Genomic DNA, 114193 nt, shown 5'->3' with positions numbered 1-114193 from the left:
CACGACCTGCCGCGCCGCCCGCACCGCGGCCATGCAGGCAGCCGCGCTGCCGAGCCTCGTGAGCACCTCACGGTGGTCGGCTATCGTGCGAAAGACGCCAAGGCGATCCGCCTCGAGGCGCTGGGCAGGAGCCGAGGGAACACCGGGACCAGCCGCAGCGAGGGGGCGCCCCTCGGGGTCGGGGCCCAGCGCGACGAGCAGCACCGTTGCGGCGAGCGCCACGAGAAACCACCAGCAGACGGCTCGGTTCGTTCCCAGCAGCGAAATTGCCGCGGCGCCAATGAAAGGCCCCACGAACACGCCGAAGCGGTACACCCCGCCGAGCATCGAAAGCGCCCTCGCCCGGTGCGTTACTGGAACATTCGTGGTCATGAAGGCATGGCGAGCAATGCTGAATGCAGCAGCACACACGCCCACCCAGAACACGGCGAGCATGAAGAGGGCGAGCGAGGGCGACAGGGCCATCCCGAGCACGCCGAGGCTCGCGAGCGAGCCAGAGATGACCATCGTTGCCCGTTCGCCGCGCCTCGCCACGAGCCACCCGGCGGGCAGGTTGCCCACCAGGTGACCGACCACGAGAGCAGCGGCCGCGAGCGCGGCGGTGGCGAGGCTCGCGCCGAGCTCGATCGCAATGAGCGGAATCACCGGAACCACCGCGCCCTCGCCCATCGAGAAGAGGGCCGAGGGGCCATAAATCATGGGTGCGTACCGGCGCAAGAACCCCTTCGAGCTGTCAGGCCCCGTCATGAGAACGAGAGCACGCCGTCGCCCCAACCGTCCCGCAACGAGGCATCAAGATCGTGTTCAACCCGGTCGAGGCGGTCAATGATGAGGCTCGCCCGAACGGTTTCGTCGTACCGGGGCCATACCGGGGCCGCTTCAGTCTCGGGGTTCGGGTCTTTGCCGTGCGCGAAGGCTGCCCAGCGGCCACTCATGCGCGCAGAGATGCTGCGCGAAGTGCGCTTGCCACCGAGCGCAAGGATGAGCTCACTCGACGGCGCGTCAAGGGTGCGCCACACGTAGGCCAGCTCGGTCGCGTGAGCCGCGCCGAGTCCAAGGGCAACGAGCAGCGGCGTCGCGTAGTCAAAGCGGTATAGCCAGCTCGGTGCGATGCGGGAGTGCCCCTCGATGATCCACAGCGCGGGCAATCTGAAGCCGATGTCGCGCGCGATGCCGACGCCGAGCGTTTGCAGCCTCATGCCCTCGGTGATCTCTCGCAACTCGTCGATCGAGGGCACCGGGCGGTCAGGGTGCGCCTGTTGCACTCCCTCTAGCATCTCTTCGATGCTCTCGCGGGAGATGGGGAGCAACGGGGTGCGCATGAAACGAAACGGAGCGGCCTCGTCGTGGTTCGTTCCGATGATGAGCGGCACGGGGATGCCCCGGCCCGCGTGCAGAGCCTCTGCCGGCGACTCGGGAACAAGCTCGCCATCGATGACGGGAACGAAGGCGAGGGTGCCGGGAACCTCGCTCGGAATGCGATCGTGAATGTCGTTTGCGACGCGCAGCACCTCGTCGGTGGGCACGTCGCGCAGCTCGGCCGCGTCTCTCGCTGAGATTCCGAGCGCGGTGAGGAGACGCCTAGAGATCTGAAAGGCGCGGTCGGGGCCGTACACGCTCGAGGCAGGGGCAGACTGAGCAATGGCACGGTGGAAAAGGCCCTCTGCGCTCGGCGTCGCAAGCAGCGTCGTGACGATCGCTCCCCCGGCAGATTCGCCAAAGAGCGTGACCCGGCCTGGGTCACCGCCAAAGGCCGCGATGTTGCGTTTGACCCACTCGAGCGCGAGCATAACGTCTCGCAGCGCGAGGTTCGCGTCAAAATCGCCAGGCTCACCGCAACGGGTGAGGTCGAGAAAACCGAAGGGGCCGAGCCGGTAGTTCAGGCTCACAACGATGACATCGCCCGCCGCCGCGAGGTGAGCGCCCTCGTACTCCTGCTGGTTCGAGGCGCCGAACATGTAGGCGCCGCCGTGCACCCACACCATGACCGGCAACGGTTCGTCACCGGATCTCTCGCGTGGCCCCCACACGTTGAGCGCGAGACAGTCTGGCCCCATCAGGATGTCGTCGGGCAACGTCACCATGATGCTCGGCAGTTGCGGGCACACCGGCGCGTACTCGAAGCACTCGACCACGCCTGGGTTGTCGGCCTTGGCAACCGGGGCCCGCCAGCTCAGCTGGCCAACGGGTGGTTCTGCATACCGAATGCCTCGCCACACCGTTGCGTCGCCGTCGCGCGTTCCCACGAAGGTTCCTGCCGGGGCCTTGGCCTCGTGCCGCTCACTCATCGAGTCACTCCGTTCCCGCGACCCCTCGGCCACGCGCCGCTTACAGTTCTATCGTATGCGTGAGGGCTGGCCGAGGGCTAGGGTGCCACACGCTTATGCAAGACCGTCTCGCATGTGCTCAGCGAGAGCATCGCGCACGAACGCTGCACCCTCGGCACCACCGTAATTTGCCGCGAAACGCTCATCACACACGTACAGCTCGCCGAGCCCTTCGATGTACAACTTTGCCGTCTCAGCCGACTGCATCGGGGTGCCCGGCACTGATCGGAGCCACGCGACGTGACGTTGCGCAAGCTCCTGCCCCACAGTGCCACCGGGGTTTTCTCCCGCCGCGAAGGCGGCTCGCCAATCGGCATTCAGTGCTTCAACCTGTGCCTGCCACGAGTGTTTGTTGGCATCAGAGAGGCCAGACCACCACATTTCGCTTGCTGCCGCGGCCTTCGCACCCCAGCGCTGCTCGTCCTCGTCACGATACTCTGCGTGATCAAAGCCTTCAAACATGGTCTCTGCCATGAGTTCTTCCTTGCCTTCGAGCGCCTGAAGGGTGTGTTGCACCCCGGCGATTTGCTGCGCGATGCGGCGTATTGCTCGGTGAGCAGGGTGAGGTGCATCTCAAGCGCCTCACGTTCTTCGAGGTCACTCGCAATAACGCGCCCGATCGCATCGAGCGCCATGCCAAGATCACGCAGCAGCATGATGCGTTGCAGAGCCCGGAGCTGGACCTCGCCGTAATACCGATAGCCGTTTGCCCCGATGCGCAACGGCCGCAGCAACCCAATCTCGTCGTAGTGACGCAGAGTGCGGCTCGTTGTGCCGGCAAGTTTCGCGATTTCTTGTATTGACCATTCCATGATGATCACTGTAAAGCTTGACGTTACGTCAAGGTCAAGCAGGGTGCGAATCGCGCCGCGCGAAAGCCCAAGCGCCTACATTTTCAAGCTACTGCCAGACCTCGCGACGCAGCACCTCAAGGTGGTCACGGCTCACGCGAGCTGCCCCTTCGGGGTCTGATTCGGCGATGCGCTCGGTGACGCGCTGGTGCCGCTCGTGGTCGAGCTCAGTATCAAAACCAACGGTCATGCGCAGCATCTCGATCATCGAGCCGCGCAGGCGCGGCACGAAAGCATCGAACATTTCGAGCAGTACCGGGTTATCGGCCGCGAGCACGACGGCCCGGTGAAACTCCATGTCGGCGTCGACATAGGCCTCGAGTTCGTCAAGCTCAGGGTGGCGGTGGTTGAGTGCCTGATGAATGACCGCGAGTGCCTCGGGGCTTCTGCGCGCCGCCGCGAGCGAAGCAGCCTCGCACTCAATCGCGATACGAGCCTCGATGACCGCGATCACGTCGGCCCTCGCAAGCACCTCGGTGAGTTCGTCTTGCGTTTCAAGCGCGGTCACGTATACGCCTGAGCCCTGCCGACTTTGCACGAGCCCCTTGCCCGCGAGCTGACGAATCGCCTCGCGAACCGTCGATCGCCCGACGCCAAGTTCTGGGGCGAGGGTGGTCTCGCCTGGCAGACGCTCACCGACCTGCCACTCGCCGGCCTGAATGCGCTCTTCGAGGAGCGCTGCCGCACGGTCTGCGAGTGATGCGCGGGGCATCTGTGTCATGGGGCACCACCTTGCTGTCGATGTGTGTCGCGCCAGCTCAGGCGAGCAGCGTCACCATTATTATCGCCCACCGAGCTGCTTGAGCACGGGTGACTCTCCCGCGAGCCTCGTGAGCGGGGTGATCCACCAGATGATTCGTGCGCTCCAGCCAAACATCCCACACTTGTCTGAGGAGTTGTTAGGCTTACTTCATGATTCAAGCCCAGGCCACCCCCACGACCGAAGCGGTGCTCAATCTCACCGATCTCGCCTTCGTACGCAATGCGCGCGACATCTTGAGCGACATTAACCTCACGATTCGCGCCGGCGAACACTGGGCACTCATCGGCGCAAACGGTGCCGGCAAAAGCACCATTCTCAGCATGTGCGGGGCGAACGAACATCCGACCCGCGGCACCGTGCACGTGCTCGGCCAGCAGCTCGGCCGCGTCGACATGCGCGAGCTGCGCCGCAACATCGGCCACGTGAATCCCAGACACCCACTCACCTCATCGCTCACCATCGAACAAGTCGTGCTCACCGGGGCGACCGGCACCATCGAGTGGGTGCCCCGCTGGCAACCCGACGCTGAGACGGTCGAACGCGCCCACGAGCTCATCGCGCTCATGGGGCTCGACGGCAAAGAGCACGCGACCTGGCCCACCATGTCTCAGGGCGAGCGGGGCCGCGCACTCATCGCGAGATCGCTCCTCTCGAAACCAAGCCTGTTGCTGCTCGATGAGCCCTCGACGGGCCTCGACGTTGCAGCACGCGAACAGTACCTGACGACCCTTGACGAGTTGCATCGTTCGCGGCCTGAACTCGCGACCGTGCTCGTCACTCACCACCTCGAAGAGCTCCCTGAATCAACCACGCACGCGGCATTGATTACCGACGGCCGCATTAGCGCGCAGGGGCCCGCCACCCAGGTGCTCACGACGCAGCTCGTGAGCGAGTGCTTCGCCTACCCCATCAGCATTGCTCACCATGATGGGCGCTGGCAGGCTCGGGCTGCCGCCGGTACCATGAGTTAAGTGAACGAAACCACCAGCACCCGTGATGAACTGCGCTTCAGGCGTATGCATGACAGCGAAATCGAGGCGGTGCGCGAGCTGTGTTTCGACGCCTACCTTGGCGACTATTCGTGGATCGACGAGACTTATGCCGCCGACATTGCCGACGTCGAGTCACGAGCCGAGAACCACCAGGTGTGGGTGTGCGAGGAACGCGACACCGGCGAGCTTCTCGGCACCGTCACCACTGGCCACCCTGGTGAGTCGATCACCGGGCTTGCCGGCGAGGGCGAATTCGACCTGCGGCTACTCGCAGTGCGTCAGTCGGCACGAAAACGCGGCATTGGCGAGTACCTCATGACCGAGACCATCGCTCGCGCGCGCTCACGTGGAGCACGCGCAGTGCTCCTGAACACGGGACCTGAGATGCGCGGCGCGATTGCCCTCTACGAACGGCTCGGCTTCACGAGACTCAGCGAGCTCGATGAAGAGGTCTTTCGAAGCGATGGCAGCTCGTTCACCCTACTCACGTACCGGCTCCCGCTCGACTAACCTCTCGGGCCACAGGCTAGGCCGATCCGCCGCCCACTTCTCCGCGCTCCATCGCAGGCCTTAGGCCTCCGGGTGGCGGTAGTAGATCGCGACGCGTTTACCGTGATGCTCGACAACCTCAACCGGGGTTTCGAACACGCGCTCAAGCACATCTGGCGTGATGATCTCTTCGGGCGTTCCGCTCGCAACGACACGGCCCTCGGCGAGGGCGATAATGCGGTCGGCGTAGGCCGCCGCAAAGTTCACGTCGTGAATCACGAGCACCACGGTCTTGCCGAGCGCGTCAGCCGCCGCTCGAACCTGCCCCATCATGCCAACGGCATGGCGCATATCGAGGCCCGTGAGCGGCTCGTCGAGCAGCACATAGTCGGTATCTTGCGCGAGCACCATCGCAACAAAAGCGCGCTGGCGTTGGCCGCCGGAGAGCTCGTCGATGAATCGGTCTTCCATGCCGGCAAGGTCGAGAAAGGCGATCGCCGCGTGGATCGCTCGCTGGTCGGTCTCGGTGAGCCGACCAGCGGAGTGCGGGAAGCGGCCAAACGTCACGAGCTGCTGCACCGTGAGGCGCGCCATGAAGTGGTTCTCCTGCTTCAAGATCGAGACGACCTTGGCGAGTTCCTTTGACTTCGTGTGGCGCACGTCAAGGTCACCGACCGTCACCCGCCCACTGTCTGCATCGAGCAGGCGACCGATGATCGTGAGCATCGTTGATTTGCCCGCGCCATTGGGCCCGATGAGGGCGGTCACGCCGCCATGCTCAATCGTCAGGTCGATGGGCCCGAGAACGTGCCTGCCGTCATAGTTCTTCGAGATTCCGCGAAGTTCGATTCCGGTCGCAGTCGCTGCATTCATCAACGCATTCCTTTTCGCAACAAGACGATCAAGAAGAGCAGACCGCCGATAAATTCAATGATGACGGTGACGAGGCCAGCCGCCGAAAAGATGTGACGCAGAACGAAGGTAGCACCCAGAAGCGTCACGAGTGCGATGCCAATCGCAAGGGGCAAAATATGCCCATGGGTGTCGCCCTTCGCGAACTGATACGCGAGGGTCGCGACGAGAAACCCGTAGAAGGTCATGGGGCCGACCATCGTGGCCGAGACTGAAACCAGCACTGCGATGAGCACGAGCGTGGTCACGACCTCGCGCTGGTACCGCACGCCCAGACCGACCGATACGTCGCGGCCGAGCGCGACAACGTCGAAGGTGCGCCGTCGTGACCAGAAGTAGGCGAGAATGCCGAACACGATCACGGCGGCTATCGGGAGGTAGTCGGTGTTGCCCTTGCTAATGCTGCCAAACAGCCGCGCGCTCAGCACATCGAACTCGCTGGGCGTGAGCATGCGCTGCATGAAGGTTGAGATCGAGCCAAAGCCGATGCCCAGCACAATGCCAACGAGCAACAGGAGGTGCAGGTTGGCGTTTTTGCCCGAGAAGAGCCAGCCGTAAAGCAGGGTCGCAAAAGCGACCATGAGCGCGCTTTGCGCAATGATCTTCGGTATTCCCTCCATGCTCGACGCAGACGTGCCGAAGAAGAACACGAGGAGCGTCTGGCTGAGCACGTACAGGGCGTCGAAGCCAAGAATTGAGGGGGTCAAGATACGGTTCGAGGTGACCGTGTGAAACATGACGGTAGCGACGGCTTGAGCCACCGCGACCAAGGCGATCGTTCCGAGTGACCCGAGACGGGTTTGCACGATGACCCAGAAACCAGGTTGATCAAAGGGAACCGGGTTGCCATAGACGACGATGCCTATGGCAAAAGCTGCCGCCGCCACGTACACGATGGCGAGTGGCAGCGCTCTTCGCCACCACTGCATCGACGCTTCGGCGCTCTCTGGCAGATCACCAGAGCTCGCAAGTCGCACAATACTGGTCATGAGACCCTACGCTTTCCGCTGCCGCAGCAGCAGCGTGATGAACACGAATGCACCGACGACGCCAAGCACCATTGAAACCGGCACTTCGAAGGGCATGTTGATCGTTCTGCCGAGCAGGTCACAAGCCGTCACGAGCGATATACCGCCGAGACATACCCAGGGCAGGTTACTTCTCACGTTGTCGCCACGAATGAGCGACACAACGTTCGGCACAACGAGGCCGAGCAAGGGCAGGAAACCGACCACGACGACCGTCACGCCGGCAGCAATGGCAACGAGCACGGTGCCGCCAACGACGATCGCGTCGTAGCGAAGCCCAACACTCGTCGCGACGTCTTTGCCGAGACCCGCAACGGTAATACGATCGGCAATCAAAAACACACACACGGTTACGGCCGCAACGACCCAGAGCACCTCGTACCGACCGCGAACGATCTCGGTGAAGCTACCCATGAACCAGGTGCCAACCATCTGCAGAAGGTTGAATTGCACCGCAAGAAACGTCGTGAGGGCGCTAATAATCGCGCCAAGCATAATGCCAATGAGCGGCACAACGAGGGTCGTGCGAATGACGATACGGCGCAGAATGAGCATGAAGACCATTGCGCCAACAAAAGCAAAAACACTCGCGGTGATCATGCGCCCCATGAGCCCCATGTTGGGAAAGAAGATGGCGGTGAGCAACAGCCCGAGCGCCGCCCACTCCGTCGTTCCCGACGTGGTGGCGTCAACGAAACGGTTTTGCGTGAGCATCTGCATCACGAGGCCGCTCGTCGCGATCGCAGCGCCCGAGAGCACGAGAGCGAGCGTGCGCGGCACCCTCGTGATCCAGAACATTTCTGAACCAAAGTCGTCGCCCAAAATATCGAAAGCCCCCACAGAGAGCGAAGCGACGAGCAGAGCGAGCGTTCCAAGAACCGCGAGAATGAACCACAGCGGTGAACGCCTGCGCGGTTTCAGCTCGGGTGCTACCGGCTTTCCGCCCGTTTCGTGCGTAAACCCCCGACCGGGGCGCCCACCTGTATTGGTGGACGCCCCGGTCGGTTGTGCTTCACCCGGTTGGGTGGGCTTCATTCGATGACTCATGCGTTAGCGAAGGCATCCTTAATCTCATTGAAGAGAGTGGTGTACGCCTGGATACCCTCGGTGAGGTAGAAGTTGGGGTCGAGAATGACGACCTTGTCTTCCTTCACTGCGGTCACGTTCGCAAGTGCCTCTGACTTCTTGATGAGCTCTTCGGCTGGTGCCGATCCCTCTTCGCGATCCTCAGGTGCGAACGACGCATCGCGGTCGAGCGCGAGAATCCAGTCAGGGTTTGACTGCGCGATTGCTTCAACGCCGATGTCGTTACCCTTGTGGTCGTTATCGCCCTCAGCCTCAAGCGCTGCGACGAGGTCAAGTGCCGGGAAGACCGGGCCAAGCGCGCGACCTACAACCGGAGCGAGGTAGCCAATCTTGCCACCCGAGGTGTTGACGGCCATGACGCTGTCGGTGCCGTTGTAGGCATCCTTTGCGCCAGCAATGGCGTCGTCGAGCTGCTTCGTGAGCTCAGCTGCCTCATCTTCGTGGTCGAAGATCTGACCGAGAATCTCGGTCTGGCGCTTGAGCTCTGAGAACTCTTCTTCGTCATCGCGAGGTGCGATCTCGATGACCACTGCGTCGGGGTTCTGGGCCTTCAGGTCGTCGTAGTACGAGCCGAAGCGGTAGCCACCGATGATGAGGTCAGGCTGAGCAGCAACAACGGCCTCGAGGTTTGGCTCGATGTGGTTTCCCACGTCGGCAACACTCTCGTCGTCGGTGTACTCGGGCCAAGCCGAGCCCATGACGCCCTTGGGCGCTGCGGCAAGCTTGACGTCCCAGTCTGAGAGGGTGTCAAAGACGAGGTTGTCGAGTGCGACAACGGTCTCTGGGTTCACGGGAACTTCAACTTCACCGTGGTTATCGGTGATCGTTACCGTGGCGGGCGCCTTGTCTTTGGCGTCATCGGTGTTTGCCGAGTTGTCGGCAGTGTTCGAGCACGCTGAGAGCACAAGCCCAGCGGTCAGTGCAAGGGCGGTAGCCCCAGCAAACTTGTTCATTCGAATCGTCACATCGCTCCTTCGTATTTTCACAAGTAAAACGCCGATGGGAGGAGCCACCGGCGTTGGTCACTGAGTGAAAGCTGCACCGCAATCACTAACTTAGGTAAGCCTAACCTTGTGATGACGGGTTATGCAACATCAGATGTGAAAAGCCCACTTTATGCAGCGATAGGAACGAGTTTTGGCTCTGCTTGAATAAGAATTGGCAGGTGATCGCTGACTCCCTGCGGCAGGGTGTTCACGCCATTGACGGCGAAACCCGTCGAGGTTGCGAAGTCATAGTGACCCGTAAACATGCGGTACCTGGCGTAGGTGCGTGCATCACTGAGGCTGAGGTCGTAACCGAGGTCGCTCATCTCAAGCATGAGGCGCTGCTGAAACACCGGGTAGTTGTAGTCGCCCACCATGAGCGAGGGCAGCCCTGGGCCGAGCAAGTCGAGCCGCTCGAGCGCCGCGTTGATCTGGTGACGGCGCAGCGAGTTCAGCGCAGTCAGGGGCGCTGCGTGAAACGAGGCGACGACGAAGTCGTGGCCCTTTTCGGTGTCGGTCACTCTCGCAGCGAGCAACCGCTCGTGCGCTGGCTGAAGAATGCGGTCGTGCATCGACTTCTTGAGCGAAAACGAACGCGCTTCGTGAATCGTAAATCGCTCGTGTCGGGCGTAAAGGGCAAGCCCTAAGCGGTTTTGTGTCGTCGCCGAGATGAGCCGCAGCTCACCGATCTCGGGAGCGAGTGACTCGGTGTCTGCCTCTTGCAAACACAGCACATCAATATCGTGCCGTTCAGCCAGGACACTCAACTCTCGCGCCGCTTTGTTCTTGCGCAGGTTGTAGCTAATGAGTTTCAAACGTGCCCTTTCATGAGGTCTTTCATTCGTAATGTACGCGCATCAACTGTGAAAGTCACGCCCCCGCGCAAAATCGACAGAGAGCGTTCAGCACCTGTTCGGAATACTGCCTGCTTTAGACTCGAACGCATGACCTTTTTCGGCAGCGATAGAGCGCCCAGTGACCGATAAACAGCTCAGCCTCGCAGAGGCACGCAAAGTTGCGTTTGCCGCCCTCGCGGGCACCGCCATGGAGTGGTACGATTACTACCTTTTTGGCCTCGCGTCGGCGCTCGTTTTCAACCGCCTGTTCTTCACTGAACTCGACCCGTGGGCAGCATCACTCGCGGCCTTCGCCACCTTCGGCATCGGCTTCGTGGCTCGACCCGCGGGCGCCGTATTGTTCGGCATGATCGGCGACCGCATGGGGCGGCGCCCGGCCCTTATTCTGAGCGTCACGCTCATCGGCTCTGCAACCGCACTCATCGGCCTCCTTCCCGATTTCTTTGCCATCGGCGTCGCCGCACCGCTCTTACTCGTTCTGCTTCGCCTCTTGCAGGGTGTCGCGGTTGGCGGTGAGTGGAGCGGCGCCATGACCGTCGCCATCGAGCACGCCCCGCCGGAGCACCGCAACCGCTTTGCCGCGCTCGTTCAGCTCTCGTCACCGATTGCCACGTTTATGTCGAGCGGGGCCTTCGCCCTCGTACTCCTCTTACCCAGTGACTCCTTCGATGCGTGGGGCTGGCGACTCCCCTTCCTCGCCGCGCTCCCGTTGCTCGCCGTCGTCGTCGTACTGCGCAGCAAAATCGAAGAGTCACCGGTCTTCCTCGAGCTCGTTCGCGAGCAGAAGCCCGTGCGCATTCCCGCACTCGAGGTCTTTCGGCGTGCTCCCGGCCGTCTCGCAGTCGCAATTCTCGTCTCGATGCTCGGCGTCGGCGGCTTCTACTTCGTTAACACTTTTATGGTCAACTTTGCCTCTACTGAACGAGGTATCGACCGCCAGCTCATGGTCAACGCGACACTCATTGCGGCCGTGTTCCAGGTGTTCGTCACCCTCCTGAGCGGTAGGCTCGCTGAACGTTTTGGCCCCGGCCGCATCACCCTTTGGGGTGGTCTCGCAACGGCACTGTGCGCACTGCCGGTCTTCTGGCTCCTTGATACCCGCGAACCGGTTGCCGCGGTGATTGCCGTCTGCCTCGCCCTCTCATGCGTGATCCTCGCGTATGGCATCGCGGGCACGACCCTCGCCTCGCTCTTCCCCACTGAGCTTCGCTACTCGGGTGTGAGTCTCGGCTACAATCTCGCGGCGGTCGTCGGCGGCTTCTTGCCGTTTCTCGCACAGCTGTCGCTCGCACGCTCGGGCGGAGCTTCGTGGGGCCCTGCCCTCCTCTTTGCGATCTTTGGTCTCATGACCGCGTTGGGCGGCTTTCTCGCCGCGCGACTTGCCCCAGCAGGAGTACACTTTTTCGAGACGCAGCACAGTAAGGAAGCCGCATGACTCACGCACGAGTAACACCGCAAGAAGCCTGGCAAGCACTCGCCGAGGGCAACGAACGATTCATGAGTGGATCGCTGCTGCACCCGCAGCAGAATGCCGCCAGGCGTCACGCCATTACGGGTAGCCAAACCCCGAACGCGGCTTTTCTCGGCTGTTCAGACTCGCGAGTTGCCGCCGAGATTCTCTTCGACTGCGGCCTCGGTGACCTCTTCGTGGTGCGCAACATCGGCCAGATCGCCAATGCGAACACGACCGCGACGATGGAGTACGCCGTCGCGGTGCTCGGTGTCGCGGTGATCGTAGTACTCGCCCACGGCTCGTGCGGCGCGGTCGCAGCAGCAATCGATCAGACAAGTGCTTCACCCACAAAGCTCTCGCCCGCGATCGAGGCCGAGCTCGAGCACATTCAGCCCGCCGTGCAGCAGGAGTGGCTGAGCGAGCACAAAGAAACCCCCTACGTTGACGCTTCGCTCATCGACGCAGACGCGGTCGGCCGCCGTCACCTTGACGAGACCATTCACGCGCTCATGCGCAGCTCGCGCATTATCAGCGATGCCGTTGCCGACGGCTCACTCAGCATCGTTGGCTGCCAGTACCAGCTGGCCGACGGTAAGGTTGCGCCGATCGCTTCGGTCGGCCGCCTCGAAATCTAGACGCTGAGCGATCTTTTTCGTCGGTATTCGAGAAATATACCCCGTTCTAGGCGGGCACACTACATCATTTCGATGACATTTTGCGCTACCCCCTACCCATTCGCCCCGGGCTGCGAAACACTAAAACACACGGGACCCAAGGCGGATTCCGTGTGCGAAAGAGAGGGGTAACATCATGGGCTTTTTCTCATTCATCATTCTGGGGCTCATCGCGGGAGCGATCGCGAAGGCGATTCTTCCTGGCCGTAACGGGGGCGGCTGGTTCGCAACCCTCCTGCTCGGTGTCATTGGAGCGGTCGTTGGCGGCTGGCTCGGGTCGATCATCTTTGATGCATCGCTCGAGAACTTCTGGTCACTGCAAAGCTGGGCGCTCGCAATCGGCGGATCAATCGTCGTCTTGCTCATCTGGGGCCTGCTCACAGGCCGTAAGAAAGACGCATAACCACGTGAATGTTTCACGCGTTCCCGCGTGAACGCACGAGGGCCCGTACCGATAGTCGGTGCGGGCCCTCGCTGTTCCAGGGTGTTACTAAACGACCGCAAGCCCTTCGACGGGCGAGAGCCGAACCGCTCGCCTCGCCGGCAGTACCGAGGCGGCAAGACCCGCGAGCAGCGCTGCGACCACGATCACGGCGATCGCAACCCAGGGCACCACGTACTCGACGTGCCCGAACGGCGAAAGAACCGCCGTTGCCCCGGCAAAGCCGTACCCGACACCGAGCAGCACCCCGAGCACTGATGCGGCGAAGGCGGTGATGAGCGCTTCGATCGCGAGCATGCCCTTGAGCTGCCCCTTCGTGAGCCCGAGTGCCCGCAAGAGCGCGTTCTCACGGGTTCGCTCAAGCACCGAGAGCGAGAGGGTATTGCCAATGCCAATCACCGCGATGATGACGGCGACGGCGAGTAGCCCAGTCACGATGAGCAGGAGCGTCGTGATGATCGAATCGTACATGAGGCGTTCGAAAACCTCGCCCTCGACGTAGCTCACTCCCTCGATGTGCGACAGCTCATCGCGCAACTGCACGAGTTGCTCATTCGTGAGTCCGTCTTCGATGGTGATGAGGGCAGCGAGACGTTCAGATAATCCGTCGCCCGCGATCTTGGCAAAGAGCTCCGGCGTCACGACCGCGGTCGAGCTTGGCGCTCCGCCACGTGACGCGGGAACGGTGACCTCAGTTTCGGGCCCAACAAGATCGACCGTTGGCGATTCAACCTCTGACCCTATGAGTGCCTCGCCTGCTTTGAGCACCGCTTTCTTGTCTCGCGTCACAAGCGAAAATGATTCGCTGTCGATACCCCAAAGCTCAAGCAACGGTGGCGTACTCCCCTCGCCCAGGCTCTGAACCTGTGCTTGGGTGACGCGGGTGACCCCGCTCGCCGCAGAGAGGTGCTTCACGACCTCGCCGAACGATTCCTCGGCATTCTGTTTTTCGGCCTCACCCTGCGCCTCACCGTCTTCTCGTAGTTCGACGCCCGGAAGATCCTGCGGGTATGACACCACGACGAGGTCGACGGGAAAGGAGTTTTCAAGCTCGGCAGAGAGCGTGGTGCGAGCAACCTCGGCCCCGGTGTAGACGGTCGCAACGAGAGTGACCCCTACGAGCAGCGCGCTCGCGGTCGCGGCGGTGCGCTTCGGGTTGCGCACCGAGTTGGCGGCGGCGAGTTTGCCAGGAACACCCCTCGAAAAGAAGATGCGCCCGAGCAACTGCGCGATGGGCGGCACGATGAACACAATAAGCATCAGGAGCCCCACAGCACTCACAGCCGATCCGGTAAGTACCGCTCCGAGCGACATCATCGGGTCATCAAAGCGCATACCAACGATCACCACGGCGAGCCCCGCGAGGGCAAGTAGCAAGCCGAGAGTGAGGCGAACCCGACTGCCCCTTCGAGTGCCGGTTTCTGCTTCTCGCGAGCGAAGCGCCTCGAGCGGCGCAACACGGGTGGCCTCGCGGGCCGGGCCTTGGGCGGCGATGAGTGTGACGAGCACGCCAGCGATGATGGGAGCGACGACCGCGATCCACGACCACGCAAAAACCCCGACTCCGCCGGCAATTCCCATGGCACCGGCAGCCCAGACAAGCCCCGACATGAGCCCGAAAGCAAGGCCAACTCCAATGACCGAAGCGGTGACCGCCATGACGAGTGCCTCAACGAGCACCGCACCGCGCACCTGCCGCGACGAAGCCCCGACGCAGCGCAAGAGCGCGAGTTCTCGCGAGCGCTGGGCGACGAGCACCGAGAAGGTATTCGAGATCACGAGGCCCGCCACAAAGAGCGAGATGCCCGCGAAGGCGAGCAGCACGGCGGTCAGCATGGCGCTGTCATTGGTCATGCTGTTGACGGATCGATCAACCATCTCATCTGGTGTCGAGACACGAGGGTACACGAATTCGGTCTCGGGCTCTTCTCCCTCTTCTTCACTGAAGGTTGGCACTTCGAGCTGCCCGAGCGCAGCGGCAAACTCTGCCTTCGTCGTTGTTTCGTCGAGCAGCACGAGCACCCGCTGAGGGGCTGTCACGCCGACCGTCGCTTCGACGCCATCGGAGGTCGCGATGAGGTTCACAAGCCCCGCAGGTGCCGGGTTCTGTGACGGCTTCGTGATGCCTACGATTGCGAGCGGGTAGCGCGATATGGTCGCCGCTCCGTCATCACCATAGGTTTCGACCTTCACCCGCAGTTCATCGCCCAAGCCCACGCCGAGACGTTTCAGAGAGTCTGCATCGATCGCGACCTCTCCAGCGTGCTCGGGCAGCCTCCCATCCGAGACCTCACCAGGTTCTAACTTCTCCGGTAACCGCTCTCGGAGCATTGCCGTAGGCACTTCGCTCGCGTCGCTCTCGATGGCAACCATCGTCTCGACGTACCCTGCCGCGAGTTCGACCCCGGGCGTTTGCGTCACGGTATCAACGATGTCTGCAGAGAGCGAAAACCCCATGCCATCTTGCGTCGTATTTTCGACCACGACGTCGGCGGTAGCATACGATGCACCGACCGTGCTTTTCAGTGTTGCTTTCGACGACGCGTCAAGCAGCAACGTTGCGGCCATGAATGCCACGGCGAGAATGACCGCAACACCAACGGCGACGAGCCGCGACCAGTGGGCTTTAAGGCCCGCGAGGGTAACGAGTTTCATCGGTTACGCCCCCAGACTTCCGAGCGCGGCGAGAATCTCGTCGGGGCTGGCCTCGCAGCGCTCCCCCGCGATTGCACCGTCGGCAATGAGAATCACGCGGTCGGCATACGATGCGGCGAGCGGATCGTGCGTGACCATGATGATGGTCTGGCCCATCTCACGCGCGCTGCGGCGAAGCAGCGCGAGCACCTCGGCGCCCGAGCGTGAGTCAAGGTTGCCCGTGGGCTCATCGGCGAAGATCACGTCGGGTCTCTGGAGCAGAGCTCGCGCGATGGCTACACGCTGTTGCTGGCCGCCCGAAAGTTCTGACGGCTTGTGCGCGAGGCGGGCCTCGAGGCCCAAAACCGAGACGATGTTCGAGAACCATGCCCGGTCAACGCTCGTGCCGGCGAGTTCTGACGGCAGCAGGATGTTCTGCTCTGCGGTGAGGGTTGGCACGAGGTTAAACGACTGAAACACGAAGCCGACGTGCTCGCGGCGCAGCGCGGTGAGCTCGGCATCTTTGAGCCCGGTGATTTCTTTACCGCCGATGAAGACCTTGCCGCCCGACGCGGTGTCAAGGCCGGCGAGCGTGTGCATGAGCGTTGACTTGCCCGAGCCAGAAGGCCCCATGATGGCGCTGAACTCGCCCCACGCAAACTCGATGTCGAGGCTGCGAAGAGCCTCAACGGCGGTTTCACCCGCGCCATAGTGCTTCGCGAGGCCCTGCGCTCGCACCGCCGGGTACGGGGCGCTCTCTCGAAGTGTGGTGGGCTGCAAATGTGCCATGGAATCCTCCTGAGTGTGTCAGATTCCAGTTTCGCCGAGTGCGGTAGCGGGGTCTCTCGGCCGCAGTGATGAACTTTATGGGGCCGTGTTTCGCAGCATCATCCTCAGGGATGAGTGCCGCGCTCGACCCCGGCACCCTGGTACCACCGGCAACCCCGAGTGGGGTCAGGGTACGACGAGACCCGACTCGTAGGCGAAGACGACCGCCTGCACCCGGTCTCGCGAGGCGGTCTTTTGCAAGAGGTGCGCAACGTGCGTTTTCACCGTTGGCTCAGAGATGACAAGCGCCTCGGCAATCTCTTGGTTCGAGAGCCCCTGCGCGATGTGGTTGAGCACCTCGATTTCGCGCTGGGTGAGGCTCGCGAGCTGCTCCTGCAGCGCGGCGCGGCCCTGCCTTTCACCACCCACCGGAGCATCCTGCCGTGGCGCTGCAAGCATCGGCTGCACGTGGCGCAAGAGCCGCCTCGTCATGGCGGGCGAAATGACCGCGTCGCCGCGGTGCACCCGCCGAATCGCGGTGAGCAGCTCTTCTGGAGCGGCATCTTTGAGCAAAAACCCGCTTGCCCCGGCGCGGATCGCGTCAAGCACGTACTCATCAAGATCGAAGGTCGTGAGCACGATGATCTTCGGTGCGGCCTCGCCGCGTTCGAGCAGTTGCCATGTCGTCTCAATCCCGTTGACCTCCGGCATGCGAACGTCCATGAGCACGACGTCGGCCGTCACGCGCGAGAGTATTTCGAGCGCTTCGCGGCCATCGGCGGCCTCTGCGACAACCTCGAGGTCGGGCTGAGACTGAATGAGCATGCGAAAGCCGCCGCGCACGAGCTGCTGGTCATCAACGAGCGCAACCCGAATGGGGGTGCGCTCCTGCCCGGTGTTGCCGTCGCTCATCTCGGTTTTCCTCACTGCTCGTCGCTGCTCATCACTGCCGGTCGGGTTACCGCTCTTCAAAAGGGACCCAGGCGTGCACCGCAAATCCGCCGCCAAGACGGGGCTGCGCGACGACGCTTCCACCATAGAGTGCCACACGCTCCTGCATGCCGCGTATCCCGTGACCGCCGCCCTCGGGCGTCGGGTCTGCGCCAGCGCCACGGCCATCGTCAATGATCGCGATGAGGAGGCCCGCGGGCTCCCAGCCGAGGCTGACATCTGCGGTCACCCCTGGTCCGGCATGCTTGAGCACGTTCGTGAGTGCCTCTTGAACAACACGGTACACCGCGAGCTCGGCGCCCTTTGGCAAGCGGTGCGGGGCGCTGCGCGCGCTTCCCTTCGTGAGACTCACGCTGAGGCCCGAGGCTGCAAGTTCGGCAATAAGACTGTCAAGCGTCGCAAGGTCTGGCGCTGGGCCCATCGCCATGACCTCGTCCTGGCGCAGCACTCCGAGCAACCGCCGCATCTCTTGCAGCGATTCGCGCGCTGTCGCGGCAATCGTGCCGAGCGTTTGCGGGGCGATCTCGGGCTCGCTCACCGCGGCGTACCGCGCACCGTCTGCCTGCGTCACAATGACCGAGAGCGAGTGCGCAACAATGTCGTGCATCTCGCGGGCGATGCGGGCACGCTCCTCGGCTGCGGCGAGCGCCCGCTCCTGCTGCTGCTCATACTCGAGCCTTCTCGCTCGCTCGGTGAGTTCACGCAGGAGGGCTGCTCGCGACCGTTGTACGTTGCCCAGCAGCCATGCCGCCGAGATGAGCGCTGCCGTGAGCAGCCAAACCATGGCGCGCATGAGTGTGTTCATCTCGTTAACGAAGAGTAGCGAGTCGTACCGGAAGAAGGCGATAACGACGCCGAGGTACGCAAGCCCGAGGCCGCCGAGGCTCGCCCACCTCGGTGCATAGTACGCGAGGGCGTGCACGACGATGAGCAGCGAGACGTTTGCTGGCAGTAGCGGGAAGCCGATAGCCGCCTGCACGAGAAAGAGCGCCGCGACCAAAGTGCTCGAGGCGACGGTGTGGCTTCGCCGAAACGCCACGGGAAGAGTGAGTAACGCCGAGAGCCCTCCCACGATCACGATGGCTCGCAGCGAGAACCCGCCGTCAGCAAAAACAAGCAGTGAGAGCGTCGAAACGGCCCAGAGCACCAACGCGATGAGCGCGTCAACGATGCGGGTACGCGGTGCCTTGTGCGCGTTTTCGGCTCGGGTCATACGGGTACGTTACCGTGTTCTGCCGCGAGCAACCCGCGACCGTCTCAACCTTTTGGGTGAGATGAAAACCCGCCGCACCCCCGATGAGGTATCGCCGCTCGGCTGGTGAGGTGGAAGGTATGAAAAACATTCCCCCGCGCGCCAGACGCGCAGCCTTCATTGCAACCCCGCGGGCATCGTGGCTGTCACTCGCCGTCATGCTCGGCGTGTTCATCGCACTGTTCGGCGTATTCGGCTCGAGCACGGCGCCATCGCTCAATGCCTCGTCGGCTCAAGACTCTGAGTCGGCCAAGGTCGCCGAGCTGCTCACCGAGTTCGACAACGCAGACCGTCAGAGCGTTATGGTTGTCGCGACCGCGAACGGCGCAGACTCCCTCAGCGAAGAGCAGTTGGAAGGCATCGAACTGCTCTCACCGGCGCTTGAGCCTTACGCGGCCGATGAGATCTCCGGGCCCCTCACCAGTGCTGACGGTGAAGCGGCCCTCATGATCGTGCCCATCACGACGGGCGATTCGAACGCTGAGACGGCCGAGACCATCGGCTCGATACGCGAGGCCATCGCTCCCGTTTCCCCAGACGAGGTGACGCTGCTCGTGACTGGCGGGCCGGCCTTTGGCGCCGATATTGCCTCTGCCTTTGACGGAGCCGACTTCACGCTCCTCCTCGTCACAATCATCATCGTCGCGGTGCTGCTCATCGTGACCTACCGTTCGCCAGTACTCTGGCTCATCCCGCTTGTCGTTGTCGCCCTGGCCGATGGCTTGGCCGGTCGTGTGACCGCGGCCGCGGGAAGCGCCTGGAATCTGCAGTTTGACGCGGGCATCATTAGCGTGCTCGTGTTTGGCGCGGGCACCAACTACGCGCTCCTGCTCATTTCTCGATACCGCGAAGAACTCACGCGGCACGAGCATCACCGGACCGCGCTGCAGGAAGCCTGGCGGGCGACGCTGCCCGCGATCCTCGCCTCAAATGTCACCGTCGTACTGTCGCTACTCACACTCGTGCTCGCGGTTATTCCAGGCACACAGGGGCTCGGCATCTCGTCGGCGCTGGGTCTCGCGATCGCGCTCGGCGCCGTGCTTTTTCTGCTCCCTCCCATCCTCTCGCTCAGTGGTCGCAAGATCTTCTGGCCATTCGTGCCACACCCTGCTGCGCCCGGCTCGCCTGAGCCTGCGAAACGCAATGTTTGGCGGGGGATCGCTACGACGGTGAGTCGTCGCCCTGTGGTGAGCCTTGTCGCTGGGCTCGGTCTGCTCGGCATCATGACGACGGGGCTTCTTGGAACGAGCGTCGGGCTCAACCAGGTCGAAAAGTTTCGCGTGCAGTCTGAGTCGGCCGAGGGGCTTGAAACGCTCAGCGCACACTTTCCCGCTGGCGAAGCGCAGCCCATCTGGGTTGTCGCGAAGACCGATACCACCCCGCAGGTCGTCGAGGCCGCTGCGAATGTTGACGGCATCGTACGTGCTCACCCGGTGGGAGAGCCGAGCGAAGCCGGGATGGTCAAGGTCATGGTCACGAGCGAGCACGTTCCCGGTACCGCCGAGAGCCTCGAACAGATTCGTGAGCTGCGCGAAGCCGTGCACGCGGTGCCAGAGGCAGACGCGCTCGTCGGCGGCGCCGTGGCTACCGACGTCGATGCGCGCGACGGGAACGCACGAGATCTGCTCGTCATTGCACCGCTCATTCTCGCCGTCAGTTTCTTGGTGCTCCTCGTGCTACTGCGTTCGTTTGTCGCTCCGCTCCTGCTCATCGTCATCAACATCGCGAGCGCGGTCGCGGCGGTGGGGGCGGGAGCCTGGCTCAGTCGCACGCTCTTCGAACAACAGGCGCTCGACCTGCAGGTACCGCTCCTCTCCTTCCTCTTTCTCGTGGCGCTCGGTATCGACTACACGATCTTTCTCGTACACCGCGCCCGCTCAGAGGCCGGGGTACTCGGCACGAGAAACGCGATGGTCGAGGCCGTCACCCATACCGGCAGCGTCATCACGAGCGCTGGCATCGTTCTTGCCGCGGTGTTTGCGGCCCTCGGCGTGCTCCCGCTCGTGACGCTCGGTCAGCTCGGCCTCATCGTGGGCCTCGGCGTCGTGATCGACACCCTCGTCGTGCGCACCGTCATCGTGCCCGCGGTGTTCAGCATCGTGGGCGAGAAGGTGTGGTGGCCTGGTAGCCCCGCACCGAAGGCGAGAGAATAGGGTCATGGCCCTCGTACGCACTCCGCTCGCACCGTTTGAACCAGACGACTCATCGCCGTCGGCTCGAACGGTGCGAGCCATGGAGCTCGGGCAGCACGGGATGGCCCTGCTGCTCACGGCTGTCGGCGTCATGAGGGCGGTGCAGACGGGAACACCCGTCGGCTGGGCCCTCGCCGCTGGCTTCACGCTCCTGGCGTGGCACGCGGCAGGCGGGTTCCTTCCCTCTGGCGACGCCGGGCGCGCTCCCCTCACGTGGTGGCTCGTGAGCTTCGCCCTCGTCTGGGTCGCCACCGTCGCACTCTCGCCGGAGTTCGTCTGGCTCGCTTTCCTTCTTTGGTTGCTCGCCGGCCACCTCTTTTCGCTTGGCGCGGCCCTCACCTTCTCTGCGTGTATTCTCGTGGTCACGATCGGAGCGCCGCTGGCCCACGACGGCACCATCTCGCTCGCGAGCATCGTTGGCCCCCTCGTCGGCGGCACCTTCGCGCTCGGCATCTCTCGCGGCTACCTTCAGTTGCTGCACGATGCCGAAGAACGAGAACGGCTTGTGCGCACGCTCACCGAAGCGCAGCGAGAAATGGCGTCTCTGCAAGACGAACTCGCCCAGGCGCAGCGCGAATCGGGCGCAATTGCAGAGCGCACTCGCATTTCCCGTGATCTCCATGACACCGTCGCTCAGTCACTCTCATCGGTGAAACTCATCGCGCACGCGGCAGGTGATCCGCTCAATGAAACGAGTGGCACGGCAAAGGCCCTCGGCCAAATCGAGGCCCTCGCGAGCGAAAGCCTCGCCGATGTCAGGCGCATCGTCGCGGCGCTCAGCCCCGCCGAGCTCGAGCAGGGTGCCCTCCCGAGCGCGCTTCGTCGCATGCTCGACCGACTCGCCGAAGAAGCCGACCTTGCAACACAGCTCGCGATCGATGGGTCCCTCCCTGCCCTGCCGCCCGAGACCGAAATCGCACTGCTGCGCACCGCCCAGTCAGCCCTCGCGAACGTGCGACAGCATGCCCAGGCCTCACACGTTGTCGTGAGTCTGATCGACGCAAGCGACACCGTTCGCCTCGACATCATCGACGACGGCCGCGGTTTCGACCACGACCTCTGGGCCGCACGCGACCAAGAGCCCCACGGCAGTGCCGCGAGCTTCGGGCTGCGGTTCATGCGCACAAGACTCCGCGAGTTGGGCGGCGGTCTCGAGATCGAGAGCATGCCGGGCGAGGGCACAGCGCTCTCAGCGTTTCTTCCCATGCACCGTTTCACCCCGAAAGAGGTCTCATGAGCATCACCGTTCTTCTCGTCGACGACCACCCCGTTGTGCGTAGCGGCTTAAGGGCTGTGCTGAGCGCACACCCCTCACTCACGATCGTCGCTGAAGCGGCCACGGGCGAAGAGGCGCTCAGCCTCGCACAGCACCTTGCCCCCGCAGTCGTCCTGTGCGATCTACGGCTCGGTGACGGAATCGACGGCATTGAAACGACAAAGCGTCTGCGCGAACTCGACGACGCCCCGATTGTGCTCATGCTCACCACCTTCGATCGCGACGCCGAGGTGATCGGCGCCATCGAGGCGGGGGCCGCTGGCTACCTACTCAAAGATGCCGAGCCAGAAAGCATCGCTGAGGCAATCGAGCGGGCAGCGCGCGGTGAGATCGTGCTCTCACCCGAGCACGCGACGCGGGTGTTGCACGGGGTGCGTAACCCGCCGCCCAAGCTCACCGAACGCGAGATTGATGTGCTCGCACTTCTCGCGACGGGAGCGACCAACCGTGAAATCGCCAAGGCACTCTTTGTGACCGAGGCGACGGTCAAGAGTCATCTCTCGCACCTGTTTACCAGACTTCAGGTCGACACCCGTTCGAGGGCCGTGCATGAGGCACGGGAGCGAGGCTTCATCGACTAATCGCGGGAGACCGGAGGCCCGACATACAGGAGCGCGAAAAAGACCGCGATAACGACCGCAATGAGCACAAGCAACGACACGAGAGGTCTGCGCAAGACGAGCGCTAGCGTACGTTCAATGAGGCCTCGTGGTTCGTCGCCTCCGGGAGCAAGCCGCCACGGGCCGCTGAGCAGCCCGCGCTTGTTGATCGCAATCTCGAGAGGAACGGTCGCAAAAGGCACCGCCGAGATAACGAGACTCACGATGCCAAGCCCGGCTCGCCAACGCTGGTTCACCCACACGAGCACCGTCGAGACGCAATACGCGAGAAACACAAACCCGTGAACGCCTCCCGCAATCGGTACGGCGGCAGCGGTGACACCGGTAGCCCGAAGCACCAGGGCCACGATAAGTCCCGCCCAAGTCACCATCTCGGCGTTAGCAAAGATGAGAAAGAGGGTTCTCGGCGACATGTCACTCCTCGGGTGTCTCGATTGTCGTCGTGCTCATCACACGCTAGCCGCACAAATGAAAAGGTTCCCGTGCGAACGCTCTGAGGAGGAGCTTTCGCACGGGAACGGTCTGTTACTCGGCCAGCTTGCCCTCGGGCGAGTCGTCGATCCACTCGTTTGCGAGCTTATTCAGCCACTCGGGGGCCTCGGCCACGGGCTCGAAGACCACGCCGGTCGACGGGCTCCAAACCATGTTGCCCTTCAGCGCGTCGTCTTGCTCAGGGAAGTCTGAGCGGTTGTGGCAGCCGCGTGTCTCACGGCGCTCGAGCGCCGACTCGAGGGTCGCACGGGCGGCAAGGAGCGAGCCGTAGAGGTCGAAGGCGTGGGCGAGGTCGTCGAAGCCTGCAATGTCGGGGTGAGCCGTCACGTGCCCCGCGCGGGTCTCGAGCTCGGCGAGCTTGCGCAGGCCCTCGAGCAGCCCCTCTTCGCTTCGCACGACGCCGGCGTGCTCGGTCATGAGGTCACGGAGCTGGCGCTGCAAGAGCCTCGGGCTTTCTTCGCCGCCGCCCGTGAGCAGCGCCTGCATCTCTTCGCGCGCCTCGTGCACCATGGCCGGGTCACGCTTCACCTCGGTGAGTCCCTGCACGTACTGCGCGGCGTCGCCGCCCGTGAGCCTGCCGTACACGAGCAGCTCAATGAGCGAGTTGCCACCGAGCCGGTTCGCGCCGTGCAGGCCACTCGCTGCCTCGCCGATCGCCCAGAGGCCATCGACACCGGTGCGGTGCTCGTCGGCACTCACCCAAACGCCACCCATTGAATAGTGAGCGGTCGGTGCGACCTCGATGGGCTCCTTCGTGATGTCGAGCATCTGCATGTCAATGAGGTTGCGGTACACGCGGGGCAGCTTCTCAAGAATCTGCTCACGCGGCAGATGCGATACGTCGAGGTACACGCCGCCCTTCTCGGTACCGCGCCCCTCGGTGATCTCGGTGTAGTTCGCGAGTGCTACGCGGTCGCGAGTCGAGAGTTCCTTGCGAACGGGGTCGTAACGCTCCATGAAGCGTTCGCCCTCACTGTTGCGCAGCACGCCACCCTCACCGCGGGCCGCCTCTGAGACAAGGGTGCCAGCAGCATCTGAGGGCTCGAGCAGCCCCGAGGGGTGGAACTGTACGAGCTCGGCGTCGCGAATCCTGGCGCCTGCGAGGGCTGCGAGGCGGAACGAATCACCCGTGTTTTCGTCGCGTCGGCTCGAGGTGTGGCGCCAGATACGGGTGTGGCCGCCGGCCGCGAGAATAACGGCGTCAGCGTGAATAACGACGGGGGTTCCGTCAACAATGTCGAAGCCGTAAGCACCAAAGATTCGGCCATCAGCCACGAGCAGGCGGGTGATGTACACGCTGTCGATGATGGGAACCTGCAGCTCCTGCGCGCGCCTGAGCAGGGTGCGCTGAATCTCGAGGCCCGTGTAGTCGCCCGAGTAGCAGGTGCGGCGATAGAGGTGAGCGCCGAAGAAGCGCTGGCTGATGCGCCCGTCTTCCTCACGCGCGAAGGGCATTCCCCAGCGGTCGAGATCGTCGATTCCCTGGGCCGCGTTCTTGGCGACGATTTCAACGATGTGCGGATCAGCGAGCATGTACGACTCGCGCAACGTATCGGCCGCGTGCTGCTGCCAGCTGTCTTCAGGATCCATCGTGCCAAGCGCGGCATTGATGCCACCGGCTGCGAGGGTGGTGTGCGCATCGTGCTTACGACGCTTGCCGACCGCGAGCACCTGCACCCCCTGCTCTGAAAGCTCGATGGCCGCGCGAAGCCCCGCGCCGCCGGTGCCAATGACGAGCACCGCGGTGGTCATCATTCTCTCTGGTTGTGGTGTCTCTTTTTCCATGGCCCCCACGCTAGATCTGATCTTTCAATTACTCCAATGCATTGTTTTCATGAGAACAATGCGTTTAGGCTATTGACATGAATCTTGAACAGCTGCGTGGTTTCGTGGCAATCACCAAAACCGGCAACTTTACGCGGGCCGCAGACCAGCTGCACCTCGCCCAGCCGTCGCTCAGCAGGCAGATCGCATCGCTCGAACAGAACCTCGGCATTGAGCTTTTTAACAGGGTGCGCGGCAATGTGACCCTCACCGCTGCCGGCGAACGACTACTACCCATCGCACGACGTATGCTCGCCGATGCCGAGACGGCCCACCACGAAATGGCCGAGCTCGCAGGCCTTCGAAGCGGTCGCATTCGCCTCGGGGCGACTCCCACCCTGTGCACAAGCCTCGTGGTCGAGGTACTCACAGAGTTTCAGGCGAGCCACCCGGGCATCGACCTAGAGATTGTCGAGAGCGGTTCGCGCAGCCTTATCTCTGCCCTCATCGAGGGGTCTCTCGATCTCGCACTCATCGTGACAAGCCTCTCTTCTGGCGCCGACCGCGCCGTGCTCGAACTGGAGCCGCTGCTGCTCGAGCGCCTCGTCGTTGTCTCAGGGGGCGCGTTCCCCACACCATTTGAGAGCGAGCAGCGAGTCACCCTTCGGGAACTCGCAACCGTTCCTCAACTCATGTTTCCCGACAACTACGACCTTCGCGGGGCTATCGATACCGCCATGTTGGCAGCCGACCTCACGCCGAATGTTGCGTTAACGGGAGCCGAGATGGACGCCGCGCTGCGCTTCACCGAACGCGGCCTCGGCGTCGCGGTCGTGCCCGCGATGATCACGGTTGACCGGCCAAGCCTTCGCGTCACCCCACTCGTCGAGCCAGACCTCACCCGCACCGTGAGCCTCGCGAGGCGAACCGACATGGCGCCGACCCACGCGGGAGCCGCTCTGCAGGCCCTCATTCACGATGTTGCGGCCCGCTTTACAGCGCCGGGAGCCGCGACCGAGCACCTCGTACAAACCGCTTAGTCGCCCTCCCTCATCGCCCCGGTTTTGTCGGAGCTTGCCTGTGCACGTGCCCAGCAGACCGTTGCTAAGATTTCCTGAACGAACCGCCTCAGCGCTTCGCCCGTGGCTCAGCCACACCATGTTTCATGTGCCATGGACGTGAACCCGCAAGGACTTCCCATGCTCAACACTCGGGAGGAACCATGTCGCCCATCGTGCGTCGAATCGTCTACGTGCTCGTTTTCGAGCTGCTCGCCATCTCACTCGTGGCATTTACCTTTTCAGCCCTCGGCCATAGCGGCTCGAGCGCGATGGCGACGGCCGTGGTGTCGTCGGTCATCGCCATGACCTGGAACTTTATTTGGACGAGCCTCTTTGAGGCGTGGGAGCGCCGCCAGCCGTCACAAACGCGAACGGTTCCGCGCCGCATCGCGTACTCGCTCGGCTTCGAGGCGGGCCTCGTCGTCTTTCTCGTACCCGCCATGGCATTGCTGCTCGGCGTCGGGCTCCTCGAGGCTTTCTTGCTCGACATCGGGCTCATGGTCTTCTTCCTTGTCTACGCCTTCGTCTTCTCGTGGCTCTTTGACCTCATCGTGCCAAGGCGTGACGAGAAAGACGCTGGCGGCAGCCCAGAGGCTGAGCCAGAGACACTCTAAAGCCCGCTCTGCCGCGATGCCCGGCTGGCATGCCCCTACAGAGACTGCTACGGTGGGGGCTGACTACGGCGGGAAGCATGGGGTGAGCCGTTTTCACCCGGTGATTCCTTTCTGTCGTGTTCCGAACCGAGACCCCTCGGGTTATGCCACCGACGTTCATCGCGGCAGGGCCTTCGATCGTGACCAGAATGCGCATTGCGCGCTGGCCACGAAAAGCAACCACCGTGAGCGATCCGCATGATCTGGGTGGATCAGAAGCCGCAAGAAAATAAGGGTTGCCCTCAATGACCGCGACGCCGTTCCTGGCAGCAATGTCCATTTTGACGCGTTCGAACATCGCGCCGATGTTCGATCCCGCCGAGTTTGTCAGGATCGGTACCGACACGATCACCCCGCTCGCTTGGGCCTCGGTGCTCGTGTTCATCGCGTACCTCGCGGGCGTCATTTCCCTCCGGCGCAGACGGAAGAAGTGGAACGCTGCCTCAAGCATCTCGTTCCTGCTCGGCTGCGCCGTGTGGTTCTTCGTGACCGGCACGTCGATGAATGGGTTCGCCGATTCACTCGTTTCGGTGCTCATCTTTCAGCAGCTCACTCTGCTCGTTTTCGTTCCTCCGCTTCTGCTCATGGGTTCACCGGGCAGGCTGTTGCTGAAGGCCATGCCGCACACGGGCCTTGGCGGCTCGATCTTGCGGGCGGCGCTCGGCGCCTACCGTTCGCGCACCGCATACGTGCTGTTGCACCCGATCATGGTCATCGTGGTTCCGCTCATTTTCTTCCCGGCACTGTACTTCACCGATGCCATCAGCCTCGTGCTCGCACTGCCTGGCGGCCACGCGATGCTCCTCACCACCATCTTGGTGTTCGGTACGATCGCGGCGGCGCCGCTCTGGGCGAGGGACCCGCTGCCGCGAACGCCCTCGTATGCCGTGCGCCTTGTCGAGGTGTTTGTAGAAATTCAGATTCACGCGCTCTTTGGTCTCATTCTCATTCTCGGCGATGGCGACCTCTTCTCTTGGTACTCGGGTGACCCCTCGGGCTGGGATCTCACGCGGGCGGCCGACGAGTCAATCGGCGGAACCCTTGCCTGGAGCTACGGCGAGATTCCACTCCTCATCGTTCTCGCGGTGACCCTCTCGAAGTGGCGCAACCGCGATATGAAGACGGCCTCGCGCCGCCAGGAGGCCGAAGACGCCGAGCTCGACGAGTACAACGCTTACCTCGCGGCCCAGGCGCGGGCCGAAGAGCGCCGCCCCTCGACCCGCTAGCGCCTGCCGACTGCAAGATCGTCGACCGTTTCTCGCGGAGCGCCTGAGCGCATGCTCTGCACGAGCGTCACTTGCCCCTGCTCACACCAGTACCCCCTCCCCTCGCTCATCGCGACCGGTTGCGAGCGCGGCAGCCGAACGCCCAGAAGCTCGCCGTCGTAGTCGACGTCTGGTTGCAACAGGAGGCCGCACCGCGAATCACGGAGCTCGGCGCTCCAGTGGCCGTAACGCTGCCGCAACCTCGAGCTGTGCCCCGCGGCGACGATCGTGAGCCCCGCGGGGGTCTGTCGCAAGAGCTGCTCTATCTCACCGCGCTCGTCATCGATTTCGTCTGCATCATCAATGATGAGAAGCGCTGGGGTGCTCCTCTCCCGGAGGGATCGCACGATCTCGCTGATCGCTTCGGCCGTGACCGCGACGCAGGCGTCGACGGGGATCGCGAGAGGCGATGCCTGAGAGCAGACGACCCACACGCCAAGCTCACGCTCGCAAACTGCTCGAAGTGCCCCGAGCAACGTTGATTTGCCCGACCGCGACGGCCCAGCAACGAGTACGTGCTGCCCGGGCCTCAGCTTCGCAACGACGGGCGCGAGCCCCGCTTCGTCGATGCCAATGGGAAGCTCAAGCGCTCCCTCGCGCAGGCTGAGGAGCGCTTCGAGACTCGCAGCCATCACTTCGCGAGGCATAACGGCAGCTGGGTCTCGCAAATGTTGGCCGCGTCGGCCCGCCCCGAGCGTTCGCACCGTGGCCTCAACGCTCTTCGGTGGTTGCACTATTTGCAGGTGATGACCCGACGCTGTCTCGATGCACCGCCCCGGCGTATCTGCAGGCATGTCGACTGCCCGAATACCCAAGGCCGCGTAGTCGTGCGGGTTTGGTAGGCGAAACACCCACCGCTGTTCAGTGAGCGCATCGATTGCCGTCGGAACCGATGCGGCTCGGTGCGCCGACATCGCCGTGTGCATCGCAACGCTCGGCCCATCGGCGTAGACCCGCATCAACAGATCGAGTAGCCGTTGCCCATCATGGTCTTGGTACTCCTCTCTGAGCTCAGTGAAACCGTCAACGTAGATGAGCATTAGTTCGTGCTCCCTGTTGCTCGCCTGCCGCGCCCGCAGCTCTTGATGCAAGAAGCGAATGAGCCGGCTGCGCTGTTCAGCAGCGTCGGGCCCGGATGACACGACCGTGCGCGTGGCAGGTGACCCCGCAAAAGCGTCAAACGTGCCGCGCCCCATCTCAAGAAAGAACAGCTGGCAGGGCCTTCGCCGTGAATCGTGCAGCGATGCCAGCGCAAGCTGCACGAGAGCGTTACTCGTTCCGCTCCCTGGTAGCCCAAGCAGCAAAAGGTTTCCCTCGTTTACGCGCCACCCGCTCGCGTACTGTCGTTGCCGTGGCGGATCGTCAGCGAGTGCCACCACAAGCGTGCTCCCAGCGCGCTTCTCAGCCGCTGCCACACGATCAAGCTGTTCTCGGGAAAGCTGACCGGGTAACGGTTCGGGCCACACTCTGCGAGGGCGCCCCAGCCCGAGACGGTCAGCGGCGAGGGCAATCACCGAGATCGTGTGTTGCGCGCCGTCGTTGGCGTCCCGTTCGTTCGCTCTCTGCCCGAACGTTGGAATCGATTGTTCAGTTCTCCGCACAGGCGCAGCCTTCTCAAGCCGCCTGGGTCTGAACGGAGCTGCTTTACTGAGTCTCACGGCATCGCGGGGGCCGCGAGAGGCTTCGCCGCGCACCATCGCGGTTTGCACCTCGACCACCTCGCCCCTCCCTAAGCGAAGCAGTGCCCTGCCTGTCTGGTGCCGGGAGAGGTATGCGGCGGCAGAGGATTCAATAACCTGCAACGAATCTTCGGGGCTTTGCACCCGAAGCGCAACCCGCAAGTTCGTGTTTGCGAGAATATCTTCGGTCACGACGCCAGCGGGTCTCTGGGTCGCAAGCACCAGGTGAATACCAAGCGTCCTTCCGACCGCGGCAATGCTCACGAACGAGGCCAAGACACTGGGCAGCTGTTGCGCGAGCATCGCACACTCATCGACCACGAGCACGATTCGCGCCATCGGCTCTGCGGGTTTCGTTGCGCGGTATGCGTCGAGCGTGTCGATGGTGTGACCGGCGCTTGCGAAGAGCCGCTGCCGTCGCACGATCTCTGCCTCGAGCGCGGTAATCGCTCTCGCTGCGAGCTGTGCGTCAAGGTTGCTGAGCGTGCCGACCGTGTGCGGGAGCTGCTCGCAGTCAGCAAACGCCGCCCCACCCTTGAAATCAACGAGTATGAAATTCAGCGCTTCGGGGCTGTGGTGCAGTGCGAGACTGATGACGAGCGTTCTCAAGAACTCTGACTTTCCAGACCCAGTGGTTCCGGCCACCAGAGCGTGCGGCCCGTCGCGCACCAGGTCAATGTGCTGTATCGCCCCGGCACGCATACCCACCGGGGCTCCAACACCCTCACTCGTGCTCCAGAGTTCATGCACCCGCTGCACCGTGACCGTTGCCTGTTGCACGGCTTGTTTCTGAGCATGGCTTCGCGGTTGCGTACCCTGGAGCACCTCAGCGAGCCTCACTTGGGTTGGAATGATGTGTGCGGCCTCTTGCTGTTCAGGGTCGCGCAACCTCGCGAGCGAGCGCGCACACTCGAGCGCTTCGTTCCCACTCATTCCGCTCACGGTAAAAGGCTCATTTTCACTGTGTGAAGTGCCCTGACAAAGCCAAGCTTTTCCATCGCGCCCGATGCTCACGGTCGTCTCACACTGCGCTGGCAAGGCGTCGCTACTCTCGGCAAGAACCAGCACGATATTTCGTGCTTTCTCACCGGGCTGAAGCGCAACAAGCTGTCGCATGCCAGCCCACCCTGCTTCGCGCAGGGTGTCGGTATCAATGATCGTGATGCTCACGCGCGTCGATTCTGCTTGCTGCTGCGAGCACAGCTGCGCAAATTGCGTTCTCGCTGCCCCGGGCCCCGACGCACACCAGAAGGCTTGCACTGATTGCTTGCCGCGGGAAGCATGGGGCAAAAGGCTCACCCAGCTCCAGTCTCGCTCGTACTGCGGGTCGCTCACCACTGCAGTAAGGAGATCTGCCGGCCCACAGTGCACCGCGAGCTGAGCGAGAATACCGCGCACGAGTGCCACCGAGGTCTCCCTGTCGCCGACAATACCGAGCATGCCGCTTTGCAGTTCGCCGAGGTCAACGGTGATGGGAAGCGCGTGCTGCCTGTGGCACAGCACCGGGGCTTCCTGCGAGGGCCTGTCGCTCCAGCGCCCTCCCATTTTCCCAAGCGGCGGTCGCCAGACCACATCGCCTACCCCGAGCCTTACCGTGGCGAAGTGAGGCTCTCCGGCACGGCGCTTCCACAGTTCAACGCTCGGCAGCATCGCCCGCCGCAATACCACCGAGAGATCAGGGGCAAGTGACTCGAGACCCCTCCGCTGCATCGTCGCGGCCTTATGCACAGCACCGAAAAACTGTGCCACGCGATCAATCTCCTGCTGCTTCGCCTCCCCACGGCTGCGACGAGCTTTGAGGGCTTGGCCCAGATATCCGAGCAACGAAGTCACTGGCCCGAGTGCGGCGAACAGCATCATACGAGCGTCGCCAAGCATCACCGCGAAGATACCGGCGATGACGATCGGGGCGACGAGCATCAGTACGGCCGGCTTCGCGGCACGCCCCTCACGTTCGACCGGAGGTTTAGGCGGTTCCAGCACCTCCTGCGCAGGCTCCTGCCGGGCCACGGGTGAACGGCTAAACACCGCTGTCGCTCCCTCCGCTCCCCCTCCCTCAAGCTCGGGGAGTTGCGCTCGCTGCTCACGCAACGAGGGTCGCACCCTCAGGCGAGTCTGCCCCACCGTGATCGTGGCTTCGCTTCGCAGCAACAGTCCCTCGGAGCCGACTAAGGCTTCGTCGACCAGTGTCTCTTTCCCCTCAGCGGTATGACGAATGCGCACCCCATCGGCCTCACGCTCCAGGGTGCAGTGCCGGGCTGCCACGCCCCGGCACTCAAGCACAAGGTCGCAGCCAGGGTCGCTTCCCACGGTCACCACCCGATGTTTGGCGAGACCCACGACAGCGCCGGCCCTGGAGCCCGCAGCGACCGAGAGCACCCAGCCGGCGAAAGGCCGCACCGCGTTCACAGGGTGTTCGGCGAGGCGTGCTCCCTCAACCAGGGCAAGGTCAGCGAGCCTCAGCAGCGGCGTCAACGGAACACCGTCGAGCGACACGCTCAGCCAACCACGTATGCCGTGTGCGCGCAAAGCGTCGAGCAGATCGCGCACGGTCGCGCCGGGAGCCCAGCTCTCCAACTCGAAAATGCTCGTCTCACCCCGGGGCGGATCAACGACGATGCGCATCACGCCGCCTCGCGGGTTGCTCTCTGGCACGGTCATACATCGGGCTTCGTTCCTCTCTTCGCCCGCCCTGGTTCACCAGAGCCAGCAACGCTCGTGAGAGTAACGCTAAGGGGCGCCGAGCCTTCACGGCCCGGCGCCCCCAGCTTTCGAATCAACCGTGCGCGAGTTACCCCTGTGAACGCCGAAAGCGCGCCAGGAACACCCCCTCGCTCACCGGCGCAGAGCCACGCATCAGCGCCCCGCAACCCCTGGCGCGAGAGGCCCGACGGCCGCCGCAACGTCGCCGTCGCCCGGCCCCACAAGCCCCTTCGCACCGAGGTCGAAGCCCATTGCTGGCGCAAGCGCCGCGTGACGAGCAGCCATGTGAGTGTCACGCCAGAGCCTGCCCACCGCATCGCCCTCGAGACACGCCCTCGACCCCGCGATGAGGCTCACTTCGTGGGCCGCCTGAGCGATGTCTTCGGTGACGCGGCTCAGCATCATGCGAGCGCCCGTGAGCTGCGTGGCAGGCAGCGGGGAGCCGTCACTCACGGTCGCGTCGAGACCGTCGGCGACCGAGCAGAGTACCGCTTTCGCCGCCTCGACCCGCGAGACGGCATCTCCGATCGCGAGTGAGACACCGGGCTTATCGAGACCACGGCCCGGCATGCCGGCCGCTCGCTGACGCTCAGAGCTCACCTTGATCGAACCGACGAGTTCACGGGTCATCGCCTCTGCTGCGCCGACCATCACGGCCGAAAGCCCGAGTGCGGTGCGCAGGCGGCTTGGCACGCGTAGCCCGAAGGGCGCGTCTGGGGCGTCGGCAAAGAGCACGCTTGCCGGCAGCAGGTGGCTGTCGGGCACCGCGAGTTCACTCGCGGTCAGCGTGTGGCTGCCGGTCGCGCGGAGCCCAAGGGCGTTCCACGAGCCGCCGAGCTGAAGCTCATCACGCCGAACCGCGATGAACGCCGGGCCGAACTCGGGGTGCGCAATGTTCAGCAGCGCCCACTCGGCGAGATCGCTGTTTGAGGCGTACCGCCAGGTGCCCGTCACCAGGTGGGTATTCGCATCGCTCTCACTGCGCCGCGCACTCGTTTCACCGCTCGAAAACACGCCGCACCACTGCACGTCAGGGTCTTCAGGAAGCGTAAACCCGCTCAGCGCCGCGAAGCTCTGCGCCAGCAGACTGTTGGTCTGCGATACGACCGCGTTCCATGCCGCGGCGGGGTGCAGACTCGCAAGCCCCATTCCAAATCGCACGAGCCCTGAGGCCCCCATCTCGGCTCGTTCCGAGAGCCGATAGCCGCCCGCAGCCCGCACGATGTCGAGCGTTTGCTCGCCAATCGCTCCGGTTGCGTCAGATCTCGCCGCGTCTTCCCGCAGCGCTTCCTCGTGCGGGGCGAGCGCGGTAACAACCGCCTCGGCCTTCTCGATGCTCAGCCGCAACGCTTCTTCTCGATGTGTCATGTTCGATCTTCCTCTCAAACCTTATGCCTTCAGTGTGTGATGTTCAGTGACGCCCGCCGCGATGTTCTCGTCGAGCAGTTCAGCGAGCAAGCGACTCCGCGGCTCGGCCATGGCCGGGTCTTCGAGCGCTCGCTCCCGACCAAACGGGGTCAGGTCGACTCGCGCGGCCACGCTCGCCACCGGCGATCCACCGAGAACGATGGCTTGGTCTGCCAAGAGCAGCGCGTCTTCGACGTCGTGCGTCACAAAGATGATGGTTTTGCCGCTCAGCCGGCGCATGCGCTCGATGTCTTCGATGAGGGCGACGCGCCTGCGCACGTCGAGGCCCGCGAATGGTTCGTCGAGCAGCAAGAGGCTGGCGTCACGCAGAAATCCGCGGGCGAGCGCTCCACGACGACGCATTCCGCCAGAGAGTTCGTGGGGCATGCGCGAGCAGGCGTCGCCGAGCCCGAGCTGCGCGAGTTGATCGCATGCCCGATCGAGCGAAACCCCAGCGCACAGCGCCACGTTTTCACCGAGGCTGCGCCACGGCAACAACCGGTCGTCCTGAAACACGTACGAGCAGCGCAGCCCCTCACTTCGCTCGATTGCGCCCTCGAACGGCTCGGCAATGCCGCCCAGCACGTGCAAGAGCGACGATTTTCCGATGCCAGAGGGCCCCAAAATCGCGGTGACGCTGCCCGGTGCGGCGGCGAAGCTGATCTCCTGCGCAATTCGTTCGCCATCATGGCCGAGTGCGATGCCTTCGCAGCGGATCGCCCCCTCCCGCTCGCCCCCAGCCGCAGCCGGGCTCTCGCCCCTACCCACGCCCGCGGCGCTTCGCTTGCTCGGCCGCGGTGCGCACCACCTCGCGATGACGCGCAGCAGTGCTTCGACGAGTACCCACACGAGCACGAGCAGTATCGTGATCGCGATCACGCGGCTCGTTTGCATGTGCGCCTTCGCGATCACGAGCTGTTCGCCGAGGCCGCGCGAGGCGGTGAGAAACTCTCCCATGACCGTGAGCTTCCATCCGAGTCCAGCCATCGAGACGAGCGCGGCGTGGGCAGGCCCGACAAGCGGCGGAACCGTCACGTGGCGCAGCCGCTCACCCCGGCCCAGCTCGTAGGCGTCGGCGAGCTCTTCGTATCGCGGATCACGCTCGCGAAGCGCGTTGCGGAGCGCCGCCGCGAGAATCGGCGTCGTCGTGACGACGATGAGAAAGGCGGTGGGCCCCGCTCCCAGGCCGAACCAGATCATCGCGAGCCCCATCCACGCGACCGTCGGCACGGCGTTCAGCAGCGCGAACAGCGGCGCGAGCGCTGCGTTCGCGCTCGCGTTGAGCCCAGAAACGAGACCGAGCAGCGCGCCGAGCACGGCAGCGTTGGTGAGCCCAATGACGTACGTCGAGAGCGATTCGCCGAGCGCGAGGTACGTTGCCGGCTCTGAGACGAGCGCGGCAAACGCCCGAAGGGTCGTGCCGAGTCCCGGCAGAATGATCTCTGGCAGGCTGCGCGCGGCGAGCGCCCACGCTCCCGCGAGAAGCACGATACCGCTCAGCGACCACGCGAACGACGCGGCAGAGGGCCTGAGCCCGCCCGCCGCGTCGCCGGTTGCACGCTTCATCACTGCAGGTAGAAGCTCGCCTCGGGCATTGCCCCGCCGACGCTCTCTGGCCAGGTCTCGAAGAGCTGGGTGAAGTAGAGCTCAACCGCGGGCTTCGCCTCTGCTGCGCCCTGCGCCTCCCACGAGATCTTCGGAATCGACGCGGCAACGATGGGAGCCGGCATGCCAAGCTTCTCGTTCGCGAGCTGCCCAGCCTCGTCTGGATGTTCGGCGACCCACTCGGCGGCCTCGGCGTATGCCTCACGGAACGCCTTGGCGGTTTCGGCGTGCTCGCCCGCGAAGGTCCCGTTCACGAACGTTCCCGCTGTTGGCAGCGGCAGCGCCGAGTCGGTGAGCTCGCGCCATTCTGCTTCGAAGTCGACGACGCTGCGCGCTCCCTCGCTGTTGGCAAGCAGCATCGTCACCTGCGGCTCGACCGTCACGAGCGTCGAAATCTGGCCAGCGAGAAACTGCTCGGGGCCGTTCAGCGGATCAACGTATTCGATCGTCACGTCGTCGGTGAGATCGTGGGCCGCGAGCACGAGCTGCATCGTGTAGTCGACCGCTGAAGCCCGCATTGCAACGTAGATCGTCTGGCCCGCAAGGTCGTCGATCGTCTCAATAACGTCGTCGTTCGTGACGAGCCCCATGACCGCCCAAGCGCTCACGTTCAGCAGCTGCAGGTCTGCTCCGCCCTGCGCGAGGGTTGCGCCCGTCGTGAGCGGTGCGGCAACGAACTCGGTGCCTCCGGTGACGGCGGCGGTCAGCTGGTCGGCGCTCTCCCACCGCTCAAACACGATGTCGGTCTCGCCGAGCGCGTCAGTCTCGATCATGCGCAAGATGGGTAGGCTGGGTGGCGAGGCTGGGCCGCTGACGTGCACCTCGGCTGGGGCTTCGATCTCGGCCGCCGGCTCTTTCGGCGCTTTGGGCTCTTCGCTCTGGGTGCTGCACCCGGTGAGCAGGAGCGTGCCAACGATGCCGAGCGCCGAGAGGCTCAACGATATGTTCTTTGTTGCGGGACTCTTCACGAGTTACCTTTCACTGTCACTTTTCATCTGCTGTAACTTAGGCTTGGCTAAGTTTGTACACTTAGTGTGACAGTGAGCAACGGGCAACTTCGTTGCCACGGCAACGGGAAGGAACAATGCGCGCAGCCCCCTTACAGTTCTGGCCCCCAACGGGCGGCCGTCAGGCGCAGGCAGGAAGCGCTGGCGCAAGCCTGCTCTTTGCCGGCCTCAGCGAAGAACAGTTCACCTGCGCGACCTCGTGCCTCGGCATTCAGGCCTTCTCGTTCGAGAAAGATGAGCAGGTACTGGCCTGCCAGGGAGCACGACCCCACTACGGAGTGCTCGTGAGCGGAACCGGCTTTGACGTCAGGCAGCACACCAACGGCGATCAAACCCTGGTCGACGTCATCGAACCGGGCGACCTCTTTGGCGAGGGGTGGCAGCCGAGGGCCTGGGCCGCGACCGAGGTACCGCGAGAGCGCGCCGTGATCGGCGCGACCGCGGGAACCGTGCTGTTGCTCGACCCCGCGAGGCTCTCAGACCCGACGGTCGCATGCCCTGCAAAAGCCATCGTGCACACGAACCTGCTCAACTCGGTGCTGCACAAGCAGGAGCGACTACGCACCAAGCTCGAGATCCTGCGGCACCGTTCGCTGAGGGGGCGGATCGCGAACTACCTGCTCGTTGAGTCGCAGCGGCGAGGCAAGAGCCAGTTCACAATCCCGCTCTCACGGGGCGAACTCGCACAGTACCTGCACGCCGACCGAGCCGCCGTGTCACGCGAGCTCGCCCGCATGAAACACGACGGCATGATCGACTACCACCGCAACGCCTTCGCCCTGCGCGACGAGCAGGCGGTCACGACGGCCTCTGAGTAACCCACCTGGCTACTGTACTGGCGCGAAGCTCAGCAGCAAAAGGCTCTCGGCATCGGCCTCGACGCTGTGCAACGCGTCGGGCACGACGAAGTAATCACCGGCGGTCAGTGCGTGCGTTACCTCGGTTGCGGCCTCGATAAAGCGCACCGATCCGCTCATGACGATCAATCGAGCCTCGCCAGGGTTGCCGTGTTCGGGCAACTCGCCGCCCGGCAAGAGCACGATCGCGACCTGTCGCAAACGGCCTTCTCCCTTGAGTACGCGAGAGGCGCGTAAGGCCCCGTCGGCAACGGCCTCGGCTCGCAGTTCGTCGGTGAGCGTGGTGAGTGAAATCTCGGTCATGGCGCCTTTCTGAAGCTCTTCGGGCGATGGCGACTGCCAGGGCCCAGCTCTTTATTGTCACCCGCGGGGACAGCGGCCGCCGTTGCCCCGATCACGCGAGAGTTTTTTGTTCGTGTCATCATCGCGGCCCACCGCTACACTCAAAACAGCACCAGAGAAAGGCTCCCATGCAACGATTCGTGACCGTGGCCGCAGCTCTGCTCTATGCGGCGCTCGTTTTCAGTTGCATCTTTCTCCTGTCAAGTGGCGGCAGCGAAGGCGCACCGGTCATACGAAAGCTCGTGTTACCACTCTCGATGCTCGTTTTCGCCGCGGCAAACCACGTCGCCATCGCAAAGCGCACCCCAAACGGAGCTTGGCTCGTATCGCGAACCGCGATCACCGTCATCGCGGTGTTGGGGCTCATCACCTGCTTCTTTCTCGGCTCGTGGATCTGGATGATGCTCGGCAGCTTCTTTAACCCGACCTCGCTTGGAGGCACGGTGAAGCTCTGGATGATGCTGTTGCTACCCCTCGTCTACCCCGCCGCTGCCATCTACCGCTCACCGCGACCCGCCCACGGCCTGAAGGTAGCGACCCTGCTCGTTTTCGTCTGGCTTCCCGCGATCGCGATCGCCGGCGTCGTTTCGTTGCACGCGTTTGCGGCTGCCTGAGGTCTCAGGCCAGCTATTGATCAGGTAAAAATTCGACTATTGCCTCAAGCTGGGTGGATCAGGAATCAAGCCTTCTGCGCACGACAAGGAAGGTGACGACTGTAGCGACAACGCCTGTCAGGGCCAAGAGCACGAGCGTGCCAACGGGAAGCGCCCCACCTACCGACTCGCTCAGCTGCCCCGCCAACAGCGTTAGTGTTGTGCAAGGCGGGATAAGAACGATCCGTAATCGTCAATAACTTCAGGCGCCAGCAGTGCTCGAGGCCAGAAAACGCCTGTGACGAGGCCGATGAAACCATTGTCTTCAACAACGGTTCGGGCCAAGGAGTGAGCACCATTTGCCTGGCTCACAGTGAGCGAAGAACCAAATATTGACCGGTAGACCTGTTCTGTCTCTGAGACATCCACGTTACGATCTTGCGTGCCGACCATGAGGTGCCACGGTATCGAACGATCAGCAGCATCAACGAGGTCGTCAGTTGCGTCAGATTCGAAGTTTTGAAGCACGAACCCCCAACGGGCTTCTTCCATGGGCTCGGCACCATCATCGACTATGAGGTACTCATCGTATGTGGCTTGACGTTCGAGCAGATCGAGAGTTTGGTCGCTCTCACGAATGGCCCGTTCTCGCTCTTCGGCGGTCGCGCCCTCGTGATCCAACTCAGCTAAAAGGTTAAACCGCCCTTGGCGAAGCCAGTTAATTGCGGTGCCGACAGCGACCACACCGTCAATATCGTTTCGTTCTGCGACCACTTTGGGCAGCACCCACCCTGCCTGGCTCGCTCCCCAGAGCACAATCATTTCTGACGGCACATCATTGTGCGCCTTGGCCCAGTCGATCACCGCTGAAACTTCCTCCGCTCGATCGCTCATCGATTGAGAAAGCCAGTCACCCTCTGAACCATCGATGCCGGGCTTGCTCCAAGAAAGCGTGGCGAATCCTGCATCAGCCGCACCCTCGAACCATGGCGAGTAGAGGCCGCCTTGGGTCGCCTCTACTGGTCCATCACCATGAACCATAACGACTAATCCCCGGGCTGCCTCGTCACGCGGCAATGTCAACACCCCGTTGAGAGCGCCGTCGGGCCCAGAGATTGTCACTGCTCTTTGCGTAAAGCGGAAACTATTACCGATCAGCGCAGCGGCCATGAGGATCGCCGCGACCACAACAAGGCTGAGCAGAGGAACCAGAACATAACTAAGTTTCTTTTTCGTCACGATCGTATTCTATACGATATATTTATTGGTATGGGAAGTGTAAACATTCATGACGGCTTCACTGAGGCAGAGCGAGGCAGCGTCAGCACGCTGTATTGGGAGGCTTTTGGGCGCAAGCTTCGACCCGCATTTGTTGACGAAGCAACCGGGCTTGAAACGCTACGAACCGCACTTCGCGCGACTCGCACGCTTGTCGCTCGTGAAAAAGGTCACGTTTTGGGCATCTGTGGCTTTCATCAAGGCCGAACCGGTGTTGCCGATCTCGGCTGGGCCAGCCTCAGGCAGTCACTCTCAATCGTTGCTGCGCTTCGCGCAAGCTTCGTACTGTCGCTTCTCGCGCACAGAGAAGACCCTGATGCACTCGTGCTCGACGGTATCTGTGTTGACCAAGCGGCTCGTGGACGAGGAATCGGCTCCTCTCTTCTCGAAGCGGCCGCGAACAAAGCTCGACAAACAGGTGCGAAAACTGTCAAGCTTTCGGTCATCGACAAAAATTCTCGAGCTCGTGCTCTGTATGAGCGTCATGGGTTCAAACCAACAGGCCACGAAACCCTAGGGCCGCTCGCATCCTTATACGGGTTCAACGGCTACACCAGAATGGAACTCAACGTTAGATCATGAGACGACAGATCGCACCACGCACCATCGTTGAGGCCTTCCTTCCTTTTACAGGCGCAGCGCCGCTAGCAGATATCTATGAGGCGGCAAACCTTGTCGGCCTGAGCGATCAACCGGTACGACTAGCGATGCGCCGCTTAATCGCTAACGGCGATATTGAGCAGGTTGGCCGAGGTCGGGCAGGAACCCTCACCCTTACGAACATCGGCAGGAGCAGACTAGAACGAGATCGCTTGAGCCTTACCCTGGCTTCTGCCCAAGACAAAGGCGATGCACCATGGGACGAGCACTGGCGGCTCATCGCCGTGAGCGTTCCAGAGCGCGAACGCTCAACCCGCGACATGCTGCGACGCGAGCTGCTCGGGCTTGGGGCTGTCGCTATTTCAGCAGGCCTCTACGCAAGCCCTCACGACCTCGAGAATGAGTTACCGGAGGGCACGAGGCCCTACCTTTCGACAGCGACGACTCAGGACCTCAATGTCAAAGGGATCAGCGCTCCCCTCGAAATTGCCGAAACACTATGGCCAAGCCAGCCGACTCTCGAGGCTTACTCGACACTCGATAACGCAACTCGGCAAGCTGCTTCAGATGCAGACACCCCGCCACTTGTTCGCTTACTCCTGCTTGCAGACGCTCTCGAAGAGGCCATTCGGGACGATCCACTGCTCCCGCTCGAGCTACGCACATCACCGTGGCCACCAAGCCAATCACGATCGATGTGGGCCGAACAGTGGCGTTCCATATCGGCCCAAATTCAGAACCCCTTATATCGAGACTGGGCGCACCTCGCTGCGTCGTAGATAACCCCTGCGGTTGCCTCAGGACATTTTGAGCAGCTCTCAAGCAATGAGCATGTCAGTCTTTTGGGGATCGACAGGCTATAGCCCAGACAGTTCAAGAACGAAATGATCTTGAGCTGATCGCCGGCACTGCTACCGCGTTGACCTTTGTCTTTGCAGCGATCGATCGACCCCCATGAGCCTGATCAGTCATTCTTAGATGTAAGGGGTTTGCCCCAGCTACTCTTGCTTCTCGGCCTCGGCGGCTTAGGCGGCGGATCGCAACCAGCCGCTACCCCCGAGCCTTGATCGCGGCGCTCAGGCTGCCCGATAGAAGCAAAAATGCCCTCGATTTTCTCAGAAAATCAAGGGCATCAATCGCTGGGATACCAGGACTCGAACCTAGAATGACGGTACCAGAAACCGTTGTGTTGCCAATTACACCATATCCCAATGGCGATCTCGCGAGGCGAAATCTTTACTGCTCCGAGGAGCACCAAGAAATAATATTAGCGCAACGCCCCAGCGAACGCAAAACGCGTTCGGCCCTCGGCGATTCGCGGCTTGATCAGGGCTGCATCGAGCTTTGCAACGGCGGCTCTGCCCCGGTCGAATCGAGCGAGTCGATGTACCGCAGCACGATGCCCTCGCGCAGCGCCCAGGGCGAAATCGTGAGCGTGGGCACCTTGAACACCTTCATGGCCGAGCGCAGCACGACCGCGCCAGCCATGATCTGGTAGGCACGCTCAGGCGTGATGCCGGGTAAAAACTTGCGCACGTCAGAGGGCATGCGAGCCATGACCGGCTCCCACTCCCTGAGGCCCGCGTAGTGCAGCGGCGCGAGATCGCCCGTGTCTGGGTCTGGCGGGCCGCCAATGAGCCTGGCAAGCGAGCGAATCGTCTTCGAGGTACCGACCACCCGCTTCGGTTTCGGACGCTCGGCAAAGGTGGTGTCGCGCACCTCGGTGAATACCTGGGTCGCGTGCTCCCGAAGATCGAGAATCGCTTCCTGCGGCGGCGGGTCTTCGATGAGGTAATTAATGGTGCTGCGCCCTGCGCCGAGCGGCAGTGAGACCTGCACGTCGGGGTACTCGTCAGCACCCTGGGCGATTTCGAACGATCCGCCGCCAATGTCAAAGAGCAGAATCTCGCCTGCAGACCAGCCGAGCCAGCGGCGCACCGCGAGCATCGTGATGCGAGCCTCGTCTTCGCCCGAGAGTACCTGGGGCCGAAGTCCCGTCTCGCGTTCGACACGGGCGAGTACTTCTTCGCCGTTCGCGGCCTCGCGAATGGCGCTCGTGACGGTCACGATGAGATCGTCGACCTGAATCTGTTCGACCTGCGCGACGGCCTCGCGCAGCGACGTGAGAATGAGCGCGACGCCCTCTTCGGTGATCGACTCGTCGGGCGCGAGGTAACGCATGAGCCGCAACACCGAGCGCTGCGAGTGATACGGAACCGGGCTCGAGCCTGGTCTCGCGTCGACGACGAGCAGGTGTACGGTGTTTGATCCGACGTCAATGATGCCGAGGCGCATCAGTAGCTCCCGCCACTCGATTCGGCGGGGCTTTCGCCTCGCAGCTCGGCGATAATCGACGCGGTTCCCGAAACGCCAAAGCGGGTCGCTCCCGCCTGCCACAGCGCCTCAACCTCGCTCGCCGTGCGCACCCCGCCCGAGGCCTTCACCCCGACCGTGTCGCCGACTGCACCGCTCATGAGCGAAACGGCGTGCACGCTCGCGCCGCCAGCCTTGCTGAAGCCGGTTGAGGTTTTCACGAAGTCTGCCCCACCGCGCGCTGCCGCGAGCGATGCGCCAACGATCTCGTCGTCGGCAAGTTCTGCCGTCTCGAGAATCACCTTGAGCACCTTGCCACCGCAGGCTTCTCGAACCATGCGCACCTCGGCCTCAACGGCTGCGTAGTCGCGCACGTGCACGAGGCCCTGGTTCACGACCATGTCGATCTCGTCGGCGCCGTCGCGCACGGCACGCGTCGTCTCGGCAGCTTTGATCTCGGCGTGGTGGGCTCCCGAAGGAAAGCCGATCACCGTCACGATCTCGAGGCCGTGTTTATCGACGGGCAGGAGCGAGGGGCTCACGCAAACGCGCTTCACGCCGAGTTCCCTCGCCTCGGCCAGAAAACGGTCGAGCTCGGGCATCGTGGTCCCGCCAGCGAGCAGCGTATGGTCGGCAATCTCAGCAAAGCGTTCGGCGTCGAGCGGTTGCTTGGGGGTAGCTTCGGCGTTCGTCATGGCTCTAAGGATACTGTCAAATTTCGCCAACACGCTGCACGCGAATCACGGCCTCGCCCTGCTCTTCTGACTCACGCAGGTCGACCTCGCCCATGATCGCCCAGTCGTGATTTTGTTCTGGGTCGCTGAGCACCTGCCGAAACTGCCAGGTGCCCTCTGCGGCCCGCGAGGTGTCGATCACGCAGTACTTTGGCGAGCGCGCTTCACCGTCGACCGAAATCGATTCGTAGTCGTTATAGTAACGCTCGAGTGCTTCGTCCCACTGCTGCTCTGAGAATCCGTGCGGGCCGTCGAGCTGGCCGAGTTCGCGAACCCGGTCGAAGGCCGCGTGCTGCACCCGCATGAAGAGGGCGTTGCGCACCATCATGGTAAATGCCCTCGTGTTGTGCACGATGCTTCGCACTGGCGGCGCAAGCGATTCGACGTCGCCCACCGAGTCGGCGGCTTCGAGCACTGCCTCGGGGTTTTGCAGCCGCTCCCACTCGTCGATGAGGCTCGAGTCGACCTGCCGCACGAGCTCGCCGAGCCAGTCGATGAGGTCGTCGAGCTCTTCGGTTTTCTTCTCATCGGGCACGGTCTGGCTGAGCGCGCGAAACGCGTCGCTGAGGTACCGGAGCACCCCGCCCTCGGCCCGCCCGAGCCCGTAGGCCGAGACCATATCGCGAAACCCGAAGGCCCGTTCAATCATGTCTCGCACGACCGATTTTGGCCGGAGCTCATAGTCCCTCGCCCACGGCACCTCGGCGGCATACTCCTCAAACGCCGCGGTCAGCAGCTCTTCGAGTGGCTTCGGGTAGGTAATCTCTTCGAGCTTCTCCATGCGCTCGTCGTACTCGATGCCCTCGGCTTTCATCTCGGCGACCGCTTCGCCGCGAGCGCGGTGCTCTTGCTCACGCAAGATTTGCCGCGGATCCTCGAGCGTCGCCTCAATCATCGAGATGACATCGAGCGCATAATCTGGGGCGGCCTCGTCGAGCAGTTCGATCGCGGCGAGCGCGAACGGCGAGAGTGGCTGGTTCAAGGCGAAGCCGTCTTGTAGTTCGACCGTGAGTCGCAGGAGCTTCTGCCCGCCGGGGCCCTGCTCGAGCGTCACCACGCCGCCCTGTCTCAGCGTGCGCAAGATCTGCAGCGCGGTTCTCGCGTGAGCGAACTGCTTAGCCTTCGGCTCGTGGCTGCCAAAAATGAGGGTCTGCATCGTCTCGAGCGCCTCGCCCTCGCGCTGCTCTTCACGCCCAATGATGGCGAGCACCATGGAGTGGCTCACCCGCATGCGACTCACGAGCGCTTCGGGTTCTTTGGCAACGAGGCGTTCCATACTCGCTTCGTTCCACGTCACGAAGCCCTGCGGTGCCGACTTCTTCGCGGGCTTCTTCGCGGCCTTGCCGCCCTTCGCCGCTTTCGCCTCGGCCTTGGCAACGGCCTTCGCGTTCTCGACCTCGTGCTCTGGCGCGAGAATGATCACGTCGCCCTCGGTGTCGAAGCCCGCCCGACCCGCGCGGCCCGCGATCTGATGAAACTCGCGGGCCGAGAGCAGCCGCATCTTCACCCCATCGAACTTCGTAAGCGCGGTAAACATGACCGAGCGAATCGGAACGTTGATGCCAACCCCGAGAGTGTCGGTGCCACAAATGACCCTGAGCAAGCCTTTCTGCGCGAGCGTCTCGACGAGCCTTCGGTACTTGGGCAGCATGCCGGCGTGGTGCACGCCAATACCGCCCCTGATGAGTCGCGAGAGCGTCTGGCCGAAGCCCGCAGAAAAGCGGAACGCGCCCAAGTGCTCGGCAATCTCGTCGCGTTCTTCTCGGGTGACGAGCTTCATGCTCGCGAGCGCCTGAGCCGTCTCGACGGCTTGAGCCTGCGCGAAGTGCACGATGTACACGGGCGTCTCACGATCGCCGAGCACCTTCTCGACCGACTCGTGAATGCTGCTCGTCTCGTAGCGAAAGCTGAGCGGCACGGGACGCACGGCGCTCGTAACGTGCGCCGTCTCCCGCCCCGTACGCTCGCTGAGGTCTTCTTGAAGGTCGGTCATGTCGCCGAGCGTCGCCGACATGAGCAAGAATTGGGCGTTCGGCATGATGAGCAGCGGCACCTGCCAGGCCCAGCCGCGGTCAGGCTCTGCGTAAAAGTGAAACTCGTCCATCACCACCTGGGTGATACCCCAAGCATCGGCGTCGCGCAGGGCGATATTCGCAAGAATCTCAGCGGTGCAGCAGATGATGGGAGCGTCGGCGTTGATCGCCCCGTCACCGGTGATCATGCCCACCTTGTCGGGGCCGAATGTCGCAACAAGCTCGAAGAACTTCTCACTCACGAGCGCCTTAATGGGAGCCGTGTACACGGTACGCCTGCCCTCGGCGAGGGCGATCACGTGGGCCGCGAGGGCGACGAGCGATTTGCCGGTTCCCGTGGGCGTCGCGAGAATCACGTTGTTGCCCACCGCAAGCTCAAGTGCGGCCTCTTCTTGCGCCGGGTACAGATCGATTCCGCGAGTCTCACGAACCCACTCCGAGAACACTCCAATAACGTCGTCTGCGAGCTGCGGGTCGTCCCAGTTGAAAGGTTTCACCTCTTAACTCTGGCATATTCATCCGGGTACAAGGCGTGAGCGCCCCGTAAACTACTGTCATGGAGATACTGCTCATCGTCGTCGGGGGCCTCGTGCTGCTGACCGCGACCTCAATGCTCGCGAGCCGAATCGGTATCGTAGCCCCGCTTCTGCTGCTCCTCATCGGCATTGGCATCGGCTACATTCCCGGCGTACCACCGACGATTCTCAATCCAGAGATCATTCTCATTGGCGTTCTCCCGCCCCTGCTTTACGGCGCCGCGGTCAACCTTCCGGTGATCGACCTGCGCCGCAACCGAAAACCTATTTTCTGGTTGTCATTCGTGCTCGTCGTGGTGACGGCGCTCATCATCGGTTTCCTCTTGCACTGGATCGTTCCCGCGATTCCGCTGCCCGCCGCTATCGCGCTCGGCGCAGTCGTCGCCCCGCCAGACGCGGTTGCGGCAACCTCGGTTGGTAAGCGTGTCGGCATGCCAGCCCGCCTCGTTACCATTCTCGAGGGTGAGAGTCTCTTGAACGACGCGACGTCGCTCGTGCTCTTGCGCACCGCGATCGCCGCTATGGCCGGCTCATTCTTCTTCTGGGACGCGGTGGGCAGCTTTGTCTATGCGGTTGCCGTCGCGACCGCCGTCGGCTTTGTCGTTGGCGCGGCCACGGTGTGGATCCGCTCGCACCTCTCGAACCCGGTTCACGACACGATGATCTCGTTTATTGTGCCGTTCATCGCTTTTATTCCGGCTGAAGAGCTCGGGGCGTCTGGCGTTCTCGCGGTGGTTATCGCTGGTCTCTACACCGGGCACCATGCCCCGCAACACTTCTCGGCAACCTCGCGCATTAACGAACGCATGAACTGGCGCACCGTGAAGTTCGTGCTCGAAAACGGCGTCTTTCTCATCATGGGGCTCGAGACCCACGCCCTCATCGACGAGGTGCAAGACGAGAGCTTCCCCATTCATCACGTCGCCTTGCTCGCACTCTTGGTCTTCGTCGTGCTCGTCGTCATTCGCATGATCGCAATGTTTCCCGTCGTGTGGCAGGTGCGCAAAAGCACCGAGCGCTACGAGGCGATGCAAGAGCGCATTATGCGAGCCAAACGCTCACATAAAGATCGATACGAGAACGGCGACGAGGCCGAGCCCAGCACGAAAGAAATGCAGTATGCCTCTTGGCTCGCCCGTGCGAGCCGCAGGGTCGAAGCCGATGTGAACTATGCGCGCGAGGAGGGCCTAGACTGGCGCGGTAGTGTTTTGCTCGGATGGAGCGGGATGCGTGGCGTCGTGACGCTCGCTGCGGCGCAGACCATTCCAGAAAACGTGCCGTTTAGGGCCCACATCATTCTCATCGCCTTCGGCGCTGCGACGCTCTCGCTCCTGGTGCATGGTTTCACGCTGCCGCCACTCGTGCGTGCACTGAAACCGGCCGACCCGGCTTCTGACGGGCACCTCGAAGAGCTGCATACGCTGCACGAAGAGTTGCTCATTGCGGCCGAGCACGCGATCGATCAGGCGGTGACCGAGGCCAACGTCGGCGGTGACAGCAACGGCAACGGAGACCTCAGCGAGTCGGTCATCAAACAGGCAAAGGTTGCCTCGGCAGCGGCAATCGCGCCGCTCCTACTCGCGACCTCGCTCGACGGCGGATCGCGCGAGCCGGGCGCATTGACGGGTCAAACCGAGACCGACAAGCTCGTCGAGCTCACCCTGCTCGGTATCGAGGCGAGCCGCGAAGAGCTACTCGAGCTGCGAACGATCGGCATGTACAGCTCACCGGCTCTGCAGCTCGCGTCTCGGTCGATCGATATCTTCGAGCTGCGGTATGCCCCGCCGAAAAAGGGCTAATGGGACATACCGCAGCGCCCCACTAGGCGGCTTCGATGGTGCAGCCGCGCTCAGCGAGTTCTTTGAGGGCCGCGACCGAGGGTTCCGGGGCGACGCCTGCGATCAGGCCGGTGAGCACACGCACGTTAAATGATGCCTCTCGTGCGTGGAGCGCGCTCGCGCGAACGCAGTGATCGGTGGCGATACCGACGACGTCGAGGTCGGTGATGCCTGCCTCTTGAAGCACGTCGACCAGGTTGCGACCGTCGGTGGTCTCGCCTTCAAACGCGGAGTAAGCAGGAATGCCCATGCCTTTTCGCACGTGCACATCGATGCGTTCGAGATCGAGCGCTTTGTGGTATTCGGCGCCCTCGGTTCCCTGCACGCAGTGGTCGGGCCAGGTGTCGACAAAGTCTGGAGCCTCGCCTGGCGCCGCGAAGTGGCCACCGTTGTCGTCGTTTGCGTGGTGCCAGTCGCGTGAGGCGACGACGAGGTCGTAGCGCACGGTTTCGTCGGCGAGGTGCTGGGCGATGCCGTGTGCGACCTCGTGGCCGCCCTCGACACCGAGGGCGCCGCCCTCGGTAAAGTCATTTTGCACATCAACGATGAGCAGTGCCCGCTTCATGGTTCTCCTTCGTCTTGAGTTTCGTGAGGATGATTGGGCTAGCGCGCAACCTTTTCTTGAAAAGCAATGATGCGTGCGAGGGCTTCTTCCACTGCGGGAACTCCCGCTGCGAATGACAGTCGCACAGTGCGGTTGCCAGCATCGGGGTCAAAGTCAACGCCGGGAACGATCGCGACATCGGCCTCGTCGAGCAATCGTTTGGCGTAGGTGACCGAGTCGCCACACCATTCGAGTTGTGGGCCAAGGTCGGCGTAGTAGTAGAACGCTCCGTCGGCGGGCGACGAGGCGCCCCAGCCGAGGCTCGCTTCGGCCTCAAGAATGAGTTCACGCGAGCGCGCGAAGCCGGCGACAACCGCTTCACGTTCGGCGTAGGTTTCTTCGCTAAACGCATCGAGCGCAAACTCCTGCGCCGGCGACGGTGCGCTCAGGGCGAAGTTGCTTGCCAGCGCTTCGAAGGGCGCGACGAGGTATTCGGGCAGGATCGCCCAGCCGAGACGCCAGCCTGTCATGCCCCAGTACTTCGAGAAGGAGTTGATGACGAGCGATTCGTCGCCAAACTGCATGGCAGAGGTGCCGCGGGGGTCAGTCGCACCCGCTTGTGGGTAGGTGATGCCGTGGTAAATCTCGTCGCTCACGAAGAGTGTCGAGTTTCGCACGCACCAGCTGTGCAGTGCACGCAGCTCGTCGCGGGTCAGCATGCTGCCGGTGGGGTTCGCGGGTGAAGCAACGATGAGCCCGGCAAGCGGGCCGCCGTCGCGGGCTGCCGCGTCGAGCATTGCCGGCGTTGGCTGGTACCGGGATTCGAGGGTTGTCGGCAGTTCAACGACCTCGATGCCGAGGGCCGTCAGAATGTTTCGGTACGCCGGGTAGCCGGGGCTTGCGAGTGCTACTCGATCTCCGGGGTTGAACGCCGCGAGAAACCCGAGTTGAAAGGCCCCTGACGAACCGGTCGTAATGGCGATGCGAGCCGGGTCGACCTTTGCACCGTACCAGCGGTCGTAGTGCCCAGCGATCGCTTCGCGGAGCTCGATCGTGCCGAGCGGGCTCGTGTACCCTGCCGCCGTGATGTTGTTGGGCGCGGGTCTCGCGCTGGGCTCGCCTGCGCACAATGAGACGACGTCTCGGCCAGCGGCGCGAGCTTCGGCAATTTCGCCGGTAATGCGCATCACTTCGAACGCGGGAATATGTGAGCGCTCGGCAGCTTGCAAGCCGTGGCTTTCGAGGCGTTTGAGTCCTGGTGGCGGCGTCTTCATTGGGCCTTGTACATGAACCATGATTCTAGGCTACCCCGTCACGCCTGCTTCGGGGGCGAGGTGCGCTCGTTCGATGAGCGAGAGGTAGCCAGAGAGCGCTGTCACCTCGGCAACCGTAGCGGGGAGTCCTACCCCGCTGAGGCTTGGTGACGAGACGAGGTGTGCCGCCCACTGGGCTCGACTAATCGCAACGTTAAGCCTGTTGCGCATGAGCAAGAAGTCGAGCCCTCGAGGCACGTCGTAGGGGCTCGACGCAGCGAGCGTCACGATCGCGAGGGCCGCTTCCTGCCCCTGAAACTTGTCGACGGTGCCGGCACGAATGGCACCGAGCCCCGCCCGCTCAAGCTCCTGGGTGACGCACTCTACCTGAGCGTTATAGGCAGCGACGACAATAATGTCGGTCTGCGTGATGGCTCGAGGCTCTGCGCCGGCATACCGTAGCGTGCCCGTAACCATGGTGGCTGCGAGCGCCGCAACGGCCCTGGCCTCTTCTGGCGAGAAGGTCGCGTTGCCGCGGTGAGGAACCGGGTGCCAGGTGAGACCCGCTGGGCCAACGCCCTCGAGTTCACGGTCGAGCGTGCTCTCGTGTGCATGCAGCTTGCCCTCGTATGACAGCGCTGAGTCAACACTGGCGAGTTCCGGCCGCATACGACGCGTTACCTCAAGAAAGTAGCCGAGTGATTCAGGAAGCGTGTCGTGGTCGCCGATGAGCCACCCGAGCGCCGAGCTATCAACTGGCTCGGGATGACTGCCCTGAGATACCTGCGGAAGCTGGCTCGGGTCGCCCAGCAACAACAGGTTTGCTGCCGCTTGAGATGCCGCGATCGTTGGGGCAAGGGAGAATTGGCCGGCTTCATCAATAACGAGCAAGTCAAGGGATCCCGGTTCGATGCGCCCCTCATGGCTCATGTCCCATGCAGTGCCGCCGATAACCACTCCCCGACCCGCGTCGCGCGCCTCGGACAGAAAGGCGGCATGGCCGTTGCTTCGCAACACGCGCCATTCTGGCGCCTCTGCGTCATCGTTCACACGACCGCCCTGGGGAACTTTGGCCACGAGGTCGCTGTCAAGACCAGCCGAGATAATGCCGTCGAGCACATTCTCGACAACCTTGTGCGATTGGGCGACGATACCGATGCGCCACCCGTCTTGCTCGACCAACTGTTTGATGACTCTCGAGGCCAGGTATGTTTTTCCCGTCCCGGGAGGCCCCTGCACCGCGAGATACGAATGGTCGAGCGAGCGAAGCGAGGCCACCACGGCGCCAATCGTCGCCGCCTCTGGGTCTCCTCCTGCGGTACGAAGCGCGAGCGGGTCATCGGTCGCAACCGGGCCGGGCCGGTCAAGAAATCTCGGAGGGGCAAGCCGCAGCATGTCAAACACCGGGTCAGAAACAGATTCTCCCTGCTCTGTTGCCGCGGCGATCGCACTGCCCCACGTCTCGATCGCTGTTTTCTGCGCTCCCGCGCGAGGCGGTGGGCCCGGGGTGAGCGCGATGGGCAGTTCGTGCCACTCGGCTGCGTCGTCTGGCAGGGTCTCTTGCACGACCACACGTTCGCCATCGCGCTCAAGAACCGTCACCTGTCGAGCCCCTCGCTCGGTGAGCGGTGCCCCCGGACGTGCAAACGGGGCGGGCGCGGCATAGACTGCAAAAACGCTTTGCCCCTCTTTCAAGCTACTGCCGGGGGCAAGCACACCGCCAAGCATGATGACGCGCCGCTGCTTTCTCGCCCGTGGTGGAGTGTGCCATGTCTCGAGTACCCGATGTTTACCGGGCTCGGCCACAAACACGTCACGGGTGTCGGCCCAGTCTTCGATGGGGTCGACGAGCCGCGCGAAGTGAGCCCACCAGAATGATTTCTGTTCACGCTGGTGATAGTCAATGGCGCTAGCTGCGAGACGTAAGGCGCGCGCTTCGCGGGGTTCCTGCTCGGCTGCGGCTAAGGCGAGGAGTCGCTGGCCGAGCTTACTCACCTCTGATTCAGGTGCGTCACGTTCGACCGAGGGCTCAGAAACGGGCGCTGCCGCGACACCGTACTCGGTGGCGATGCCGCGCAGCCAGTCACGAAGCCTCAGCGTTGAGACGCAGTCGTAGCGGTTGTAATCGGCAATCCCATCGAGCATGCGCTGTGCTTCATCACGCTCGTGGTGTTCAGAAGATCTGCTCATACGACGGGCCTCAGCGTACTCGGTCACCGATTGTGCGCCGTCAGTCACCCCGTCAGTGTCTCGCAGTTCGTCGCCCATATAGAGCGGCTCGAGCTTTTTAATCGAGTACGAGCGGCTCCCGACAGTAAGCGCCTCGCGCACAATCGGGTACAGGTCAACAAGCACTCCGTCTCTCAAAAGCACGTCGACATCGGCCTCGCGAACGCCGTGCCTCGCGGCAATGCTGAGCAAGTGGCTTCGCTCATACGGAGCGTAGTGGTACACGTGCATATCAGGGTGAGCAGCCCGACGCGCTGCAACCAAATCGAGGAACGATTCAAGTGCGACACGTTCCTCATCGTGCGTGTGAGCCCAGAGCGCTGTGAAGTGCTCATCAGGGTCGATCATGCCGAAGAGGTAGTCAAGCCCCCACCGCGGTGTTCCGTCGGGTAGGCGTTCCTGGTACATCGGGTCGCCCTCAAAATCAAAGAACAGGTCTCCCTCGCTTGGCTCAGGAATCGCACTGAGTGCGGCAGCCTCACGCACTGTCACCGAAGGGGTCTCGCCGCTTTCGCTTGCCACCTGTGCCGCCGCCTGTGCCCGGAGCCGTTCAAGCACGGCAGAACCGAGCCCGGGCACTTCGGCCCCTGAGGTAAGGCGTGCAAGCGCATCAATGGTTTCAACGCCGCCATCAATGAGTCTTTGACGCTGCCCCTGACGCATACCTGCAACGAGCAGGGGGTCGCGAGTGCGCTCGATCTCGGGCTGACACACCTCGCATTTTCCGCAAGAGAACACGTCAGGATCGCCCCACTCGGTAATGGCTTCGCCGCGGGCCCAGGTACGCAGCACAATCTCCATCAGCCTGGCCCGTCTTGACCGATACACCGGGGCAAGCTCGCTCAAACGATGCTCACTCTGCGAGCCGTCACCGAGAAGTAGAGCGGCGTGTGACGTAGTGCGTGACCCTACCCGCTCGATTTGCTCTCCGTAGGCCGCGATCTGGAGAAGAGCCGGCACCCGCGCGGTTCTCGCAAGTTTGGTGTCCTGTACCTGCCACGCGGGTTGTCCAGTATCGTCGACCGTTCGTTTCAAGAAATCGGCAAAGCCAATAAAACCAATCGTGGGCTCAGCCGCGCTTGTCGCAGGCCGCAGCACCGGATCAAAGAATGTCGCTTGAAAGATGACCGCAGCATCACTGTGCAGAGCAGCCGTTGTTTCAGCCGCACGTTGCTCGATGCCGGCACGGGTGAACGGCTCTGGTCGAGCAATCTCTTGCACACCCTCAGGGCCAAACTCATCTCGATATCGCACGAGCTGCCGCTCTTCATGTTCATCACCGAGCTTCGATGCACGGTCGAGCATGGCGTCTTCAAGACGAGGTACCGCAACGTCACGGCCGAGCATCTGATCAAAACGCCTCAGGAAAGCAAACTCACAGCTGCCGGCCTGCGTGATATCACTCGCACTGACGATGATGTCGCCTTCCAACAGAAACATACGTCTTCCTCCGTCAGTTCTCGGTGGGTGAGAACACCAGAGTAGCCTGGGCCACCGACACGCCGCTTCTCACGATAGACTGGCCAGGTATTGTCATCAATTCCGTTTGTACCTAAGGAGCATTCGTGAAGATTCGCACTCGCATCGCCGCAGCGGTTACCGCCGTCGTTGCAACCCTTTTCGTGGCGACTCCAGCACTCGCAGCTGAGCCGCAGACACACGTTGGCACGGCGCAGTACTCAACCGCCGGCACTCCAGTCGACATCGTCGCGATCGCGATCGTGATGTTTGTTCTGCTCATCGTCGTCATCGGCGCTTCACAGCTTGTAGGAAACCTCTTCGAGAAAAAGGATTAACCATGTCACTGCCCTCATCGATCGCCTCGTCACTGTCGACTTCTGCGTTCGAGACACTTCGTCTAAACATTGCCGATGAGATTCTCACCGTCACCATTGCACGCCCAAAGGCACTCAACGCCCTCTCGCAGCAAGTGATCAGCGAACTCACGCAGGTCACTGAACAGCTCAGCCGGCTCGGCGAGGTTGACGATGAGGGCAAGGCCGACTGGTCTATCCGTGGGGTCATTCTCACAGGCGACGGCGAAAAGTCGTTTGTCGCCGGTGGGGACATCTCTGAGATGAGCACCATGACTCCCGATGATGTGCGTGCCTACGCGGGCCGTGCGCAAACGTTCACTGCACACCTCGAAGCTCTTCCCGTTCCCGTGATTGCCGCGGTAAACGGTTTTGCCCTCGGCGGCGGCTGCGAAATTGCACTCGCCTGCGACATGATTTTTGCCTCAGAACGAGCTCTCTTCGGACAGCCTGAAGTCGCACTGGGTCTCATCCCAGGTTTCGGCGGCACCGTGCGTCTGCAGAAGGCGGTTGGTCCGCAAATCGCGAAGGACCTTATCTTGAGTGCACGCCACATCACGGCGCAGGAAGCACGCGAATACGGGCTTGCCGCGAGGGTCTACGGCTCGCAGGAAGAGCTCCTCTCGGGTGCAACCGAATACCTTGAGCTCGTAAAAAAGCAGTCACCCGTTGCCGTTGCCGCTGCTAAGCGCTCGGTCAACGCGACCGCTCATCTCTCGACCCTCGACGGTCTGCAGGTGGAGCTTGATTTCTTTGCTGACTGCTTCAGCACTGACGATATGCGTGAGGGCACCTCAGCATTTGTCGAGAAGCGAAAGCCATCGTTCAGCGGCCGTTAGTCTGAGAGGCCGCTGTGGCACAACACAGCGCGCTACAAGAATGCCCGCCCCACACGGTTCGTGGGGCGGGCATTCTTGTATGCATGCAGCGCTTCAGGCGGTTCTCAACACCGTCTGAAGCGCGCGAACACCTGCGATTAGCCGTACATGCGGCGCACCCGGAAGCGAGTGACGAAGGGATCGACAGCACCGCGCACATACCCGGTCGGTGAGGTCGCGACAGCCTGCAAGAACGCGACGGTCTCGGCTGTGATCTCTTCGCCGGGAATGAGGTTGGGAATGCCTGGAGGATATGCCGCGAGCGAGTCGCACGAGATACGTCCGACGGCTTCATCGGCTGAAACGATCTCTGACTCACCAAAGTATGCATCGCGAGGGAGCGTGCGGAGGTCACCCGGTTCGGGCAGCGGTGGGAACGAGAGTGTGGCCGGGGGAAGCGTCTGGGCTTCGTCGGCAACCGCCTGCAGCGAAGCCATGATGTCGGCGACGGGATGCAGGTGCCCTGCCCCGAGTACCGCGACGATTGTCGTTGCTGTCGCCATCTCGAAGTAAACGCTGTGCTCTTCGATGAGCCGGTCTCGCACCCAGTGCCCTGACTGACCGAGCTTCGAGACATCGATTGCTACGCGCAACAGGTCGTTGTCGACAATGTCGCCAAACCCAGAGAACCCGGTATCAATGAGCGAGAAGCGACCGTCGGCCTCGACAAGCTCGCGAAACTCGCGCGCGAGTTCGATCGACTGGCCAATGAGTTCGGTCTCAGCAACCATCGACTGACGAGCAATATCGAGCGAGCCCATAAGCAGGGCACTCGCCGAGGTCGACGCTGTCATGTTCACGCCGCGCTGAATGAGGGTTTCAAGTTCGTCAGCGAATGGGCCATACCCAAGGTGCAGCATCGCCGACTGTGTGAACGAACCAGCGAGCTTGTGGGTGCTCGAGATCACGAGGTCTGCACCGAGGCGTACTGGTGACTCGGGTAGGTCTTCGTGAAAACCAAAGTGAGCGCCCCAGGCACCGTCAACGATGAGGGCAGCTTCGTAGCGATGGCATACCTCGGCAATGCGGTTCACATCTGAGACAGAGCCAAAGTAGCTCGGGCTCACAATGTACACAGCCGCGATGGGGCGGTCTTCTTCAACCGCGCTCTGCAGCGCCGCCGCAATTTCGCTGGGGGTCACGCCGTGCGAGATACCGTGTTCTTCGTCGATGCTCGGGGTGATAAACCGAGGGATGAGACCGGTGAGCAAGATCCCGTCGCTAAAGCTCGAGTGCGAGTTACGCTGCACGAGCACGCGCTCACCAAGCCCGCGCGCCGCGACCGCTGCGGTGCGGTTGGCCTGCGAGGCTCCGTTCGTCATGAACCAGGTGCGCTTTGCACCCCATGCTTCAGCCGCAAGTTGCTGGGCCTCTTGCATGGGCGAGTCTGGACCGAGGTCGATCCCGTTCAGCATGAGCGGCAAATCGAGTTCAACGGCCTTCTCTCCGAAGAAAGAGGCGAGCCTCGCACCCATATCGTCACCGCGACCGGAGTGCCCCGGAACCATGATTTGCGTTGGCTTCTTCGCAACGTGTCGTTGCAGCGCTTCGGCATACGGAGCTCTGCTCTGAGCCTCGTTCGCCTTTGCGTCTTGAAGGGTTGGAATATGTGGAATTGACGTGGTCATACGCCAATCTTACGGCCCTATTCTTTCGTGCATGTCAGCGATTGCCCAGCTTCGATTCCGAGCCCTTCACGCACCTTGGTTGTCGCCTCAGTAACCGCTTCAACGCCCTGCCACTCATAATCGACGATCTTCGCAGCTGGCAGTTCTGCAACCTCAAGGGCTTGCTCTGCGTCGTCGCGTAACGTCTCGACCATTGCTTGCACAGGCTCGCGGGTGGCCCCGGGCATGACGCCCCGCTGATCGGCAAGTTCGTCGGCCGCACGCTTGCTCGTTTTCGCAAGTTCTTCGAGCGACGTCGAGAGGAGCTCTTCGCGCAGCTCGAGGTCAGTAGGCTGCAGCACCAGCGCACTGCGCATGTCATCAACCAGGCCGTCGACTTCGTCCCATGCTTCGTTCACCGGGCAAATTACCTTTGCATAGGCTTCACCGGCCTGTGAGAGGGTCAGCGGTTCGGGTTCTGGCTCGGGCTCTTGGCTGCAAGCGCCGAGGGTCAGAGCAATCGCGGTAGCGCATAGTGCCACGCCAAAGCCCGCCGCGTTTCGTTTACGTCTCACCCTTACCATCACAACACGCTCCACTATATCCTGTCGGTATGACTAGGTTTGTGAACGAAGAGGCAGCGCTTGAGGCAGGCTTTCGCATCGTGCACGAAGCAGCAAACGAACGATTCGCGCTCCTTGATGAGACCGATCATGTGCGCGGAGTCGCACACTACCGCTTCTTCGATACCGACGGTGTGAACTTCGATCACACGTTCGTCGACGAAGCGCTGCGGGGCACGGGCCTCTCAGGGGTACTCGCGAGGCACGCTCTCGGCCACGATTTGGTGAGTGGCCGACCAGTCAAGGCGTCGTGTTGGTTTATGGCCGGCCTCATCCGACGTCACCCGGAGGTTCTCGCTGATGGAGCCACGTACCTCGATTAGTGGTCTTTCGACGTTGCCGACTTCCGTTTAAAGAAGCCGCCAGCCGACCCCTTTTGTGAGCGGATCAATTCTGTCAGGTCTTCGTCGATAAACTCACGAATGCGGTCGTCGCGTGCGTTCTGGTATTCGGGAGATGATCCGCCGCTGTAGTACGGGTGCGACGCCCGCTCTTTCAGCGAGTCACCGATCTCACGCCATGCGGCCTCGCGCGCCTGCTCAGCAGACCGATGCACGAACTCGTCTTGCTCTGCGAGCGAGCGAAGTTCGCGTGCGAGCCCCTCGTACACCTCTTCGCGGTGCTTGAGCGTTTTCATGTCGCGTGAGCCGTACTCGGTCTCTTGCCATGCACTGCGACCGTACTTTTTGATCTCGTCACGCACACGTGCGATGTGCTTTGCGTCACGCTCGCGCTCTTCGACCAGAGCGAAAGCCTGCTCGCGCACAAGATCATGAATCTCGTCTACCTGGTAGTCAACGTTGCGCTTCAACGCATTCATGATGATGCTGTTTTTCACACTCATGCGAATCGCGACACCGTCGACGAGAACACCCTGCTCGACAATTTCGTCAACTGGAGCGAGCACCTTCTCTGGCAGGCGTCGTGGGCGCCGCTTTGCTGAGGAAGACCCTTTTTTCGAAACCCCAAAGATTCGCGAGAACCAACCCAATGCGACACCTCCTTCTCGATCCATTATTCCCTATTCCCCAGTCTTGGGAGGGTCTATTCACAAAATGCTTCTTTCCCTGCAGGCAACGGACCGAGCATGGTGCCTGCAGGGAGCAAAACGGCCGAACACGAATGCCCGGCCGTTTCACGGTTTAGTCTTCGCGCGTGTATGCGCCAAGCTGTTGTTCGGCCGCGAGTGCGCCCTGCTTTCGGGCCTCGCTCGCTTCTTCAGCCTTCAGCGTGCGATCTGACGCCCTGAAGCGAAGCGCAAGTGTAATCGCCTTCTCGCCCTCAGGAACGCCCTGCCCGCGGAAGTCTGCGACGAGACGTGCGCTCTCGAGCAGCGGCCCCGAGCCCTCGGTCACCGCACGAAGTACCTCGCCTGCAGCGACATCGGCCGCTACCAGGAGCGTCAGGTCCTGCGTCGCCGCCGGATAGGTTGAGAGCGGGCCAACCTTGGGTTCGCGGGGTGCGTGTTCGATCATGAGACCGAGGTTGAGCTCGGCGATCGATACCCTGCCCCAGAAGTGCAGCTCGCTCACGAGTTCTGGCAGCATCTCGCCGGCAAAGCCGACCGAGACGAGGCCATCGGCCGTGTCGATGAAGAGCTCGGCGGTACGGCCCGGGTGGAAGGCCTGGTGAGCACCCTGACGCACGATGAGCGTCGTGTGCACCGAAGCGGCGAGGTGCTTTGCCGCATCGAGCGCGTCAGCCCAGTCGAACGGGCGAGCCGTTTCACCCGGCTGCTTCGGCCAAGCATTTCCTGCGAGCAGCACCGCGGCGTGTAGCGGCTGCTCAGGAATCGACGCGTTGAGCGCTGCGAGCGTCTCTGCCGAGGGGAGCGTGCCAAGCGGTGGCACCTCGTCGGTACCGAGTACCTCCTGCGGCAGGTACACCGACCCAAACTCAACCAGTGCGAGATCGGTCTCGCCACGCGAGAGGTTACGGTGTGCGGCCTGAGCGAGACCCGGCAGCAGTGACTTGCGCAGGTATGAGGCTTCGCCGTCAAGCGCATTCGCGAGACGAATCGCGTGAACGGCATCGGCGGCGGGAGCCTCTGGCGAGCCAAACACACGGTTCATCGCATCGCCAACGAACGGGTAGTTCTGCACCTCGTTCAACCCGGCGGCGGTGATGCCGTTTGCGGCCTGCCTGCGCAGCTGCTGCTCGCGGCTGAGGCCTCGGCCCGAGGGAGCCGTCGGCAGCACCGCAGGAATACGGTCGTAACCCACAATGCGGCCGACCTCTTCAATCAGGTCTTCCTTACGGGTAATGTCGGTGCGCCACGATGGTGCGGTCACGCTCAGCGTCTCGCCCTCGCGGGTCACCGCGCAGCCGATCGTCGTGAGGGCCTCGTGTACCTCGTTGTCAGAGTAGTCGGTGCCCATGAGGCCGTTGACCGCCCCGAGCGGCAAGGCAATTGCCTCGTTGCGCGCTTGAGCGACGATCGTTGAACCGACCTCGGTCGCGGTTGCGCCGCCCAGTTCGACGAGCAGGTCAACCATGCGCTGTGCGGCTGCGGGAGCAACGAGCGGATCGACTCCGCGCTCAAATCGCTTCGAAGCCTCGCTCGGCAGCTTGTGGCGGCGTGAGCTGCGCGCGATCGATACCGGATCGAAGAGCGCCGCCTCGACAAGGATGTCGGTGGTCGTTTCATCGGTCTTCGTCGATTCGCCACCCATAACGCCAGCGAGACCGATGGGCCCCGAGTCGTCGGCGATGAGCAGGTCTTCGGGGTGCAGCGTGCGCTCGGTACCGTCGAGGGTGACGAGCGTCTCACCTTGCGCGGCGCGGCGCACGGTAATGCCGCCGTTCAGCTTCGCGTAGTCGTACGCGTGAAGGGGGTTTCCGATCTCGAGCATGACGTAGTTCGAGATGTCGACCGCGAGGCCGAGCGGGCGAATGCCGGCGAGCTGCAGGCGGGCCACCATCCATGCCGGGGTCACGGCCTTGGGGTTCACGCCGCGCACGAGGCGCGTCACAAACCCGGTAGCCCCCACACGCCCACGAATTGGAGCGTCGTCAGCGATGGTGACCGAGAAGCCCGAAGCATCGGTAACAACAGGGGCCGCTGCCGGGTCACGGAAAGCAGCACCGGTCGAGTGTGAGAGCTCGCGCGCAACGCCTCGCACCGAGAACGCATAGCCGCGATCTGGCGTCACGTTGATCTCGACGGCGATGTCGTCGAGGCCAAGCAGGCTTACCACGTCGGTTCCCACTTCAGGATCGAGGCCGAACCGCGAAAGGACGATGATTCCCTCGTGGTCATCACCGAGTCCAAGCTCACGCTGCGAAGCTATCATGCCGTCAGAAACATGCCCGTAGGTCTTGCGGGCCGCGATGACGAAGTCACCGGGCAGTACCGCCCCGGGCAACGTCACAACGACTTTGTCACCGACCTCGAAGTTATGCGCTCCACACACGATGCCGCGCACGTCTTCGCCACCGTCGGCAGCGTTCGTACCCTCGGGCGCAACGCGCACCTGGCACCAGTTCACGACCTTGCCGTTCGAGTGTTCTTCGGGTTCGCGCGAGAGAACCTCGCCAACCACGACGGGTCCGGTCACATCGAAACGACGCACCGACTCCTCTTCAAAGCCCACCTTCACGAGGTCAGCGTGCAGCGTCTCGGGGGTTGCACCCTCGGCGATGTCAACGTACTCGCCGAGCCAGCTCATTGGAATTCTCATTTACACCAAACCTCCGAACTGCTGGGTGAAGCGAACATCGCCCTCAACCATGTCGCGCATGTCACTAATGTCGTTCCGAAACTGCAGGGTGCGTTCAATACCCATGCCAAAGGCAAAGCCCTGGTATTCGTCGGGGTCGATGCCTGCGGAGCGAAGGACCTGTGGATCGACCATGCCGCAACCACCCCACTCGATCCACTGTGGCCCGCCCTTTGCCGCGGGGTGCCAGATGTCGAGTTCGGCCGATGGCTCGGTGAACGGGAAGAAGTTCGGGCGAAGGCGAATCTTCGCCTCTTCGCCGAACATCTGACGCGCGAGGTGTTCGAGCGTGCCGCGCAGATGGGCCATCGTCAGGCCGCGATCGATCGCGATGCCCTCGACCTGGTGAAAGACCGGGGTGTGCGTCGCGTCGAGCTCATCGGTGCGGTACACCTGGCCCGGCGCTATCACGTATACCGGGAGGTCGCGCTCGAGCAGCGAACGAATCTGCACCGGTGAGGTGTGGGTACGCAGCAAGAGGTGGCGATCGGCCGGCTCAACAAAGAAGGTGTCTTGCATTGCCCTGGCCGGGTGGTCTGGGTCAAAGTTCAGTGCGTCAAAGTTAAACCACTCGTGTTCGAGCTCGGGGCCCTCTGCAACCTCCCACCCCATGCCGACGAAGATGTCAGCGATGCGGTCTTGCAGTTGCGCGAGCGGGTGACGACGACCGATGCGGTCGCGCACGGGCGCAGCGGTCACGTCGACGGTCTCGTCGATGAGTCGCTGGCGCGCTTCTTCTTCGCCGATAATCGCTTCGCGGGCTTTGAAAGCGCCCTCGATTTTGCCGCGTGCGATACCGAGAATCTTGCCCGTCTGGGCCTTCTCCTCTTTCGGTACCGAGCGCATTTGCGAGTTCAGCTGCGCGATAGGTGATTGCTCGCCGAGGTGCTGCTGACGTACCTGTTTGAGTTCTGACGTTGACGAGGCCTGAGCCACCGCATCGAGGGCCGCTTGGGTCGCCTCGTCTACGGCCTCAGCCTGAATAGGATTCACTTCTGACACAAGGCTATTCTACAAGGCTCTCACTCAGATCTCGGTGCACGTTGCACGTATACTGGAGAGCGTGAGTGAGGTACGCCAGAACGAACGCAAGGCACGGGTAGCCCGCGCCTTCATTGTGTCATTCTCTGCCGTTTTTGTTGCGGCGCTCTCGCACGTACTCGCAGGCGGTAATACCCCGGCGGTTATTTCATTCGCCGGCGCCACCATTTTGGCCCTGCCGCTCACCCTGTTCCTCACGAATAAACGCTTTGGCATCGCGGGCACCTTCTCGGCAATCGCTGCCGCTCAAGCCATTTTCCACTGGATTTTCGTCTATCTCGGCGTCTCGAGCGGCGGCCCCAATGAGCCGCTTCCAGCCCACGCCGAGCACTTCGGCATGGTCCAGTCGTTCGTGCCGGTCATTCCTGCACAAGCTGGCGCCGATATCGCGATGTGGCTCTCACACGGCGTTGCCGCCGTCATTACTGTCGTTCTCATTCGCCACGGTGACGTTGCCCTCACCAGGCTCGCACGGGTACTCACCCGCGTGCTCTGGCCCATGCGGCAGCTACAGGTCCCGTTTATTCCGCGTGCCATCGTTGCAAAGACGCAGTCGGTACCAGCCACGCTGCACTCAACCCGTCTCGCTTTTCACATCACCCACCGGGGCCCTCCCGAGTTGAACGGTTCTTGCACCCTTCAACTCTCTTAAGGACTCAAGCATGACGATGACTATGAAGCACCCCGCCCTCAGGCACCCGAATGACCGGGGCCTCGCAGCACGGTTGCTCTCAGTGCGCACGATGGTACTCACCGTGCTCACACTCGGGCTCATTCCCGCAATGTTCCTGTTCGGCCAGTCACAAGCCAACGCGCACGACGTGCTCGTTGACCAGACACCGCACAACGGTGAAATTCTCGACACCGCACCCGAAACCATCACGCTCTCGTACAACAACGAGCTGCTTGATGCGGGCACCGGCACGAGCATCATCACCGTCAGCGATGCCGACGGCAACGACCTCGATTTCGGGTTTCCCGAGGTCATTGGTCGAGACGCCGTGCTGACGCTCGGTGACCTCGAAGATGGCGCATACCGCGCCGTGTGGACGGTCGTTTCAAGCGATGGCCACCGCATTGCCGGAGAGTTTTTCTTCGGTGTAGGCGATGTGACGAGCGATGATCTCACCGCGCTGCAAGAGAAAACGGCCTCGGCCGGAGCCGACCAAGAAGAGAGCCAGACCGACGAGGGCGACGCTGAGAAGAGCGAAGACAACGCCTCACAGCTCTCCCCCGTCGCCATCACCGGAATGGCCATTGCCGGAGTGGGCATCGTTGTGCTCGCCGGTGTGATGTTTTGGCGCAAGAGCAAACGCTCACTCTAACTCCTATTTTTCGTTGCCACCCGCACGTGAACCGTGCGGGCCACAGGCAACACCATTTTCAAGGATGACACCTCTATGAATAAGACCTTTACAACCCGTGCCCTTACCTTCGCAGCGCTCCTCGCTCTGCCGCTCTCGCTGACCGCGTGCGCGACCGAAGCCGAAGATACCGAGAAGGCACCAGCGGCGTCGCAGCAAGACGTCGCAAAGACCGAGTCGGGCATTGAGTTCGTTGAGCCGTGGGCGAAGGCAGCCGACGGCATGAGCGGCGTGTTCGGCACGCTCAAGAACACCTCTGACGAAGAGGTCACGCTCGTGAGCGCATCGTCGCCGCGCGCAGACCTTGTCGAGCTGCACGAGACCACCATGGTTGACGGCAAGATGATCATGCGCGAGATCGACGGCGGCTTCGTGATTCCCGCGGGAGAGAGCTACGTGCTCGAGCCAGGCGAACACCACATCATGCTCATGGAGCTCGACTCAGAACTGCTCCCCGGCGAGGTTCTGCCACTCACCCTCGAGTTCTCGAACGGGGAGACCATGACGCTCGACCTTGACGTGCGCGAGTTCGCGGGCGCCGATGAAGATTACGGCGACCTCGAGCACGGTGACCACGACGAGCACGCAGATCAAGGTGACCACGGTGACCACAGCGATCAGGAGGGCCACGAGGGCCACTCAGAGGAGAGCCATGACTAGCCTCTCGAGGCGCGCTCTGCTCGGCACGACACTCGCGGGGGTCTCGGCCCCCGCGGTGATCGCTGCCTCGTCCCGCCCGCTCTTCGCGGGCGGGACGCCTGAAGAGCGATTGTTCGGCGAAGAGCTCGTGAGTGCAACAGGCCCGCACCAGGCGGGCATCACCACCGCCCCCACCGCGCACCTCAGGTACCTCGCGTTCACGCTCAAGAAGAGCACCGACGCTGCGGCGCTCGAGCGCATGTTCCGAATTCTCACGGCTGACATCGAGGCGCTCACCGAGGGCCGCTCGCCGCTCGCTGACACCGAGCCTGAGCTTGCCGAGCTTCCCGCTTTCCTGACCGTGACGGTTGGCGTTGGTCCCGATCTCGTAAAGCGTGTCCCTGGCGCAACCGTGCCAAAGTGGCTCGGCCCCCTCCCTGCCTTCGAGCATGACGAGCTGAGCCCAGACTACGAGGGCGGCGACCTCGTGCTGCAGCTCGCCTCCGATGACCCAACAAGCCTCGCTCACGCGGCCCGAATGCTGCTTAAGAGCGTGCGAACCTTCGCCGATCCGCACTGGCGTCAAGACGGCTTTCGCCGTGCCCGCGGAACCGAGCCCCAACACCGCACCATGCGTAATCTCATGGGGCAGGTCGACGGCACCACGAACCCCTCACCCGAAGACGATGACTTCGATGAACTCGTGTGGGTTGCTGATGGCTGGCTCGCAGGCGGGACCGCGATGGTCTTTCGTCGCATTCGCATGGAACTCGAGACGTGGGATCGCGTCGACCGCCGCGCCCGCGAAGAGGCGATGGGCCGCGATCTCGCGGTCGGCGCCCCGCTCACCGGCGAAGAGGAATTCGATGAGCCTGACTGGGATGCGAAAGACTCGCTCGGTTTTCACGTGATCCCGAACTACTCGCACATTCGCCGCGCGCGCTCTGAGGATCCCAAGGAGCGCATCTACCGCCGCGCCGTGAACTACGACGACGGCGACGAGCAGGGCCTCCTGTTCGTCTGCTTCCAGGCTGACCCGCTCAAGCAGTTCGTACCGATCCAAGAGCGGCTCGACGAGCTCGACATCATGAACGAGTGGATCACTCACGTCGGCTCTGCCGTCTTCGCCGTGTTGCCAGGTTGGAAACCCGGCGGCATGCTCGGCGAGACCCTGCTCAAGGCGTAGGCGCCCGCCGGGCCGGCCTCTGGTCCGGTCGATCACTGCCCCGGGTGGGGTTTCCTGCCCGGGGCAGTTTCGTGTGCGCGGGGCGTTTGCGGTTCCGGTCGCGGTCGCTCGCTCGGGGCGGTCTCGGTCTCGGTCTCGGCGCGCGTTCGCGGTCGCGGTCGGGGCGTGCGTTCGTGTTTGCGTTTTTCGCGTCTACTTGACGGAAAGCAGGGTGTTTTGCGTCTCACACCCTGCTTTCCGTCAAGTAGCGTCGAAATGAACGCGCACCGCGGCCGAGGCAGCGGAAAGCGCGGCAAGAAGCGCGCGGCTAGCTGCCCTGCCGCTGCGCGAAAGCCGTCGTGTACAGGCACACCGACGCGGCCGTCGCGAGGTTCAGCGACTCTGCGGCCCCGAAGATCGGCAGGCGCAGCGAGCGCTCGGCACGAGCGCGGTCGGCTTCGCTGAGGCCGTGCGCCTCGTTCCCGAAGACCCAGGCGACGGGGCCCGCGAGCGATTCGTCGCTCGGGCTCAGGTCGTCGCCTCGAACGTCGGCGGCGATCGTGGTGAGGCCTGCTGCGGTTGCAGCCTCGGTGGCTTCTTCGAGCGTCACACCGGTCACGACCGGGAGGTGAAAGAGTGAACCGGTCGTCGAACGTACGACCTTGGGGTTCCACGGGTCGATGCTCTCGCCGGCAAATACCACGGCGTCGGCGCCAGCAGCGTCGGCAGCGCGCAGCACCGTTCCGGCGTTACCGGGATCGCGCACCTCGTGCATGATCGCGACGAGCTTGGCGTCCTTGAGCACTGACACGAGATCAGCCTCGGCCATGCGCGCGACCGCAACGACGCCCTGCGGGGTCACGGTGTCGCTCAGCGCCGCGATCACCTGGGGCGTTGCGAGCAAGACCTCGACGCCCTGTTCCTCTGCGAGGCGCTCGATGTTCGGAAACCCCGAGCCGTCGTACCGTACGAAGACCGTCTCGGCCTCCCCCGGGCGGTGAGCGAGCAGTTCTTCAACGGCCTGCGGGCCCTCGACGAGAAACGTTCCGGTGATCACCCGCTGCTTCTTCGTGAGCAGCTGAGAGAGGCGTTTGATTCGTGGGGCTTTGGGGTTATCAAGAATGTCGTGGTTCACGCATCTACCCTAGCTGAAAGGTGACGCGTGGCCAGCGTTTCGAAACTCAGCCACCGGCGCAGGATCGCTCGCAGACGGCGCAAGGCGGCACGGGACTCGATGATCCGCCACACAAAGCACAATGCCCCGCACGAAACCGTGCGGGGCATTGTGAGAAACGTAATTCGGCGTGAGTTACGCAGCCTTCGGTGCCGAAGTGTCGGCGGGAAGAGCCTTCTTGGCAACCTCAACGAGGGCGGCGAATGCTGCCTGGTCGTTTACCGCGAGCTCTGCGAGCATGCGGCGGTCAACCTCAACACCCGCGAGGCCGAGGCCCTGGATGAAGCGGTTGTAGGTGAGGCCGTTTGCGCGAGCGCCGGCGTTGATGCGCTGAATCCAGAGACGACGGAAGTCGCCCTTCTTCTTGCGGCGGTCGTTGTAGCTGTATACGTGCGAGTGGAGCAGCTGCTCCTTCGCCTTACGGTACAGGCGTGAACGCTGGCCGCGGTATCCCGAGGCGCGTTCAAGGGTAGTGCGACGCTTCTTCTGAGCGTTGACGGCGCGTTTTACTCTTGCCATGGTGTGTTTCCTTTAAGTGTGTGGATGTCTTCGAGTGCTACTTGCGAACGAGAAGGCGCTTAGCCTGGTTCGCATCGCCCGGGGCAAGAACGGTCTCAGCGTTCAGGCGGCGCTTGCGCTTCGAAGCCTTAACCTCGAGGTTGTGGCGCATGCCTGCCTGCTGCTTCATGATCTTCCCAGTTCCGGTGACCTTGAAACGCTTCTTGGCTCCGGAGTGGGTCTTCTGCTTCGGCATCGGTTTCTCCTTGTGTTGTGTGCTCCGCGAAACTCGCGGTCACGGTGTGTGAACGGCTAGGCCGTTCAAGTCTTTACTCGGCTGAGGCTTCTTCTTGCTCGTGAGACTTGGTCTCACGGCGAGCTGCCTTCGCCTCGGCGCGACGAGCGTTCTGCTCTGCTTTTGCTTCAGATTTGTTCTTGAGCGGAGCAACCACCATCACCATGTTGCGCCCGTCAATGCGGGGCGATGACTCGACTACACCGTACTCGGCGATCTCTTCGGCAAATTTGTGAAGCAGGTCGACACCCATCTGGGGGCGCTGCTGCTCGCGGCCTCGAAACTGAATCATGGCTTTCACCTTGTCGCCCTGCGAGAGAAAACCAACGGCACGCTTCAACTTTGTTTCGTAATCATGCGTGTCGATCTTCAGACGAAAGCGAACCTCTTTAAGTACGGTGTTTGCCTGGTTGCGGCGTGATTCTTTCGCCTTCTGGGCCTGTTCGTACTTGTACTTGCCGTAGTCCATGATCTTGGCAACGGGCGGCTTTGAGTTCGGGGCAACCTCGACGAGATCGAGATCGGCTTCCTGCGCAAGGCGCAGGGCAGTACCGATCGGCACCACGCCCACCTGGTCTCCCTTGGGGCCAACCAAGCGGACTTCTGGGACGCGGATACGGTCGTTGATGCGGGTTTCGCTGATCGCGGGCTCCTTAGATCTAGTTCCGGTGGCTCCTGCAAACGCAGGTGGAAAAAATGATCCGGAGCGGCCGCGCGCGTACGCCACCACACCCACACCCTTTATGCTGTCAGAATCTGACGGAGTGCGAACAACCCGGTACCCTATAAGAGGCGCGGGTGGGAGAATCTCCTCTTCCATCTCGGCAGGAACGCCGAGAGCCTCCACTACTTTAGCAGAAACCCGCCGAAGAACCAACCAAAGGAAGTTATGAGCGATCAGCAGGTTCCCGATTCCACGACGGTAGATCAGGATTCATACGAAGAGAGCGTGGCCGACGCCACACGCGACATTGCCGACGTTGCCGCCGTCGAGGTCATCACGACCGCTGCGGTTCACCTGCTGAGCGCCGCAGCGGTCAAGTGCGGCCTCGCAGACGACCCAGAGAACCAGACTGACCTTGCCGAAGCGCGCAAGCTCATCACCTCGCTCGCCGGGCTCATCACCGCGGCCGCCCCCGAGATCAGCGACTCGCACGCGCGCAGCCTGCGCGACGGCCTGCGCTCGGTTCAGCTGGCATTCCGCGAGGCCTCACCGATTCCCGACGCCGTTGGCCAGGGCCCCGGCGAGAAGTGGACCGGCCCGGTCTACTAACCCGTCTTGTCACTCACCGATGCTCCCGAGACCCGCCCCGAACAGATCAGGGCGGGTCTTCGTGATTCCCTCTCGGTCGGCCTCGGCATCTTCCCGCTCGGCATCGGCCTCGGTTTTCTCGTCATACAGTCGGCGTTGCCCTGGTGGGTGGCCCCCGCGCTCTCGATCGGCATCTTCGCCGGTTCGGTCGAGTTTCTCATGGTCGGCCTGCTCGCGGCAGGCGCTTCCCTCGCGACGATCGCGGTGACCGTTTTTGCCGTGAACTTTCGGCACGTCTTCTACGCCTTCTCCTTTCCCGTGCACCTCACGAAACCGGGCATCGGCCGCGCCTACTCGGTGTACGCCATGATTGACGAGGCGTACGCTACGGCGGTTATGGTGCCCGCCTCGCAGAATTCAGGCCCGCGACTACTCTCAATGCAGATCGCCTGCCACAGCTACTGGGTTGGCGGATCGCTGCTTGGCGTGTGGCTCGCGAGCGCCCTGCCCCAAACGCTCGAGGGCTTCGAATTTGCCCTCGTTGCGCTCTTCACCGTCATGACGCTCGACGCGTTTCGTGGCAAGCGCGAGCTCACCTCAACGCTGCTCGCGGGCGTCTCAGTCGCTTTTGCGCTCGTCGCAGCGCCAGGTAGCGCGATGATCGTTGCTCTCTCAGTCTTCTTTGTCCTGCTTACCGCACGCTATCTCCTGCTGCGTCGCGGCGGCCTGCCGAGGACGAGTGAAGACAACGAGTCGAACGATGGGAGTGACCAATGACGCAAACGATCTACTTCATCGTGGCAATCGCCATCGCAGGCGCCATCACAGTACTGCTGCGGGCTCTCCCCTTCGCGATTCTCTCGAAGCTTCGCAAGGCGACCTTCGTAAAAAAACTTGGGCAGTGGATGCCCGTGGGCATCATGCTCATTCTCGCCGCGGTCACCTTTTTCGGTGAGCTCACGGCCCGCCCGGCAACGTGGTGGATCACGGTCGCGAGTCTCGCGGTCACCATCGCCGTGCACTACCTGACGAAGCGCAAGACCATGTGGAGCGTGCTCGTTGGCACTGCGTGCTACGTGACGTTGCTCGCGTTCTTCGGCTAACGACGCGAGATACCCGCCACCGAGCGCCCGTGATCTGTGCCAAGCCCCAGGCTTAGGCGCTGTGCAGTTTCACACCGATCGCATCGACCGAGTGCGCGATGCGCTCGTCTGCGGCCCAGCGTTCTTGGAGCCTGCCGAGCAGTTCCTGCAGTGCCTGCTGGTCAAGACCTGGCTCGAGCACGAGCCCCACCGAGGTTTCTGGCCCTCGCAAACGGCCCGCGGGATCGCCTGGTGCGAGCACAACGTGACGAACGTGAGGCTCGTCGGTGACCGACGCGGCAAACGCCTCCTGCACCTCGGGGTCTGCCCACGAAGGCAGTACCGCTGTGCCGAGGGCGAAGGCTTCGAGCAGTGGCCGCCTGACGGCAAATTCGGTTGCTTCTTGGCCCGGGTCGATGATGACGAGGTCGGTTTCTTCTTGGGCTGCAGCAAGCGCGACCTGGGCACCGGGAACGGGAATGGGCCTGCTCTCAGCGTTCCACGCTTGCATCGCGGCAACCGAGGTGAACACCGGCATGGCGCCGCGTCCGTCGGGGGCTTTCACGGTCACGATCGAAAGCTCCTGCGATTTCTCGACGACCTTGCCCTCTGGCGTCAGGCCGAAATCGCCCGCCTCCGTAATGAGTGGAACGAGAAAACGTTCTCCCGAGCACACGGCGACAACGTTGGCGTGCGCCTCAGCCAATGTTGCCAAGAGGCTGGCCTGCTTTTCAGCGTCACCCTCTTCGGCAAGCTGTGCGACGCAGTCACGCACCGCGGCGATCGCGTTGCTCACTGCCCCCGGGGTTTCACCCGTGTCATCGGCAAACGCGGTGCCATGGTGGTCGAAGGTTCGCCCTTCCCAGGTGAACCCGGCCGAATCGTGTGCGCCGCCCGGAACGAGGCTCTCGGGAACACCGGTTGACCTCGGCATATCGCCCGTCGAGGGCAGCTTCTTGATCGCCATGCTATTGCTCTCTGTATGCCTTTCTCTCCGCGCTAGCGGCCTGCAACGGTGAGCGCTTCTTCGAGCGTGAACTGCCCGTCGTAGAGCGCCGTTCCAACGATCGCGCCCTCGAGGCCCGACCCCACAAGCCCTCGCAGGGCTTCGAGGTCGGCGAGTGTTGCGATGCCACCTGAGGCAACGACCGGCTTCTCGGTGCGTTTGCAGATCTCGGCCAGCAGCTCGACGTTGGGGCCCTGCAGCGTACCGTCTTGCGTCACGTCGGTCACGACGTATCGAGGGCAGTTCACCGCTTCAAGGCGATCGAGTACCTGCCAGATATTGCCGCCTTCTTTGGTCCAGCCACGGCCTGCGAGCGTTTCGCCGCGCACGTCGAGACTCACGGCGATCTTGTCGCCGTACTCGGCAATAATCTCGGCGGTCCACTCGGGGTTTTCAAGGGCTGCCGTGCCAATGTTCACGCGCGTTGGGCCAATTTCAAGGATGGTCTCGAGGCTCTTCGTGTCACGAATGCCGCCCGAGAGTTCAACCTTCACCTCACCGGTTCGGTCGATGACCTCGCGAATGAGTTCGGTGTTCGACCCGCGCCCGAAGGCACGATCAAGGTCAACGATGTGCACCCACTCTGCCCCACGCTTCACCCACTCGGTTACCGCATCGAGCGGGCTCCCGTAGTCGGTCTCGGTTCCTGCGACACCCTGGTGCAGCATGACGGCTTTGCCGTTCACAATGTCGATGGCCGGAAGAAGTTCGAGCTTTGCCTGTGTCACAGTGTTCCTTCGTGCTGAGGTTATTGGCTTAGAGCTTGCCCTTGGTTGAGGGAATACCCTCAACGAGCGGGTCGAGTGACTTTGCCACGCGGAAGGCGCGTGCGAATGCTTTGAACTCGGCCTCTGCAATGTGGTGCGGATCGCGCCCTGCGACGAGGGTGATGTGAGCCGTGAGGCGCGCGTTCAGCACGAGTGCCTCGAAGAAGTGTCGCACCATTGAGCCGGTGTAGTGGCCGCCGATGAGGTGAAATTCGAACCCCTCTGGCTCGCCCGTGTGCACGAGGTATGGTCGGCCTGAGATGTCGACGGCAGCCTGTGCGAGCGATTCGTCGAGCGGCACGAGTGCGTCGCCGTAGCGAGAAATGCCGGCCTTATCGCCGAGCGCTTCGAGAATGGCCTGACCGAGCAGAATGCCCGTGTCTTCGACTGTGTGGTGAATGTCGATGTGCACGTCGCCGTTCGCTTTCACTGTGAGGTCGGTGAGCGAGTGCTTCGCAAATGCGGTGAGCATGTGATCAAAGAAGGGAACGCCCGTCTCGATCTCGGAGCGGCCAGTGCCGTCGAGGTTTACGGTGATAGAAATCTGTGATTCGCTCGTTTCGCGCGTGAGCGTTGCGACGCGTGGGGTTGCACTCATAGCTGTCATTCTACAGAGTGCCTGCCTCAGAGTGTTGGCCTCAGGGTTTCTCACACACCTCGCTGTGGAACCAGAGCACTCCCAGAAGGAAGCAGGGGCCCATTCCTCCCCATACCCCTTCGCGCTACTCGGTGTAGTTCAGGGGTACCGCGATCTCCTGGCCAACAACGATGTCAGAGCCTTCAAGCTGGTTGAGGCGCTTCAAGTCATAGACAACGTCTCGGGTGTCAACTCCCGGCGCAATGCGCTGTGCGAGCGACCAGAGCGAGTCGCCGGGCTCAGCAACAATGTACTCGAAAGCGACGGGGTCGGTGTTTTCAATCGAGGCCTGAGCGCTCGAGGGAAAGAACAGTGCGCCAAGGGCGATACCGGCAACGACAACGCTGGCAGCCAGCGTCGAGAAGACGAGCCGCCCGCGGCGGGTAAGACGAAGGGTCGTGCGCTGCGCAATAGCCTGCGTCTCGATGTGCGATGCAGTCGCGTACACCGTAGCGTTCATGATTATCTCCTTCCGTTCGAAACCATCGGGATTCGAACACCTGTTTCGAACATACATTCTATTTTTGACTTTTGCAAGACTTCACTGGAGCTGTATTCGAATATTTTTTGCTAAACACTCGAACACATGTTTGCGGCACTGCGCGAAACCAACTACGGTGAGCTACTAAGAGACACCCAACACCACACCACCGACATTGCTGATCGAGGAGAGGCCCATGGCGACCGATGCACAGCGCGACCCCAAGAAAGTGCTGACAGAAAAACAGCTCGCCATTCTCGAGTTCATCTCGCGGGAGGTTGAAACGCAGGGGTATCCGCCAAGCATGCGCGAGATCGGTGATGCGGTTGGGCTCGCCTCACTCTCGAGCGTCACGCATCAGCTCGGCCGGCTCGAACTCGCAGGTTTTATTCGCCGCGATCCGAAGCGACCACGTGCGCTCGAGGTCCTGACCGAACTCGCGAGTGTGCACGACTCGATCCACAACCACGATGAGCAGCAGCCAGCCGAAACCGCGTTCGTTCCCCTCGTCGGGCAAATCGCTGCTGGCATTCCCATTACTGCAGAGCAGCACGTCGATGACCTCGTGCCCCTGCCCCGGCACCTCGTCGGTGACGGCAACCTTTTCATGCTCAAGGTTGTCGGCGATTCCATGATCGACGCCGCCATTTGTGACGGCGACCTCGTTGTTGTGCGTGAGCAGAACAACGCGCAAAACGGCGACATCGTGGCGGCAATGCTCGACGGCGAGGCGACCGTGAAGGTCTTTCGCCAACGTGACGGGCACACGTGGCTGCTCCCGCGCAACAGTGCGTTTGAGCCCATTCTCGGCGACTTTGCCGAGGTACTCGGCAAGGTTGTGGCTGTCTTCCGCTCTCTCTAGAGACCTCTCAAGCAGAAACGCCCCGTGGCACGAAACGTGTGCCACGGGGCGTTTTCATTGGTGCGGCTTAAGGGCCAGCACCGAGACGAGGGAGCTATGCGCCCCTACGAGACAGGAAACCGGAATGTCGCGGCAACCGTCGCCCCATCGGGCATCTCGGCAGCACGTACGGCATACACGCGCGCGTTCACCACGAGTGCGCGCCGCAAGATCTCGTCGACCACACCGTAGTTCTGAGCATCGTCGGCTTCTGAATAGGTCACCGTGCCGTCATCAGCCAGGGTTCCCGCAATGCGCTGGTCAAAGTCGACGAGCAGCGTATCGATGGCGTGCATACTCGCACCGAGAGCAACTGTCTCGAGGTCTCTCGACCCCATAAGCTGCCCTTCTCGCGCCTTGAAGTGGTCGACGACCTCTGCAATCTCGGCCGCATAGAGCGAGTCGAGCACTGGCCGCGCTTTCTCTGCGAGCGCGTCGGCCGAGACCCCCTCGACATTGCCGTGGATCATTTCAGGCGCAAGGTATTCGTAGGCGTTTGCGCGCTTATAGGCGTTTGCGAGGGTGTCTGCCGAGGCAAGAATAAGCGGCAGTTTCGTGGCACGCACGACAGGATAGACCGTCTTATTGATCGCTGCGGCAAACTGCTGCACCCGCACCGCGTCGTCGTGCTCGCCACGATCGAACTTCTGACGCTCAGGCACGTCGCGATTCAAGAACGACTCCATGTCGGTCGGCATGTCTGGTACTTCTTGCACCTCGCCGGGCTCATCGGCCGTCACGCGGATGAGACGCACCGAGTTCTGGGCCATCGCGAGCACGAAGGCCGACTGTGGAAAGGTGATCGTGCGCATGAGCGGCTTGATGTAAAACCGATCAGCCACGTCTACGGTCGCGGTAAAGCGGTTCGGTAGGCGGTAGCTCTGAACATCTTCGGGTGTGATGAAAATCGCAAGCGACTGCGCCTGGTATTTCCAGAACGGTGCGTCGCTCATGAACCCTTCGAGCACGTTCTCGAGATGTTCAATGGTCGTAGCCGGGGCGCCAGCCTCTTTCAGCTGGGTTGCGGCATCACGGACCTGGTTTTTCAGGGTAATTCGGGCTTTTTCTGCGTCTTCAGGCAGGGGCCCAGATGGCGTGTAAATCGAAACCGAGTGAGGCGTTCGAGCCGAGGCCAGGGCCTCGATATCTTGGCGTCTCGGAATATCCTTGTGCGGCATACAGTCTCCTTCACGCTTACCCGTGCGCCGAAGCAAAGACCCTCCCCGCTTTCGTAGCGCGCCGGGACCTTAAGCCTAGCCGCGACCGCCGCAGTACACTAGAGGTGCATGCTCACAGCGTAACGAGGCCCGAAATCAGGTTTCACTGGTACGCCCCGCATGCACAGCGAACCCATGGAGAAAAGATGTCTGACTCGATGAACCCTCACACGCAACCAGGTCAGGGGCCAGAGAGCGAAGGCCCAGCGGCCGGGAACGACCCGGCATCGCAGGGCGTTCCCCCGACCGACGCTGAGCAGCCAGTCGCCCCGAAGAAGAAACGGGCCTCTGGCCTCATCTTCGCCATCATCGTTTTGGCTCTCCTCGGCCTCATTGCCGCGATTACCAACCTCGGGGCCAAGACCGCTCAGGCACCAGAGGGCGACGCGCAGGCGCCTGCAGAGTCAAGCGAGACCGCGCAGGAAGACGCGCCGAGCACCAACGAAGAACCCGAAGCACACGCCGAGCAAGACACCGACGGTAGCGGGCAGCATGGCCAGGGCGACGATACTCCAGGAACGACCACCGATGACAGCACCGTCGTGGCAACGTTCACCCAGGAAACGGCGAGAAACGCCTGCGTCGCCGAGGGCGACCGTCTCTTCCCTGGGCTCAGCCCCGACTGGCAGAGCCATAAGGCCGTCGAGAAGCGCGAAGGCAACGCCTGGTTCTTCAAGGCCCCAGCCTCGAGCGATGCCATGGGTAACGGCTGGTTCAAGTGCAAGGTTGGTGGCACACCGGCAGCACCAGAGTTCTACCTGACCCGCCTCGACTAACGAGACGGGCCACCCGCCCTACCAGGCCGCGCCGGTTAGCGGTCTGACTCGCCTGACTCGACTGACTCGTCGCGCAGGTACGGCGCAAGTCGCGCAAGCATCTGATCACTGACGAGCGCGTGGGTTCTCGTGCCCTCCTGCTCGTACTCGAGCGAGAGCACGCGGTGCTGCTCGTGGAGTTCAGAGACGAGCCCTCCCTGATCATAGGGAATGACCGCGACGATATCGTGCTTGGGCTCGGGAAGCGCGGCAGCAATGCGTACCCGAATGTCGTCGATGCCCTCGCCAGTTTTCGCCGATGCAAAGACTGCCTTGGGCTCGAGGCCGTGCAGCACGAGACGCGTCGTCTCATCGATCATGTCGCTCTTGTTAAACACGACGATCTCAGGAATGTCGTTTGCGTCGACCTCGGCGATCACATCGCGTACGGTTTCGAGCTGCGCGGCGGGGTCGGGGTGCGAGGCATCAACCACGTGCAAGATTACATCGGCATCGCCAACCTCTTCGAAGGTCGAGCGAAAAGCCTCAACAAGTTGGTGCGGCAGGTTGCGCACGAAGCCAACGGTGTCGGCATAGGTGAAGGTGCGGCCGTCTGGTGTCTCTGAACTGCGCACCGCCGTGTCAAGCGTCGCAAACAGCTGGTTTTGCACGAGCTCGGTCGCGCCAGTCAGGCGGTTCACGAGCGATGACTTACCAGCATTCGTGTAACCAGCGATGGCGACCGAGGGCACCTTTCCACGCTTACGCTGGGCGCGCTTGGTCTCACGAGCTGGAGCCATGCCCGCGATCTCTCGCTTGAGCTTCGCCATGCGCGTGTGAATCTTGCGCCGGTCGAGCTCCATCTTCGTCTCACCGGGGCCCCTCGACCCCATGCCCGCGCCTCCTGAGCCAACCTGGCCACCGGCCTGACGCGACATTGATTCGCCCCAACCACGAAGACGTGGAAGCAGGTATTCGAGCTGCGCGAGTTCGACCTGCGCCTTACCCTCGCGGCTCTGCGCGTGCTGACTGAAGATGTCAAGAATCACGGCGGTTCGGTCAAGCACTTTGACCTTCACGACGTCTTCGAGTGCGCGGCGCTGGCTGGGCGCGAGCTCGCTGTCGGCGATAACGGTGTCGGCGTGCAATGAGGCGACAAGATCGCGCAGTTCTGCGGCCTTGCCCTTGCCAAAGTACGTTGCGGGGTCGGGGTTCGGGCGGCGCTGCAGTACACCATCGAGCACGTTGGCCCCGGCGGTCTCTGCGAGCGCGGCGAGCTCCCTCAACGAGTTCTCGGCATCGGCCAGCGAGCCCTGTGAGTACACCCCGATGAGCACGACGTTTTCGAGCTGCACCTCGCGGTATTCAACCTCTGAAATGTCTTCGAGCTGGGTCGAAAGCCCGCCGACCCGTTTGAGTGAGGCTCGCTGCTCGCGCTCGAGGCGAATCGCGTGCATGTCATCGTCGAAGGCATCATGCTCTTCAGTATCGAGCGCCTCAGCTTGGGTGAGATCGCGAAAGACGGTGCTTGAAGGCCCGTTTGCTCGGCTCAGCACGCGTGAGAGTACGTCATCGTGTGTCGTTTCACCGGCGGCCTGAGCGGCGGCCTGGTCGAACTCGTCATCGTGCTCTTGAGACTGGTGATCTTGAGAAGTGTTTTTCGTCATCTGAGGCAGAGTCTACGCGAACGAGATGGTGAGATACTGGTTTCATCATGAATCTTTCTTCTGACCACTACTTTTCGGCCAGCCCCGCGAGCCCTGAAAAGTCGCAGCGCATCACGGTCTCGCTCGCCGGCCGCGAGGTACAGCTCGACACCGCGGGAGGGGTGTTCAGCCCAGATCACCTCGACCGCGGCACCGAAGTGCTTCTCAAGCACGCTCCTCCCGCCGAGTCGGGTCCCGTGCTCGACATCGGCTGCGGGTGGGGCCCCATTGCGCTCTCTGCCGCGCTCGATCTCGAAACCGAGCCGGTGTGGGCCATCGATGTCAACGAGCGGGCCCGCGATCTCACGCAGCGCAACGCGGCGGCACTCGGCCTCGACAACGTCACCGCGTGTGCGCCAGAAGCGGTTCCCGAGGGACTGCGCTTCGCAGAGATCCGCTCAAATCCGCCGATTCGCGTGGGTAAGGACGCGCTGCACGAGATTCTCGGCGAGTGGCTCCCCCGTCTCGTAACTGGGGGCTTCGCGTATCTCGTCGTGGGCAAGCACCTCGGCGCAGAGTCGCTACAGCGGTGGATCGCCGAGACCTTCCCGTTCCTCTCGGTCGAGCGGTATGCGCGCGAGAAGGGCTTTCACGTCATCTGTGCCGAGCGAGTCGACGACTAACGGCACCACCCCGGCTTCCCGCCCAGCACCGATGCGCGTTGCTGGGCGTCGCGAGCGTCAACGATGACCGTTGTTGTTTGCCCGTCGCGAGCAGCTCCGAGCTCGATCGCGGCGAGGCGATCGTTCGATGACATGCATATCTCGCCCACGCGCGCCTCGGGGTGTTGCGCTTCAAAGCGTTGCCTCAGCTCGCGCTCGGGCAAGCTCGCACTCGTCGCTCCCTCGTGGCTGCCGTCAAGCATTGCTTCGAGGTCGATACTCACGGTATGCCCGTCGTGCTCGATCATGAGTTCGGTGCCCGCTGGCGAGACGCCAAGCACCGAAGCGTCACGAGACACCAAGAGTGGCTCGGCCTTCGCCTCAAAGGTGTGTTCGAGGGGCACGACGTACACCGCCCCATCGTCGCGCTCAACAGCGACCGCAGAAAACTTGGGGAGCATTGCCCACCGTGCGATACCGATGGGTTCTCCAGACTCACCCAGCCCCGCCGTCACCTGACGCGGCAGCGAAGTTCCGGCAGCGAGGTTTTGCAAGAGGAGCGCCTTGGGGAGCCCATGACCAGGTGATGAATCGTCGGAAACGGCTCCAACGAGATACCCGATCGTCATGGTTTGCGCGTCAGCCTGAAGCCCCGTGAGTGAGGGCCATGGCTCGCTACTGAGTGGTTCGCCGGCTCCCGTCGCCGGGTCGATGAGCACCGGCTGCACTCCTCCGCCGTCGACGAGTGTCACCGCGACGATGCGGTCGCTAAGCACCGCGTAGTCTTCGATCTGCGGGTGCTCGAAGACGACCTCGCTGTGCTCTGCGCCGATGCCAACGACCCCCTTCGCGGGATCGAGCGTGTGCTGAAGCAATCGGTCGGGTGAATCTGCAGCGTGAACGAGCGTCACGACGCTCGCCTTCGGGGTCGTGAAACGCTCGGTGAGTGTTGTGTGAGCCCCGTTGTCGAGCCCGGCGACCCCAACCTCGACGGTGTACTCGGTGTGGTAGTCGAGCGCCTCAGCAAACTGCACCTCGAGGCGGTTTGCCTCACTGCGCGCGGTGAAAGCGACAGCGGGCGTCACGGTGACGTCGGCCTCGGTGAGCGGTTGAGGTGCCCGGTTGAGCGTGAGCACGAGCAACTGTCCGGGCCGTTCCGTGGCGCTCTGGGCGTTCACCGAAACACTCATCACGCCGGGCGCCTGGGTCACCGTCACGATAGCGAGGCCACCCGTGAGCAGCACGAGCACGCTGAGCAAGGCAATCGCACGAAGGTTAGTAAACATAGGGGTCCTTCGGTTCTTCGGCCGCGCTGACGCTCTCGGGAACGATGACCTCTTCGAGCCGATTGGTTGCGCTTGGGTTTGACCCAAAGGCCCCCTGCACCTCTACCCACTGCTCGGCGTTGAACTCACGCTGCCAGCCTGGAAAATATACGGGGCTGCCCACGGGAGTTGCATCAACGGCACAGCACGAAATGCGCAGTCGCGTCACGAAGAAGATGTTCTCTGGGTCGTCAGTGTCGGCGACGATGTAGCCGAGGAGGGCTTCGTTGCTGCCCTCAGTGGCGCCGTTCTGCGCCGCGGCATCAAGCGCGATGTCGTGTCCCTCGGTGGCAGCGCTCGAGAGCGTCGCCGGAGGCACGAGAAAAAGCGCCACGAATACCACTGCAAGGGTCGTCAGCGAGGTCACGGCCGCGAGGCGCGACACCACGGGCTCATGGGCATCGGGCTCAGGAGCACTACCCCGCGACCGAGCGGCCATGATCAGCGCGACGAGCGCGAAAATGAGCACGAGGGCCGACATCGTCATCGTGAAGGCGAAGTACCGCGGGTGAACGTACCAGCCGAGCTTTCCGCTTATGCCCAGCGCAATCGTGGCGATCGAGCCGAGCAAGCAGTGGGCCACCGCGATACCACGCGGCACGAACCAGGGCGCCGGCTGATGTGCGTGCGAGCGCTCATGCGAAGACACTGTTGATTCCCCATCCTAATGAGAGGCACGCGAGGCCCACCGTGAGCACCATAAAGGCCAAGAGTCTTGGTCGAAAGGTCGTACTGAGCAGCATCAGCATTTTGAGGTCGAGCATCGCCCCAAACACGAGAAAGGCGACAATGCCGCCCGGCAAGAAGGTCGATGAGAACGTGAGAATGAAGAACGCGTCAATGCTCGAGCACAGCGAAACGATGAAGGCGAGCAGCATGAGCGCAACGACCGAAAGCACCGGGTGCGAACCAATGCCGAGCAGCACGGTTCGCGGAACACCGGCTTGAATCGCACCCGCGAGCACCGAGCCGATGACCAGCGCCGGCAGGAGAACCCGGGCCTCGGTCACCGCGATACCGACCGCGCGAGCAACGCTCGATTGCTGAGCCTCGTGCGGTTGGTGTTCGCACTGTGCTTGAAAGCTCGGGGTGAGCAGGTCTCGTTCGTCACGCACGTGCGCAACAACCCAGCCGATGCACTGGGCGATCACGAAGGCACCACCCAGCCGGGCGAGCAGAATACCGTCTTGCCACCCGAAGGCCTGGTAGGTCGTGACGATGGTCACGGGATTGAGCACCGGGGCCGCGAGCAAAAAGGTCAGCGACTCGGCGGTCGTAAAGCCACGCTGCATGAGCCCCCGGGCAAGGGGAACGTTGCCGCACTCGCACACCGGCATGAGCACCCCGAGCAGAGAGAGCACCGCACGCCTCAGCACCGGCCTGCGAGGGAGCACCCGATGCCAGAGGCTCATCGGAACCCAGACCTGCACAATGGCCCCGAGCAGAATACCGAGAAACACGAAGGCCAGAGATTCGAGAAAGACGCCGGTCGCGAGGGTCACCGCGTCTTGCAGCCGAGTGGGCAGGCTCAGGGACTGACTGAGCAGCGCCGCGGCACCGAGGGCCGCTCCAAGCCCGAGCACCGAGATGCCGATCGTGCGGCGCCCCAGGGCTGCTGTTGCCGTCATGTGCTCGCCTCGCCCGCGCCAAGCCTCTCGGCACCGGGCAGCGCGGTGACGGCTCGCTGCCCCGTACCGCCCGCCGGCTCACTGCGCGATTCGGCCCGGCGCTGCGCTCTCGACCGGGCTGGCGAAATGATCCACGCTGCCACAAAAAGCGCGGTCGCGGTGAGGACGATCGCGCCTCCCGCCGCGAGATCGAAGCTCCAAGAAAGGTACAGCCCGACAATGGCCGAGAACGCGCCGATGCAGGGGGCAAGCAGCATCATGACCCCGTGCCGCTCGGTGAGCAACCGGGCAGTCGCGGCCGGGGTGATGAGCAGGGCAAGCACGAGCACGTTCCCGATCACCTGCACCGAGATCACCACCGTGATCGCGACCGCGACGTAGAGCATGATGTCGAGCGCCGTCACGGGAAGGCCTGCGGCCCGAGCAGTTTCGCGGTCGAGCGTGACCGTGACGAATTCCTTATGAAAGGCGAGGATGATGAGGAGCAGCAGAGCCCCGCTCACCGCGATAACGAGCACGTCTTCGTCGGGAATACCCGTGATCGCACCGAAGAGGAACTGCTGCAGCGACCCAGCGTAGCCGGGAGCCTTACTCATGATCACAATACCGAGCGCGAAGGCAGCAACGAAGAAGACGCCGATGACGCTGTCTTCGTGCAGCTTCTGGCGCTGGGCGAACACCGCGACGACCACGGCGGTCGAGACCCCCGCGATCGCGCCTCCGAGCACGAGGTTGCCCTGCAGCACAAAGGCGATTGCGAGACCGGGAAAGACGGCGTGGGCGACAGCATCGCCGATAAACGCCATGCCCCGCAGCACGACGAAGGTGCCAACGACTCCCGCGACGATGCTCGACATGAGCGAGACCGCGAGGGCCTTCGGCAAGAAGGCAAGGTCGGGGTTGAGAAGGTCGTGAATGAAATCGACGGGGGTCAGCATGCCGTGACCTGCTTTCGGTGATGAACGGCGCCCACGAGCGCCTGGAGCAGCGGGTTATGGTTGCTCAGCCCGAAGGCCTGCTGCCACAGCGCCGGGTCTCCGAGCGTTTCTGGAATCCCGTCGGCGAGAACCGTTCCGTCGATGAGGCAGAGGCGCGAGCACTCGTGCACCGCCGCGATGAGGTCGTGAGTGGTCATAAGCAGCGCACAGCCCTCGGCGGCGAGCGCCGTGAATACGCCGGTGAGCGCCTCCTGGCTCGGCATGTCGAGGCCGGTGAAGGGTTCGTCGAGCAGCAGCAGCGCCGGGTCGGTCACGAGCGCTCTCGCAACGAGTACGCGCTGACGCTGACCGCCCGAGAGCTGCGCGATGGGACGGTTTGCGAGATCGTGCAGCCCGACCCTTGCGAGCGCCTCACCGGCCAATCGATGGTGGTGGGCACCCGGCCTTCGCAGCCACCCAATATGAGCCGTGAGCCCCGTGAGCACCACCTGTTCGACGCTCATGGGAAAATCCCACGCAAACTCGTGTCGCTGCGGAACGTAGCCAATCGCCTTTCGTGCTCGTTGCACGGGGCTGCCCATAACCTGCACCCGACCTCTCGTCGCGGGCACGAGGCCCAAGATCGTGCGCATGAGCGTTGTCTTTCCCGCCCCGTTGGCACCGAGCAAAGCGACGAATTCTCCGGGGTGCAGGGAGAGCGAGACATCTCGCAAGATCGCCCGGCCGCTGAGCGAAACGTCGAGCGCGGTCACCTCAAGCGCCGCCCGGGCCTCCCCCGTCATCGACCGGCCTCAGCAGTCTCGTCGCCGTGTCGCCCAGCCCGAACACGCCTCGCCTGACGCCACGTCACCAGGACGATGAGCGCGATAACGACGATGCTGCCGCCGATGAGCACCCAGGCGTATCCGGTTCGCGAGACGACGCCGGGCTGAGATTCAGCCGGGGGTGCATCAGGCGCCGCGTCTGCCGTCGCGGCAAAGAGCGCCTCAGAGTCGGCCCCATCGCCCACCGCGAAGCGCAGCACGCCCTCTGCGCTGAGCGCTTCACCGCTCGTTCGCTCTGCCTCTGCTTCGAAGCGAACGAGATACTCGCCTGGCTCGCTGAACACCCAGTTGGCGTGCGTGTGGGCGCCGAGCTCGAGCCAGGCCTGCTGCGGCGAGGCTTCGCGTGACGTCCAGAGTACCTCGGGGGTGCTGAAGTTACCGCTCACTTGGAAGACGGTCATGTCGCCGGGCCCCGAGACATCGAGCAACGTGAGGCTCACCCCGCGGGCGACCTCTTCGGTGACGCTCGGCTCCTGCGTGTTCCACCCGAGCCACACGACGCCCTCGCGCTGGGTTTGCGGAATCACGTACACCTCGCTTCCCTCTTTCTCACCGAGAAATGAGAAGGTCGAGTCGCCAGGAATCACCTGTCTCGCAGTCTCGCTCACCTCGATCACCACGTCACTGAGGTCACGCCACACCGAGACCGGGCCCGAGTCATCATGAACGTTGAGTTTCCACTCACCAGATCCGAGCGTCGGCCCGAAATCGAGGTGGCCTTCGTTCACGATGACGCGCTCACTCGCGAACTCCTGCCCCGGCTCGATGCCGGGCTCGTCGCTGCCATCGGTCGCGAGGGCAGCGGTGCCACCCGCGAGCAGCAGGGCGGCGGTCGCGAGTGCGGTGCCCGCGGCCGCGATCCGCCTCAGGGGTTTCATGCCACCCCTCAATGGTTCGTGGCGTGCGTTCTTCATGGAGCTCCTGTCTCGTCGGTTTGGGGTTCGCCGCCCACGCCACCGAGGCAGCGCTTCAGCGAAGCGGCGTTGAACCGCATCATGTCAATGTAGGTGTCGACCCGTTCGTCGAAGGCGTCGCCATAGATCGGGCACACGCTCACGCCGTGCTCTTTCGCGACCTCGGTGAGTGTCGCCGATCGCGCGACGAGGTTCGGCTCGAGAAAAACGGCTCTAATGTGCATGTCTCGCATGGTTTGGCCGAGGCGTTTTCGATCGCTGAGGCTCGGCTCGGTCGCGGGGTTCGGGGTCACGAAGCCGGCGATGCGCACGCCGTATGCCGCGCCGAGGTACCCGAACGCGTCGTGGGTGGTCACGAGCGTTCGCCGGGATGCGGGAATTGACTCGATCGTCTCACGCACTTCGTCGTCGAGCAGCTCGAGCCGTTCACGGTATCGTGCCGCCTGTGCGCGGTAGGTCTCTGCCCCGGCCGGGTCGACGTCGCTGAGCGTGTCTCTGATCACCTCGAGATAGGCAATCGCGTTCTTCACGTTGTGCCAGAGGTGCGGATCGATCTCGCCGTGCACGTGCTTACCGAGCACGGCCTGTGGCAGCTGATAGATGCTCTGCCCTGCTCTGCCGAGAAAGCGGTAGGCCGGGTCGCCCGGAACCTCGTGCAGCGCCGTGGTTGGCACGTCAACGACGACCTCGTCGAGCGAGTATTCGGTCTGGCTGGGCTCTCCTTTGCTTCCCGCGTCATCGACCGCGAGCCCGAGCTCACCGTGCGCGAGATCAACCGTGATATCGCTGTGCCCGCGCGAGATGATCGTTCGCGCGCCCTTAACGCTGTAGGGGTCAACGCCAACCGCGAAGGTGACCTCGCCCCGGGTGAGTGGTTCGCGCTCGCCGCCCTCTTCCCTGGTGAGCGAGGCCTCGAGCTGCAGCCGGTAGATTCCCGGCTCGGTGAAGGCCCAGCTGAGGTGGGTGTGTGCATCAGGAGGCAGGGTCATGCCCTCGCCGTCACGATTCTTCTCGCAGGGTTTCCCCTCGCCCTCGCACGTAAAAAAGCGCGTGGTCTCGCCAAACGTTCCCGTGAGGTACGCGTACATCTGGCCGGGGCCGTCGAGCGCGAGCGCGCTCAAGTGCACTCGCGAGCTGCGGTCGGCGCCGAGCTCAGCCCCGGATCCCACCACCCGCGTGCCCAGCCAGACCGTGTCGAGCGAGACGTCTTCAACGAGTGGAATCACCTCAGCGGCATACCTCACCGCGCTTTCGGCGAGCGAGATGTTCGGCACCCCGTCACGCAGGTTCGCGTCAACGGTTCGCACCACGCTCTGCTCTTCGAGCATGAGGTAGTTCGTGAAGGCGGCGTCGGCATACACGACATCTCGCACGCTTCCGAGCGTGGGTTCGTAGCTGTGCGGATCGGCGCCGTCGGGAACCAACTGGCTCACGTCGACGCGGTCGCCCCCGACGTTGCTCACGAGGTCGGCGAGAATGCCGGTCGTCGTGATGACGCGCACGGGCCGTTCATCAGCCATTGCTCCTCGCGGTGTCTCGCTCGCGCAGCCCGTAAATGCCAGCATTGCGCCGACCACGAGGGTCGCCAGAGCGGCCGCGGCGCGTGTTCGCCCTCCGCGGCCGCTTGCAGAAGTGGGGTTTGCATTTCTCACTTTTATCACTATACAGTAATGATAATCATTCTCAATAAGACATTAGAGAGTTCGAGGTTCTCCCTTCATGAGCACCCCACACCGACTGGGCACAGCCGCCAGATCACTGCTTCTCAGCCTGAGCGCAGTCGCGATATCAGTAGCCATGGTGATCGGCCACGCACCATTCGCCGTAGCCGCCGAGGCGCCGCCCGCGCCAGCAAGAGCAGCCGCGGACATTACCGTGCTTGATCGCCAGCACACCGACGCGGTGAGTGTTCGGTACCACGACAACGCCCTTGAGCTGAAAACGAGAGCCGACGTCGAGAGCGGGCCACACCAACTCTTCGAGCCGGCAAACGTGCGCTTTCACCTCACCGACCGACAGCGCAGTACCGTTCCCAATGCTCCCGGGTACGACTTCGTAGGCGAAGCAGGCTCAGAGATCTGGCTCATCCAAGAGCGATACCAGCCCGAAACACTCTGGGCAGGCTGGGAGACCGAGACTGTCCCAACCGGACTGTTCGAGGGCGACACCATCACCCTCGAACTGAGCGACATCGAGGGGCCCGGCAACGTCGAACTCTTCGCGAGCTCACCCACGGGCACCGAACGGTTGCTCAGTTCGTCAGAGCCCTCGCTTCGCAGCATGACCGAGTTTGCCGGCGCACACAGTCACGCCAACTGGGCGTTCACGGCCCCGGGCGACTATGCGCTCACCTTCACCGCGAGCGCGAAGCTTCCCTCGGGCGAGACCGTTGAGAGCGAGGCGAGCACCTACTGCTTCACCGTGAGCGGTAACGCGCCCGAAGGCCCCTGCCCCCAGCCAGAGCCACAGGGCAAGCCAAAGCCCACGCCGAATCCCGGCCCCGATCCGCTGCCCAAGCCTCCCGCACCCGCCGAGAACGAGAGGCCTGCTGAGGAGCCCACCGCAGCAGCACCGACTCCCGAACCGCCAGCAGACGCGGGCGCGGGCGTAGCAGCTCGTTCGGGCCAGGCCCAGGAACAGTGCATCGCGACCGAAGTCACCGAAGCGGTCTCGGCAGATTCGATGAGCGTCGCGACCGAGGGCCACTTCGACTTCGGCCCCGTCTTCGACGGCGGCAGGCTCCAGGCGCGTGTCAAAGACGATCGCTCGGCTTCAGGCGAGTGGATCGACCCCGCCCGCCTCATCTTTCACCTCGGTGAAGCCGCGAAGACCCGCTCGCCCGGCGGTACCTTCGATTTTCTCGGCACCGGTGACATCTGGCAGATCCCGTTGACACAGCAGGCCCAGGTGCCCTGGCTCGGCTGGAACACACAGCACCCCACCATCGCTGGCAAAACCCAGGGGCCCGTAACCCTCACGCTCGACTCGCTCGACGGGCCGGGTGACATGGCCGTCTACTCGATGGACTCATGGGGTGGGCTCGGCGACCGGTTCTTTGGCACCGTGAGCGGGTTTCCACGAAGCACGAGCATCGCCGTTGGCGCCTCGGGGGTTCACGTGCACGGCGTGTGGGCATTCACCGAGCCGGGCACCTACCGGGCGGCAATGTCGTTCAGCACAACCATCGGTGGCGCCGAGCAGAAAGCCAACACGGTGCTCACCTTCTTCGTTGGCGACGGTGACCCCTCTCAGGCTGCCGGCGAACACGACGTCACGACCGTCGTCGGCCAAACCCCAGACGGCAAACCGTGCGACCTGAGTCTCGCCGAAACCGGCTCGCGAGATCGCTGGGTGATCGAGACCGGTGCAATCGCGGTCGCGCTTTTCGCACTCGGAATCGCTTTTCTTGGCGCCGCCTCGCTGCGCCCACGACGCTTCGTCACACAACGGTAACAAAGCACACCATAGACCCCGCCGGGCGGAAGGACCTCCCGGCACCACATAGAAAGGATGTCAGCACATGACATCAGTACTCACCCGCTCTGGGCCACGGCTCAAAGCAGGGCTCAGCCTCGCGCTGCTCGCCGCGCTCGTCGGCGGCACCGCGGCCCACGCAGCCGAGCCCGCAGAAGACCCAACGATCGTCGCGAGCGGTCACGCCGACCTCATGTGGCTCACCAAAGACGGTTCGGGCAAGCCCACCCTGGCCGTGAACTCAGACGACCTCGGCGTCGTACAGGCTGGCGACCTCGCCTTTCATATGAAGCCGAGTGTCGCTGAGCGCACCGCGAACTCAGACGCGATCGCGGCGCTCGGGGTTGGGCAAACCGACACCTTCTACCTCGCGCCAGAGCGCTACTCACCCGGGCAACTCTTCATTGGGTTCGGCTTCGATCTCAACAGCTTCGCGGCTGACTCGGTCGAGGTCGAGCGCACCATCTCGCACTTCGAGGGGCCCGGAGACTTCGCCATGTGGCACAGTGCTGAGGGCGATGCCCCTCTCGTAAGCACCGCGAGCGATGTCACCAGCTTCACGAGCATCGGCTACCACGAGCACTCGAACTGGGGGTTCACCGCCGAGGGAACCTACTCCTTTGACGTCACCGCAAAGGTCACCGATGTCGCCTCGGGCGAGGTCACGACCACGCCAGCCGAACACTACACCTTCATCGTTCGTGAAGAAGCGAAGGCGACCGAGCCCGTGACTGACGTCGAGCTCAGCGTCACCGGGGCTGCAGGCCACTACCACACGGGTGATGTCGCGACGCTCACGGCAAAGCAGACCCCGGCCGAGGTCTCTGACCACCTGCACTGGTTCACTCGGGCGAATGCCTCGGCTGAGTGGGCAATCGTTCCCGAGGCCCACGGCAGCACCTACGGTTTCGTCGTCACCGCCGAGCAGCAGGTCAAGGCGGTCGTGTACGGCGAGAACCACGCGGTACTCGCCGAGAGCGCTCCCGTCGACATTCACGTTGACGATCACGGAAACACCCCGGGTGTTGGCCCCGAGATCACGGTAGCGCACGAAGCAACCGAGGGAGCGCTCACGCTCAGCGTTGACGCGGCGCACCGCCGCGTCACGATGGATCCGCTCACCCTCACCGAGCAGGCCGACCGCCTCGTCTCGCACGGAGCCGTCGGCGGCATCACCGTCACCGACACGCGTTCGGGCGGCCTCGGCTGGTCAGCAAACGGACGACTGCGCAACTTTGTCTCGCCATCGGGAGAAACCCTCGACGGCAAGCACCTCGGCTGGCAGCCCACGGTCGTGAGCGCTTCGAACGGCCAGACCGTGAGCGCGGGCGCGAAGGTCGCTCCCGGCTTTGCCTCAGGCAACGGCGTGAAGGGGTGGAGCGCGCTCGGCAAGGCCGAGGCGCAGCACTCGCGTGGCACCGCCGTGCTCGGCGCAGATCTCACGATCGAGGCACCCACCACGACCGCGATCGGCGAATACACCGGCGTGCTGCTCATCACCGTGATCTAACGCAGCTTCACGCCACACACCGGTGCCCCGCTCGAGCCTCACGGGCCGGGCGGGGCACCTTTCCTTGCACCCTCAGGACACAGAAACTACTCATGCGCCCCAAGCTCTTCACCGCTCTCCTAGCCACGGCCCTCACCATCGGTATTGCTGCGCCAGCAGGCGCCATGCCAATGACCGCCGATGACACGCCCACCCCAGCCGAGACCGCGCCTCACAGCACCTGGTCAGTGGTTCCCGCGACCGAGGAAGGGCCCGACGGAAGAGGCGAGCTCAGCTACATCGTCGAACCGGGCTTCACCTATCACGACCACATCGCGGTACGAAACCATGCCGAGACCCCGCTCACGGTCACGCTCGCGGTGCGAGACGCCGAGCAAACCCCAGAGAACGATTTCGTCTTAACCGACGACGAACAGACTCCAGGAACCCCGAGCTCGTGGTTCAGTATTGACTCCACCGAGGTCACGGTCGAACCGCGAAGCTCACTCGTGGTGCCCATAGCCCTCACGGTTCCTGGCGATGCTGAGCCGGGCGATCACTCAGGCGGTGTCGTGGCCGTGCTCGATGCGCCGGCAAACGATGCCGAGGGCACCGATGCAGGAACTGAGGTTCGATACGCCGTCGGAACCCGCGCGCATGTTCGGGTCGCGGGCCCCGTCGAGCCGAAGATGTCGGTCGATTCGTTCGAGGGCCGTTACCGCTCACCGGTGAGCCCCATTGGGCTCGCTCCGCTTCTCACGACCGCGACCGTCGTCAACACCGGCAACATTCGCGTCTCGGGAACGGCCAGGGTTGAAGCCGTGGGCCTCTTCGGGCTGTGGAGCGCGAAGGGCGATGCCGTGCCCACCGCAGAGCTGCTGCGCGGGGGCGCGACAACCCTCTCAAGCGGCCTCGCCGAGGTACCGCAAATCGGCCCCGTTTGGGTCACTTTCACGGTTGATTCGCTCAGGTCAGGAGATCAAGACCTCGATGCGGTCATTACCAAGGCCGAGACCATCACGGTCGTGGTGTGGGCTGTTCCCTGGTCACTCATCGTCATCATCGCACTGTTTGCCATAGCCATCACCATCGCGGTGCGAAATCTCCGTCTCCGGTTACGCAGCCGTGCTCAGCCAGACGCGCTGCCAGACGGGCCACCGGAACAGGCTTCGCGGGCAGCCGACTAGTGTCCCTCAGGCTCGCCAAGCACGTGCACGGGCGCGTTCACCGAGACATGCTCGCCTTCTTCGGTCGCGAACATGCGCACCCCGATCGTTGCCTCGTCGAATTCAACCGCCCAGTGATGGGGCGTTTCTAACCCACCACGATGCCTGAGGGTGAGCGCGGTGGCTGCTGCGACGAGGCAGCTCGAGGGAAGCATCTCGCCTTCAAGCAGGGCGCTCACGCGAGCCTGCCCTACCCCGTGCGTGATTCTTGGGCTACCGAGTGCTTCGTCTGCCGCAAGCACCGCCGTTCGCAGACCTCGCTCAGGGGTCGCATCACTGAGGTGCGCAACCACTTCGATGTGCTCAGAGCCAATGCGCACAGTATGAAGGCTGTCGGTTTCTGGCCGCCCGGCGAAGCGCCATCGGCCAAGATCAACGGCGTAACCCGAGCGGCCCGCCAGAACATCACGAATACCGTCTGGGGTTGCCATCGGAATCGCGTCACGACGGTCCTCGAAACGCAGACTTCCCCACTCGCCAAGGGCGGCGACGGCCGCGAGCACACCGCCGCCGCTCGTCGCGAGTGATGACCCCGAGGCGCTGACCGTCTCACACCACCAGGCCGCTGCTGGGTCTTCTGCGAGGGCGCTTCGCCCCTCCTCCAGGTGTTCGCTTCGCACGGCGCGAACAATTCCCGCTGGCGCCGTTCCTGATTCGCGTCGTAGCAGCGCCACGCGCTCGCTCGCGGTGATTGGGCAATCGCCCGCTTCGTCTAACACGACGAGATAGTGGGTTCCTGCTACCGTAACTCGCTGAGTCGTGCGCGGTTGCTGCCGGGTTGTCATTCGCGGCCCTCGTTCTCGGCGATGCCGTCGATGAGTCTCAGGTCGGGGGCCGCGATCCACTCGATCTCTCGGTACCGCTTAAACCAGCTGACCTGCCTTCGCGCGTACCGTCTCGTGAGCACCTGCGTCTGTTCGATGGCTTCGGCCTCGGCCATCGTGCCGCGTATCTGGGCGATGGCCTGCAGGTACCCGATCGCACGCGAGGCCGTCTGCCCGTCTTCGATGCCGTCGCCCATGAGCCCTCGCACCTCATCGATGAGCCCATCGCGCCACATGTTCACGACTCTCGCATCCAGCCGCGGAACGAGCACTTCGCGGGGCGTGTGAACGCCGATGACGCGGGTTTTCTCATGCCACAGTTCTGGCGCCTTGGGCAGTTGCACCTGAGCGTCTTCACCAAGCAGGGCAACCTCGAGCGCACGAATGACCCTGCGCGGGTTTCTTGCGTCGACCGTTTCTGCGACCCGTGGGGCGAGGGCTTGCAAGCGATGCATGAGCGGATCGACCCCGCTCGCCTCGTACTCCAGCTCGAGTTGTTGCCGCAGGGCCTCATCGCGTGGCGGAAACTGGAAGTCGTAGAGCACGCTCGAGACGTAGAGGCCTGAGCCTCCGACGAGGATGACGTCGTTGCCGCCCGCGAGCTTTGCCTGGATGAGTTCTCGGGCTGTTGGCTGGTACCAGGCGACGGTTGCTTCTTCGGTCACGCTGAGTGCATCGAAGAGGTGGTGCGAAATGCCCCGCCGCTCTTCGACGGGAATCTTCGCCGTGCCGATGTTCATGCCCCGGTAGAACTGCATGGCGTCGGCGTTCACGATCTCGGCTGAGCCGAGATGCTCAGCGAGGTCGAGCGAGAGCGCCGATTTACCGGTTCCTGTCGCGCCAACAACGGCCCAGAGCGTGCCCTGAGCCGCCACCTAACGAACCCTGAGGGTCGGCAGGCCGAGGTTTACTGCGCGACCGGTTCCGGTTGAGGGTGTTGGCGCGCCGCAGCTGTCTGCCTGGCTCCGATCCCACGCATCGCCTGAGCGGGTGCGGCGGAGCTCGTAGGTGTCTGAGGCATCTGCGATCAAGAAGTAGGGTGCCGAGCTCGTCACACGAACGGTCACGACGTCGCCGGGCCTCGGCGCTTCTGACCCCTCAGGAACTTCGAAGTGTACGAGGCGTGAGTCACGCGCACGGCCGCTCAAGCGTCTGCGCGCGTCGTCTTTACGACCGTCGCTTTCTGCGACGAGCACCTCAACCACTTCACCGACCTGCTTGGCATTTTCCTCTGCCGAAATGCGGTCTTGAAGGGCCATGAGCCGTTCGTAGCGTTCTTGCACAACGGCTTTGGGTACCTGGTTCTCCATCTCAGCCGCGGGAGTGCCGGGGCGAATGGAGTACTGGAAGGTAAACGCGGTTGTGAACCGGGCAGCTTCAACGACCCTCATGGTGTCTTCGAAGTCTTCGTCGGTTTCGCCTGGAAAGCCAACAATGATGTCGGTGCTGATCGCTGCGTGTGGCAGCAATTCGCGCACCCGGTCGAGAATGCCGAGAAACTTCTTGCTTCGGTATGAGCGACGCATCGCTTTGAGGATGCTGTCTGAGCCCGACTGCAACGGCATGTGCAATTGGGGCATCACGTTCGGCGTTTCGGCCATGGCCTCGATGACATCGTCAGTGAATGCTGCGGGGTGCGGGCTTGTGAAGCGCACTCGCTCGAGTCCCTCAATATCACCCATCGCACGAAGCAGCTTGCCGAAGGCCTGGCGATCGCCAAACTCGACGCCATACGTGTTGACGTTTTGGCCGAGAAGCGTAACTTCGACCGCCCCATCGTCGACGAGTGCCTGTACCTCGTTCATGACGTCACCGGGGCGACGATCTTTTTCTTTCCCGCGCAGGCTGGGAACGATGCAGAAGGTGCAGGTGTTGTTGCAACCGACCGAGATCGAAACCCACCCGCTTGAGGCCGAATCACGCTTGGTCGGCAACATCGATGGAAAGACCTCGAGCGCTTCAATGATCTCGACCTGTGCTTCGGCGTTATGCCGTGCGCGCTCGAGCAGCGCGGGGAGCGAGCCCATGTTGTGGGTGCCAAACACCGCGTCGACCCAGGGGGCCTTCTCAACGATCGTGTGCTGGTCTTTCTGCGCGAGACAACCGCCAACGGCAATCTGCATGCCCACGTGGTGGCGCTTCGTCTCTGCGAGCTGGCCGAGCTGGCCGTAGAGCTTGTTGCTCGCGTTTTCGCGTACCGCGCATGTGTTGATGACCACGACGTCGGCCTGCTCAACATCGGTTGCCTTCACGTACCCGGCTGCCTCAAGCGACCCCGAAAGGCGCTCTGAGTCGTGCACGTTCATCTGGCACCCGTGCGTACGCACGGTGTAGCTGCGAGGGCTGCCATCGGCGCGCCTCGCAGCTGGAGAAAAAGTGATGTCAACGGGACGGGTGAGGTCACCGTAGGTATCTGTGCTGACGGTCATAATGACCTATTCTACTAAGCCTTCGCTGGCATCAAGCGCTTCTCGAACCACAGTCATCATTTGAGAGCCGCCCCAGCCCCGGCGCTGCATGAACCCCATGAGCCTGCGCTCGGCGGTCACACGGTCGAGGGCACCCAGCTTCCTGGCGCGTTCTCGGGCCACTTCGCGCATGGTTTCGAGCTCTTCATCATCGTCGAAGCTACTCAGCACCTCGTCGATGACCGCGCGATCTATCTTGCGCTCGGCAAGCTTGAGAGCAATGTGCCCCTTGCTTGCGTGCTTCGTGCGGCGAAGCTTGTCACACACCGCCACGGCGAGTGCTTCATCGTCGAGAAAGTGCCTTCGTTCGAACGACTCAATGACGTGTTCGATCGACTCTTCGTCGTGCTCCTTATTGCGGAGCGCTGCCCGGAGCTCACCGGAAGACATCGCCTTACGGGCTAACGTCTTTGTCGCATCGACGAGAGCATCGGTGTGAGGAGCGGTCTCCCGCTCCTCAACCTCTGCAATTTTTGCGCGAAGGTCAATGACCTCTGCCAGATTGCTTCGTTCTGGCCGCTTCGGCTCGCTCGGTACAGGTTCTACCGGCACAAACTTCACTACCATTGCTCTTCGCTATCTCGTGGCTAGGCGCCGCGCTTCTCGCTCAGGTCGGCAACATTATCGACCTCTGGTTCAGTCGCACCGCCAATGCCGAGCTTGCCAAGAATCTTGTCTTCGATCTCCTGAGCAATCTCGGGGTTCTCGATGAGGAAGCGGCGTGCGTTTTCTTTACCCTGGCCAAGCTGGTCAGCCTCATAGGTGTACCAGGCGCCGCTCTTCTTAATGATGGCCTGGTCAACACCGAAGTCGATCAGCGAGCCTTCGCGAGAGATGCCGGTGCCATACAAGATGTCGAACTCTGCCTGCTTGAAAGGAGGAGCCATCTTGTTCTTCACGACTTTCACGCGAGTGCGGTTGCCCACCGCATCGGTGCCCTCTTTCAGCGTTTCAATGCGTCGAATATCGAGTCGCACCGAGGCATAAAATTTCAGCGCCTTACCACCGGCAGTGGTCTCGGGGCTACCGAAGAACACGCCGATCTTTTCACGGAGCTGGTTAATGAAGATCGCCGTGGTTTTGGTCTGGTTCAGGCCACCGGTAATCTTTCGCAGCGCCTGCGACATGAGTCGGGCCTGCAGACCAACGTGGCTGTCACCCATCTCGCCCTCGATCTCAGCCTTGGGCACGAGGGCCGCAACCGAGTCAATCACGACCAGGTCAATAGCGCCCGAGCGAATGAGCATGTCGGCAATCTCAAGGGCCTGCTCACCGGTATCGGGCTGCGAAACGAGCAGCGCATCAATATCAACACCGAGCTTCTGTGCATAGTCAGGGTCGAGCGCGTGCTCAGCGTCAATAAACGCTGCGATGCCGCCCTGGCGCTGAGCGTTGGCAATTGCATGCAGGGTCAGCGTCGTCTTACCCGATGCCTCAGGGCCATAAATTTCAACGATTCGGCCTCGTGGCAGCCCGCCAACCCCGAGAGCGACGTCAAGGGCAACCGAACCCGTGGGAATAACCTCAACCGGTGCGCGCTCGTCGCTGCCAAGCCGCATGACCGAGCCTTTGCCGAACTGACGGTCGATTTGCGCGAGTGCTGACTCAAGTGACTTTGCACGGTCTTTATTTTGTGCCATGTGGTGCTCTCCTAAAACGTCGGGCGGTATGCACCGCCCTGGGGTTGCTGCCTACAGACTGCCGCTTTCATACTTGAAGCGACAAGGCTTGGGTGATGTACCAACGATGGTAATTTGCACCACCGACATTCATGCGGAATACCGGAAAAAGCTCTCACCATAGTGAATACTCACCCTGTTAACGGAGAGTAACAGGAATCGAACACAGTTTCGAACACCCATCGGCGTGTCGCAGGTGATTAGGGCTTCGGTTCGCGCATTCCACGCCCATGCCGGCGTTCGACAGGCACCTGCATTTCATCGCACAACGACTCCCAGACACGCTTTGGCGTTTCGCCACGCTCAAGAGCCTGCTCACCGGTACACCCGAGAGCACCAAGCCAGTGATCACGCATCAAGACGCCACCATAGGCAGCACCAAACTCTTCAGTCAGAGCGAGGGAAAGCTCACTCAATTTCACCCGCGGAGACCTAGGCCTTCGTCGCGAGAAGCTTGGGCGCGTAGCCTGAGATCAGGCCGCTTGGCACCGTATCTGGCAGAACCGAGACGTGCAGGTTAATGTCTTCGACAACCGCAAGACGCTGGCTCACCTCGCCAAGAATCACCGAGAGTGGCGTATCGAGAGCCTCAGCGACCGAGGCGAGAATTTCGCTCGATGCTTCTTTCTGGCCACGCTCAACCTCTGAGAGGTACCCGAGGGCAACCGACGCCTCGCCGGCAACCTGTCGCAGCGTGCGCCCTTTTTGCAAACGGAAGTCCCGAAGTACGTCACCGATTTCTTCACGCATGAGCACCATCTGGAACCTCCTTGAGTCGTGTGCGTTAGTTTAGCGCACGATGTTCTTACCGCGAGCAGCTGGCTCGTTTGCCGTTCGCTCCACTCCATTCTGCACGAGTGTCAGTGAGTACAACCCGCGAATCTCCATGATTATTCCCGAGAAAACCCTGAATCTGAGCCGTCATCACTCAAGTTTAGCAGGAGTAACCTCAGAGCTGCCTGCACTGTCTCTTCGCGAATCTCGCTCCGCGAGCCCGTGAGCATGAGCTGCTCCGCTCCTGCCCGGCCTTCTGCGGCCCAGGCAATCCACACGGTTCCCGCTGCCTGCCCCGTTTGTGCATCGGGGTCTGGGCCGGCAACCCCGGTCGTCGCGAGCCCGAGGCTCGCTGGCACACCTCGCACCGCGCAGGCATGCCGCACCCCCTCAGCCATGGCAAGAGCCACATCGCGGTGCACAGGCCCGTGCTCTGCAAGGAGTCGTTCGTTAACCCGCAGTACGGAGTGTTTCAGTGCGGTGTCATACGCAATCACTCCTCCGGAGAATACGCGGGAAGCGCCAGGAACGGCGACGAGCTCGGCAGCGAGCATGCCGCCGGTCAGCGATTCAGCCGTCGCAAGCGTGAGTGATCGCCCAGCACACCATTCAAGCACTGTGGCAGCAAGCCCCGTTTCTTGGCTCACGATAAACGCTTTCGCTTCATGAGCGTCAGCACGTAGTCGAGGCCAGAGGCGATCGTGAGCACAACGGCAACGGTCATCGTCACGATATTCACCCAAACGAACCAGTCGCCAATGATCTGGGGCAAGGGGAAGAGCGCAAGGGCGATCGCAACCGCCTGGGCCACTGTCTTAAGCTTTCCCATCCAAGCGGCGGCAACAACCACGTCGTGCGAAATCATCAAGCGGTGAATCGTGATGCCAACCTCACGAATGAGCACGATGATGGTGATCCACCAGAACAGCTCGCCAAGGAGCGAGAGACCGATGAATGCCGCCCCCGTAAGCACCTTATCTGCGATCGGGTCAAGCAGTTTCCCGAGATCGGTGACGAGGCCTCGCGAGCGTGCAAGATATCCGTCAAGAGCGTCGCTGGCGATAGCAACGATGAAGAAGACGGCCGCTGCCCAGCGAAGCGCGCCCATCTGGCCCGCGTCGGCAAGCAACATCCAGAGAAAGAAGGGAGTCGCGATAATGCGAACAATCGTAATGATATTCGCGATGTTCCAGTTGCTCACAGGCTGAGAGTTCATGCGCCTAGGTTACCTGCTTCCTCGTGCGCAAACGACCACTTCACCATGCTTACCATCCGCTGTCGCGGCCGGTAAGCCCCCAGGCGTCTTCGTCACCATCGTCTTCACCATCGACTTCTTCGAGGCCCTGCTGGTGCGCGGCGAGCGGATCATCGTAGCGAGGGTCGGGAGCCGCATAGTCATTCGCAGCTGGCTCATGAGCAGCTGGCTGCTGCGTGCCCTCGGCCTGCGGTTGCGGCGGGAGTTGCTGAGCCGGTGGCTGCTGCGGCTGCTGAGCGGCAGGCTGCTGCGGCGCGGGAGGTTCCTCGCCCGTGAGCATAGCGATCACGTTCGGGAGCTCTTCTTCGCCAACGAGCACTTCTCGAGGCTTCGAGCCATCGGCTGGCCCCACTACCCCACGGTCTTCGAGCAGGTCCATCAAACGGCCAGCCTTCTGATAGCCGACACGAAGCTTGCGCTGCAGCATCGAAGTCGAACCCGACTGCAGGCCGACGACAAGGTCGACCGCTTTGAGTAGGTGCTCAAGATCATCGCCGATATCTGGGTCGATTTCTTTCTTCTCAATCGCTGCGGCAACGTCTTTACGATACTCAGGACGTGCCTGCTGTTTCACGTGCTCGACAACACTTTTGATCTCGTTCTCGTCAACCCATGCGCCCTGAACGCGCACCGGGTTCGAAGCCCCCATTGGCAAGAAAAGACCGTCACCCTGACCGATGAGTTTTTCGGCACCCACCTGGTCAAGAATCACCTTCGAGTCAACGCCCGACATCACGGCAAACGCGAGCCTACTCGGCACGTTCGCTTTAATGAGGCCGGTCACAACATCAACCGATGGTCGCTGTGTCGCGAGCACCAGGTGAATGCCAGAGGCACGCGCGAGCTGGGTGATGCGCACAATCGAGGCCTCGACGTCTCGCGGAGCCTCCATCATCAGGTCGGCGAGCTCGTCGACCACGACGAGCAGATACGGGTACGGCTTCAATACGCGCTGACTGCCCTCGGGCACCGCAACGGTCCCGTCGAGTACCGCACGGTTGAAGTCGTCAATGTGCTTGAAGCCAAAGCTTTCGAGGTCGTCATACCTCATGTCCATCTCTTTCACGACCCACTGCAGCGCTTCGGCGGCCTTCTTCGGGTTTGTGATGATGGGGGTAATGAGGTGTGGCACACCCTGATAGGCGGTGAGCTCAACGCGCTTCGGGTCAACGAGCACCATGCGCACCTCAGCGGGCGTTGCTCGCATGAGCAGGCTCGTGATCATCGAGTTCACAAAGCTCGACTTACCTGAACCGGTTGAACCTGCGACGAGCAAGTGCGGCATCTTCGCAAGGTTCGCGAGCACGAAGTCACCACGAACATCTTTACCCACGCCAATCGCCATGGGGTGCGCGGTCGTCATTGCCTTCTGTGAACGCAACACGTCACCCAAAGCAACGTTCTCGCGATCGCGGTTTGGAATCTCGATGCCGATCGCGCTCTTCCCTGGAATCGGGGCAAGGATCGTAATCTTGTCTGAGGCAACGGCGTACGCAAAGTTTTGTGTCAAAGCCGTGATGCGCCCAACTTTCACGCCGGGTGCGAGCTCGATCTCATACTGCGTCACTGTTGGGCCGCGCGAGTAGCCTACAACCTTCGCGTCAACGTTGAACTGCTTCAGCACCTCGTCGATTGCTTCGATCACGGCCTGATTGGCCTCGGAGTTCATCTTCGGTGGCTCGCCGAGCTTCAGCATGCCCTGGTCGGGCAGGTCGTAGTGCATCTGCGGGCCGGTCTCCTGGGCCGGCTGCGCAAAGGGCTGAAATTCACCGAGCGCGATCGATTCGCCCGCCCCGATGACCACGTTGGTGTCGTCGGTGCCGTCTTCTTCGAGATCTTCAATGGGCGTTGCAGCACGCAATCGCTCAACCACGGGTTCTACATCAGAAAGGTCGGTCGAGTTCTGCTGATGCTCGGCAGCCGCAGGCTCGGGTGCAGCAACGGGCGCCGCGGTGAAACGCTGTGGGGGAAGCGGTGTGGGCGCCTTGGGCTGGGGCGTAGCTTCTTCATCGTCGACGAGAGCAGAATCGAAGGGCACGTCGCCCGGTTCGGCGGTACCGCGGGGCGAGAGCGGTGGCTTCGCATGAAACTCGGGGTCTTCTTCTCGTCCGGTCGGGTTACGACGCCAGAAAGGTAGGCTCTCGGTGTTGGCGTTTTCAAACTCTTCGATGTCGAAGAGCACCTCACCTCGAGCGTCCTTCTTCGGCTTCTTGGGTTTCTCTGCCGGCTTTTCGAGTGCTTTCGTTGCTTCAGCAGGGGCCTCTGAAGCCTCGTCTTCAGAGGGAGTCACGGCCGAGGTCTCACCCACGAGGTAGCGGTACAGATCTCGAATTCGAGCACCGATTCGTGCCGGAGGGGTCTTCGTGATGATGAGGAGCGAAAGCAGTGCCAGGAGGCTCAACACTGGCGTCGCAACCCACACCGTGAGGTACGAGAGCGGCTGACCAATCACCCAGCCGAGCACACCGCCAGCCTCGCTAAACGCTGCCGCATCGGCCTGCCCAGGGTGAGGCTTACCCCCGTAAATATGCGCGAGGCCCGTCGTTGAGACGAGTGCGAGCGTGAGGCCAACGGCAATGCGTCGGTTATCGTGTGTTCCCGTCGGGTGGTTAAAGAGCCAGAAGGCAAAGCCAAGGAGCACAATGGGGAAAACGAATGAAACGCGGCCCACGAAGCCGCCCATCGTGTGAATGCGGAGCCAGTCGGCAACCGAGTTACCGATGAGGAACCACTCGAACACGAGACCGACAATGGCCGCGAGCACGAGGAAAAATGGTGTGCCGTCTTTGCGCAGTTCTGGTTCAAGACGCTCGAGACGGAACATACGGCAGACAGCACCCGTTCCATGCGCAAGCGCCATCCATACCCGGACAAGGATATTGGGGCGCTGCACAGGATCATGAATGATCTTAGTGGTGGCGTTCGCCGATGATTTTGCGGCAGGCTTCTTCGCTCGCGACTGCGCGGAAGATTTCGCACGCGAGTTTGTCTGCTTTTTGCGCGCAGAGCCAGATGAAGAGGGAGAAGCCATGATTATAGGGTACGAGATGCCCCTGACAACGCGACTCACTCTGGCGGCGTGCCCCGATTCTTTACATGATTGTGACGGTAGCCTGTTGTGATGATGAGTTACGCAACCGCACACCCCGCGCATCATTCACCGCTGGGGCAAGGAGCATGAGCGACAACCGCACAGGCCGCGCGAGCGTCATCATCGCGGCGGGAACCCTCACCTCTAGGCTCCTCGGTGTGTTTCGCGTCATGCTGCTCGCACACGCCATAGGCGCGACGGGACTCGCAAATAACGCGTACTGGACCGCGATGAAGATTCCCAACACGGTCTACATTCTCATCATCACGGGTGCTCTCACCGCGGTGCTCGTACCGCAAATCACGAAGGCAGCGCTCAGCGAAGACCGCGGCCAAAAATACATCAACAAGCTCGTGACCCTCTCGATCGTCGCCACGCTGGCGCTGCTGCCGGTCGTCGCGATCGTCACCCCGGCCCTCATCTCATTCCTTGGCGCGGGGTGGGATGAAGCGCAGCTTCGCCTCGCAGTGTTGTTCGCATGGTGGCTCCTGCCCCAGATCGTCTTCTTCTCGCTCTACACCGTCGTTGGTGAGGTGCTCAACGCCAAGAAACTCTTCGGCCCATACTCGTGGTCGCCCGTGCTCGCCAACGTCATTAACATCGCAGGCCTCGTGGCCTTCCTCATGCTCTACGACGCCGACCCTGCGGGCCGCGCGCCGCTTGACCGCTGGGATCCGCTCGCCATCGCGCTTGTCGCGGGATCCGCCACCCTCGGCGTGGCTGTTCAGGGACTCATTCTCTTCGCGTTCTGGAAGAAGATCGGGCTGCGTTTTCGCTTCGACTTTCGCTTTCGCGGGATCGGGCTCGGTACCATGGGCAAGGTCGCGTTCTGGCTCTTCCTCACGGTTCTCGTCGCGCAGCTCGTGGGCCTCATTTACACACTCGCGCTCAACCTCGCGAACAGTTCAGATGTCGTGGGCTCTGGCGGCTGGGAGTTCGTGCGAACCATCGCGGTGATGCCCCACTCGGTCATCGTCATGTCGCTCGTGACCGCGAACTTCACCCGCATGAGCGAGAGCGTGCACGCAGGCCGCATCGACCAGATGAAGGGATACCTCACTCAGGCAACGGGCACCGCGATCTTTGCGATGGTGTTTGTGATCGCGACGATGAGCATTCTCGCGATGCCCATCATGCGCATGCTGCAGCCCAAAGCGCCTCACCACAACCTCGAGATCTTCGCTCCCCTACTCGTTATCACGATGATCGGCATGCTCGCGCAGTCGCTCCTGTTCGTGTTTAACCGTGGGTTCTATGCTCTCAGCGACACCAAGCGACCCTTCTACATCGCGGTCGTGAGTTCGGCTGTCGCTCTCCTTGGCGCGCTCTTCTGCATGACGCTTCCGCCCTATCTCATTCCCTACGTGCTCGCCTTCTCTGAGGGCGTCGTCACCTTTGGGCAGGTCGCAGCAACCTTCCTCGTTCTTCGTGGTCAAATTGGCAGGCTCACAGGCAGAAACCTGCTCACGACACTGATCAAGACGTGCTTCGCGGCGTTCTTCGCAGCAATCGCGGGCTTCATCGTGCTCGTGATGCTCGGCGGGTTGCAGGAGGGTGCCTTCACCGTGCGCTCCTTTGGAACCGCCTTCGCGACGTGCCTCATCATCTCGTTTACGATGCTCTTCGTCTACGGCATCGTGCTCAAGATCATCAAGAGCAACGAGCTCGACGAGCTCCTCGCGGTCGGCAAACGCCTTGCAGCGAAGGTGACGACGCGTCGCTAGCGGGAGCCGCTAGGCCCGTTCGAAGCGGATCACTCCCGCTGCCCCGTCGTGAGGCTCTGGGTGCCTGCCCCGCGCGAACGCTCCCCAAGCGCGTCGCACGATGCGGCCGCTCTGCTCGATCTCGACCCAGCTTGCCCCTCGAACGAGCGTGGCGTCACGCCAGGCACGCTCGTCGCCAAACAGCATTGCAAGGTCAACCGTGTGGCAGGCGCCAAACGGGTTTCCCGGAGCCGACCACGTCACCACGAAACGACTCACACGCCCTCCAGCGGCCCGCATGGTCGCCGCCAGCTCACGAGCAGGCTTTGCATACGCCGACTTCGTGAGGGCACGGGCTGCGAGCCCCTGCAAGGCACCGCCAACGAGAGGAACGCTGCCGAGCTTCGCAAGAGCGGGAATGCTCTCTAAGAAAAAGCGCGCCTCTTCTTTCGTGTGCCCGATCATGAGTTCAATCTCTGGCGCAACGCGCGCGAGTGCCTCGGTCAGCCCGACGCCGGGCGCAAAAGGCGCGACCCCTGGCTGCGGGCCGTACGGCATCGCAGAGCTGAGGCCAAAGCCCGCCGCGGCCTTGGCGGCAACCTTCTCAAGCGCAAGCACCTCGTCGATTGGCATGTGCTCATTCACTCCCGCGAGCGTAGGCACCATCTGCTCATGCATCTTGGGCCGATCTGCGGTGAGCGACCCGAGCGGGGCGCTCTGCACGATAGCTCGCTTCATGAGTTTCGGGGCTCCAGGAATCGCCATGAGGTGTAACACCGCATCGGCACCCGCCGATTCACCGAACGCCGTGACGTTCTCGGGGTCTCCCCCAAACGCCGCAATGTTGCGCTTAACCCATTCGAAGGCAAGCCATTGGTCGAGAACGCCCAGGTTTGCTGGCCGCGAGCCGCCGCCCACGTAGCCGAGCGCCCCGAGCCGATAGGTCACGGTGACAACGATGACCTGCGCGTCAGCAACGAGCGGCGCGGGGTCCATGAAACCGATGTCGCCAGCGCCTGAAACATACGAGCCTCCGTGAATCCAGACAAGCACGGGAAGCGGTTCGTCACTCTCTTCGGCGGGCATCGTCACTGAGAGACGCAAGCAGTCTTCATCGTAGTGAAGCTCGTCTGGCCGGTAGCCAAGCCGTTCTTCCAAAAGCGGTGCGGGGTTTTGCGGGCAGGCGGGAGCCCACTCGGTTGCGAACAGGACCTCTTCGCGGTCTTCGACCGCAATCGGCTCTTCACCGCGAAGAGCGGTCGCATACGGAATACCGGTGGCACGCCTCACAGCGCCGTCGATCCACCCCTCAATGGGCCCAGCGGGAGTGGTAAATCGAGGGGTCTCTCGTGACTCTGGTTGCATCGAACGCTCCTGCCCTAGGCGGCGCAGCACCCTAGCTACGCCTCTCAGACCGAGTTTATCGCCTTGTTGCGATGGCGATAGCGAGCCGTGCCTTACGCACGAAATTCTGCACGCCGCTCAGAGCCGACATGCGATACAGCGCATGCGCCGAGGCGATGAGTTCGCGCGCCTCGGGCGTGAGGTTGCGCTCATTGTCTTGCACCCGCGTTCTCGCGTACACGATACCAAGATCGGTACCCCGGGTACTGAACCCTCCATCTGCGACGGTGTTGAGATAAAACACCTCACCCGGCTGCAGGCTATGCCAGTCACGCGCCTCACGAACGAACTCGAGTCTCGATGCGCCCGAAACCGCTCGGTACACACCGGTCAACGGAGCCTGGAGAATACGATGTGGCCGAGGGTCGGTCGCGCGAATAATCATGTGACTCCACTCCTCGCTCGAAGCGCCGGCCGCAGCCGATGCCTCGCACAACTCAGCAGCGTCAACCCCCACGTCGAGGCCCGAATACTCGGCGATGTGGAGCGCGATGAGTGGAAGAGCAGCGAATGCCCCCGTGGGAATATTCGTGATGCTCATCGTTCCCGTCAAGCGAGGGTTGAGCTCGCCGAGGTACACCTCGTCGGTATCAGTGTCGATCAGCAGGTCGATGCCGAAGGTACCCCGATAGCCCTCGCGCGCAAGGCCGTCGCCGAAGCGGCGCACCATCTCAACGCCCTTGGCGCGAGCCTCAGCGCTCATCACGCTCGGAGACATCTCGTTGCCCGACCAGCCGCCAGCGTGCTCGGTGAGTTCGCGATGGCCGGTGACCTCGCTCAAGATGGGCCCCACCACGGTTCCGTTGCCGGTAACAATCGCGTCAACGGCGAGCGGTAAGTGATTGATGCGCTTCATGATTTTGACGTCTACATCACGCAGCTTCGCGGCCACAGCCTCGTAACGCTCTTGACCGTCGATGAAGTAGGTCGTTTCACCGGAGTTCCCGTAGGCTGTCTGTACAACGAGGTCACTGCCGAGACCGTTCTCGCTCGCGGCCCTCGTGAGTTCTGCCCAGCTCGCAACACGCGTGATGACGTTTGGCACGCTCATGACGCCGACACTCTCGCCCAGCTGCGTCGTCACCATCTTCGAGTCGAGCCTGTGGCGCAAGGCGTTCGAGGGCATGATGAGTTCAAGCCCCATCTCACGGCACAGCGCCTCTGAGGTCTCGTCAAAGAAGGCAAGCAAAACCTGGGGTTTCAAGCCCTCGGGTGTTCGAGCACGCATATGCGCGATCACCTCTGGGTTCTTGAGCAACCAGTTCACGACCGAGATGTTGCCACGCGGTGCGGGGTTCGGAATGTTACTCGGAACGAAAACCGCGGGATGCGTCGCGTTCCAGCTGTCAACGAGGGTAATGAATGAGAGCCCAGGCACAAAGGCCTCGACACCCACGAGGTGGGTGGCGGTGCGACTCACGTAGAATACGGGTTGCTTGCTCGCCCTGAGGCGTTGCGCAACCTCTTCGAGAGGAGCGACGGGCTTCTTCTCACTCATACCGAGTCTCCTTAAACGAGCACAACCACCGGCACGATCATCGCCTTACGACGAAGCTTCGTACCGACCCAGCGGCCGATGGTGCGACGGGTGATCTGCTCCAGCTGGTGCTGATCGGTCGTGCCCTCCTTCATCGCCTGCTCGAGCGCCGTAGCGATCTTGGGGGTGATCGAAGCGAACACCTCTTCTTCTTCGGCAACGCCGCGCGTGTGAACGTCAGGGCCTGACACGATCTGCCCGGTCACCGGCTCAACCACGGTCACGACCGAGATGAAGCCTTCTTCGGCGAGCGTGCGGCGGTCACGAAGATCTTCATCGGTCACGCGGCCAACGCTCTTGCCGTCGACGTAGATGAAATCAATATCGACCTGACCCACCTTGCGCGCGACCCCATCGACGAGGTCAACGACAGTGCCGTTATCGCCGATAATCGTACGGTTTTGTGGCACGCCGGTCTGAATCGCTACCTCAGCGTTGGCAACGAGGTGACGGTACTCGCCGTGAATGGGCATGACGTTCTTTGGGCGCACAATGTTGTAGCAGTACATGAGCTCGCCCGCCGAGGCGTGGCCCGAGACGTGCACCTTGGCGTTGCCCTTGTGCACGACGTGGGCGCCAAGGCGCATGATGCCGTTGATGACCCGGTATACCGAATTCTCGTTACCGGGAATGAGGCTCGAAGCGAGAATCACGGTATCGCGCTCACCTACCTCGATCTGGTGCTCTTGGTTGGCCATACGGCTCAGCACTGCCATGGGTTCGCCCTGCGACCCCGTCGACATGTAGACGATGCGGTTGTCAGGAATCTCGCCGCTCTTCTTGAGGTCAACGAGAACCCCTTCGGGCACCTCGAGGTAGCCAAGGTCGGCGGCAATCTTCATGTTGCGCACCATTGAACGGCCGAGCAGCACAACCCGGCGCCCGTTCGCAACAGCAGCGTCGAGCACCTGCTGAACGCGGTGAACGTGGCTCGAGAAGCTCGCGACCACGACCTTGCCTTCGGTACGCGCAATGACCTGTTCGATGACGGGCCCGATGTCCTTTTCAAGCGGAGTGAAGCCGGGAACCTCGGCGTTTGTCGAGTCGGTCATGAAGAGGTCGACGCCCTCTTCACCGAGGCGGGCGAAAGCTCGCAGGTCAGTGATGCGGCCATCGAGCGGCAGCTGATCCATCTTGAAGTCGCCGGTGCCAATCACGAGGCCGGCGGGCGTGCGAATAGCAACCGCGAGAGCATCGGGAATCGAGTGGTTCACGGCAATGAACTCGAGGTCGAAGGGTGCGAGCTGCATGCGCTCGTCTTCGACGACCTCGTGCAGCACCGGCTTGATGCGGTGCTCTTTGAGCTTCGCCGCAACAAGCGCGAGCGTGAGCTTCGAACCGATCAGCGGAATGTCGTGGCGCTTCTTGAGCAGGTACGGCACCCCACCGATGTGATCTTCGTGACCGTGCGTGAGCACGACGCCGACAATGTCGTCGAGACGGTCTTCGATCTTCGTAATGTCGGGAAGAATGAGGTCGACACCGGGCTGGTGCTCTTCTGGAAACAAGACGCCGCAGTCAACGACGAGCAGCTTGCCGTCGAATTCGTAGACGGTCATGTTGCGACCGACCTCTCCGAGCCCCCCTAGGGGGATGACCCGAAGCGTGCCGGGCGTGAGTGCTGGTGGGTCGTACGCGTGACGTAGCAAGTGAGATTCGCTCCTATCGAGTGGTGCCCGCGACCTTTGGAAGTGCACCGCCTGCAGCGGCGTTTCGGTCTGGGCGGAAATTTGAAAGATCAAGCCCTGCGAGCTCGCCAACGAGACCGAGCTCGTCTTCGATGAGAGCGGCTTCCCACTCTTCAGGACCAACGAGAGGCAGGCGCACCCGGGGGCTTGAGATACGGCCAAGGCCGTGCAGAATGTATTTGGCAGCAACGGTGCCGGGCACGTGCGTCATAACTGCACGAACGAGTGGCTCCAACTGCTGATGCGCTGCCTGAGCAGCGTGCAGATCGCCACGGTTCACCGCGTCAATAATGACGCGGTACGGCGATGCTGTGACGTTTGCGGTCACTCCGATGAGGCCGCTGGCTCCGATCGCGAGGTGCGGGAGCACGTTCGCGTCATCGCCTGAAAAGTACATGAGGTCGGTCTGGTTGAGCACACGGCTCACCTCGCTGAAGTCACCCTTCGCGTCTTTGACCGCCAGAATGTTCGGGTGTTTTGCGAGCCGCAGAATCGTTTCGTAGCGGATCGGCACGCCCGTTCGACCGGGAATGTCGTAGAGAATCACTGGCAAATCTGTGGCATCGGCAACCATGCGGAAGTGCGTGAGCAACCCTGCCTGCGTCGGCTTGTTGTAATACGGGGTCACGATCATGACGCCGTCGGCGCCCGCCTTCTCGCTGGCCTTGTAGAGCTCAATCGCGTGTGCGGTCTCGTTTGATCCGCCGCCGGTGATGATTTTGGCGCGGCCCGATGAGACCGACTTCGCGACCTCAACCAGCTTCAGCTTCTCGGGGTCGGTGAGCGTTGAAGTCTCACCCGTCGTTCCGGTTACGACGATACCGTCGGCGCCGCGAACGATGCAGTCTTCAATGTGCTGCTCGGTGGCAGCCCAATCAACCTCACCCTGGGCGTCAAAGGGCGTAATGAGTGCGACCAGAACCTGGCCAAATGGATTCTCTTTCACAGACACCTCTCTAGGGTACCCGACTTTTGGGCGAGGGTTTCGCTTCTCGCGCATTCTTGTGGGCCAGATCACGCAGAGCAGCACGCAGGCCAGGTCTAAGCGACGACCTGAACCCCTTGCGAACGCCTCACGTACCGTTCAAACACGTAGCCCGTGCCCTTCGCTGAGAGAGCCGGCTCGCTCCGCTCAAGCAGCATCCACTCAGACCCGATCTCGGGAGCGAAGGTATCGCCCCCGGTTACCTCGAGGTCAAGCTGAGTTACCACGAGTTCATCAGCGTGGGGCATTGCCTCGCGGTAGAGGTGCCCACCGCCCATGATCCACACGGTTTCTGTTGCAGCCGCTCTCACCATCTCGAGTGCTCGCTCGAGCGATGACACGACCGTCGCGCCCTCAGCGTGAAACCCGAGGGTGCGCGAAACAACGTAGTTCTGGCGTCCTGGCAAGGGCCGAAAACGGTCCTGGAGCGACTCCCAGGTACGCCTTCCCATGATGACGGGGGCTCCCAAGGTTGTTTCTTTAAAGTGTGCGAGGTCTTCTGGCACGTGCCACGGCATCGTGCCGTCTTTGCCGATGACTCCCCCGGCAGCCTGCGCCCAAATCATTGCAATTCTCATCGTCATACCGCGATCGGGGCCGAGATGGTCGGGTGGTGTTCGTAGCCGACGGCCTCGAAGTCGCCAATCTCGTAGTCAAAGATCGAGTCGCGCTCGGCCATAGCCATCTGTGGGTAGGGGTATGGCTCACGGCTCAGTTGCTCTCGCACCTGCTCGACATGGTTGTCATAGATGTGGCAGTCGCCGCCCGTCCACACGAACTCGCCCGGTTCGAGCCCCGTCTGCTTCGCCACCATCAGCGTGAGCAGCGCATACGACGCAATGTTGAAGGGCACTCCCAAGAACATGTCGGCAGAACGCTGGTAGAGCTGGCACGAGAGCTTGCCGTCGGCGACATAGAACTGGAAGAACGCATGGCAAGGAGGCAACGCCATGTTGTCGAGCTCGGCGACATTCCACGCCGAGACAATGTGGCGGCGTGAGTCTGGGTTCTCGCGAATCGCCTCGATGACCTGTGAGATCTGATCGATGTGCTCACCGTTTGGCGTGGGCCACGAGCGCCACTGCACGCCGTAGACGGGACCGAGCTCGCCGTTTTCATCGGCCCACTCGTTCCAGATGCGAATCCCGTTGTCGGTCAGGTACTGGGTGTTGCTGTCGCCACGCAAGAACCAGAGCAGCTCGCCGACGACCGATTTCAGGTGCATCCGCTTCGTCGTAATGAGCGGAAACGAGTCGCTCAGGTCAAAACGCATCTGGCGGCCGAACACGCTTCGCGTGCCGGTACCGGTTCGGTCACCCTTCTGGGCACCGTGCTCGAGCACGTCACGCAGCAGGTCTTCGTAAGGGGTTGGTACGTGTGGCATACCGCTCATTCTACCCCGCTCACGCGCCAGTAAGGCTGTGCACGCGAGCGCCTATGGGCAGACGCAACGGAGCCCCGGCACGACCGTGAAGTCGATACCGGGGCTCCGTGTGCAGAAGCGGTGGGCGCCTGGCTAAGCCATGGGGCGAAGCGTGTCAGCTAGCCCTTGATGCCGTCGTCGAACGAAACGAACTCCTGGCTGTCGTCACCGCGCTTGAGCGTCTCGCCCCTGAAGAAGGCCGGGGCCTTCTTCGAGTAGATGAGCATGAGCACAACACCGAGCAGAATGAGCGTGGTGCCGATAAGGCCGACGAGACCGATACCGCCGATGTTCGAACCCGATCCCGCAGCGGGGTCGAGGTAGTCGATGGTCGTCTGAACGAAGGTGATGATGAGGAAGATGCCGCCGAGACCGGGAAGAATAACGCGCATCCACAGCGCACCCTGGCCCTCCTTGTGTGCGGTCTTACGGAAGTACCATGCGCTCGAGAGCGCCGTCACACCGTAGTAGAAGCAGACCATCATGCCGAGCGCGGTAATCGTATCCCAGAGCACGTCTTCACTGATGAAGCGCATGATCGCGTAGAAGACCGAGGCCACGACCGACGAGAGCAGAAGCGCCACGTAGGGCGACTTGTACTTGGGGTGAATCTTCTTGATCGACTTGGGGATCGCTCCGTAGTGCGACATCGCGAGCAGCGTGCGCGCGGGCGAGATCGCGGTGGTGTTAATCGATGAGAATGCGCTCAGTAGGATGCCGAGCGTCAGCAGAATCGCGAAGGGTCCCATGACGGGGTGCGCGATTGCGGCGAAGACGTTTTCGGCGATCGAGGTATTTGCGAGGCCGTGCGGCCCATCGCCAACGCCAGCCCAGACGAGGGTCGCAGCCGCGGTGCCAACGTACATCACGAGAATGATGACCACGAGAATCATGGCTGCCTTGCCCTCGGTCGAGAGGCGGCCCTTCGATGGGCGGGTCTCTTCACCGAGCGTGAGCACGGTGTCCCAGCCCCAGTACACGAAGATCGATACGGCGAGGCCGGCCGAGAAGGCCGAGAACGAGCTGATCTCGAGCGGGTTAAACCACGAGAGCTCCATGGCGTTGCGCACGCCAGTGTCGGGGTTTGGCTCTGCGAAGAAGAACATCGCGAGAATGAACCAGATCAGTACAGCAACCTGGAAGAAAACGGTGATGTACTGGAAAATCTTGGTCGAGGTCATGCCGCGGTACGAGATGAACGTCGCGATACTCATGAACACGAGACAGGTCAGAATGTTGATCCAGACGTTGCCTGACAAGGCCGCGATGTCGCCCCCACCACTCAGCGCGATATCGAGGGTTTCAAAGAGGAAATCAACGGCGATGCCGGCGAGGTTTGAGAGCACGAGCACGGTTGCCGCGATGAGGCCCCATCCTGCCATCCAGCCAACCCAGGGCCCGAAAGCCCTCGTTGCCCAGGTGAATGAGGTGCCCGAGTCGGGCATTTTCGCGTTGAGGGCACGGTAGCCAAGAGCCACGAGCAACATCGGGATAAAGCCCGCGAGGAAGATCGCGGGGGTCTGCCAGCCGACTTCTTGGGCTGCTGGCCCAATCGCCGACGTCAGGGTATACGCGGGGGCGCACACCGAGAGGCCGATGATAACGGCGCCGAAGACACCCACCGTGCCTGATTCAAGGCCCTTGCGGCTAATACCGGTCACTGAATCGAGCGCGCGCGTCGGCGGCTGATGTTGTTGCTCACTTGTGGTCATTTACTCAAGACTTTCTGAATGTGCTTCTGCAATGAAGTTTGCCCATAATGAACCACCCCTTGTGAGGGTGGCGTCTGTACCAACCGTCAATCTTATGCGTTCAAACCATATAGTCCTAGTGCAAAAGAAAAAGCAACGAAATCAGTTGAAAATTCGCTCGGATTATGACCGATCCGCACAATTTGATCTCACTTGCGCAACGAAATTGCTCGCCTCAGCGATGCGCGCGCGCTCGTTCGATCGCCGGCGGCGTCCTGCATGATGCCGAGCCTGGCCCAGGCCTCCCATGACTGCTCGTTCGCCGTCACTTCGGCCTCGTATGATTCGAGCAACCCCTTCGCTTGCTCGCGTACGGGCTGACCCGAGGGCAATGTTTCGACCTCTTCAACGGGAACCCGTCCCGAGCGATCGAGTTCGTCGACGAGCCTCGTTGCCTCGCGACCAAAACGCAACTCGCGCAGCAGCGCCCACGCGCCGATGAGCGGCAACACGAGCATCGCGACGCCCATCGTGATGGCGAGCAGGGTGCCAGATTGGAACAGAGCGATCGCCCGCTGCACCGCATAGACGAAGTAGAGCACGAGCAGCACGCTCATGATCCACACCCCCAAGAGGGCACTCTTGCGCTGGTTCATGACACTCCCAGAATCTCGTTGAGGCCCACCGTGAGGCCCTCATGGGTGAGCGATGCCTCGAGTGCGGCGCGAACGCCGGCACGGTAAGAGTCACTTGAGACGGTATCGTGCGTAATCGTGAGCGTCTCGCCGACGCCCCCAAAACGCACCTCTTGCTTCGCGACCACTCCCGCAAGACGGAGGCTGTGGATCGGAACCCCTTGCGTCTGCTGCCCACGCGCGGCCTGGTCGGCAAACGGCGCGTCGACGGGCTTACCGTCGCGTTCTCGCATGATCGCCTGCGCCGTGTGCACCGCAGTGCCGGAGGGAGAGTCGATCTTCTTGGGGTGGTGAGTCTCGATGATCTCAACGGCGTCGAAGTATCTCGCTGCAATCGTCGAGAGCGCGGTGCCGAGCACCGAGCCGAGCGAGAAGTTCGGCACGACGATGACGCTCGCCCCCGGGGTCTCAGCGATATCGTTTCGCAACGCCGAAAGGCGCTCATCGTCCCACCCGCTCGTACCGACAATGACTCTCTGCCCCCGGGCAAGAGCCTCCCGCACGATCGTGGGTGACAACTCGGGGGTCGTTGCGTCGATGACCAGGTCGGCGTTGTGCCACGCCTCGGGGGCAGAGGCTCTGCCGAGTCGTTCGGTGAGCGTGAAATCAGGGTGTTCTTCGACCACCTCGCTCATGACGCTTCCGAGTCTCCCGCTGGCTCCGGCAATGGCTACGCGTGTCTGCATACCCTAAGCGTAGCCGACAAACTCAGGCCAAGTCTGCGGTGATAAGATGACCGAATGCATGAGATTTCGCGCATCGCAGAGCGCCTAGCCGCTAACGAACAGCCCATCTTTTACATCAACCGGCCCGCGAGCCACCTGCTCGGGGTTGAGGAGTGGGTCGCGAACTTCTATTCCATTCAGCTCAGAGACCTCTGGCCGGTACGCAGCGACAGGGTGTTCCTGCCAAGCAAACGCCCACGCGCCCCGCTCAGTCACGAAGACTCCGTTCTCTGGCTCCTGCGCAGCCCAGAGGTGCAGCGTTTCATCGCCGAAAAGACGCCGTCGCACCTGCGCCCACGCGTCATCGTGTACTTCATGCACGATCAGGAGACCGAAGACCTCTGCGCCGAGCTCGGCTACGACCTCGTCTCGATCACCGTTGCTGAGCGCGTGCGACTCGACTCGAAGCTGCTCACGACGCAGTGGAGCGAGGAGGCTGGCCTCGTCAACGTGCCCCACGTCATTACTCAGGTGGCAAGCTACGCCGAACTCATACAGGCTGCAGCCGATGCCGATCTCGGGCGCGAACTCGTCGTGCAGACCGACTACGGTGAGGCCGGAGCCGGAACCTACTTCATTCGTAGCGAAGACGACTTTGCCGCGGCGAGCGAACACATTCTTGGCAAGACCCTCAAGGTCATGAAACGCATCGCGCACCGCTCACTCGCGATGGACGCGGTCGTGACGCCCCAGGGCGTCATCGCGGGACCACTCCTGCAAGACATCATCGGCCACCCTGAAATCGCCATTCACAAGGGAGCGTCGAGCGGTCTCGAGTTTTACCCCGACGTGCTGCCCGAAGCCGAACGGCGTCGCGCCACCGAGATGGTCGTGCGCTACGGCGAAGTGCTCAAGAACGAGGGGTATCTCGGCCTGTTCGAGGTCGACATCTTGCACGATCTCGACAGCGGCGAGCTCTTCTTTGGCGAAGCCAACCCCCGCTTCAGCGGCTGCGCCATGATCTCGAACGCCACGACGGCTGAGTTCTGGAACCTGCCGCTCTACGCGCTACACATCTACGCGTTTCTCGGCTTCGACGATGACATCGACGTCGCGGCGATTAACGACACCTGGAACCGTGTGCCCAAAGACATGGCCTGGTCGAACATTCTGCTGCGCCACGTCTCGCACTCCCCCGAAGAGATCGTCGCTGCCCCGCCGACCGGCCGATACCGTTTGGAAGCCGACGGAACGCTCACCTTCATCGAGGCTGAGCCACACTGGTTCTCGCTTCGCGAAAGCGACGAGGTGTTCTTCCTGAGCTACCGCAGCGTTGGCGACACGAAGGTGTACGGCTCTGAAATCGGGTCACTCTACCGACGAGGGCGCTTTCAGGACTACGAGGGCAAGCTCACCCCCGACACCAAAACACTGATTGAGCACATGCACGGGCTCTTCGTCTCGAAGCCGCTGTCATTCATGACCCGCGCATCGAACTCGGCAAGCCGCAGGGCTCGTCAGGCTTTCTCGCGACTGCGCCGAGGCTAGGGCCAGCCTCCGCTGGAGCTGGCCCCGCCGCAGAGCTAGAGTGTCGTGCGCGACGTCTCGCCCACGGCAACCGTGAAGCGCGACTGAGCGGCGAGCTGCGCGGCAACGCGCTTGACCTCGTCATGCGTCACCGCGGCAAAGTGCTCGAGCGAGGTGTCGAGATCCCACAGTTCGCCCGTGCCAAGCTCAGCCTTCGCGAGGCGCCCCATGCGCGTATCGCTGTCTTCGAGCGCCAGGGCCGATGAACCCGCGAGCTGACCGAGCGTGCGTTCAAACTCTTCTTCGGTAACGCCCTCGGCTGCGACGCGCTCAAGCTCTTCATGGGCTACCTGAACCACCTGTGCGGCGTTCTCGGGAGCGCAGGCGGCGTACATGCCAAAGAGTCCAGCATCGCTGTACGAAGCGCCAAAAGCGTATGCCGTGTACGCGAGCCCGCGCTTCTCACGAATCTCCTGGAAGAGGCGGCTCGACATCCCGCCACCGAGTACCGAGTTCATAATGCCGTAGGCAAAGCGCTCGGGGGCGCCGGCCTGGAAACCAGGCCCGCCAATCATGAGGTGAACCTGTTCGCCAGGTTTCTCGGTCACAAAGGTCTCGCGTGCTTCTGCGGCGTTGAGCCCCTGCCCTGCTCCGCCCGCACGGCGCTCACGTGAACGGCGCGGCGCGGGTGCCCCGCTCTCACGAGTGTGCCAGCGGGCGTCGCTCGCGGCCTCAAGCGAACGCGCGACGAGCTCGACGAACTCGTCGTGATCCACCGCACCAGCCGCGGTGACAACGAGGGTGCCGGCACGGTAGGCCTCAAGGTAGTGCGCCATGACGTCATCGCGGCGCGCGGCCTTAATCGTCTCAGGGTTACCACCGATCGGACGCCCGAGCGGGTGATCGCCCATGACCACCTCAAAGAAGCGTTCGCCCGCAACATCAGCCAGATCGTCTGACGCCATCGCGAGCTCCTCGAGAATGACCCCGCGCTCCGTTTCAAATTCTCCCTCTTCAATGAGCGAGTTCGTGACCATGTCGGCGAGCATGCGCGTCGCCTCTGCAACGTTCGCGTCGCGCACCTTCGCGTGGTAGCAGGTGTACTCTTTCGCGGTCATCGCGTTATGCTCTGCGCCCATCTTGTCGAAGGCTGTGGCAATACCGTACGCATCAAACGATGGCGTGCCCTTGAACAGCAGGTGCTCAAGGAAGTGCGTCGAACCAAGGCTCGCAGGCGCATCGCCACGCTCTGCCTGCTCGTCACGCGACCCGACACCGACCCAAAAGCCGATGCTCGCGCTCCGGGCGCCAGGCATATGCTCCGTGAGCACTCGCAGCCCGCTCGGGTGCACCGTGCGGCGAATGAGACCGCCAGAGAGTTCAACGGTGAGTTCAGGGTGTTCAAGAGGAAGAGCGATAGGTTTTTGCACACTGCAACCCTACCCGCTCACCCTCAAAAGCTTGCCCGCCTCGCACCCAGGCCAGGCCTTCGCATCGGCGAAGAGCATGCGCCGGGCAGGTGCCCACAAACAGCGAACCCCGCCACGAGCGCATCGTGACGGGGTTCGCTGTTGAAAAGCGGCGCGAGATTACTCTGCGGCCTCTTCCTTTGCTTCGTCGGTTGCCTCAGCACCCGCTGCGGCGTCGTCGAGCACTGGAGCGAGCGAGAGCTTGCCGCGATCGTCAATCTTCGTGATCTCAACGAGAATCTTCTGACCGATCGAGAGCACGTCGTCAACGTTCTCAACGCGCTTGCCACCAACGAGCTTGCGCACCTCAGAGATGTGCAGCAGGCCGTCTTTACCGGGCAGCAACGAGATGAACGCACCGAAGGTAGCGTTCTTCACGACCGTACCGAGGTACTGCTCGCCGATCTCAGGGTTCTGCGGGTTAGCGATCGCGTTGACCTGCGCGCGCGCAGCCTCGGCGGTCGGGCCATCGGTCGCGCCGATGTAGACGGTGCCGTCGTCGTCGATTGAGATGTCGGCGCCGGTCTCGTCCTGAATACCGTTGATCGTCTTGCCCTTGGGGCCAATGAGCTCGCCGATCTTGTCGACGGGAATCTGCACCGTGATGACGCGAGGCGCGGTGGGCGCCATCTCGTCGGGAGCGTCGATCGCCTGGTTCATGACGTCGAGAATCGTCTCGCGTGCCTCTTTCGCCTGTGACAGTGCCGAGATGAGCACGTCTGAGGGAATGCCGTCGAGCTTCGTGTCGAGCTGAATCGCGGTCACGAACTCTGAGGTGCCAGCAACCTTGAAGTCCATGTCACCAAGCGCATCTTCAGCACCGAGAATATCGGTGAGCGCTGCGTAGCGAGTCTCGCCATCAACCTCGTCTGAGACGAGGCCCATCGCGATGCCGGCAACGGGCGCACGAAGCGGCACACCAGCGTTGAGCAGCG

The 114193-nt window shown here is 62.6% G+C and carries 105 protein-coding genes, 1 tRNA gene and 1 pseudogene (2 of these 107 running past the window's edge); 34 read left to right on the top strand and 73 right to left on the bottom strand.

All coding sequences use genetic code 11. The features are described 5' to 3' along the window. From JSO19_RS11435 to JSO19_RS11420, 5 genes and pseudogenes are all read right to left on the bottom strand, one after another. Positions 1-747 carry the 5' portion of an MFS transporter gene (locus tag JSO19_RS11435; protein WP_270911801.1) on the bottom strand. The gene continues 495 nt to the left of window position 1, outside the view, so 747 of the gene's 1242 nt are visible here — the first part of the coding sequence; the start codon lies at positions 745-747; the stop codon falls past the left edge of the window. After that, positions 744-2288, bottom strand: coding sequence for a carboxylesterase/lipase family protein (locus JSO19_RS11430; protein ID WP_270911800.1), 1545 nt, complete (start codon positions 2286-2288; stop codon positions 744-746). Before JSO19_RS11430 ends, JSO19_RS11435 begins: the two co-directional genes overlap by 4 nt. A 93-nt stretch (positions 2289-2381) precedes the next feature. Beyond that, positions 2382-2801 (bottom strand): TipAS antibiotic-recognition domain-containing protein, encoded by a 420-nt coding sequence (locus JSO19_RS13075; RefSeq protein WP_333735214.1) that lies wholly within the window; start codon positions 2799-2801, stop codon positions 2382-2384. A 188-nt stretch (positions 2802-2989) separates the two neighbouring features. Further along, positions 2990-3139 (bottom strand): annotated as a pseudogene (locus tag JSO19_RS13070) (MerR family DNA-binding transcriptional regulator); the annotation flags it as partial. An 88-nt stretch (positions 3140-3227) separates the two neighbouring features. Then, positions 3228-3899, bottom strand: coding sequence for a FadR/GntR family transcriptional regulator (locus JSO19_RS11420; RefSeq protein WP_270911799.1), 672 nt, complete (start codon positions 3897-3899; stop codon positions 3228-3230). Between the two features lie 191 nt (positions 3900-4090). On the opposite strand from JSO19_RS11420, the gene JSO19_RS11415 reads away from it, so the two are divergent. Further along, entirely contained in the window at positions 4091-4912 is an 822-nt protein-coding gene (locus JSO19_RS11415; protein ID WP_270911798.1) for an ABC transporter ATP-binding protein, read from the top strand. Next, the gene (locus JSO19_RS11410) at positions 4913-5443 is read left to right on the top strand and encodes a GNAT family N-acetyltransferase (protein WP_270911797.1); all 531 of its coding nucleotides are present in this window, start codon (positions 4913-4915) and stop codon (positions 5441-5443) included. A gap of 60 nt (positions 5444-5503) precedes the next feature. Here JSO19_RS11410 and JSO19_RS11405 read toward each other — a convergent pair whose 3' ends face one another. From JSO19_RS11405 to JSO19_RS11385, 5 genes are all read right to left on the bottom strand, one after another. After that, complete coding sequence (locus JSO19_RS11405) at positions 5504-6295, bottom strand: iron ABC transporter ATP-binding protein (RefSeq protein WP_270911796.1); 792 nt, start codon at positions 6293-6295, stop codon at positions 5504-5506. Next, entirely contained in the window at positions 6295-7323 is a 1029-nt protein-coding gene (locus tag JSO19_RS11400) for an iron chelate uptake ABC transporter family permease subunit (protein ID WP_270911795.1), read from the bottom strand. Before JSO19_RS11400 ends, JSO19_RS11405 begins: the two co-directional genes overlap by 1 nt. A 6-nt stretch (positions 7324-7329) precedes the next feature. Beyond that, complete coding sequence (locus JSO19_RS11395) at positions 7330-8397, bottom strand: ABC transporter permease (protein WP_270911794.1); 1068 nt, start codon at positions 8395-8397, stop codon at positions 7330-7332. 8 nt (positions 8398-8405) lie between these two features. Further along, positions 8406-9413, bottom strand: a complete 1008-nt coding sequence (locus JSO19_RS11390; RefSeq protein WP_270911793.1) for a siderophore ABC transporter substrate-binding protein — start codon at positions 9411-9413, stop codon at positions 8406-8408. Positions 9414-9562: 149 nt separating this feature from the next. Further along, positions 9563-10249: an endonuclease/exonuclease/phosphatase family protein gene (locus JSO19_RS11385; RefSeq protein WP_270911792.1), complete on the bottom strand. Its 687-nt coding sequence runs from the start codon at positions 10247-10249 to the stop codon at positions 9563-9565. 160 nt (positions 10250-10409) lie between these two features. On the opposite strand from JSO19_RS11385, the gene JSO19_RS11380 reads away from it, so the two are divergent. From JSO19_RS11380 to JSO19_RS11370, 3 genes are all read left to right on the top strand, one after another. After that, positions 10410-11726, top strand: coding sequence for an MFS transporter (locus JSO19_RS11380; RefSeq protein ID WP_270911791.1), 1317 nt, complete (start codon positions 10410-10412; stop codon positions 11724-11726). Then, positions 11723-12379 carry a carbonic anhydrase gene (locus JSO19_RS11375; RefSeq protein ID WP_270911790.1) on the top strand — a complete coding sequence of 219 codons (657 nt, stop codon included), beginning with the start codon at positions 11723-11725 and terminating at the stop codon, positions 12377-12379. The genes JSO19_RS11380 and JSO19_RS11375 overlap by 4 nt, the downstream gene beginning before the upstream one ends. A gap of 175 nt (positions 12380-12554) precedes the next feature. Next, on the top strand, positions 12555-12821 hold the full coding sequence (locus JSO19_RS11370) for a GlsB/YeaQ/YmgE family stress response membrane protein (protein WP_217134597.1): 267 nt from the start codon (positions 12555-12557) through the stop codon (positions 12819-12821). 87 nt (positions 12822-12908) lie between these two features. On the opposite strand, the gene JSO19_RS11365 is transcribed toward JSO19_RS11370, so the two are convergent. The 4 genes from JSO19_RS11365 to JSO19_RS11350 form a co-directional block, all read right to left on the bottom strand. Beyond that, positions 12909-15515 (bottom strand): ABC transporter permease, encoded by a 2607-nt coding sequence (locus tag JSO19_RS11365; RefSeq protein ID WP_270911789.1) that lies wholly within the window; start codon positions 15513-15515, stop codon positions 12909-12911. 3 nt (positions 15516-15518) lie between these two features. Beyond that, on the bottom strand, positions 15519-16283 hold the full coding sequence (locus tag JSO19_RS11360; protein WP_270911788.1) for an ABC transporter ATP-binding protein: 765 nt from the start codon (positions 16281-16283) through the stop codon (positions 15519-15521). A 165-nt stretch (positions 16284-16448) separates the two neighbouring features. After that, positions 16449-17174 carry a response regulator gene (locus tag JSO19_RS11355; protein ID WP_270911787.1) on the bottom strand — a complete coding sequence of 242 codons (726 nt, stop codon included), beginning with the start codon at positions 17172-17174 and terminating at the stop codon, positions 16449-16451. A gap of 46 nt (positions 17175-17220) precedes the next feature. Further along, positions 17221-18426 carry a sensor histidine kinase gene (locus tag JSO19_RS11350; protein ID WP_270911786.1) on the bottom strand — a complete coding sequence of 402 codons (1206 nt, stop codon included), beginning with the start codon at positions 18424-18426 and terminating at the stop codon, positions 17221-17223. A gap of 119 nt (positions 18427-18545) precedes the next feature. On the opposite strand from JSO19_RS11350, the gene JSO19_RS11345 reads away from it, so the two are divergent. The 3 genes from JSO19_RS11345 to JSO19_RS11335 are packed head-to-tail and all read left to right on the top strand — an operon-like array spanning position 18546 to position 22514. Next, on the top strand, positions 18546-20618 hold the full coding sequence (locus JSO19_RS11345) for an MMPL family transporter (protein WP_270911785.1): 2073 nt from the start codon (positions 18546-18548) through the stop codon (positions 20616-20618). A 4-nt stretch (positions 20619-20622) separates the two neighbouring features. After that, positions 20623-21894 (top strand): sensor histidine kinase, encoded by a 1272-nt coding sequence (locus tag JSO19_RS11340; RefSeq protein WP_270911784.1) that lies wholly within the window; start codon positions 20623-20625, stop codon positions 21892-21894. After that, positions 21891-22514 (top strand): response regulator, encoded by a 624-nt coding sequence (locus tag JSO19_RS11335; protein WP_270911783.1) that lies wholly within the window; start codon positions 21891-21893, stop codon positions 22512-22514. The genes JSO19_RS11340 and JSO19_RS11335 overlap by 4 nt, the downstream gene beginning before the upstream one ends. Here the strand turns inward: JSO19_RS11335 and JSO19_RS11330 are convergent. Together JSO19_RS11330 and JSO19_RS11325 are read right to left on the bottom strand one after the other, a co-directional pair. After that, positions 22511-22966 (bottom strand): DUF3817 domain-containing protein, encoded by a 456-nt coding sequence (locus tag JSO19_RS11330; RefSeq protein WP_270911782.1) that lies wholly within the window; start codon positions 22964-22966, stop codon positions 22511-22513. The genes JSO19_RS11335 and JSO19_RS11330 overlap by 4 nt on opposite strands. A 112-nt stretch (positions 22967-23078) precedes the next feature. Further along, positions 23079-24830: an L-aspartate oxidase gene (locus tag JSO19_RS11325; RefSeq protein ID WP_270911781.1), complete on the bottom strand. Its 1752-nt coding sequence runs from the start codon at positions 24828-24830 to the stop codon at positions 23079-23081. Between the two features lie 77 nt (positions 24831-24907). Between JSO19_RS11325 and JSO19_RS11320 the strand changes: the two genes are divergently transcribed. From JSO19_RS11320 to JSO19_RS11310, 3 genes are all read left to right on the top strand, one after another. Next, positions 24908-25849 carry a LysR family transcriptional regulator gene (locus JSO19_RS11320; RefSeq protein WP_270911780.1) on the top strand — a complete coding sequence of 314 codons (942 nt, stop codon included), beginning with the start codon at positions 24908-24910 and terminating at the stop codon, positions 25847-25849. Between the two features lie 182 nt (positions 25850-26031). Further along, positions 26032-26484: a PACE efflux transporter gene (locus tag JSO19_RS11315; RefSeq protein ID WP_270911779.1), complete on the top strand. Its 453-nt coding sequence runs from the start codon at positions 26032-26034 to the stop codon at positions 26482-26484. Between the two features lie 284 nt (positions 26485-26768). Next, entirely contained in the window at positions 26769-27749 is a 981-nt protein-coding gene (locus tag JSO19_RS11310) for a cytochrome c oxidase assembly protein (protein ID WP_270911778.1), read from the top strand. Here JSO19_RS11310 and JSO19_RS11305 read toward each other — a convergent pair. From JSO19_RS11305 to JSO19_RS11290, 4 genes are all read right to left on the bottom strand, one after another. Continuing rightward, positions 27746-32128, bottom strand: a complete 4383-nt coding sequence (locus tag JSO19_RS11305) for an FtsK/SpoIIIE domain-containing protein (RefSeq protein ID WP_270911777.1) — start codon at positions 32126-32128, stop codon at positions 27746-27748. The genes JSO19_RS11310 and JSO19_RS11305 overlap by 4 nt on opposite strands. Positions 32129-32323: 195 nt before the next feature. Further along, entirely contained in the window at positions 32324-33538 is a 1215-nt protein-coding gene (locus JSO19_RS11300) for an acyl-CoA dehydrogenase family protein (protein ID WP_270911776.1), read from the bottom strand. 21 nt (positions 33539-33559) lie between these two features. Further along, positions 33560-35143: an ATP-binding cassette domain-containing protein gene (locus JSO19_RS11295; protein ID WP_270912140.1), complete on the bottom strand. Its 1584-nt coding sequence runs from the start codon at positions 35141-35143 to the stop codon at positions 33560-33562. After that, positions 35143-36150 carry an ABC transporter substrate-binding protein gene (locus tag JSO19_RS11290; protein WP_270911775.1) on the bottom strand — a complete coding sequence of 336 codons (1008 nt, stop codon included), beginning with the start codon at positions 36148-36150 and terminating at the stop codon, positions 35143-35145. The genes JSO19_RS11295 and JSO19_RS11290 overlap by 1 nt, the downstream gene beginning before the upstream one ends. A 116-nt stretch (positions 36151-36266) precedes the next feature. On the opposite strand from JSO19_RS11290, the gene JSO19_RS11285 reads away from it, so the two are divergent. Then, on the top strand, positions 36267-37007 hold the full coding sequence (locus JSO19_RS11285; RefSeq protein ID WP_270911774.1) for a Crp/Fnr family transcriptional regulator: 741 nt from the start codon (positions 36267-36269) through the stop codon (positions 37005-37007). A gap of 9 nt (positions 37008-37016) precedes the next feature. Here JSO19_RS11285 and JSO19_RS11280 read toward each other — a convergent pair whose 3' ends face one another. After that, positions 37017-37349: a hypothetical protein gene (locus JSO19_RS11280; protein WP_270911773.1), complete on the bottom strand. Its 333-nt coding sequence runs from the start codon at positions 37347-37349 to the stop codon at positions 37017-37019. Positions 37350-37516: 167 nt separating this feature from the next. On the opposite strand from JSO19_RS11280, the gene JSO19_RS11275 reads away from it, so the two are divergent. Beyond that, positions 37517-38002 (top strand): hypothetical protein, encoded by a 486-nt coding sequence (locus tag JSO19_RS11275; protein ID WP_270911772.1) that lies wholly within the window; start codon positions 37517-37519, stop codon positions 38000-38002. A gap of 58 nt (positions 38003-38060) precedes the next feature. Here the strand turns inward: JSO19_RS11275 and JSO19_RS11270 are convergent, their stop codons facing one another. Together JSO19_RS11270 and JSO19_RS11265 are read right to left on the bottom strand one after the other, a co-directional pair. Next, on the bottom strand, positions 38061-38189 hold the full coding sequence (locus JSO19_RS11270) for a hypothetical protein (protein ID WP_270911771.1): 129 nt from the start codon (positions 38187-38189) through the stop codon (positions 38061-38063). Positions 38190-38194: 5 nt separating this feature from the next. Then, entirely contained in the window at positions 38195-39220 is a 1026-nt protein-coding gene (locus tag JSO19_RS11265) for an alpha/beta hydrolase family protein (RefSeq protein ID WP_270911770.1), read from the bottom strand. Positions 39221-39250: 30 nt separating this feature from the next. Between JSO19_RS11265 and JSO19_RS13140 the strand changes: the two genes are divergently transcribed. Continuing rightward, a complete protein-coding gene (locus JSO19_RS13140; RefSeq protein WP_442915689.1) occupies positions 39251-39841 on the top strand; it encodes a GNAT family N-acetyltransferase in 591 nt (196 codons plus the stop codon). Next, a complete protein-coding gene (locus JSO19_RS11260; RefSeq protein WP_270911769.1) occupies positions 39838-40638 on the top strand; it encodes a PaaX family transcriptional regulator in 801 nt (266 codons plus the stop codon). The genes JSO19_RS13140 and JSO19_RS11260 overlap by 4 nt, the downstream gene beginning before the upstream one ends. Positions 40639-40998: 360 nt before the next feature. Here JSO19_RS11260 and JSO19_RS11255 read toward each other — a convergent pair. The 4 genes from JSO19_RS11255 to JSO19_RS11240 form a co-directional block, all read right to left on the bottom strand. After that, positions 40999-41070, bottom strand: a tRNA-Gln gene (locus JSO19_RS11255). 115 nt (positions 41071-41185) lie between these two features. Next, positions 41186-42154 (bottom strand): Ppx/GppA phosphatase family protein, encoded by a 969-nt coding sequence (locus JSO19_RS11250; protein ID WP_270911768.1) that lies wholly within the window; start codon positions 42152-42154, stop codon positions 41186-41188. After that, entirely contained in the window at positions 42154-42867 is a 714-nt protein-coding gene (gene deoC / locus JSO19_RS11245) for a deoxyribose-phosphate aldolase (protein ID WP_270911767.1), read from the bottom strand. The genes JSO19_RS11250 and deoC overlap by 1 nt, the downstream gene beginning before the upstream one ends. A gap of 16 nt (positions 42868-42883) precedes the next feature. Further along, positions 42884-45436, bottom strand: coding sequence for a DEAD/DEAH box helicase (locus tag JSO19_RS11240; RefSeq protein ID WP_270911766.1), 2553 nt, complete (start codon positions 45434-45436; stop codon positions 42884-42886). 59 nt (positions 45437-45495) lie between these two features. Between JSO19_RS11240 and JSO19_RS11235 the strand changes: the two genes are divergently transcribed. Beyond that, positions 45496-47274 carry a cation:proton antiporter gene (locus tag JSO19_RS11235; RefSeq protein ID WP_270911765.1) on the top strand — a complete coding sequence of 593 codons (1779 nt, stop codon included), beginning with the start codon at positions 45496-45498 and terminating at the stop codon, positions 47272-47274. Between the two features lie 22 nt (positions 47275-47296). On the opposite strand, the gene JSO19_RS11230 is transcribed toward JSO19_RS11235, so the two are convergent. From JSO19_RS11230 to JSO19_RS11220, 3 genes are read right to left on the bottom strand one after another with little or no spacing between them, the layout of a single operon-like run. After that, a complete protein-coding gene (locus tag JSO19_RS11230; protein WP_270911764.1) occupies positions 47297-47878 on the bottom strand; it encodes an isochorismatase family protein in 582 nt (193 codons plus the stop codon). Positions 47879-47916: 38 nt separating this feature from the next. Then, entirely contained in the window at positions 47917-49152 is a 1236-nt protein-coding gene (locus tag JSO19_RS11225; RefSeq protein WP_270911763.1) for a pyridoxal phosphate-dependent aminotransferase, read from the bottom strand. Positions 49153-49161: 9 nt separating this feature from the next. After that, entirely contained in the window at positions 49162-52779 is a 3618-nt protein-coding gene (locus JSO19_RS11220; RefSeq protein ID WP_270911762.1) for a TM0106 family RecB-like putative nuclease, read from the bottom strand. A 125-nt stretch (positions 52780-52904) separates the two neighbouring features. Here JSO19_RS11220 and JSO19_RS11215 point away from each other — a divergent pair, with 125 nt between their 5' ends. Together JSO19_RS11215 and JSO19_RS11210 are read left to right on the top strand one after the other, a co-directional pair. Beyond that, entirely contained in the window at positions 52905-53135 is a 231-nt protein-coding gene (locus JSO19_RS11215) for a hypothetical protein (protein WP_270911761.1), read from the top strand. A gap of 2 nt (positions 53136-53137) precedes the next feature. Beyond that, positions 53138-53992, top strand: coding sequence for an enoyl-CoA hydratase/isomerase family protein (locus tag JSO19_RS11210; protein WP_270911760.1), 855 nt, complete (start codon positions 53138-53140; stop codon positions 53990-53992). A 137-nt stretch (positions 53993-54129) separates the two neighbouring features. Here the strand turns inward: JSO19_RS11210 and JSO19_RS11205 are convergent, their stop codons facing one another. Beyond that, complete coding sequence (locus JSO19_RS11205; protein ID WP_270911759.1) at positions 54130-55659, bottom strand: aminotransferase class I/II-fold pyridoxal phosphate-dependent enzyme; 1530 nt, start codon at positions 55657-55659, stop codon at positions 54130-54132. A gap of 17 nt (positions 55660-55676) precedes the next feature. Then, positions 55677-56057: a hypothetical protein gene (locus JSO19_RS11200; RefSeq protein WP_270911758.1), complete on the bottom strand. Its 381-nt coding sequence runs from the start codon at positions 56055-56057 to the stop codon at positions 55677-55679. Between the two features lie 194 nt (positions 56058-56251). Here JSO19_RS11200 and JSO19_RS11195 point away from each other — a divergent pair, with 194 nt between their 5' ends. Beyond that, the gene (locus JSO19_RS11195; RefSeq protein ID WP_270911757.1) at positions 56252-56584 is read left to right on the top strand and encodes a GNAT family N-acetyltransferase; all 333 of its coding nucleotides are present in this window, start codon (positions 56252-56254) and stop codon (positions 56582-56584) included. Here the strand turns inward: JSO19_RS11195 and JSO19_RS11190 are convergent. From JSO19_RS11190 to pheS, 3 genes are all read right to left on the bottom strand, one after another. After that, positions 56581-57168 carry an asparagine synthase gene (locus JSO19_RS11190; RefSeq protein WP_270911756.1) on the bottom strand — a complete coding sequence of 196 codons (588 nt, stop codon included), beginning with the start codon at positions 57166-57168 and terminating at the stop codon, positions 56581-56583. The genes JSO19_RS11195 and JSO19_RS11190 overlap by 4 nt on opposite strands. 235 nt (positions 57169-57403) lie before the next feature. Next, positions 57404-59941, bottom strand: coding sequence for a phenylalanine--tRNA ligase subunit beta (gene pheT / locus JSO19_RS11185; RefSeq protein ID WP_270911755.1), 2538 nt, complete (start codon positions 59939-59941; stop codon positions 57404-57406). Then, positions 59942-60982 (bottom strand): phenylalanine--tRNA ligase subunit alpha, encoded by a 1041-nt coding sequence (gene pheS / locus JSO19_RS11180; RefSeq protein ID WP_270911754.1) that lies wholly within the window; start codon positions 60980-60982, stop codon positions 59942-59944. It abuts the gene before it with no gap. A gap of 61 nt (positions 60983-61043) precedes the next feature. Between pheS and JSO19_RS11175 the strand changes: the two genes are divergently transcribed. The 4 genes from JSO19_RS11175 to JSO19_RS11160 all read left to right on the top strand — a co-directional run bounded on the left by JSO19_RS11175 (position 61044) and on the right by JSO19_RS11160 (position 64210). Continuing rightward, the gene (locus JSO19_RS11175) at positions 61044-61673 is read left to right on the top strand and encodes a hypothetical protein (protein ID WP_270911753.1); all 630 of its coding nucleotides are present in this window, start codon (positions 61044-61046) and stop codon (positions 61671-61673) included. Positions 61674-61683: 10 nt separating this feature from the next. Further along, positions 61684-62346, top strand: a complete 663-nt coding sequence (locus JSO19_RS11170) for a copper resistance CopC family protein (protein ID WP_270911752.1) — start codon at positions 61684-61686, stop codon at positions 62344-62346. 75 nt (positions 62347-62421) lie between these two features. Continuing rightward, on the top strand, positions 62422-63045 hold the full coding sequence (locus tag JSO19_RS11165) for a copper chaperone PCu(A)C (protein ID WP_270911751.1): 624 nt from the start codon (positions 62422-62424) through the stop codon (positions 63043-63045). Next, positions 63038-64210 carry a Dyp-type peroxidase gene (locus JSO19_RS11160; RefSeq protein ID WP_270911750.1) on the top strand — a complete coding sequence of 391 codons (1173 nt, stop codon included), beginning with the start codon at positions 63038-63040 and terminating at the stop codon, positions 64208-64210. The genes JSO19_RS11165 and JSO19_RS11160 overlap by 8 nt, the downstream gene beginning before the upstream one ends. Before the next feature lie 307 nt (positions 64211-64517). Here JSO19_RS11160 and JSO19_RS11155 read toward each other — a convergent pair whose 3' ends face one another. The 4 genes from JSO19_RS11155 to infC form a co-directional block, all read right to left on the bottom strand. Next, entirely contained in the window at positions 64518-65324 is an 807-nt protein-coding gene (locus JSO19_RS11155; RefSeq protein ID WP_270911749.1) for a TrmH family RNA methyltransferase, read from the bottom strand. A 174-nt stretch (positions 65325-65498) separates the two neighbouring features. Then, a complete protein-coding gene (gene rplT, locus JSO19_RS11150) occupies positions 65499-65882 on the bottom strand; it encodes a 50S ribosomal protein L20 (protein ID WP_217134512.1) in 384 nt (127 codons plus the stop codon). Between the two features lie 37 nt (positions 65883-65919). After that, positions 65920-66117 (bottom strand): 50S ribosomal protein L35, encoded by a 198-nt coding sequence (gene rpmI, locus JSO19_RS11145; RefSeq protein ID WP_217134510.1) that lies wholly within the window; start codon positions 66115-66117, stop codon positions 65920-65922. A 73-nt stretch (positions 66118-66190) separates the two neighbouring features. Beyond that, complete coding sequence (gene infC / locus JSO19_RS11140) at positions 66191-66799, bottom strand: translation initiation factor IF-3 (protein WP_270912139.1); 609 nt, start codon at positions 66797-66799, stop codon at positions 66191-66193. A gap of 246 nt (positions 66800-67045) precedes the next feature. On the opposite strand from infC, the gene JSO19_RS11135 reads away from it, so the two are divergent. From JSO19_RS11135 to JSO19_RS11125, 3 genes are read left to right on the top strand one after another with little or no spacing between them, the layout of a single operon-like run. Then, positions 67046-67429, top strand: a complete 384-nt coding sequence (locus tag JSO19_RS11135) for a DUF1844 domain-containing protein (RefSeq protein WP_270911748.1) — start codon at positions 67046-67048, stop codon at positions 67427-67429. A 6-nt stretch (positions 67430-67435) separates the two neighbouring features. Further along, positions 67436-68185 (top strand): AzlC family ABC transporter permease, encoded by a 750-nt coding sequence (locus JSO19_RS11130; protein WP_270911747.1) that lies wholly within the window; start codon positions 67436-67438, stop codon positions 68183-68185. After that, entirely contained in the window at positions 68182-68511 is a 330-nt protein-coding gene (locus JSO19_RS11125; RefSeq protein WP_270911746.1) for a branched-chain amino acid transporter permease, read from the top strand. Before JSO19_RS11130 ends, JSO19_RS11125 begins: the two co-directional genes overlap by 4 nt. A gap of 52 nt (positions 68512-68563) precedes the next feature. On the opposite strand, the gene JSO19_RS11120 is transcribed toward JSO19_RS11125, so the two are convergent. From JSO19_RS11120 to JSO19_RS11105, 4 genes are all read right to left on the bottom strand, one after another. Beyond that, entirely contained in the window at positions 68564-69457 is an 894-nt protein-coding gene (locus JSO19_RS11120) for an SseB family protein (protein ID WP_270911745.1), read from the bottom strand. 32 nt (positions 69458-69489) lie between these two features. After that, positions 69490-70224, bottom strand: coding sequence for a bifunctional 1-(5-phosphoribosyl)-5-((5-phosphoribosylamino)methylideneamino)imidazole-4-carboxamide isomerase/phosphoribosylanthranilate isomerase PriA (priA, locus tag JSO19_RS11115; protein ID WP_270911744.1), 735 nt, complete (start codon positions 70222-70224; stop codon positions 69490-69492). 28 nt (positions 70225-70252) lie between these two features. Next, positions 70253-70861, bottom strand: coding sequence for an imidazoleglycerol-phosphate dehydratase HisB (gene hisB, locus JSO19_RS11110; RefSeq protein ID WP_270911743.1), 609 nt, complete (start codon positions 70859-70861; stop codon positions 70253-70255). Between the two features lie 124 nt (positions 70862-70985). After that, positions 70986-71360 carry a LysM peptidoglycan-binding domain-containing protein gene (locus tag JSO19_RS11105; RefSeq protein ID WP_270911742.1) on the bottom strand — a complete coding sequence of 125 codons (375 nt, stop codon included), beginning with the start codon at positions 71358-71360 and terminating at the stop codon, positions 70986-70988. A 199-nt stretch (positions 71361-71559) separates the two neighbouring features. Here JSO19_RS11105 and lexA point away from each other — a divergent pair, with 199 nt between their 5' ends. Next, on the top strand, positions 71560-72243 hold the full coding sequence (gene lexA, locus JSO19_RS11100; protein WP_442915715.1) for a transcriptional repressor LexA: 684 nt from the start codon (positions 71560-71562) through the stop codon (positions 72241-72243). A 104-nt stretch (positions 72244-72347) separates the two neighbouring features. Here lexA and JSO19_RS11095 read toward each other — a convergent pair whose 3' ends face one another. After that, the gene (locus tag JSO19_RS11095) at positions 72348-73460 is read right to left on the bottom strand and encodes a baeRF11 domain-containing protein (RefSeq protein WP_270911741.1); all 1113 of its coding nucleotides are present in this window, start codon (positions 73458-73460) and stop codon (positions 72348-72350) included. A 185-nt stretch (positions 73461-73645) separates the two neighbouring features. Between JSO19_RS11095 and JSO19_RS11090 the strand changes: the two genes are divergently transcribed. After that, positions 73646-74275 (top strand): hypothetical protein, encoded by a 630-nt coding sequence (locus JSO19_RS11090; protein ID WP_270911740.1) that lies wholly within the window; start codon positions 73646-73648, stop codon positions 74273-74275. A 35-nt stretch (positions 74276-74310) separates the two neighbouring features. On the opposite strand, the gene hflX is transcribed toward JSO19_RS11090, so the two are convergent. Further along, positions 74311-75921, bottom strand: coding sequence for a GTPase HflX (gene hflX, locus JSO19_RS11085; RefSeq protein WP_270911739.1), 1611 nt, complete (start codon positions 75919-75921; stop codon positions 74311-74313). A gap of 47 nt (positions 75922-75968) precedes the next feature. On the opposite strand from hflX, the gene JSO19_RS11080 reads away from it, so the two are divergent. Continuing rightward, positions 75969-76583 (top strand): class I SAM-dependent methyltransferase, encoded by a 615-nt coding sequence (locus tag JSO19_RS11080; RefSeq protein WP_270911738.1) that lies wholly within the window; start codon positions 75969-75971, stop codon positions 76581-76583. On the opposite strand, the gene JSO19_RS11075 is transcribed toward JSO19_RS11080, so the two are convergent. The 7 genes from JSO19_RS11075 to JSO19_RS11045 are packed head-to-tail and all read right to left on the bottom strand — an operon-like array spanning position 76580 to position 83711. After that, entirely contained in the window at positions 76580-77848 is a 1269-nt protein-coding gene (locus JSO19_RS11075) for an Ig-like domain-containing protein (RefSeq protein WP_270911737.1), read from the bottom strand. The genes JSO19_RS11080 and JSO19_RS11075 overlap by 4 nt on opposite strands. Beyond that, positions 77838-78536, bottom strand: a complete 699-nt coding sequence (locus tag JSO19_RS11070; RefSeq protein WP_270911736.1) for a TIGR03943 family putative permease subunit — start codon at positions 78534-78536, stop codon at positions 77838-77840. Before JSO19_RS11070 ends, JSO19_RS11075 begins: the two co-directional genes overlap by 11 nt. After that, complete coding sequence (locus JSO19_RS11065) at positions 78523-79515, bottom strand: permease (protein ID WP_270911735.1); 993 nt, start codon at positions 79513-79515, stop codon at positions 78523-78525. The genes JSO19_RS11070 and JSO19_RS11065 overlap by 14 nt, the downstream gene beginning before the upstream one ends. Then, complete coding sequence (locus tag JSO19_RS11060) at positions 79512-80453, bottom strand: anchored repeat-type ABC transporter permease subunit (protein WP_270911734.1); 942 nt, start codon at positions 80451-80453, stop codon at positions 79512-79514. The genes JSO19_RS11065 and JSO19_RS11060 overlap by 4 nt, the downstream gene beginning before the upstream one ends. After that, on the bottom strand, positions 80447-81235 hold the full coding sequence (locus tag JSO19_RS11055; RefSeq protein WP_270911733.1) for an anchored repeat-type ABC transporter ATP-binding subunit: 789 nt from the start codon (positions 81233-81235) through the stop codon (positions 80447-80449). Before JSO19_RS11055 ends, JSO19_RS11060 begins: the two co-directional genes overlap by 7 nt. Then, on the bottom strand, positions 81232-82191 hold the full coding sequence (locus JSO19_RS11050; protein ID WP_270911732.1) for a choice-of-anchor M domain-containing protein: 960 nt from the start codon (positions 82189-82191) through the stop codon (positions 81232-81234). Before JSO19_RS11050 ends, JSO19_RS11055 begins: the two co-directional genes overlap by 4 nt. Beyond that, positions 82188-83711, bottom strand: a complete 1524-nt coding sequence (locus JSO19_RS11045; protein ID WP_270911731.1) for an anchored repeat ABC transporter, substrate-binding protein — start codon at positions 83709-83711, stop codon at positions 82188-82190. The genes JSO19_RS11050 and JSO19_RS11045 overlap by 4 nt, the downstream gene beginning before the upstream one ends. Before the next feature lie 199 nt (positions 83712-83910). Here JSO19_RS11045 and JSO19_RS11040 point away from each other — a divergent pair, with 199 nt between their 5' ends. The 3 genes from JSO19_RS11040 (at position 83911) to JSO19_RS11030 (ending at position 88341) form a co-directional block, all read left to right on the top strand. Beyond that, positions 83911-85644: a TIGR03773 family transporter-associated surface protein gene (locus JSO19_RS11040; protein WP_270911730.1), complete on the top strand. Its 1734-nt coding sequence runs from the start codon at positions 83911-83913 to the stop codon at positions 85642-85644. Between the two features lie 67 nt (positions 85645-85711). After that, positions 85712-87175 (top strand): choice-of-anchor M domain-containing protein, encoded by a 1464-nt coding sequence (locus JSO19_RS11035; RefSeq protein WP_270911728.1) that lies wholly within the window; start codon positions 85712-85714, stop codon positions 87173-87175. Positions 87176-87267: 92 nt separating this feature from the next. Further along, entirely contained in the window at positions 87268-88341 is a 1074-nt protein-coding gene (locus tag JSO19_RS11030; RefSeq protein WP_270911727.1) for a hypothetical protein, read from the top strand. Here the strand turns inward: JSO19_RS11030 and JSO19_RS11025 are convergent. The 10 genes from JSO19_RS11025 to JSO19_RS10980 form a co-directional block, all read right to left on the bottom strand. Then, positions 88338-89165 (bottom strand): hypothetical protein, encoded by an 828-nt coding sequence (locus JSO19_RS11025; protein WP_270911726.1) that lies wholly within the window; start codon positions 89163-89165, stop codon positions 88338-88340. The genes JSO19_RS11030 and JSO19_RS11025 overlap by 4 nt on opposite strands. Then, on the bottom strand, positions 89162-90079 hold the full coding sequence (gene miaA / locus JSO19_RS11020) for a tRNA (adenosine(37)-N6)-dimethylallyltransferase MiaA (protein ID WP_270911725.1): 918 nt from the start codon (positions 90077-90079) through the stop codon (positions 89162-89164). Before miaA ends, JSO19_RS11025 begins: the two co-directional genes overlap by 4 nt. Next, on the bottom strand, positions 90080-91633 hold the full coding sequence (miaB, locus tag JSO19_RS11015) for a tRNA (N6-isopentenyl adenosine(37)-C2)-methylthiotransferase MiaB (RefSeq protein WP_270911724.1): 1554 nt from the start codon (positions 91631-91633) through the stop codon (positions 90080-90082). It abuts the gene before it with no gap. Positions 91634-91639: 6 nt separating this feature from the next. Beyond that, complete coding sequence (locus JSO19_RS11010) at positions 91640-92239, bottom strand: regulatory protein RecX (protein WP_270911723.1); 600 nt, start codon at positions 92237-92239, stop codon at positions 91640-91642. Positions 92240-92259: 20 nt separating this feature from the next. Further along, positions 92260-93312 carry a recombinase RecA gene (recA, locus tag JSO19_RS11005; RefSeq protein WP_217134460.1) on the bottom strand — a complete coding sequence of 351 codons (1053 nt, stop codon included), beginning with the start codon at positions 93310-93312 and terminating at the stop codon, positions 92260-92262. A gap of 239 nt (positions 93313-93551) precedes the next feature. Beyond that, positions 93552-93773: a DUF3046 domain-containing protein gene (locus tag JSO19_RS11000; protein ID WP_270911721.1), complete on the bottom strand. Its 222-nt coding sequence runs from the start codon at positions 93771-93773 to the stop codon at positions 93552-93554. 10 nt (positions 93774-93783) lie between these two features. Further along, on the bottom strand, positions 93784-94110 hold the full coding sequence (locus tag JSO19_RS10995) for a helix-turn-helix domain-containing protein (RefSeq protein WP_217134456.1): 327 nt from the start codon (positions 94108-94110) through the stop codon (positions 93784-93786). A gap of 131 nt (positions 94111-94241) precedes the next feature. Continuing rightward, on the bottom strand, positions 94242-94772 hold the full coding sequence (locus JSO19_RS10990; protein ID WP_270911718.1) for a CinA family protein: 531 nt from the start codon (positions 94770-94772) through the stop codon (positions 94242-94244). After that, positions 94769-95341 carry a CDP-diacylglycerol--glycerol-3-phosphate 3-phosphatidyltransferase gene (pgsA, locus tag JSO19_RS10985; RefSeq protein WP_270911717.1) on the bottom strand — a complete coding sequence of 191 codons (573 nt, stop codon included), beginning with the start codon at positions 95339-95341 and terminating at the stop codon, positions 94769-94771. The genes JSO19_RS10990 and pgsA overlap by 4 nt, the downstream gene beginning before the upstream one ends. Before the next feature lie 49 nt (positions 95342-95390). Further along, positions 95391-98411, bottom strand: a complete 3021-nt coding sequence (locus tag JSO19_RS10980) for a DNA translocase FtsK (protein WP_270911716.1) — start codon at positions 98409-98411, stop codon at positions 95391-95393. Between the two features lie 146 nt (positions 98412-98557). Between JSO19_RS10980 and murJ the strand changes: the two genes are divergently transcribed. Next, positions 98558-100195 carry a murein biosynthesis integral membrane protein MurJ gene (gene murJ, locus JSO19_RS10975; RefSeq protein ID WP_270911715.1) on the top strand — a complete coding sequence of 546 codons (1638 nt, stop codon included), beginning with the start codon at positions 98558-98560 and terminating at the stop codon, positions 100193-100195. 9 nt (positions 100196-100204) lie between these two features. On the opposite strand, the gene JSO19_RS10970 is transcribed toward murJ, so the two are convergent. From JSO19_RS10970 to dapB, 9 genes are all read right to left on the bottom strand, one after another. Beyond that, the gene (locus JSO19_RS10970; RefSeq protein ID WP_270911714.1) at positions 100205-101539 is read right to left on the bottom strand and encodes a carboxylesterase family protein; all 1335 of its coding nucleotides are present in this window, start codon (positions 101537-101539) and stop codon (positions 100205-100207) included. Between the two features lie 55 nt (positions 101540-101594). Next, positions 101595-103076: a biotin carboxylase gene (locus JSO19_RS10965; protein WP_270911713.1), complete on the bottom strand. Its 1482-nt coding sequence runs from the start codon at positions 103074-103076 to the stop codon at positions 101595-101597. 11 nt (positions 103077-103087) lie between these two features. Beyond that, the gene (locus tag JSO19_RS10960) at positions 103088-104764 is read right to left on the bottom strand and encodes a ribonuclease J (RefSeq protein ID WP_270911712.1); all 1677 of its coding nucleotides are present in this window, start codon (positions 104762-104764) and stop codon (positions 103088-103090) included. A 13-nt stretch (positions 104765-104777) separates the two neighbouring features. Further along, positions 104778-105755 carry a 4-hydroxy-tetrahydrodipicolinate synthase gene (dapA, locus tag JSO19_RS10955; RefSeq protein ID WP_217134429.1) on the bottom strand — a complete coding sequence of 326 codons (978 nt, stop codon included), beginning with the start codon at positions 105753-105755 and terminating at the stop codon, positions 104778-104780. An 89-nt stretch (positions 105756-105844) separates the two neighbouring features. Continuing rightward, positions 105845-106354: a dihydrofolate reductase gene (locus tag JSO19_RS10950; protein ID WP_270911709.1), complete on the bottom strand. Its 510-nt coding sequence runs from the start codon at positions 106352-106354 to the stop codon at positions 105845-105847. A 14-nt stretch (positions 106355-106368) separates the two neighbouring features. Beyond that, on the bottom strand, positions 106369-107172 hold the full coding sequence (locus tag JSO19_RS10945; RefSeq protein ID WP_270911708.1) for a thymidylate synthase: 804 nt from the start codon (positions 107170-107172) through the stop codon (positions 106369-106371). 158 nt (positions 107173-107330) lie between these two features. Next, entirely contained in the window at positions 107331-108923 is a 1593-nt protein-coding gene (locus JSO19_RS10940; protein WP_217134422.1) for an APC family permease, read from the bottom strand. Between the two features lie 188 nt (positions 108924-109111). Then, positions 109112-109558, bottom strand: coding sequence for a hypothetical protein (locus JSO19_RS10935; protein WP_270911707.1), 447 nt, complete (start codon positions 109556-109558; stop codon positions 109112-109114). Next, positions 109555-110283, bottom strand: a complete 729-nt coding sequence (gene dapB / locus JSO19_RS10930) for a 4-hydroxy-tetrahydrodipicolinate reductase (protein WP_270911705.1) — start codon at positions 110281-110283, stop codon at positions 109555-109557. The genes JSO19_RS10935 and dapB overlap by 4 nt, the downstream gene beginning before the upstream one ends. Before the next feature lie 54 nt (positions 110284-110337). Here dapB and JSO19_RS10925 point away from each other — a divergent pair, with 54 nt between their 5' ends. After that, positions 110338-111810 (top strand): hypothetical protein, encoded by a 1473-nt coding sequence (locus tag JSO19_RS10925; RefSeq protein WP_270911703.1) that lies wholly within the window; start codon positions 110338-110340, stop codon positions 111808-111810. A 35-nt stretch (positions 111811-111845) separates the two neighbouring features. Here JSO19_RS10925 and JSO19_RS10920 read toward each other — a convergent pair whose 3' ends face one another. Beyond that, complete coding sequence (locus JSO19_RS10920) at positions 111846-113219, bottom strand: M16 family metallopeptidase (RefSeq protein ID WP_270911701.1); 1374 nt, start codon at positions 113217-113219, stop codon at positions 111846-111848. A 159-nt stretch (positions 113220-113378) separates the two neighbouring features. Continuing rightward, positions 113379-114193: the end of a polyribonucleotide nucleotidyltransferase gene (locus tag JSO19_RS10915; RefSeq protein WP_270911700.1), read on the bottom strand. It continues 1468 nt past the right edge of the window; the window shows 815 of its 2283 coding nt (coding positions 1469-2283); its start codon lies off the right edge, out of view — the gene reads right to left on this strand; it ends in the stop codon at positions 113379-113381.

The sequence above is a fragment of the Leucobacter sp. UCMA 4100 genome (assembly GCF_027853335.1).
GTDB lineage: Bacteria > Actinomycetota > Actinomycetes > Actinomycetales > Microbacteriaceae > Leucobacter_A.
This window is presented reverse-complemented; position numbering and strand designations above follow the sequence as displayed.

Excerpts from the sequence above, each read along its gene's own strand:
- JSO19_RS11430 (WP_270911800.1), bottom strand. The coding sequence starts at position 2,288 with ATGAGTGAGCGGCACGAGGCCAAGGCCCCGGCAGGAACCTTCGTGGGA.
- JSO19_RS13075 (WP_333735214.1), bottom strand. The coding sequence starts at position 2,801 with ATGGCAGAGACCATGTTTGAAGGCTTTGATCACGCAGAGTATCGTGAC.
- JSO19_RS11420 (WP_270911799.1), bottom strand. The coding sequence starts at position 3,899 with ATGACACAGATGCCCCGCGCATCACTCGCAGACCGTGCGGCAGCGCTC.
- JSO19_RS11415 (WP_270911798.1), top strand. The coding sequence starts at position 4,091 with ATGATTCAAGCCCAGGCCACCCCCACGACCGAAGCGGTGCTCAATCTC.
- JSO19_RS11405 (WP_270911796.1), bottom strand. The coding sequence starts at position 6,295 with ATGAATGCAGCGACTGCGACCGGAATCGAACTTCGCGGAATCTCGAAG.
- JSO19_RS11400 (WP_270911795.1), bottom strand. The coding sequence starts at position 7,323 with ATGACCAGTATTGTGCGACTTGCGAGCTCTGGTGATCTGCCAGAGAGC.
- JSO19_RS11395 (WP_270911794.1), bottom strand. The coding sequence starts at position 8,397 with ATGAAGCCCACCCAACCGGGTGAAGCACAACCGACCGGGGCGTCCACC.
- JSO19_RS11375 (WP_270911790.1), top strand. The coding sequence starts at position 11,723 with ATGACTCACGCACGAGTAACACCGCAAGAAGCCTGGCAAGCACTCGCC.
- JSO19_RS11370 (WP_217134597.1), top strand. The coding sequence starts at position 12,555 with ATGGGCTTTTTCTCATTCATCATTCTGGGGCTCATCGCGGGAGCGATC.
- JSO19_RS11365 (WP_270911789.1), bottom strand. The coding sequence starts at position 15,515 with ATGAAACTCGTTACCCTCGCGGGCCTTAAAGCCCACTGGTCGCGGCTC.
- JSO19_RS11360 (WP_270911788.1), bottom strand. The coding sequence starts at position 16,283 with ATGGCACATTTGCAGCCCACCACACTTCGAGAGAGCGCCCCGTACCCG.
- JSO19_RS11355 (WP_270911787.1), bottom strand. The coding sequence starts at position 17,174 with ATGAGCGACGGCAACACCGGGCAGGAGCGCACCCCCATTCGGGTTGCG.
- JSO19_RS11350 (WP_270911786.1), bottom strand. The coding sequence starts at position 18,426 with ATGACCCGAGCCGAAAACGCGCACAAGGCACCGCGTACCCGCATCGTT.
- JSO19_RS11345 (WP_270911785.1), top strand. The coding sequence starts at position 18,546 with ATGAAAAACATTCCCCCGCGCGCCAGACGCGCAGCCTTCATTGCAACC.
- JSO19_RS11340 (WP_270911784.1), top strand. The coding sequence starts at position 20,623 with ATGGCCCTCGTACGCACTCCGCTCGCACCGTTTGAACCAGACGACTCA.
- JSO19_RS11335 (WP_270911783.1), top strand. The coding sequence starts at position 21,891 with ATGAGCATCACCGTTCTTCTCGTCGACGACCACCCCGTTGTGCGTAGC.
- JSO19_RS11330 (WP_270911782.1), bottom strand. The coding sequence starts at position 22,966 with ATGTCGCCGAGAACCCTCTTTCTCATCTTTGCTAACGCCGAGATGGTG.
- JSO19_RS11325 (WP_270911781.1), bottom strand. The coding sequence starts at position 24,830 with ATGGAAAAAGAGACACCACAACCAGAGAGAATGATGACCACCGCGGTG.
- JSO19_RS11320 (WP_270911780.1), top strand. The coding sequence starts at position 24,908 with ATGAATCTTGAACAGCTGCGTGGTTTCGTGGCAATCACCAAAACCGGC.
- JSO19_RS11315 (WP_270911779.1), top strand. The coding sequence starts at position 26,032 with ATGTCGCCCATCGTGCGTCGAATCGTCTACGTGCTCGTTTTCGAGCTG.
- JSO19_RS11310 (WP_270911778.1), top strand. The coding sequence starts at position 26,769 with ATGACCGCGACGCCGTTCCTGGCAGCAATGTCCATTTTGACGCGTTCG.
- JSO19_RS11305 (WP_270911777.1), bottom strand. The coding sequence starts at position 32,128 with ATGACCGTGCCAGAGAGCAACCCGCGAGGCGGCGTGATGCGCATCGTC.
- JSO19_RS11300 (WP_270911776.1), bottom strand. The coding sequence starts at position 33,538 with ATGACACATCGAGAAGAAGCGTTGCGGCTGAGCATCGAGAAGGCCGAG.
- JSO19_RS11295 (WP_270912140.1), bottom strand. The coding sequence starts at position 35,143 with ATGAAGCGTGCAACCGGCGACGCGGCGGGCGGGCTCAGGCCCTCTGCC.
- JSO19_RS11285 (WP_270911774.1), top strand. The coding sequence starts at position 36,267 with ATGCGCGCAGCCCCCTTACAGTTCTGGCCCCCAACGGGCGGCCGTCAG.
- JSO19_RS11280 (WP_270911773.1), bottom strand. The coding sequence starts at position 37,349 with ATGACCGAGATTTCACTCACCACGCTCACCGACGAACTGCGAGCCGAG.
- JSO19_RS11275 (WP_270911772.1), top strand. The coding sequence starts at position 37,517 with ATGCAACGATTCGTGACCGTGGCCGCAGCTCTGCTCTATGCGGCGCTC.
- JSO19_RS13140 (WP_442915689.1), top strand. The coding sequence starts at position 39,251 with ATGGGAAGTGTAAACATTCATGACGGCTTCACTGAGGCAGAGCGAGGC.
- JSO19_RS11260 (WP_270911769.1), top strand. The coding sequence starts at position 39,838 with ATGAGACGACAGATCGCACCACGCACCATCGTTGAGGCCTTCCTTCCT.
- JSO19_RS11250 (WP_270911768.1), bottom strand. The coding sequence starts at position 42,154 with ATGCGCCTCGGCATCATTGACGTCGGATCAAACACCGTACACCTGCTC.
- deoC (WP_270911767.1), bottom strand. The coding sequence starts at position 42,867 with ATGACGAACGCCGAAGCTACCCCCAAGCAACCGCTCGACGCCGAACGC.
- JSO19_RS11235 (WP_270911765.1), top strand. The coding sequence starts at position 45,496 with ATGGAGATACTGCTCATCGTCGTCGGGGGCCTCGTGCTGCTGACCGCG.
- JSO19_RS11230 (WP_270911764.1), bottom strand. The coding sequence starts at position 47,878 with ATGAAGCGGGCACTGCTCATCGTTGATGTGCAAAATGACTTTACCGAG.
- JSO19_RS11225 (WP_270911763.1), bottom strand. The coding sequence starts at position 49,152 with ATGGTTCATGTACAAGGCCCAATGAAGACGCCGCCACCAGGACTCAAA.
- JSO19_RS11220 (WP_270911762.1), bottom strand. The coding sequence starts at position 52,779 with ATGTTTCTGTTGGAAGGCGACATCATCGTCAGTGCGAGTGATATCACG.
- JSO19_RS11210 (WP_270911760.1), top strand. The coding sequence starts at position 53,138 with ATGTCACTGCCCTCATCGATCGCCTCGTCACTGTCGACTTCTGCGTTC.
- JSO19_RS11205 (WP_270911759.1), bottom strand. The coding sequence starts at position 55,659 with ATGACCACGTCAATTCCACATATTCCAACCCTTCAAGACGCAAAGGCG.
- JSO19_RS11195 (WP_270911757.1), top strand. The coding sequence starts at position 56,252 with ATGACTAGGTTTGTGAACGAAGAGGCAGCGCTTGAGGCAGGCTTTCGC.
- pheT (WP_270911755.1), bottom strand. The coding sequence starts at position 59,941 with ATGAGAATTCCAATGAGCTGGCTCGGCGAGTACGTTGACATCGCCGAG.
- JSO19_RS11170 (WP_270911752.1), top strand. The coding sequence starts at position 61,684 with ATGACGATGACTATGAAGCACCCCGCCCTCAGGCACCCGAATGACCGG.
- JSO19_RS11165 (WP_270911751.1), top strand. The coding sequence starts at position 62,422 with ATGAATAAGACCTTTACAACCCGTGCCCTTACCTTCGCAGCGCTCCTC.
- JSO19_RS11160 (WP_270911750.1), top strand. The coding sequence starts at position 63,038 with ATGACTAGCCTCTCGAGGCGCGCTCTGCTCGGCACGACACTCGCGGGG.
- rplT (WP_217134512.1), bottom strand. The coding sequence starts at position 65,882 with ATGGCAAGAGTAAAACGCGCCGTCAACGCTCAGAAGAAGCGTCGCACT.
- rpmI (WP_217134510.1), bottom strand. The coding sequence starts at position 66,117 with ATGCCGAAGCAGAAGACCCACTCCGGAGCCAAGAAGCGTTTCAAGGTC.
- JSO19_RS11135 (WP_270911748.1), top strand. The coding sequence starts at position 67,046 with ATGAGCGATCAGCAGGTTCCCGATTCCACGACGGTAGATCAGGATTCA.
- JSO19_RS11125 (WP_270911746.1), top strand. The coding sequence starts at position 68,182 with ATGACGCAAACGATCTACTTCATCGTGGCAATCGCCATCGCAGGCGCC.
- JSO19_RS11120 (WP_270911745.1), bottom strand. The coding sequence starts at position 69,457 with ATGGCGATCAAGAAGCTGCCCTCGACGGGCGATATGCCGAGGTCAACC.
- hisB (WP_270911743.1), bottom strand. The coding sequence starts at position 70,861 with ATGAGTGCAACCCCACGCGTCGCAACGCTCACGCGCGAAACGAGCGAA.
- JSO19_RS11105 (WP_270911742.1), bottom strand. The coding sequence starts at position 71,360 with ATGAACGCTACGGTGTACGCGACTGCATCGCACATCGAGACGCAGGCT.
- JSO19_RS11095 (WP_270911741.1), bottom strand. The coding sequence starts at position 73,460 with ATGCCGCACAAGGATATTCCGAGACGCCAAGATATCGAGGCCCTGGCC.
- JSO19_RS11090 (WP_270911740.1), top strand. The coding sequence starts at position 73,646 with ATGTCTGACTCGATGAACCCTCACACGCAACCAGGTCAGGGGCCAGAG.
- hflX (WP_270911739.1), bottom strand. The coding sequence starts at position 75,921 with ATGACGAAAAACACTTCTCAAGATCACCAGTCTCAAGAGCACGATGAC.
- JSO19_RS11080 (WP_270911738.1), top strand. The coding sequence starts at position 75,969 with ATGAATCTTTCTTCTGACCACTACTTTTCGGCCAGCCCCGCGAGCCCT.
- JSO19_RS11075 (WP_270911737.1), bottom strand. The coding sequence starts at position 77,848 with ATGTTTACTAACCTTCGTGCGATTGCCTTGCTCAGCGTGCTCGTGCTG.
- JSO19_RS11065 (WP_270911735.1), bottom strand. The coding sequence starts at position 79,515 with ATGACGGCAACAGCAGCCCTGGGGCGCCGCACGATCGGCATCTCGGTG.
- JSO19_RS11060 (WP_270911734.1), bottom strand. The coding sequence starts at position 80,453 with ATGCTGACCCCCGTCGATTTCATTCACGACCTTCTCAACCCCGACCTT.
- JSO19_RS11055 (WP_270911733.1), bottom strand. The coding sequence starts at position 81,235 with ATGACGGGGGAGGCCCGGGCGGCGCTTGAGGTGACCGCGCTCGACGTT.
- JSO19_RS11050 (WP_270911732.1), bottom strand. The coding sequence starts at position 82,191 with ATGAAGAACGCACGCCACGAACCATTGAGGGGTGGCATGAAACCCCTG.
- JSO19_RS11045 (WP_270911731.1), bottom strand. The coding sequence starts at position 83,711 with ATGGCTGATGAACGGCCCGTGCGCGTCATCACGACGACCGGCATTCTC.
- JSO19_RS11040 (WP_270911730.1), top strand. The coding sequence starts at position 83,911 with ATGAGCACCCCACACCGACTGGGCACAGCCGCCAGATCACTGCTTCTC.
- JSO19_RS11035 (WP_270911728.1), top strand. The coding sequence starts at position 85,712 with ATGACATCAGTACTCACCCGCTCTGGGCCACGGCTCAAAGCAGGGCTC.
- JSO19_RS11030 (WP_270911727.1), top strand. The coding sequence starts at position 87,268 with ATGCGCCCCAAGCTCTTCACCGCTCTCCTAGCCACGGCCCTCACCATC.
- JSO19_RS11025 (WP_270911726.1), bottom strand. The coding sequence starts at position 89,165 with ATGACAACCCGGCAGCAACCGCGCACGACTCAGCGAGTTACGGTAGCA.
- miaB (WP_270911724.1), bottom strand. The coding sequence starts at position 91,633 with ATGACCGTCAGCACAGATACCTACGGTGACCTCACCCGTCCCGTTGAC.
- JSO19_RS11010 (WP_270911723.1), bottom strand. The coding sequence starts at position 92,239 with ATGGTAGTGAAGTTTGTGCCGGTAGAACCTGTACCGAGCGAGCCGAAG.
- recA (WP_217134460.1), bottom strand. The coding sequence starts at position 93,312 with ATGGCACAAAATAAAGACCGTGCAAAGTCACTTGAGTCAGCACTCGCG.
- JSO19_RS10995 (WP_217134456.1), bottom strand. The coding sequence starts at position 94,110 with ATGGTGCTCATGCGTGAAGAAATCGGTGACGTACTTCGGGACTTCCGT.
- pgsA (WP_270911717.1), bottom strand. The coding sequence starts at position 95,341 with ATGAACTCTCAGCCTGTGAGCAACTGGAACATCGCGAATATCATTACG.
- JSO19_RS10980 (WP_270911716.1), bottom strand. The coding sequence starts at position 98,411 with ATGGCTTCTCCCTCTTCATCTGGCTCTGCGCGCAAAAAGCAGACAAAC.
- murJ (WP_270911715.1), top strand. The coding sequence starts at position 98,558 with ATGAGCGACAACCGCACAGGCCGCGCGAGCGTCATCATCGCGGCGGGA.
- JSO19_RS10970 (WP_270911714.1), bottom strand. The coding sequence starts at position 101,539 with ATGCAACCAGAGTCACGAGAGACCCCTCGATTTACCACTCCCGCTGGG.
- JSO19_RS10965 (WP_270911713.1), bottom strand. The coding sequence starts at position 103,076 with ATGAGTGAGAAGAAGCCCGTCGCTCCTCTCGAAGAGGTTGCGCAACGC.
- JSO19_RS10950 (WP_270911709.1), bottom strand. The coding sequence starts at position 106,354 with ATGATTTGGGCGCAGGCTGCCGGGGGAGTCATCGGCAAAGACGGCACG.
- JSO19_RS10945 (WP_270911708.1), bottom strand. The coding sequence starts at position 107,172 with ATGCCACACGTACCAACCCCTTACGAAGACCTGCTGCGTGACGTGCTC.
- JSO19_RS10940 (WP_217134422.1), bottom strand. The coding sequence starts at position 108,923 with ATGACCACAAGTGAGCAACAACATCAGCCGCCGACGCGCGCGCTCGAT.
- JSO19_RS10935 (WP_270911707.1), bottom strand. The coding sequence starts at position 109,558 with ATGAACCAGCGCAAGAGTGCCCTCTTGGGGGTGTGGATCATGAGCGTG.
- dapB (WP_270911705.1), bottom strand. The coding sequence starts at position 110,283 with ATGCAGACACGCGTAGCCATTGCCGGAGCCAGCGGGAGACTCGGAAGC.
- JSO19_RS10925 (WP_270911703.1), top strand. The coding sequence starts at position 110,338 with ATGCATGAGATTTCGCGCATCGCAGAGCGCCTAGCCGCTAACGAACAG.